The following is a 115,343-nucleotide window of genomic DNA, read 5'->3' as shown; positions in this document are numbered from 1 at the left end:
TGATGGGCGAGCTGGGCCATTACAGCTTCGACACCGAGGCGCCCATCACCGCCGGCACCTGGCAGGCCATCTACAGCTCCGCCCAGGTGGCGCTGACCGCCCAGGACCACATGCGCCAGGGCGCCAACATGGCCTTCGGCCTCTGCCGTCCGCCGGGCCACCACGCGGGCAGCGACTTCATGGGCGGCTACTGCTTCCTCAACAACGCCGCCATCGTCACCCAGGCCTTCCTCGACCAGGGCGCCAGGCGCGTGGCCATCCTCGACGTGGACTACCACCACGGCAACGGCACCCAGGAGCTGTTCTACAACCGCGATGACGTGCTGTTCGCCTCCATCCACGGCGACCCGCTGGTGGAGTATCCCTACTTCCTCGGCCATGCCGACGAGCGCGGCGAAGGGGCGGGTGAGGGCTTCAACTTCAACTATCCGCTGCCCCACGGCACGGGCTGGGATGGCTGGTCCGCCGCGCTGGAGGACGCCTGCCGCAAGATCGCCGACTACGCGCCGGATGCGCTGGTGATCTCCCTGGGCGTGGACACCTACAAGGACGATCCGATTTCCCAGTTCAAGCTGGACTCCCCGGACTACCTGCGCATGGGCCAGCGCATCGCCGTCCTCGGCCTGCCCACCCTGTTCATCATGGAAGGCGGCTATGCGGTGGAAGCCATCGGCGTCAATGCGGTGAACGTGCTGCAAGGCTTCGAAGGGGCGGCCCGATGAAGGCCCGCATCCTACTGGCGGGGGCCCTGCTGGGCGCCTCGCTGAGCGCCGTCGCCGAGCCGGTGGTGCGCATCTACAACTGGTTCGACTACATAGGCCCGACCACCCTCAAGGACTTCGAGGCCGCCTCCGGCGTGCGTCCGCAGTACGACGTCTACGACAGCAACGAGGTGCTGGAGGCCAAGCTGCTGTCCGGCAACTCGGGTTACGACCTGGTGGTGCCCAGCGACAGCTTCCTGCCCAACTACCTCAAGGCCGGTGTGTTCCAGCCCCTGGACAGGAGCAAGCTGCCCAACTGGCAGAACCTGAACCCGGCGTTGCTCAAGGTGCTGGCCGCCAAGGACCCGGGCAACCAGTACGTGATGCCCTATATGTGGGGCACCAACGGCATCGCCTACAACGTCGACAAGGTGAAGGCCATCCTCGGCGAGAACGCCCCGCTGGACTCCTGGGACCTGGTGTTCAACCCCGACAACCTCGCCCGGCTCAAGCAGTGCGGCGTGGCCTTTCTCGACTCGCCCACCGAGGTGATTCCGGAGGTGTTGCACTACCTCGGCCTGTCGCCCAACAGCCGCAACCCCGAGGACTACAAGAAGGCCGAAGCGCTGCTGGTGAAGCTGCGCCCCCATGTGAGCTACTTCAGCTCGTCCAAGTTCGTCACCGACCTGGCCAACGGGGATGTCTGCGTGGCCATCGCCTGGTCCGGCGGTGCCATGCAGGCCGCAGCGCGCGCCCGCGAGGCCGGCAACGGGGTGAAGGTGGAGTACCGCATTCCCAGGGAAGGCACCGCGGCCTGGTTCGACGTGCTGGCGATCCCGAAGGACGCGAAGAACCTCGACGAGGCCCACGCCTTCCTCAACTACCTGCTGCAGCCCGAGGTGGTGGCGCCGATCTCCGACCACGTGGCCTACGCCAACCCGAACCAGGCGGCGGACAAGCTGATCTCGGCCGAGCTGCGGGACAACCCCAACGTCTACCCGACGCCCGAGGTGCAGGCGCGGTTGTTCTCGGTGGAGATGCTGCCGCCGAAGATCGAGCGCATCCGCACCCGCACCTGGACCAAGATCAAGACCGGCACCTGATGCGTTCCTCGCGCGCCTCGGTGCGCGCAGTGCGCCCCACATGGATCGATGCCGATTGTGGGGGGCGCCATGCGCACCGGGCCCGAAGTGGAGCACCGAATCACGCCTTCGCGAACGAATTCGTTTCCGCGGGCGTGCCGAGCATCAACCCTCCCGCCAATACCAGGCCGCCACCGGCGACGTAGAGCGCCGCCTGCAGGTCGCCGCCGAAGTGGCTGCTGATCGCGGCCAGCAGCGGGCCCGCCAGTTGACCGAGGGCGAAGGCGGCGGTGAGCAGGCCGACGTTGCGGGCGTGGCCCGCAGGGTCCAGTTCACGCGCGTACTGCATCACCAGTTGCATGCCGGCGAGGAAGGGGCCGCCGCAGAGGATCACGCCCAGGGTCAGCCCGGCCAGCCCCGGCAGGGTGCAGGCGAGGGTGCCCAGGGCCTGCAGCCAGAGCGCCGTCACCAGGGCGCGGCGGGTGCCGCCGCCGCTCTGCGGACGCAGGCTCACCAGCATCACGCCCAGTGCCGCCGCCAGGCCGAAGGCGGGCCAGAACAGGTCGGCCTGCCACTGGCCGTGGAAGCGCGCGGCGGCCATCTGCGAGAGGAAGGTGGCGGGGATGATGTAGCCCAGTCCCACCAGGCCGTAGGCGCCCAGCAGGGCGAGGAAGGCGCGGGGCCGGGCGCGGGCCGGACCCTGAGGTGGTGCGGACGGCACGGGGGAGGGCAGCAGCGGCTGGACCAGCAGCGTCAGAACCAGGGCCAGGACACCAAAGGCCAGCCACAGGGCGGCCGACCCCTGGCCCCGCAGATTCAGCTCCAGGGCCAGCAGTCCGGTGAGGATCACGCCCAGGGCGGGGCCGGCGAACACCAGGCTACCCAGGCGTGGCCGGCCGGTATCCGCGGCCAGCCGCTGGCTGAGGCCGGTGACGATCACCAGCACCCAGGCGCTGGCCACGCCCAGTCCGAAGCGCAGCAGGGCGTGGAGCCAGAAACCCTCCGCCGGCACCGAGGCCAGGGTCAGCAGCACGCAGGCCCAGAGTCCACCCGACAGGCGCAGGCGGGCCTGCCGTGGCGTGCGGGCATTCAGCGCGTCCAGGGCGCCCACCAGGTAGCCCAGGTAGTTGGCGGCGGCCACCAGGCCGGCGGCGGTGAGGTCCACCTGGCCTTCGGCGATCAGGTGCGGCAGTTGCGGGGTCAGGGCGAAGCGGCCCACGCCCATGGCCACGAGCAGGGCGAGGAAGCAGGCGAAGAGGCGGATCAACGGTGACATGGCGGGCTCCGGGTCGATCAGGTCGTCGGAATGTCATCCTAGGGGCTGGATGTGTTCATTAAAAACGAATAAAAATGAATGCACTTGTTCTGTATTAATGAATGGTGATCCGATGGAACTCAGCCAGCTCCGCATCTTCCAGGCCGTGGCCGAAGAGGGCTCCATTACCCGCGCCGCCACTCGCCTGCACCGGGTGCCGTCGAACCTGTCCACGCGACTCAAGCAACTGGAGGAAAACCTCGGCGTCGAGCTGTTCCTCCGCGAGCGCCAGCGCCTGAGCCTGTCACCGGCGGGCAAGGTGCTGCTGGGTTACGCCGAGCGCATGTTCGCCCTCCAGGCGGAGGCCGAGGCGGCCCTGCGCGGTGGCGAGCCGGCGGGCAATTTCATCATCGGCTCCATGTTCAGCACCGCCGCCATCCATTTGCCGCCGATGCTGGTGCGCTACCACCGCGCCTGGCCGGCGGTGAACCTGCAGGTGCAGACCGCGCCCAGTGGCGAACTGCTGGATGCCGTGCTCGCCGGCCGCCTGGACGCCGCGCTGGTGGATGGCCCGCTGGAGTTCGCCGAGCTGGACGGCCTGCCGATGTTCGAGGAGGAGATGGTGCTGATCACCGAGGCCAGCCATGGGCCGGTGCATTCGGCTGAGGATGTGGCGGGGCTGGAGGTTTATGCCTTCCGCCAGAGCTGCTCCTACCGACGCCGGCTGGAGGCCTGGTTCGTGGCCTCCAAGGTGCCCATGTCGCCGCCCATGGAGATCGAGTCCTACCACAGCATGCTGGCCTGCGTGATCGCCGGCGGCGGCATCGCCCTGGTGCCGCGCTCCATGCTGGAAAGCCTGCCGGGCCGGGAGGAGGTGCGGGTCCATGAACTGGGGTCGCCGTTCAACCGTGCCGTCACCTGGCTGATGTGGCGCAAGGGCATGCTCGGCGCCAACCTCAGGGCCTGGATAGATCTGCAGCAGGGACGTCAGACGATGCCGAAGGAACTTTCCTGATGACCGTTCGGCGGTTTGACATACGTCATCGAGAAATTTCCGAGCGAGCGTATTTTGGAAGCTGCCCGGAGCAACTAAGCTCCTGCCTAGGGTGATCCAAGACCTGCGGATCACCCGACCAACGTCCCAGGAAAGGGGGTCAAGCATGAAGAAGCGGTTAGAAGCGTGGATGTGGCAGCTGGCTGTCGCGCTGGGCCTGATGGAGGCACCGCGCCTGCAACCCATTCCCGTCCGCAATGAAGGGCAGCGTCAGCGCCGCCAGAGGCAGTAACCGGTTCATCCGTGAGCCCTGAGCCAGTTGTCCGCCAACTCGCGCAGGCGCTCACCGGAGAAACTGGGGAAATGGCCACCATGCACGGTGCGCACCGGAAGGTCGCGCAGCCGTGCGAGGCTTTTCGCGTAATCCTCCAGGTTCGAGTGATAAGCGTTATCCACCAACGGCCCGTCATAGACGATGTCGCCGCTGAATAGCGTGCCCGTCTCCGCCTCCCACAAGCTGATGCCGCCCGGTGAATGGCCGGGCGTATGCAGCACCTCCAGGACCCGGTCGCCCAGGTCCAGCACATCCCCCTCATCGATGAGCCGCGTGGCCGGTGCCGCCTTGACGCGGTACTCGGCGTAGCACAGCGGGCAGTCGGGGTGCGCCTCGAACATCTCGTCCCCCACGTACGCCTTCGACAGGGTGTTGTCGCCGTCGGGGCGGGCGAGGATGTCCGCCTCCGCCGGGTGCACCAGGCGCTCGGGAAACTCGTGGTGGCCGGCGATGTGGTCGAAGTGGGTGTGGCTCGCCACCGCCAGCAGCGGGCGCTGGGTCAGCCAGGGCAGTTGTTCGCGCAGGCTCACCAGGCCGGATCCGGAGTCGATCAGCAGGTCGCGGTCGCGGCCCTGCACGTGCCAGATATTGCAGCGGTAGAAGGGGCGGACGTAGGTCTCGCTGATCAGGCTGATGCCGTTGTAGTGGTGCTCGACATCGAACCAGCGGTCGCGACTGACGATTTTCATGGGATATCCCTGTGCTGAGTTTCCTGCCGGGACCTTATCGCGAATGAATCCGCGCCAAACGATCTCCGGATTCGGTGCGGGCCGGACTGGGGCGCGAGGGTCTCCATCGTAGGGTGGACCGCGCTTCACTGGTCCACCGTGCGAGGCACGATCGGGCGCGGCTGGTGGATGAAAGAAGCGTCATTCACCCTACAACCATCGAGGTGCTCGAGACAAAAAAATCCCCGGTCGGCGGACGCGGACCGGGGCGGGAAGGGCCGCCTCGGGGGAGGCGGCAGTGCATATCAGGCCAGGCTGCCGGCGGCCGCTTGCGGGCGCGACAGCAGGCTCACGATCACGAAGCTCACCGCACCTACCGCCAGGCTGTAGTAGATCGGGGTATTGGCATCGAGGCCGTCGAGGAACATGAAGAGGCAGGCGGTCAGGCTGCCCAGGACCATGCTGGCGATGGCGCCGACGGTGCTGGCGCGCTTCCAGTAGATGGCACCCAGCAGCGGGATCAGCATGCCGCCCACCAGCAGGTTGTAGGCCAGGGTCAGGGCGCTGATCACGTCGCTCACCACCAGGGCGATACCCAGTACCACGACGCCCAGCAGCAGGGTGAAGAGGCGGTTCTTGTGGGCGTCGCCTTCACCGTCGGCGTTGCTGCCGGACAGCAGCGGCCAGAGGTCCTGGGCGGCGGTGGTGGAGGCGGCCAGCAGGCCGGCGCTGGCGGTGGACATGAGCGCGGCCAGGGCGGCGGCGACCACCAGGCCGCGGATGCCGTCCGGCAGCGTGGCGTCAACGATGCTGGCGAAGGCGTTGTTGACGTTGTCCAGGTCAGGCAGCAGCACCTTGGCGGCCATGCCGATGGCGGCGGCGGCCAGGCCGTAGAGCACGCAGTACACGCCAGCGGCGGTGCCGGCCACCTTGGCCACGCCCTCGCTGCGGGCGGTGAACACGCGCTGCCAGATGTCCTGGCCGATGAAGATGCCGAAGAAGTAGATCAGGAAGTAGGTGATGATGGTGTCCCAGCCGATGGCGGTCAGGGAGAAGTAGCTCGCCGGCAGCTTGGCCACCAGGGCGTCCCAGCCGCCCGCGTCGCTGATGGACATGGGCATGAGGATGAACACCAGGCCGATGGTCATGATCAGGAACTGCACGATGTCGGTCAGGGTCAGGGACCACATGCCGCCGATGGTGGAGTAGGCCACCACGATACCGCCGCCGATGAGGACCGCGACCCAGAACGGGATGCCGAACAGGACCTGCATCACGGTGCCGATGGCGATGGTGGAGGTGGCGCCGATCATCAGCGCATACACCAGCATGATGGCGGCGCTGGAATGGCGTGCGGTGGCGTTGTAGCGACGCTCCAGCACCTGGGTCACGGTGAAGATCTTCAGCTTCAGCAGCGGCTTGGCGAGGAACAGGCTGATGCCGATGATGCCCAGGCCCAGGGCGGCGCAGAGCCAGAAGCCGGAAATGCCATGGACGTAGCCCAGGCGCACGGTGCCGATGGTGGAGGCCCCGCCGAGGACGGTGGCGGCCATGGTGCCGAGGTAGAAGCCCGGGCCGAGGTTGCGGCCGGCCACCAGGTAGTCTTCACGGGTCTTGGCGCGGCGCATGCCGTACCAGCCCAGGGCGAGCATGGCAGCTACGTATAGGAGTACTACGAAAATATCCAAAGCCATTACAGGTCTCTCTTTCTATTGTTGTAGCCACGGTTCGCAAGGCCGTGGCAGGTGTTACCAGGCGCGCAACGCTTCACACTGCGCCGTTTTCAAGCAATCCGGCTTGTTCTAGTCCTTGTATTCGGGGCACTCCCTTTCGAGCTTTCTGAGCCAGGCTTCCCAGACCAGTTGGCGCTGCCATTCGCAGGCCTGGAACTGCTCGCAGGCGTGAACGCTGAGATCGTTGGGCATCTCGCGGATGCCGCGCAGGGAGGAGGCGGCGATCTGTATCTCGCACGCCTTGTTCAGGTAGTACATGACGTAGATGGCGTCGGCGACGCTGGCACCGACGCTGAGCAGGCCATGGTGTCGCAGCATCAGGGCGATGTTGTCGCCCAGCGACGCCACGAGGCGCTCGCGCTCGCCCAGGTCCAGGGCAATGCCTTCGTAGGTGTGATAGCCGACCCGCTGGTGGAACTCGGCGCTGATCTGGTTGAGCTGCGCCAGGCCGTTGTCCGCCGCGGCCACCGCCATGCCCGCCAGGGTATGGGTGTGGATCACGCAGTGGGCATCGGCGCGGGCCATGTGCACGGCGCTGTGGATGGTGAAGCCGGCGACGTTGTAGTCGGCGTTGCCTTCCACCACGCGGCCGTGCATGTCCACCACGATCAGGTCGCTGGCGCGGATCTCCTCGAACATCAGCCCGAACGGGTTGATCAGGAAACGCGGCTCCACGCCGGGCAGGCGCACCGAGAAGTGGGTGTAGAGGGTGTCGTCCCAGCCGAACAGGGCGGCCAGGCGGTAGGCGGCCGCCAGGTCACGGCGCAGGATGGCTTCGTTCTGTACGTTCATCAGTGATTGATCTGCGACAGGAAGGCGCGGGTACGCGGATGCTGCGGGTTGTCGAAGAAGTCCGCCGGGTTGGAGGTTTCCACGATCTGGCCGGCGTCCATGAACACCACGCGGTCGGCCACCTTGCGGGCGAAGCCCATCTCGTGGGTCACGCAGAGCATGGTCATGCCGTCCTGGGCCAGTTCGGTCATCACATCCAGTACCTCGCCGACCATTTCCGGGTCGAGCGCGGAAGTGGGCTCGTCGAACAGCATCACCTTGGGGCTCATGCACAGGGCGCGGGCGATGGCCACGCGCTGTTGCTGGCCCCCGGACAGCTGGCCGGGTTTCTTGTGCGCCTGGGAGCCGATATGCACGCGATTGAGGTAGCGCAGGGCCAGCTCCTCGGCTTGCTTGCGGCCCAGGCCGCGTACCTTCATCGGTGCCAGGGTGCAGTTCTCCAGCACGGTCAGGTGGGGGAACAGGTTGAAGTTCTGGAACACCATGCCCACTTCGCGGCGCACGTGATCGCTGCCGGATTTCGTGGAGATGTCCTGGTCTTCCACGGTGATGGTGCCGGTGTCGTGGGGATTGAGGCGGTTGATGCAGCGGATCAGGGTCGATTTGCCGGAGCCCGAGGGACCGCAGATGACGATCTTCTCGCCTTGGCGTACGGAGAGGTTGATGCCCTGCAACACCTGGAAGTCCTCATAGCGCTTGCCGACGTTCTCGAGACGGATGATTTCGTTCATGACGGGCTCCTCAGATACGGCGCATGTGGGCCAGGGTGCGCTGCACCAGGCCGACGGACTTGCTGCTGGTGCTGCTGTGGGCGTCCCACGACAGGCGGCGTTCCAGGCCTCCCTGCATCCAGGTCAGGCTGTAAACCATGGCGAGGTAGTAGACGAGGGCGACGGCGTAGTACTCGGAGAACTGGAAGGTGGTGGATACCGTCTGCGAGGTCACGGCCATCAGTTCCTGCAGGGAAATCACCGAGGCCAGCGAGGTGATCTTCAGCAGGGTGATGAACTCGTTCGCGGTCGGCGGCACCGCGATACGCGCAGCCTGCGGCATGATCACGTAGCGGAAGGTGTGCCAGCGCGACAGGCCCAGGGCGTGGCCGGCGGCGTACTGACCCTTGTCCACGGCTTTCAGCGCGGCGCGGTTGATCTCGACCTGGTAGGCGGCCTCGTTGAGGGACAGCGCGATCCAGGCGGCGATGAAGGGGGTGAACCATTCCTCCCGGAAAACCGGGAAGAACTGCGGCAGGGCGTTCCAGACGAACAGCAGTTGCAGCAGGGTAGGCGCACCGCGGAAGACGCTGAGGACCCCGCGCAGGGTGCTGCGCCAGACGCTGGGCGGGCCGTCCAGGGCCAGGGCGCAGGGAATGGAAATGAGGATGCCCACCGAATGGGACACCAGCGCCAGGATCAGGGTGATGCAGGCGCCGCGGAAGAAGTGCCAGGACGTCAGGGCGTCCCAGAAGACAGTCACATCGAAGTTCATGTACGTGTCCTGCGTGAATGGAAGCGTGTGTCGGCGCCAGGGGCCCGGACAGCTTTGCCTCCCCCGCCGGCGGGAGAGGGCCGGGGAGAGGGCCGACCAGCGAGCACCCTGTCCCCAACCCTTCTCCCACCCGTGGGAGAGGGGGCTCTTATTGCGCGGCGGTTTCCAGGTTGGCCGGGTCGAGCTTCCATTTCTCGGCGATGGACTTGAGGGTGCCGTTGGCCTTCAGGGCGGATACGGCGTCCTCGACGGCTTTCTTGTCTTCCGGGCTCGGCCGCATGTAGGCGCCGAAGATGTCCTTCTCGGGGAAGGCATAGAGGGTCTTGAACTGGCCGGGTGTCTGCAGTTCGCGGTAGGCCAGTTCGGTGTCCTGGGACAGGCCGGCTGCGGCGCGGCCGACCAGTACCTGCTGGGCCACGTCGCTGCCCTTCGGGTAGGTCTGCAGGGTGGCCGGGGTCTTGCCGGCGGCCTTCAGTTGCTCGTTGAGCTTTTCCATGATGTCCACGTAGCGGGTGCCGGACTGCACCGCGACCACCTTGCCGGAGAGGTCATCCAGGCTGTTCAGGGTGAGGTCGCTCTTGCCATTGCCGAAGACGATGGTGGCGCTGGCCAGGTAGGCCACGGCGTTGAGCTTCTCGGTGCGCTCGGGAGTGATCAGGGTGCCGCTGATGACCGCGTCGCAGCGCTTGGCGTCCAGGCCCGGCAGCAGGCCGGTGAACTCGGTGACGATGAAGCGTGGCTTCACACCCCAGTGCTGGGCCAGGGCGCGGATCAGGTCCGCGTCGAAGCCGCTCGGTTCGCGGTCACCGGCCTTCTCGAAGAACTCCAGCGGCGGGAAGGTCGGATCGGAACAGACCTGGAAACTTCCCGAACTCACGAACGAGGGCTTGCCATCGGCGGCCATGGCGCCGCCGCTCAGGGTGGCGGCGACCAGGCCGGCGAGGGCGAACAGTTTCAGCGGACGAGTGCTCATCGGTAACTCCTTCAAGGCGTATTGCAGTGGTTGTTGTTGTAGGCAGTCGCAATAAAGTGGAGCTGTTTCGTTGTTACGCCGCTTCAGGGGGGCCTGAGCGTTTGTTTGGCGATCGGTACGCGCCCGGCGCGACGTGGCGCCGGGGAAGTGGTTGTACTCAGCGGTGGGCGACGCCCGGGAGGATGCAGAGCATCTCGTACAGCAGGTTGGCCCCCAGCAGCGAGGTGTTGCCGGTGGTGTCGTAGGGCGGGGACACCTCCACCAGGTCGCAGCCGATGACGTCCAGGCCCTGGCAGCCACGGATGATCTCGATCGCCTGGATGGTGGTCAGGCCGCCGATTTCCGGAGTGCCGGTGCCGGGCGCCCAGGCGGGATCGATGCCGTCGATGTCGAAGGAGAGGTAGACCGGGCCGCCGCCGACCTTGTCGCGGACTTCCGCCATCAGCGGGGCCAGGGACTTGTGCCAGCACTCCTCGGCCTGGACCACGCGGAAGCCCTGCTTGCGGCTCCAGTTGAAGTCTTCGGCGGTGTAGCCCTGGGCGCGCAGGCCGATCTGAACCACGCGGTCGCAGTCGATCAGGCCTTCTTCGGCGGCGCGGCGGAAGGTGGTGCCGTGGGCGACCTTCTCGCCGAACATCTCGTCGTTCACATCGGCGTGGGCGTCGATGTGCACCAGGCCGACCTTGCCGTGCTTCTTGTGGATGGCGCGCAGGATCGGGAGGGTGATGGTGTGGTCGCCGCCCAGGGTCAGCGGGACGATGCCGTGGCCGAGGATACGGTCGTACTCCTCCTCGATGATGCGTACGGCTTCCTTCAGGTTGAAGGTGTTGATGGCGACGTCGCCGATGTCGGCCACGTTGAGGGAGTCGAAGGGGGCGGCGCCGGTGGCCATGTTGTAGGGGCGGATCATCACCGATTCGGCGCGGATTTCGCGGGGCCCGAAGCGGGTGCCGGAGCGCAGGGAGGTGCCGATGTCCAGGGGAACGCCGACGAAGGCCGCGTCGAGTGCGTCGAGTTCGGCGGGGGTCTGGATGTGGGGCAGGCGAAGCATGGTGGCGATACCGCCGAAACGGGGCATCTCATTGCCGCCCAGGGGCTGATGGAGTTTCTTGTCCACGGGGTGGCCTCACGGTTGTTGTGGTTGTAGGTAGTGGGCTGATTCTGGTCAGGAAGCGGGCGGGGACAAATCGCTGGTGGCAAATAATCAGTTCAAGGATTTCTAAACTATCGGGAGAGGGTAGACTGCGCCGATCTGTCGCACATCGCCCTATCCTGCAGAGGCGAATGAGTTCACCAGGCGCCTTGTAGCCGATCGTTTTGCCGGAGCCCTATGTCCACCGCCCTTCCCGACCTCAAACTCCTGCGCATATTCGCCGCCGTGGTCCGTCACCAGGGATTCGCCGCCGCGCAGCAGGAGCTGAACCTGTCCACCTCGGCCATCAGCACCTACATGAGCCAACTGGAGGCGTCGGTGGGCCTGACCCTGTGTCATCGGGGGCGGGGCGGGTTCCGGCTGACCAGCAAGGGCGAGCTCTACTACCAGGAAACGCTGCGTTTGTTGGGAGAACTCGAAAGCTTCGAGCGCTACTCGGCGTCGCTCAAGGGCGAGCTGCGCGGCACCCTCAACCTGGGCGTGCTGGACTCCACCGTCAGCGATCCGGCGCTCCCGCTGGCGGAGGTGATAGGCGCCTACAGCCAGGAACATGCGGCGGTGCACCTGCACCTGTCGGTGATGAGTCCCTACGACCTGCAACTGGGGGTGCTGGACAACCGCCTGGACCTGGCCATCGGCGCCTTCTCCACCCGCATGAACGGCCTGGTCTACCAGCCGCTGTACCGCGAGCAGCACTGGCTTTACTGCAGTGACCGGCACCCGCTCTACGGCGAGCGGCGCATTCCCGCCGAACTCATCACCCAGCAGCGCATGGTGGGACGCGGCTACTGGAGCCAGGCGGAGCTGGCGCGCCACGGCTTCAAGCACAGCGCGGCGACGGTGGAATCCATGGAAGCGCAACTGATCCTGGTGCTGTCCGGCGCCTACATCGGCTACCTGCCGGAACACTACGCCCAGCCCTGGGTGGAGCAGAAGCGCCTGCGCGGCCTGCTGCCCGCCACCTTCGGCTACCAGGCACCGTTCTCCATGATCCTGCGCCGTGGGCGGGCCAAGGAACCGCTGATCCTGACCTTCCGCGACCTGCTGCGGGCCCAGCTCAACCTGCGCTGAGGTTCACGGATTTTTTGTGAGGCGCATCACATTGCCGATGACCTGATCCCGAGTCGGCCATGGGCTCCGAATGGCAGCGTGCTAGACCTTTATTTCAGGGAATTACTGGCATTGCGCCCATACAGAAGGAGCTGCCCGCCATGCGTCAGAACCTGCCCGTGACCCAGCGGGAGCGTACCTTCAGTGTCGAAGAAAGGCTGATTTCCACCACTGACCTGAACAGCAAGATCACCTACTGCAACGACGCCTTCGTCGCCATCAGCGGCTTCACCCGGGAGGAACTGGTCGGCCAGCCCCACAACCTCGTCCGTCATCCCGACATGCCGCCCGCCGTGTTCGGCCACATGTGGGACACCCTCAAACAGGGCAAGCCCTGGATGGGGCTGGTGAAGAACCGCTCGAAGAATGGCGACTTCTATTGGGTCAGCGCCTATGTGACCCCGGTCTACGAGAACGGCAGGATGGTGGGCTACGAGTCGGTGCGCTCCCTGCCCAGCCGCGAGCAGGTGGCCCGTGCCGATGCCCTCTACGCGCGGTTGCGGGCCGGCAAGTCGCCGGTTCCCCGGCTGGCGCGCTGGGGCTACGACTTCATGCGCTCCTGGCCGGTGGTCCTGGCCACCCTGGTGCTGCTGGCCGGTAACCTGCTGCTGGAGGGTTGGCCGTCGATGGCGCTCCTCCTGGTCACCATGCTCGGCCTGGGTTCGTTGCAGCTCTATCGCTACCGGCAGACCATTCGCCAGACCCTGGAGCAGCATCCCAAGGCCTTCACCAGCGACCTGGTGGCCCTGACCTACACCGACAGCCGTGGCGCCCAGGCGCTGCTGGACATGGCCATGATCAGCGAGGAAGCGCGCCTGCAGACGGCCCTGACGCGACTGGAGGATGCCGGCGAGAACGTCAAGCAGCGTGCCGCCGAGGCGGCGCGGCTTTCACGTTCGGAAGCCGAATTGCTGGAGCAGCAGCGCAGCGAGACGGACCAGTCCGCCACCGCCATCAACCAGATGGCGGCCACCATCCAGGAGGTCTCCCACAACGTCAGCCACACCGCCCACGCCGCCGAGGAGGCGGAACGGCTGGCCCGCCACGGCAACGACCTGGCGGGAGAAAGCCTGAACGCGATGCAGCACATGGCCGCTGCGGTGAGCGAGATCGGTCGCGCGGTGCATGACCTGGCCGAGTCCACCCAGTCCATTGGCAGTGTCGCCGACGTCATCACCGCCATTGCCGAGCAGACCAACCTGCTGGCGCTCAACGCCGCCATCGAGGCGGCCCGCGCGGGCGAGCAGGGGCGGGGCTTCGCGGTGGTGGCCGATGAGGTGCGTACCCTGGCTTCGCGCACCCGACAGTCCACCGAGCAGATCCACCAGATCATCGCCTCCCTGCGCTCCGGGGCCGAGCGCGCGGTGGTCACCGCCACCCGGGGCGAGTCCATCTCGCGGGAGAGCGTGGACAGCGTGCAGGCGGTGCGCGAGGCCCTGGAAGGCATCAGCCAGGCGGTGACCCGCATCACCGGCATGAGCCAGCAGATGGCGGCGGCCTCGGAACAACAGAGCCATGTGGCGGAGGACATCAGCCGCCAGATCACCCGTATCGCCCAACTGTCCGACCACAGCGCCGGCCAGGCCCAGGAGGGGGCGAACATCAGCCAGGACCTGGAGCGCATGGCCGATTACCTGCACAGCCTGGCGGAGCGGTTCAACCGCTAGGGCGCACCGCACGCGCCGCGTCCAAGACACCTGGGCCCTGGTGCGTACAAGCCGTAGCGCAAATGAACCCCGGGGAGGAGGCGGAACACCGCTCCCGGATTGCATCCGGGCTACCAGTGCCCACGCATTACCAACCCCTGCGGGCGCGGCGCGCTGTGGCAGAATGCGCGCCCCAGGAGAGCCCCATGCCACGCCCCAGTTGTCCGCGCTGCCAGCGCCCCGAAAGCCATTGCCTCTGCCCGCTGATCCCGCATCTGGCCAGCCGCACCCGCGTCCTGCTGCTGCAGCACCCCAGCGAGGTGGGGCACGCCCTGAACACCGCCCGGCTGGCGGCGCTGGGGCTGGCGAATGCCGAGCTGCGGGTGGGGGAGCGCTTCGACGACCTGGACGCGCTCCTGGCCGATGGGGCTTGCCGGCCCTGCCTGCTGTTCCCCGGCGAGGGCGCCCGGCCATTGGCCGAGGTCGCTGCCGCCGACCCGCGCCCGCTGCTGCTGGTGGTGCCAGACGGCACCTGGCGCAAGGCGCGCAAGCTGCTCCATGTGAACCCCGAACTGGCAGCCTTGCCCCGGGTGACCTTGCCCGAGGGACGGGTGTCCCGCTACCGCCTGCGCAAGGCGCCCATGCCGGGGGCCTTGTCCACACTCGAAGCCGTGGTCGCCGCCCTGGAGATCGCCGAGTCGCCGACACGTTTCGACGCGCTGCTGCGTCCATTCGAGGCGCTGATCCAGGGGCAGATCGAGGCGATGGGGGAGGAGACCTTCCGCAGGAACCACGACAAGGCCGAGCGCCCCGGCTGACCGTTCGTCCCGGCTGCGTGCCGATGCACCGGATGCGTTGCCTTTCCGGCCCTACCGCTCGCGCATCGCTTCCTGCCGGGCCTTGAGCACGGGTTTCAGCAGGTAGTCCAGCACGCTCTTGTCGCCGGTGATGATGTCCACCGTGGCCACCATGCCGGGGATTATCAGCAGGGGATGGTCGTCGGGGCCCAGGTGGCTTTTCTCGGTGCGCACCTGGATCAGGTAGAAGCTCTTGCCTTCCTCGTCGGTGATGGTGTCGGCGCTGATGAGTTCGAGGTCGGCCTTGAGCCCGCCGTAGATGGTGTAGTCGTAGGCGGTGAACTTGACCATGGCTTTCTGCCCCGGGTGCAGGAAGGCCACGTCCTGGGGCCGGATGCGCGCCTCGATCAGCAGGTTGTCTTCCAGCGGCACCACTTCCACCAGGTCGCTGCCGGGCTGGACCACGCCACCGATGGTGTTGACCTTGAGCTGCTTGATCACCCCGTGCACCGGGGAGACCACCGTGGTGCGGCTGACGCGGTCGTCGATGGCCTTGCCGGTGGAGGTGATCTTCGACAGTTCGGTGCGAGTCTCGTTGAGCTCCTTCAGGGCGTCGGAGCGGAAGGACAACCGGCTTTCCTCCATCTTCCGCTCGATCTCGGAGACGGCGGATTCGGCCCGCGGAATGGCCAGGTTGGTGGCTTCCAGTTCGCCACGGGTTTCGACGGCGCTGCGCTGCAGGCGAAGGATTTCCACCTGGGAGATGGCGCCGGCCTTCACCAGGGGCTGGGACATGTTCAGCTCCTGCTGGATCAGCCCCAGGCTGGAGCGATACTGCTGGCTCTTGGAGCGGAATTCGGCCAGCTCCTGCTTCTTCTGCCGCAGTTGTTCGCCGAGGATGCGCTGCTCGCTTTCCAGGCGATCCATGCGGGTCCGGTAGAGGGATTTCTCGTCCTCCGCCAGTTGCGGCGCCTCGCGGCCGATCTCGTCGGGCAGCGCCAGTTCGCGGCCCTCGGCTTCGGCGGAGAGGCGCTCCACGCGGGCCATCAGGGCCAGCCGGTCGGCTTCGGTCTCGCCCTTGTTGGAGCGGAAGCGGGTGTCGTCGAGGCGCAGCAGCACATCGCCCTTGTCCACCACCTGGCCCTCGCGCACGAGGATCTCGGAGACGATGCCGCCCTCCAGGTTCTGGATGACCTGCACCTTGCTGGACGGGATGGCCTTGCCTTCGCCCGTGGTGACCTCCTCCAGCACCGCGAAGTGGGCCCAGACCAGCGCCACCAGCAGCAACGCACAGGCGACCCAGACGGTGATGCGGGTGGCTCGGGGCGAGTCCTCGGCCAGGGTGCCCGCGACCTCGGGCATGAACTCGGTGTCGGTCCGTTGCGGTCGACCGAAGTAGGGGTTGGCGGCATCCGCACGGCTCATGACGTGCCTCCTCAGGGGTTGACCTGGCCGATGCGGCCCTTGCGCAGGGCGTCGATGACGGTGTCTTTCGGGCCGTCGGCGACGATCTGGCCGTTGTCCATCACCACCAGGCGATCGACCAGGGCCAGCATGGAGCTGCGGTGGGTGATGAGGATCAGCGTCTTGCCCGCCGACCAGGTGGCCAGGCGCTGGCGCAGGGTTTCCTCGCTGCTGTTGTCCATGGCGCTGGTGGGCTCGTCGAGTACCAGCAGCGGCGGGTCCAGCAGCAAGGCGCGGGCCAGCAGCACCGCCTGGCGCTGGCCGCTGGAGAGCAGTTGCCCGCGCTCGCCCACGGGGCGGTCATAACCTTGCGGGTGCTGCCGGGCGAGTTCTGCGACGCCGGTGATTTCGGCCACTTCCAGCATGCGGTCGTCGCTGACGTAGCGGGCGCCCAGGGTGAGGTTGTCGCGCAGGCTGCCGGCCAGCAGCGGCAGGTCGTGGCTGACATAGCCGATCTGCTGGCGCAGGTCGCCGATGTCGGTCTGCCGCAGGTCGATGCCGTCCAGCAGCAACTGGCCTTCGTCCGGGGCGTAGAAGCCCATGATCAGGCGCGCCAGGGTGCTCTTGCCGGAGCCGCTGCGGCCGATGATGCCGACCCGCTCGCCGGCGGCGAGTCGCAGGCTGACCTTGTTCAACGCCGGCGTGGCCTGGTCGGGGTAGCGGAACTCCACCTGGCGCACTTCCAGGTTGCCCTTGAAGCGCTGGTGCTCCAGGGGGCGCTGGCCGGACTCGCGCTCCTGGGGCAGGCCCATCAGCGCGTCGGTGGACTTCATGGTCAACTGCGCCTGCTGGTAGCGGGTGATGAGCCCGGCGATCTGTCCCAGGGGGGAGAGCACCCGGCTGTTGAGCATGTAGCAGGCCACCAGCGCGCCGACGCTGAGGTTGCCGGCGATGATGGCGTAGACGCCCGTGACTATCATGGCCAGGCCGGCGAACTGCTGCATGAACAGGGTGCCGTTGGTGGCCAGCGCCGAGAGGAAACGGGCGTGGCTGTCGAGGCGGGTCAGGGCGCCGTGGGTGTGTTCCCAGCGGTGCTGGCGCTCGCTCTCGGCACCGCAGGCCTTGAGCGTTTCCAGGCCCGAGAGTGTTTCGATCAGCAGTGCCTGGCGTTCGGCGCCCAGTGCCAGGCTGCGCTGCACGGTGTCCCGCAGGCGGGTCTGGATGATCCAGGCGAAGATCGCGGTGAGCGGGAAGGCGAGGAGCGGGATCACCACCAGCGGGCCGCCCAGGAGGCCGATCACCAGCAGCATCAGCACCGAGAAGGGCAGGTCGATGAGGCTGGTGAGGGTGACGGCGGTGAGGAATTCCCGCAGGCCCTGGAAGTCGTGGATGCTCTGGGCGAAGCCGCCGATGGTGACCGGTCGGGCCTTCATGGACATGCCGGTGATGCGTTCGAAGAGGGTGGCGGAGAGCACCACGTCGGTCTTTTTCCCGGCGTTGTCCAGGAGGTTGGCGCGCAGCACCCGCAACAGGAGATCGAAGCCGGTGCCGATGAGCAGGCCGATGGCCAGGACCCAGAGGGTGGCGGTGGCCTGGTTGGGCACCACGCGGTCGTAGGTCTGCATCACGAACAGCGGCACCATCATGCCCAGCAGGTTGATCAGCAGGCTGGCCAGCATGGCGTCGGCGTAGAGCCAGCGGGACAACCGCAGCGTGTCGCGGAACCAGGACTTGACCCGTGGAACCAGGGGCGCGTGGGCTTCCTCCAGTTCATGGCGCGGGCGGGCGAAGAGGGCCTGGCCGGAATACTCCAGATCCAGCACCTCGCGGGGCACCCACTGCTCGCCACCCTCGGCCTCGCTGGGCAGGATCAGGGCCCGGCCGCTGCCGTCGAAACGGCTCAGCACGGCGCTGCGACCGCCCTTGAGCAGCAGCAGCAGCGGCAGGTTCAAGGGCGAAATGGCGTCCAGCGGACGACGCAGCAGGCGACCTTGCAGCCCGGCGCGGGCGGCGGCCCGGGGCAGGAGCTCGGGGGACAGGCGCTGATCCGGCAGCGGCAGGCCGCTGCTCAGGCTGGCCCGGCTGGCGGCGCGGCCGTGAAGCTTGCAGAGGATCAGCAGGCCATCGAGCAACGGGTCGTCGTGGCCCTGGCGCGGATCCCTGGGACCGTCAGTCCTTTCCATGGTGGTCATGGCGCTGGGCTCCCAATCTGGCTCACCTCATGTCCGGCAGTTGGGCTTCGCTCTTCACCTCGCTGGCGGCGATGGCCTCGGCGGGGACCACCACGTTCTGCCGGCGCAGCAGGTCGCCCATGGCGGAGACGACGCGGTACATCGAGAACTCCTCGGTGTAGCGCACGTCCACGTAGCGGCGGTTGGCGGTGAAGAGTTCGTTCTCGCTGTCGAGCAGGTCCAGCAGGGTACGTTGGCCAAGGCCGAACTGCTGCTGGTAGGCCTCGCGGACCCGCGCGGTGTAGTCGGCATAGGCCCGGGCTTCCGGGGTCTGCTTGCGGGCGTTTTCCATGGCGTTCCAGGCCAGGTTGAGGTTCTCGTTGAGCACCCTCAGGGCGTTGTTGCGGATGTCCATGGACTGGTTGATCTGGTGGGCGGAGGCCTGCAACCGGGACTTGTCGCGCATGCCGTTGAACAGGTTGTAGTTCATCACCACGCCGGCTCGCCAGGTGTTGTAGTGGCCCTCGTCGCCCTGCACGTTGTCGTCGGCGGTGGTGGCCAGTTCAGCGTCGAAGCGCGGGTAGAAGGGGGCCTTGGCCGATTCGTACTGGCTCTCGGCGGCCTGCACGTCGGCCTGGGCGGATTTCAGCAGGGGGTTGGCTTCCATCACGCCCTGGCGCGCGGCCAGCAGGTCGGCGGGCATCTCGCCCTTGATGCTGGCCGGCGAAACCAGTTCGTCGGCGGGGCGCCCCACGGCGCTGAAGAAGTTGGTCTCGGCGTCGGCCAGGTTCACTTCCTCGGTGTAGAGGTTGTTGCGGGCCAGGGCCAGACGCGCTTCGGCCTGGTCGAGGTCGGCTGTACTGCCCACGCCCCGCTGGCTGCGCAGGTTGATCTGGTCGTGAATGCGTTCGTGGGCCAGCAGGTTGTTCCTGGCCAGTGACACCATCTCGCGACGCTTGAGCACGTCCAGGTACACCTCGACGGTGCGCAGCGCCAGGCTTTCGGCGGTGCCCAGGGAGTAGTAGGCGCGGGAGTTGACCACCGCCTCGGTGCGCTTCACTTCGTTCGGGGTGTTGAACCCGTCGAAGAGCATCTGCCGCAGGCGCAGCTCGGCGTCACGAAAATTCAGGGTTTCCTTGTTGTGGTCCCCCAGTGCCCGGGTGGATGGGCTGTCGGTCTGCTCCCGACCCGCGCCGGCTATCAGGTCGACGGTCGGCAGGTACCCACCTTTGGCGACTTTCACTTCTTCGTCGGCGACCAGGCGATTCTGGTTGCTGGCTTGAAGTTCCGGGTGATTGTCCAGGGTGCTCTGAATCGCTTCAGTCAGCGTCATGGCGTGGGTTTGCGAGGTGGCCAGCACCATCAGCAAAGCGGAGCAGAGCGGTGTGAGCTTGTGCATTCTGGTTGTTCTCCATGTCAGAACTGCTGCTTCCTGGCGCCGTAAATTTGGCGAAAATCCATGGCAAACCGTTTCAGGCTTGTAACATCAGAGCTAAGAACAACTTTCGAATTGCCTAAGAAGAATTTTTCACATGGGCTATCAGGAAAAATTCTTATGCACTCGTCGGAATTCCACGACATCTTTTGGCCATCAGATCGCGTGTTCTGGGGCTCGCAGCACTCGTGCGATCAGGTAGGCCGTGGTCAGGCACATAACCAGTGTTTCTAGGGCGGGGCAGATGCGATGGAGTAGTACGACGCCGGGTTGCGTGACGTTTTATTGACTTTGCGTGATTTTTTTGGCGGTACTCAGGGGCCTTTGGGCTCCCCAGCTCGTTCCCGATATCCGATACGCGTGCTTTGACCTCATTGACTGGTGTCGGCGCTGTCCGTCTGGCAGCACGCGGTGCGGGAGGAAGGAAGCATGGCTGGATCAATCGGGGTCGTTCGGCAAGTCATTGGCGAGGTGTTCGCGGTCGCCGCGAACGGTGCGCGCCGCCCCTTGAGCGAAGGTGACCGGGTGTTCGTCGGCGAGGAACTGGTGACTGGCGCCAATGGCGCGGTCGCCGTCAGGCTGACCAATGGCCAGGAACTGGTCCTGGGCCGCGAAAGCAGCATGCCGCTGGACAATTCGCTGCTGGCGGGCAGCCCTGACAAGGCCCCGGGCGATGCCGACGCCGCTCCCGCCGCGCCCAGCCAGCAGGATCTTACCGACGTCGAGAAACTGCAGGCCGCCATCGAGGCCGGCGTGGACCCGACCCAGGTCGCGGAAGCCACGGCGGCCGGTCCCGGTGGCGCCGGCGGCGCAGGCGGTGGCGGTCACTCCTTCGTCCTGCTGGGTGAAACCGCCGGCCGGGTCGATCCCAGCATCGGCTTCCCCACCGGCCCCATCGCCTTCGGCGTCGACTTCCCGCAGCCGGAAACCGGCCTGCCCGATGTCCCCCTGGCCGCCGAGACCCCGGAGAACGGCGTGCCGGTGGCGGTGGACGATGACCAGAGCATCGACGAAGGCCAGGAAAGCGTGCAGGGCAATGTGCTGGACAACGACGATGGCGGCCCCGACCTGCCGACCCAGTTCGTCTCCTGGCAGGCTCCCGGTGCCAGCGAGGGTCCCGGCGGCAGCCTGCTGGTCAGCACCCCCTACGGCGTGGTGACCCTCAATCCTGACGGCAGCTACAGCTTCCAGCTGGCCAATGGCACGCCGGCGGTAGAAGGGCTTGGGGAAGGGGAAACGGTCAGCCTGGAATTCGGCTACAGCATCCAGGACGGCAACGGGGACCAGAGCTCCGCGAACCTGAACATTTCCATCATCGGTCGCAACGACATTCCCACCGTGGAGGTGAACTTCCCCGGTTCCGAAGGTGGGGCGGCCCAGGTGTTCGAGCAGGGTCTGCCCGGTGGCAGCAGTGCCGGGGATGGCAGCACGGTGGTCAACGGCACTTTCACCGTAGCGGACGCCGATGGCCTGGCCAATCTGAAGACCCTGAGCGTCGGAAGCCTGTCGCTGGACCTGGGTACCCAGAGCCTGGACAGCCTGGTGGGCCAGAGCTTCACCACCGCCCATGGCACGGTGCAGATCACCGGCTACAGCAACGGCACCTACAGCTTCAGCTACACCCTGACCGAAGCCACCACGGATGCCGCCGGTCTGGAGACCGACGGCTTCCTTATTAATGTGGGCGATGGCTCGGGCACGGCCTCCGCCACCGTCACCATCGAGATCGTCGACGACCTGCCCACCGCCAACGCCGACAGCCGCAGCCTGACCGAGAACGGCGAGCCCGCCAGCGTCACCGGCAATGTGCTGGACAACGACCTGGGCGGCGCCGACCAGCCGAAGAGCTTCACCAGTTGGAACGGCGTGGCCGGGGCGACCCCTGGCGAAGGCGGCAGCCTGCTGGTGAACACCCCCTATGGCCTGGTGACCCTGTTCACCGATGGTAGCTACAGCTTCACGCTGGCCAATGGCTCGGCGGCGGTGGAAGGGCTGGACCAGGGCCAGCAGGTCGTCCTGCAGTACGCCTACTCGATGCGCGACGGCGACAACGACCCGAGCGACTCGACCCTGACCCTCACCATCACCGGCAGCAACGACGTGCCGACCATCGAGGTCAGCACCCCCAACGGGCAGGGCGACCTGGCCCAGGTATTCGAAAAGGGCTTGGCCAACGGCAGCAGCGCCGGGGATGGCAGCAACGTCACTACCGGCAGCTTCACCGTGGGCGACTCGGACGGGCTGGATGACCTCAGCTCCCTCAGCGTCGGCAGCCTGACCCTGGACCTGACCAGCAACCCCTTCAGCGCCCTGGTGGGCCAGAGCTTCACCACCGCCCACGGCACGGTGCAGATCACTGGCTACAGCAACGGCACCTACAGCTTCGCCTACACCCTGACCGAGGCGACCACCGATGCCGCCGGTCCGGAGACGGACGGCTTCCTTATTAATGTGGGCGATGGCTCGGGCACGGCCTCCGCCACCGTCACCATCGAGATCGTCGACGACCTGCCCACCGCCAACGCCGACAGCCGCAGCCTGACCGAGAACGGCGAGCCCGCCAGCGTCACCGGCAATGTGCTGGACAACGATGTGGGCGGCGCCGACCAGCCGAAGAGCTTCACCAATTGGAACGGCGTGGCCGGGGCGACCCCTGGCGAAGGCGGCAGCCTGCTGGTGAACACCCCCTATGGCCTGGTGACCCTGTTCGCCGATGGTCGCTACAGCTTCACGCTGGCCAACGGCTCGGCGGCGGTGGAAGGGCTGGACCAGGGCCAGCAGGTGAGCCTGCAGTACGCCTACTCGATGCGCGACGGCGACAACGACCCGAGCGACTCGACCCTGACCCTCACCATTACCGGCAGCAACGACGTGCCGACCATCGAGGTCAGCACCCCCAACGGGCAGGGTGACCTGGCCCAGGTGTTCGAGCAGGGATTGGCCAATGGCAGCAGCGCCGGGGATGGCAGCAACGTCACTACCGGCAGCTTCACGGTGGGCGACTCGGACGGGCTGGATGACCTCAGCTCCCTCAGCGTCGGCAGCCTGACCCTGGACCTGACCAGCAACCCCTTCAGCGCCCTGGTGGGCCAGAGCTTCACCACCGCCCACGGCACGGTGCAGATCACTGGCTACAGCAACGGCACCTACAGCTTCGCCTACACCCTGACCGAGGCGACCACGGATGCCGCCGGTCCGGAGACGGACGGCTTCACCATCACCGTCAGCGACGGCATCGCACCGCCGGTATCGGCGCCGGTCACCATCGAGATCGTCGACGACCTGCCCACCGCCAACGCCGACAGCCGCAGCCTGACCGAAAACGGCGAGCCCGCCAGCGTCACCGGCAATGTGCTGGACAACGACCTGGGCGGTGCCGACCAGCCGAAAGCCTTCACCAGCTGGAACGGCGTGGCCGGGGCGACCCCTGGCGAAGGCGGCAGCCTGCTGGTGAACACCCCCTACGGCCTGGTGACCCTGTTCGCCGACGGTCGCTACAGCTTCACGCTGGCCAATGGCTCGGCGGCGGTGGAAGGGCTGGACCAGGGCCAGCAGGTCGTACTGCAGTACGCCTACTCGATGCGCGACGGCGACAACGACCCGAGCGACTCGACCCTGACCCTCACCATTACCGGCAGCAACGACGTGCCGACCATCGAGGTCAGCACCCCCAACGGGCAGGGCGACCTGGCCCAGGTGTTCGAAAAGGGCTTGGCCAATGGCAGCAGCGCCGGGGACGGCAGCAACGTCACTACCGGCAGCTTCACGGTGGGCGACTCGGACGGGCTGGATGACCTCAGCTCCCTCAGCGTCGGCAGCCTGACCCTGGACCTGACCAGCAACCCGTTCAGTTCCCTGGTGGGCCAGAGCTTCACCACCGCCCACGGCACGGTGCAGATCACCGGCTACAGCAACGGCACCTACAGCTTCGCCTACACCCTGACCGAAGCCACCACGGATGCCGCCGGTCTGGAGACCGACGGCTTCACCATCACCGTCAGCGACGGCATCGCACCGCCGGTATCGGCGCCGGTGACCATCGAGATCGTCGACGACCTGCCCACCGCCAATGCCGACAGCCGCAGCCTGACCGAAAACGGCGAGCCCGCCAGCGTCACCGGCAATGTGCTGGACAACGATGTGGGCGGCGCCGACCAGCCGAAGAGCTTCACCAATTGGAACGGCGTGGCCGGGGCGACCCCTGGCGAAGGCGGCAGCCTGCTGGTGAACACCCCCTATGGCCTGGTGACCCTGTTCGCCGACGGCCGCTACAGCTTCACGCTGGCCAACGGCTCGGCGGCGGTGGAAGGGCTGGACCAGGGCCAGCAGGTCGTCCTGCAGTACGCCTACTCGATGCGCGACGGCGACAACGACCCGAGCGACTCGACCCTGACCCTCACCATTACCGGCAGCAACGACGTGCCGACCATCGAGGTCAGTACCCCCAACGGGCAGGGCGACCTGGCCCAGGTATTCGAAAAGGGCTTGGCCAACGGCAGCAGCGCCGGGGATGGCAGCAATATCACCACCGGCAGCTTCACCGTGGGCGACTCGGACGGGCTGGATGACCTCAGTTCCCTCAGCGTCGGCGGCCTGACCCTGGACCTGACCAGCAACCCCTTCAGCGCCCTGGTGGGCCAGAGCTTCACCACCGCCCATGGCACGGTGCAGATCACCGGCTACAGCAACGGCACCTACAGCTTCGCCTACACCCTGACCGAGGCGACCACGGATGCCGCCGGACCGGAGACGGACGGCTTCACCATCACCGTCAGCGACGGCATCGCACCGCCGGTATCGGCGCCGGTGACCATCGAGATCGTCGACGACCTGCCCACCGCCAACGCCGATACCGGTTCCGTGGGTGAGGGCGCTACAGTCAGTGGCAATGTGGTGGGCGGCAACGGACTGGGGTCGGTGGCCGATGTGTTCGGTGCCGATGGACGTCCGTCGCCGACCTCCGGCGTGGTGGGCGTCAGGGTGGGAGGGGACACGTCCACCCCGGCGTCCGGCGGTGTCGGCAACGGCATCACCACCGCCTACGGCACACTGGTGCTGAACGCCGACGGCAGCTACACCTACACCAGCCATGCCAATAGCCTGGTCCAGGGTGGCGTGGTGGATACCTTCACCTACACCATCGTCGATGGTGACGGTGACTTCAGCACCACCACCCTGACTATCGATGTCGCCAATGTGACGGTGGTGGGCGGCGTGAAGGCCGGTTCCGATGACGACGTGCGCGAGGCCGCGCTGAGCTTCGGCAGCGAGCCGGGCAGCAACGATGAGTTCGCCAGCGGCACCTTGGTGGCCACGGGCGGTGCCGGGCCCTACAGCTTCAGTCTGGGGGTGGGCGCGGGCACCGGGCAGTACGGCCAGTTGGTGCTCGACAGCAATGGTGCCTACACCTACACGCTGCTGACGGCGCCGAAGGTCGATCCCGGGAACAATGGCAACAACCTGCAGTTCACCGAAACCTTCACCTTCCAGGTGGTGGATGCCAACGGCAATATCGGAACCGGCACCCTGACCGTCGACATTGTCGACGACGTGCCAGAAATCAGCGTCAAGGGGTACGGCGACCTCGGTCTTCAGGTGGATGAAACCCACCTTGGTACCAGCGCCAGTACCGATTTCTCCGGCGCCTTCACGCACCAGTTCGGCGCGGACGGCGCGGCGGCCAGCAATGCGATCAGCTACAGCCTGGATGTGAAGTCCCCCGGCGTGGACAGCGGCCTGCGGGATACCGCAACGGGTAGCGGCATCCTCCTCTACAAGGAAGGGGCGGATATCGTCGGTCGCGTGCTGGGCAGCGGTGATCTGGCCTTCCGGTTGAGCGTGGGGAGCGATGGCAGCGTCACCCTGGTGCAGTCGCGGGCCATCCTTCACAGCCCTGAGGATGGGCCTGACCAGGCCAGCGGCCTTGCCGCCGAAGACCTGATCACCCTGCATGCCACCATCACCGATGGCGACGGCGATACCGATGACGCCTCACTCAACCTCGGGGGGGCCATCAGTTTCCGGGATGACGCACCCTGCATCGACCCTTACGTCAAGGTCAGCCTGGACGATGACGCCCTGAACCATGGGATTCCCGGCGGCTACGGCGATCGCGATCCGGATACCCAGAACACCAGTGGCACCATCGCCCATGATTTCGGCGCTGACGGCCCTGGCGAGATCGAGCTGCAGGACAGCGGTGCGCCCCAGGGCTTCACCTACCATGAGATCGAAGGCGGGCTGCTGATCAAGCAGGGCGGCCAGACCGTCATCACCATCACCCTGGACAAGCACAGCGGTGCCTACACCGTCACCCAGAACGCCGCCATCCTGCATCCCGAAGGCAAGCACGAGAACGACCTGACCTTCGAGGTGGAGTACAAGATCGTCGACCGTGATGGCGATCGTGCCGACGGCTCGCTCTATATCAAGGTGAATGACGATTCGCCCAAGGTGACCAGTCAACTGGCCGGCGCCGGCTCCCTGGAGGTGGATGAGACCCATCTGGGCTACAGCGACACCACGGACTTCTCCGGCCTCTTCGGCGGCGGTCACGGCGCCGACGGCGCGGGTTCCAGCCAGTACAGCCTGAGCGTCAGCACCAGTGGCGCGGACAGCGGCCTGAAGGACTCGCAAAGCGGCGACAGCATCCTGCTCTACAAAGTGGGGGGCGAGGTGCTGGGGCGTGTCGGTGGCAGTACCGGCGAAATCGCCTTCCGCCTGTCGGTGGATGGCGATGGCAAGGTCACCCTGGAGCAGTTGCGGGCCATTCTGCATACCCCGGATAACGGCGTGGACCAGGCCGCCAGCCTGGCCTCCGCCGATCTGGTGAAACTCACCCTGACACTCACCGACCGCGATGGTGACAGCGCTTCGGCCTCCGTGGGGCTGGGCAGTGCCATCAGCTTCCGCGATGACGCCCCCAGCGTCACCGCCAACCAGGCCGTGCAGCTGGACGATGAAACCCTGGCCGGTGGCATCCCCGATGGAACCGGTGATGTGTCCCCGAATACCGCCAACCTCACCGGTACCCTCGGACACGACTTCGGCGCCGACGGTCCCGGCTCCATCAGCCTCCTGGACACCGGAAACCCTGACGGTTTCACCTACGAGAAGGCCGGCGACGACCTGCTGATCAAGCAGGACGGCCAGACCGTCATCACGGTGGAACTGGACGTGTCCAGCGGCGCTTACAAGGTCATCCAGAACAGGCCGATCCTGCATCCGGATGGCCAGGACGAGAACGATGTCAGCTTCACCATCGGTTACCAGGTCACCGACAAGGACGGTGATAGCGCCACCGGCAGCCTGACCATCAATGTCGACGATGACACGCCCATCGCGAAGAACGATACGGCCACGGTCAAGGAGGCTCGCACCGAGGACTTCAACCTAGTCTTCGTGCTGGATTTCAGCGGCAGCATCGACGACACCGAACTGAACCAGATGCTGACGGCGGTGCGCGCCGCCGGCCAGGCCCTGTTCAACGGTGCCAACGGTGATGTGAAGATCCAGTTTGTGGCGTTCTCCGGGACGGCGGCGGCTTCGGCCGTGACCACTGATTTCACCACCTTCTCGAACCTGATCGAATCGGCTAACCCGATGGAGGGCGGCGTCCGGCCCTTCAATGGACAGACGGACTTCACCGCAGCCATCGAGAAGGTGATGGATGCCTACCAACCGATCGCCGGCTACAACAACCAGGTGTTCTTCATCAGCGACGGCAATCCCAATGAGCAGACCGGAACCAACGGCAACGCGCTGCAGGACGGGACCGCGGATGACTGGAGTGATTTCATCGCCGAGCACGGTCTGAACGTGACGGCGATCGGTATCGGCAACGGCATCAGCGTGCCTCGATTACAGGATATCGATCTGGATGGTTCGGGCTCACCCATTACGGTGAATGACTTCAGCAGCCTCATCACCACCCTGCTGGAGCAGGTCAGCAATGGCCTGGTCAGCGGCAACGTGCTGTGGGGGAATGACGGTGACGCCGGTACGGCTGATGACGATGCCTTCGGTGCCGATGGCCCGGGGCTCATCCAGTCCATCGTCATCGGTACCCAGACCTTCACCTGGGATGGCAATCCCGCCACCGCGCAACTGACTGACGTCACCACCGCGGCGGGTGGCAAGCTGAGCTTCAACTTCTCGACGGGTGCCTGGAGTTACGTGGCGCCCAGCGGGTTATCGGCCGATACGCTGGAGCAGTTCACCTACACCATCGTCGATGCCGACAATGACCCGTCGAACGCGGTGCTGAGCATCACCGTCAAGGCCCGGGACGATGCGCCGCTGGCCAAGGACGACTTCCTTTCCACCGCTGAGGACCATAGCCTCACCATTACCGCCGCCCATCTGTTCGGCGCCGATGGAACAGGCCCGCTGAACGACAGCGATTCCGATTCCGGCAGCTTCGCCAGCGTCCGTATCACCCAGTTGGCCAGCAACGGCTCGCTGAAGCTCAATGGCGCCGACGTGACCCTCAACCAGGTCATTTCCCTGGCGGCCATCAACGACGGCCAACTGATGTTCGTGCCCGACGCCAATGAGAACGGCTCGCCCTATGCCACCTTCAAGTACCAGGTGAGCGACGGCAGCAGTTACAGCAATGTGGCCACAGTGACCATCAAGGTGACACCCGAGAACGATGCTCCGGTGGCCTGCGACGACAGCTTCACCACCCACGAGGACACCGCCGTCACTGTTACCTACAGCGGCCTGTTCGGAGCCGACGGTACGGGGGGCAACAACGACTACGACGTGGATTCGGCGAGCTTCACCAGCATCAAGATCACCCAGCTGCCGGGCGCTGGCCTGTTGCAGCTCAATGGTGTGACCCTGACCCAGGGGGCTGTAGTCAGCGTCGCCGATATCACCGCCGGCAACCTGAAGTTCGTACCGGGCGCCGACGACCACGGCAACCCCTATGCGACCTTCAAGTACCAGGTCAGCGATGGTTCGCAGTACAGCAACGAAGCCACAGTGACCATCAAGGTGTACCCGGTGAACGATGCGCCGGTGCTGGATCTGGATGCCAACGACAGCAGCGGTGCCACGGGGGCCAATTACCAGACCACCTTCACTGAAGGTGGGCCAGCGGTGTCCATCGCCGACCTGGATTCGCGCATTACCGACGTGGATGACAGTCATATCGAGTCCGCGACAATCGTGCTGACCAATGCCAAGGCCGGTGATTCGCTGTCCTTCAGCGGCTTGCCCGGTGGCATCAGTGGCTCGGTGAGCAGCTCCGCCGGCAAGATCACCGTGACCCTGACCGGCACGGCGACCAAGGCCGACTACGAGAGCGCCATCGAATCGGTGCGGTTCTCCAATAGCAGCAACACACCGGACACCACGCCGCGCAACGTTACGGTGGTGGTGAACGATGGCAACGCCGACTCCAACGTCGCCCAGACCCGGATCGACCTGGTGGCGGTGGATAACGCCCCGGACGCCAGGGATGACCACGCCACTGTGATCGAAGGGCAGGGTCAGGATTTCAACCTGGTGTTCGTGCTCGACTTCAGCGGCAGTATCAGCAATTCCGAGCTGGGTACCATGCTGAACGCGGTGCGCTCGGCCGGGCAGGACCTGTTCAACGGCACCTCGGGTGACGTGAAGGTACGGGTCGTGGCCTTTTCGGGCGAGGCCACCGCCTACCCGGTGGTGGACAACTTCACCGCGTTCGCCGCGCAGATAGACGGCCTCAATCCGAACGCCGGCGGCACCCGTCCCTACAATGGCCAGACTGACTTCACGGCAGCCATCCAGACCACCATGGGGGCCTACCAGCCGCTGACCGGCTACAGCAACCAGGTGGTTTTCATCAGTGACGGCAACCCCAACGAGCAGACCGGAACAAACAACTCGCTGAACAGCTCCACAGCCACGGCCTGGCAGAACTTCATCAACCAGCATGACCTCACTGTCACCACCGTGGGTATTGGTGACGGCATCAACGCCAACCGCCTTCAGGACGTGGACCTGGATGGACAGGGCTCGCCGCTGACGGTATCGGGCTTCGAGCAACTCATCGATGCGTTGCAGGCTGAGGTGGTGGGCGGCGATGTTTCCGGCAACGTGCTCTGGGGCAACGATGGCGACGCGAGCACGGCGGATGACGACAGTTTCGGCCTCGACGGTCCCGGTCATATCCAGTCCATCGTCATCAACACTGTCACCTACACCTGGAACGGTTCGAACACCATCGCCGTCAGCAATGGCCCGGATATCGCCGGCAGTCTCCTGAGTGACATCACGACCGGGGCTGGCGGCAAGCTGACCTTCAACTTCGCGACCGGTGCCTGGAGCTATGTGGCGCCCCTGGGTATCAGCGCCACCATTACCGAGACCTTCGGCTACACCCTGGTGGATTCCGACGGTACGCCGGACTCGGCCAACCTCAGCGTGACGGTGGTGGACGTGAACACTGCGCCCAGCGGCACCAACGCCACCCTCGGCCTGCTGGAGGACGGCAGCCGTGTGCTGACGGCGGCGGACTTCGGTTTCAGCGATGGCGACGGCGACAGCCTGCTGGCCGTGAAGATCACCACGCTGCCATCGGCCGGCTCCCTGGTTCTGGCGGGCGGGCCGACCCTGACGGCGGGCGCCTTCGTCAGCCTGGCGGATATCAATGCCGGCAAGCTGAGCTTCGTACCGGCGGCCAACGGCAATGGCAACGGCTACGCCAGCTTCAGCTTCCAGGTGCGGGATAACGGCGGTACCGCGGACGGCGGGGTGGACCTCGACCAGAGCCCCAACGTCATCACCTTCAATGTGACACCGGTGAACGATGCCCCTGTGCTGGGCGGCATGGGCGGCGTGCTGGCGTATACCGAGGGCCAGGGCAAGGTAGTGATCGACAGCGGCGTGACCCTGAACGATGTCGACTCGCCGAACTTCGCGGGTGGATCGCTCACCGTGTCCTTGAGCGCGAACGGTTCGAACGATGACCAACTGTCGATCCTGGCCGGCAATGGCATCACGCTGAGTGGCTCGAGCGTGCGCTACAACGGAAGCAGCAACGTGATCGGCTCCTGGGTTGGGGGAAGCGGCGGCAACCCGCTGGTGATCAGCTTCACCAACCTTGCCACGCTGGTTGCCGTGCAAGCGTTGATCCAGCAGGTCGCCTACGCCAACCACTCGGACAACCCGAGCATCCTGGACCGCACCGTCAGCTTCACCCTCGACGATGGCGACGGCACCGCCAATGGCGGACAGAACCTGGCCACCGCCTACGCCATCGTGCAGGTGAATGCCGTCAATGATGCGCCGATCACCGTCGCCGACCGGGTGGTGACCAACAGCGGTGGCAATAGCGTGAGCATCCCCGAGTGGGCGCTACTGTGGAACGACACCGATGCCGAGGGCCATTCCCTGGATGTCACCAGCGTCGTCCGGATCAGCAACCCCAGCGATACCGCCGTCCATACCGCCGGCATGGGCGCCATGGGGAACGTCACCTTCAGTGACTCCAGTGGCAGCTTCAGCTACCGCGCGGTGGATGCCGAGGGTGCGATGGGCAGCAGTGCCACGGTGAGCGTGACGTCCGACAGCTCATCCCCCCTGGGCAGCAGCAGTACCGGCACCGACCAGATCGTCATCGACACCAGCGGGAACGACAACGTCCTGCGGGGTGGCAGCGGTGACGACGTGCTGATCGGCGGCGTGGGGAACAACACGCTGAATGGCAACGACGGCAATGACCTGCTGGTGGGTGGTGCGGGGGATGACACGCTCAACGGCGGTGATGACACTGACACGGCGGCCTATTACGACGCGGCGTCCGGCGTCACGGTGAGCCTGGCCCTGGGCGGCCAGCAGGACACCGTCGGCGCCGGGTTGGACAGGCTGATCGATGTGGAGAACCTGATCGGCTCGCGTCATGACGATGTGCTCATCGGCAACGACGGCGACAACCTGCTGGCGGGCAACGGTGGCGATGACACGCTCACCGGCGGTGGCGGCGCGGACACCTTCAAGTGGATGCTGGGCGATACGGGGATCACCACGGTCACCGGCTTCACGCCAGGCCTGGACAGCCTGGACCTGTCGCAGTTGCTCACCGGCGAGCACGGCGATTCCGACAGCCTTGATCAGTACCTGACCATGGCGTTCGGCGCCGACACCACCATCACCGTGGACAGCAACTCCCAGGCCATCGCTGGCGGCACCGGGCAGACCATCGTGCTGGAGGGCGTGAACCTGCTGACCCACTACAGTGCGGCGGACACCGCTTCGGTGATCACCAGCATGCTGGACGACGGTTCGCTCAAAGTGGATGTCTGATCGGAGGGACTCACCCCGCCCCCCTGTTCGGGGGCGGGCTTTTTTCGGAGAGAGGGGAGGCACCATGGTTTACGTGCAACGGGACGAGAAGGGGCGACTCCTGCGGGTGGAGCGCGAACCTTTCGAGAGCATGACCCAGTGCCTGTCGTCCAGCGATCCGGAGGTGCAGAGCTGGTTCGCCAGCCGCAGCCTGCATGATTATCTGATGTCCCTCCAGTACTCGGACCTGGAGCTGGTCCGGGTCATCGAGGACCTGGTGCAGGTGCTGGTAGGCAAGGGGGTGATGGCCTTTACCGACCTGCCCGAGCCGGCCCGGCACAAGCTGCAGTTGCGCGCCCACGTACGTTCCCAGGTCGGTGACCTCGACGGGCGGGTGCCGGAGGACGGGCGCTTGCCTTATTGAGGCCGCGGGTGGTGCGGATCTTCCCGCGCGGCCCGTAGCGGGCATGCCCGCGAACCGTCCGAACCCTTCGCCGGCAAGCCGGCTCCTACAAGGCGATGCCCCGCGCCAATTTGTAGGAGCGAGCTTGCTCGCGAACCGTCCGAGCCCTTCGCCGGCAAGCCGGCTCCTACAAGGCGATGCCCCGTGCCAATTTGTAGGAGCGGGCTTGCCCGCGAACCGTCCGAACCCTTCGCCGGCAAGCCGGCTCCTACATGCGAGGCTGTCCGGGCCCTTCGCCGGCAAGCCGGCTCCTACAGCGGGGCGTCACTCATGCCAGGGTGCCGGGGCGCCCACCAGGCGGCCCATGGCGCCCTGGATGCCGAGCTCCTTGAGCACGTCCAGCTCGCCCTGGGTTTCCACCATTTCCCCGATCAGCGGCAGGTCGATGCTGTTGGTGGCGCGGAACAGCGCCTCGATGAAGAGGCGCTTGTCGCTTTCCTGGTCGATGGCGCGGATGTAGGTGGCGTCGATCTTCAGGTAGGCGAGGCCCAGGTGGGAGAGGTTGCCGATCAGGCTGAAGCGGCCGCCGAAATGCTGCAGACCAAGGCCGAAGCCGGTTTCGCGGATGGTCTGGCAGATCTGCCCCAGCTCGCTGGCGGGCGGCAGGTGGCGCTCGTCGAGTTCGAGGGTGAGCAGGGGCGCCTGTTGCGGATGGGCCTTGAGGATGGCCAGCAGGCGCTGCCGGCTGTCGCTGTCCCGCAGGCTGGCGGCGGAGAGGCTGAGGGCGATCGGGGAGCGGTGTCGCTCCAGGTGTGCCAGGCAGTGTTCGAGCATGGCCAGGTCGAAGCGCGCGGCCCAGCCCAGGCGCTCGATCCAGGGCAGGAAGCGGCCAGCGGCCACGGCTTCGCCGCTGGGGTCCAGCAGGCGTGCCAGGACCTTGTGATGGAGGATTTCACCGGGGTTGGCACACAGGCCCACGGGTTGGAAATAAAGGCGCAGCTTGCCCTTGTCGAGGGCGTCGTCGATCCACCCACGCCAGTCGTGCAGGCTCTGGCCGGGAGCGCTCTCGTAGTCGTCCAGGCGTACCCAGGAGCGGTCCTGGGCCTGGGCGGCCTGGGTCAGGGCCTGGTCGGCGCGGCCCATCACCTTCTGCATCTCCTCCCCGGGGCGGTAGGCGGCGATACCGAGGAAGGCCACCGGGCTGCGGTCGCTGGCACCGGTGCTGTGCAGGTGCTCCAACTGGTCGGCCAGTTCGCTGGCCAGTTGCTCGGCGTCCTCGCCGGTGATGCCGGGGGCCAGCAGGGAGAATTCGCCGCCACGGCTGCGGGAGGCAAGCCAGTCGGGGCTGCCGCGCCGCTGCAGGAGGCCGCTGAGCATCTCGCCGATGTCGCCGATCAGGGCGTCGGTGCGTTGGCCACCCAGGCGCTGGTTGAGGCCGCCCAGATCGTTGACCCGCAGCAGCAGCAGGTAGCCGGCGGCGTTCTGGTCGTTGGGTACCAGCTGGTTGGCCAGGTGGATGTCGAACTGGCGACGGTTGGCCAGGCCGGTGAGGCTGTCCTGGTAGGCTTCTTCCCGCAGCCGTTCGCTGCGGGCGGCTTCCTCGGCGAACAGCGTGCGCAGCTTCTCCACCATCTGGTTCATGGCCTGCACCACGCGCCGCAGTTCCGGTGTGCGCGGTTCCTTGGGCAGGGCGAGGAATTCCCGCCGGCTGATGGCTTCGGCCTGTTGCACCATGTCGTCCAGCGGGCGCAGCTGGGAGCGCAGCAGCCAGCCCCCGGCCAGGGCGCTGATCACGCCGCAGAGCAACAGCCAGGCCAGGCTGCCGAGGGCGCTTTCCCAGAGTTTGGCCAGGGCGAAGCGCGGATGGCTCAGGACCTCGACCCGCGCGGCCTGCTGCCAGCCGCGCATGATCAGGGCGTCTCCCCCTTCGGGCCGCAGGTCGACCAGGCGGGCGAACCAGTTGGGGACTTCTTCGCTGCTGGTGGTGGTCCGGCGCTCGGCGATCACGTCGCCGTCGGGAATGCGCACCACGCGGATGCTGGCGAAGTAGCCGCTGTCGAAGATGGAGCTGACCATCAGTTCGATCATCGCCGGGTCGTCCACATGGGGCGTCATGGACAGGCCGAGGGCGGTGGCGGCGTCCTGGGCATGGGAGCGCAACTGACTGAGCAGCTGCTCGCGGGAGCTTTCGACCCCGGCGAGGAAGCTGCCGGCGAAGGCCAGCGCCAGCAGCAGGCAGATGGCCAGGAACAGTTGCTTGAGTAACGACATGGGCTAACCCTCTCCAATGGCGAAGCCTTCGGCTCTCATTTTTTTCAGCAGGTCCTGCCAGCGCGACAGTTTCTTGGTGTCACCCGCTCGCTTGGCCCCGGTGTAGAGACCTTCGGCATTGAAGGCGTAGACCGGCAGCAGGTCGGAGCGTTGGGAGGCGGGACGGATCTCGCCGATCAGGTTGTCCAGCACCAGGGGATCGGCGGTGGGGGTCTTGTAGTAGGTGAGCACCATGTGCGCCTGGTTCTGGCGCAGGGCCTTGACGTAGGTGATGCGCAGCTTCTCGGCGGGGATGCCGAGGCGTCGCAGGGTGAAGTACTTGGCGATGGAGTAGTCCTCGCAATCGCCCGAGCCCTTGACCAGGGCTTCGATCGGTGTGGCCCAGTAGTCGTTCTGTCGCCAGGTGCGGATGTCGTCGGTGAAGCGGATCTGGCGGTTGAAGAAACGGTTCACCGAGTCGAGCTTCTCGGCTTCGGGCAGGCCGATGCTGGCGTCGATCAGTTCGCTCCAGGCCAGGATGCGGGGCTTGGCCGGTCCCAGGTCACCGTAGCGCTTCTGGGCGTTGGCGAGGATCAGGTCGAAGTCCCAGCTGGCCAGGACGCTGGCCAGGCACAGCAGCATGCCGGCCAGCAGGGCGCCGCCTCGCCAGGCGAGCCATGAGGGATGGCAGTTTCCCTTTGTCATCCAGCGCCGCATGTGCCGCCTCTCCGCCCGGGATGCTCAGAGTCTAGGCAGGCCCTGGCGGATATGCCGGCCATTTTTGCCCGTTTCAGCGCGTGCGGAGGGTTTTCTGTCGCAGGATGTAGACGCTGACCAGCACGGCGCTGGTGAGCATGAAGCCGCGGGCCCAGGGCAGGGGCACCAGATAGCAGGAAAAGGCGATGCTGGCCCACATCAACACCAGGGTATAGACCTTGCCCTTCAAGGGGATGCCCTGGCCTTCGAGGTAGTCGCGGATCCAGGGGCCGAGACGCGGGTGCTCCACCAGCCAGAAGTAGAAACGCCGCGAGCTGCGCACGAAGCAGGCCGCGGCGAGCAGCAGGAAGGGGGTGGTGGGCAGTACCGGCACGAAGATACCGATCACGCCCAGGACGACACTGAGCCAGCCGACGACGAGGAGGATCATGCGCAGCGCCGGGTGGCGCTGCGGCTGGATGTCACTGTGCGCCATGCGCGCCGGCCTGATCAGTGATGACGGGGCTTGAGCAGGGCGGGTTTTTCTTCAGGAGCGTTGCAGAGCAGGAAGAGGGCGGTGAGCAGCTCGGGGATCTGGTCGATCATCTCGTCCACCAGGTTGCGGTCCTTGGCGATCTCGGCGAACTCGGGCTGCTCGTCGAACAGGCCGGAGCCGACCATGATCGGCAGCAGCAGTTCGCTGACTTCTTCCTCGGCGTTCTCGAACCAGCTCTCCTCACGCAGGAACACGCCTTCCATGAAGCCGATGCACCAGCCACGCAGGTCGGAATCGTCCGCATCCTCGCCCAGGTCGAGGTCGCAGGGCAGTTCGGGGTCCTCGTCGCCGGCCAGTTGACGGGCGATATGGGCCTTCAGGGCCAGCAGGGTGGACTCGATTTCCTCGCGTTCGGCGTCGCTGCGATAGTGCGGCGGCTCGGCGAACAGGGCGTCGATCCATTCGCGCTCGGGCACCTGCTCGGGGCAGATGGAGAGGGCGGTCAGGTAGCCGTGGGCGGCCACATAGTCCAGAGCCTCCTCGTGCAGGTCATCGGCGTCGAGAAAGGCTTGCAGGCGGGACAGTTGCTCAGCGAAGGACATCGTGGGACTACCTTGAGGAATAAACGACGCTGGATTCTAGTCGAGTGCGCGGGCGGCGGCAAAAGTCAGGACCGATGGGCGTGGCCGACTTGACCGGCCGGCTGACGTATAATGCGCGGCTTGTTCCGGAGACCCCCATGCTCGACCAGGCTCAGCGCATCCTCAAAGACGTATTCGGCTACGACGCTTTCCGTGGCAACCAGGCCGCCATCATCGAGCGTGTAGCCTCCGGCGGCGATGCCCTGGTGCTGATGCCCACCGGTGGCGGCAAGTCCCTCTGCTACCAGGTTCCGGCCCTGTTGCGGGACGGCCTGACGGTGGTGGTGTCGCCGCTGATCGCCCTGATGGACGACCAGGTCGCCACCCTCGACGAGTTGGGCGTACCGGCCGTCGCGCTGAATTCCACGCTGTCGGCCGAGGCCCAGCGGGAGATCGCCGATCGCTTGCGCCAGGGTGAGATCAAGTTGCTCTACCTGGCGCCCGAGCGCCTCGTGCAGCCGCGCATGCTGGCCTTCCTGCAGCGCCTGCCCATCGGCCTGTTCGCCATAGACGAGGCCCATTGCGTGTCCCAATGGGGCCACGACTTCCGCCCCGAATACCTGCAGCTGGGCCAGCTGGCGGAGCTCTTCCCCAATGTGCCGCGCATGGCCCTGACCGCCACCGCGGACATGCGTACCCGCGAGGAGATGGTCCAGCGGCTGCACCTGCAGAACGCCGAGCGTTTCCTCTCCAGTTTCGACCGGCCGAACATCTTCTACCGTATCGTCGCCAAGGATCAGCCCCGCAAGCAGTTGCTGGGCTTCCTGGCGGAGCGTCGCGGCGACGCCGGTATCGTCTACTGCCTCTCGCGCAAGAAGGTGGAGGAGGTGGCGAGTTTCCTCTCCGAACAGGGGTTCCCGGCGCTGCCTTACCACGCCGGCCTGGCCAACGACCTGCGGGCCTACCACCAGAAGCGCTTCCTCAACGAGGAGGGGTTGATCATGGTGGCCACCATCGCCTTCGGCATGGGCATCGACAAACCCAACGTGCGCTTCGTCGCCCACCTGGACCTGCCCAAGTCCCTGGAGGCCTATTACCAGGAAACCGGACGCGCCGGCCGCGACGGCCTGCCGGCGGACGCCTGGATGGCCTACGGCCTGCAGGATGTGCTGCTGCTCAAGCAGATGCTGAGCAATTCCGAGGGCGATGAACGCCACAAGCGCATCGAGCAGCACAAGCTGGATGCCATGCTCTCCCTCTGCGAGGAGACCCGCTGCCGCCGCCAGACCTTGCTGGCCTACTTCGACGAGGAACTTCCGCAGCCCTGCGGGCATTGCGACATCTGCACCGACGGCGTGCAGACCTGGGATGCCACCGAACCCGCGCGCCTGGCGCTGTCGGCCATTTATCGCAGCGGCCAGCGCTATGGCGTCGGCCACCTGGTGGACCTGCTGCTGGGGCGCGACAACGAGAAGGTGCGCGCTGCCGGTCACCAGCACCTGTCGGTGTTCGGCGCCGGCAAGCAACTCTCGGAAAATGAATGGCGCACCCTGTATCGCCAACTCGTGGCCCGAGGCCTCGCGGATGTGGACCTGGAAGGCTTCGGCGGCCTGCGCCTGACCGAGGCCTGCCGCCCGCTGCTGCGGGGCGAGGTGACCCTGGAGCTGCGCCGTGACCTCTCCACCAAGGCCCCGAAACCCGCCGCCAGCGCCGCCAGCCAGTTGGTGCGGGGCGAGGAGCGGGAACTGTGGGAGGCCTTGCGCGCCCTCCGCCGCAAGCTGGCGGAAGAGCACAGCGTGCCCCCTTATGTGATCTTCCCTGACGCCACGCTGCTGGAAATGCTGCGCAGCCAGCCGCGCAGCCTGGCGGACATGGCCCAGGTCAGCGGGGTGGGGGCGCGCAAGCTGGAGCGTTACGGCGAAGCCTTCCTGGAAGTGTTGGGTGGCGGTGCCGGTGAAGCGCCCCGGGTGGTCACCGACCTGCGCCATGAACTGGTCAGCCTGGCCCGCGCCGGCATGACCCCGGCGCAGATCGCCCGTCAGCTGAACTGCGGCGAGAAGAGCGTCTACAACCTGCTGGCGGAGTCCATCGCCAGCCAGCAACTGAGCCTGGAGCAGGCCCTGGACCTGCCGGAGGAGTTGCTGGGGGAAATCCAGGACGCTTTCCTGGATGGCGAAGGCGAGCTGCCCCCGGTGACCGAGGTGGCGGCGTTGTTCGCAGGTCGCGTGCCCGAAGGCGTGCTGCACTGCGTGCGGGCGGCGCTGCAGGCGGAATTCGAGTCCTGAGCAGGGGGCATCGCCCGGGGGCGTTGCCCTTCGAGCGTCACCCTGCGCGGGTTCAGGCGCTTTGGGCGGCGGCCGGTTCGTCCACTTCGCAGCCCTTGATCACCAGGCGGATGATGGTTTCCGCAGCGGCGTCGTAGTCGGCGTCGCTGAGGTTGGCCTTGCCGGTGACGGTGGAGATCTGCCAGTCGAAGTCCGCATAGGTCTGGGTCGCGGCCCAGATGCTGAACAGCAGGTGGTGCGGGTCCACCTTGGCCATCAGTCCCTTGTCGATCCAGCGCTGGATGCAGTCGATGTTGTGCTTGGCCTGCCGGTTGAGCTGTTCGGTCTGCTCGGGAGAGAGGTGCGGCGCGCCGTGCATGATCTCGCTGGCGAACACCTTGGAGGCCGAAGGCAGGTCGCGGGAGATGCGGATCTTCGAGCGAATGTAGGCGGTGAGCACCTCATGGGGGTGGCCGTCCTCGTTGAACGGGGCGGAGGCCTGCAGCAGGGGCTCGACGATACTTTCGAGCACCTCGCGGTAGAGGTTCTCTTTCGACTTGAAGTAGTAGTAGACGTTGGGCTTGGGCAGGCCGGCCTTGGCCGCGATGTCGCTGGTCTTGGTGGCGGCGAACCCCTTGTCGGCGAATTCTTCGCTGGCCGCGCGCAGGATGAGGTCTCGGTTGCGCTCGCGAATGCTGCTCACATCGGCTTCCTTCTGTGGCTCGCCAGGCGCCAGGAAGGCCGGCCGGCGAGAGGTCGGCGATGTTATCACCGCGTCGGATCGCCTCTCAAGGGACGCCACCGGGTGAATTTGCTGTATACAAAAAAAGAAAATTCTGTTTCCATTCGGCATCCGTCCATGTCATCGGAACCCGGTCCGGTGCGTGTTGCGGCAGACGTCACCCTATGCAAGACAACCACTTGCTCGACCCCTTCGGTCGTCGAATCACCTATCTGCGGCTCTCGGTCACCGACCGCTGCGACTTCCGTTGCACCTATTGCATGAGCGAGGACATGGTCTTCGCTCCCAGGGCGCAGATCCTCAGTCTCGAAGAGCTCCATGCGGTCGCCGACGCCTTCATCGGCCTTGGTGTGAAGCGCATCCGCGTGACCGGTGGCGAGCCACTGGTGCGCAAGGGGCTTCTCTCCCTGTTGACGCGTCTGGGGGGCCGCCCGGAACTGGATGACCTGGCCATCACCACCAACGGCTCGCAACTGGCGCATCTGGCCGGCGAGCTCCGCCAGGCCGGCGTCACCCGTCTGAATATCAGCCTCGACTCCCTCAGGCGTGAGCGCTTCGCCGCCTTCACCCGCCGCGATCGCCTGGATCAGGTGCTGGACGGGATCGACGCCGCGCGCGCCGCCGGCTTTCGCCGCGTCAAGCTCAACACCGTGGTGCAGAAGGGGCGAAACGACGATGAAGTGCAGGATCTGGTGGCCTTCGCGGTAGACCGCGGGCTGGATATCAGCTTCATCGAGGAGATGCCGCTCGGGAGCATCTCCAGTCACGAACGCAAGGTCACCCTCTGCACCTCGGACGAGGTGCGCGAGCGGGTGGAGCAACGCTTCCCGCTGCTGCCCAGCAGCCATCGCACTGGCGGCCCTTCGCGCTACTACCAGGTTGTCGGCAGCGAAACCCAGGTGGGCTTCATCTCGCCCCACAGCCGCAACTTCTGTGGCGATTGCAACCGTGTGCGCGTGACCGCCGAGGGCAAGCTGGTGCTTTGCCTGGGCCATGAAGGCGCACTGGATCTCAAGGCATTGATCCGCCGCCACCCCGGCGACAGCCAGCGGCTGCGCGCCGCCCTGATCGATGCCCTGCGACTGAAGCCGGAGCGGCACCATTTCGAGGCCGATTCGCAGGTCCAGGTCGTGCGCTTCATGAGCGCCACCGGCGGCTGATCGACCGCACACCCTTTCCATCGAATCTGCGAAGACGCTTTTCGTAGGGTGCGCCGTGCGCACCGTATCTTCCCTGTCCCACTCTTGGTGCGCATGGCGCACCCTACAAGGAGCCCCGAATGGCCAAGACGCTGTTGATCAAGAACGCCGACCTGCTGGTGACCATGGACGGCCAGCGGCGGGAGATTCGCCAGGGCGGGATGTTCATCGAGGACAACCGCATCCTGCAGGTGGGGCCCAGCGCCGAGCTGCCGCAGTCCGCCGACGAGGTGCTGGACATGACTGGCAAGGTGGTCATCCCAGGGCTGGTGAACACCCACCATCACATGTACCAGAGCCTTACCCGGGTGGTGCCGGCGGCCCAGGACGGCGAGCTGTTCAACTGGCTGACCAACCTCTATCCCATCTGGGCGAGATTGACCCCGGAAATGATCGAGGTCTCCACCCAGACCGCCATGGCCGAACTGATCCTGTCCGGCTGCACCACCTCCAGCGACCACCTGTACATCTACCCCAACGGTTGCAAGCTGGATGACAGCATCCATGCCGCCGGCGAGATCGGCATGCGTTTCCACGCAGCACGCGGCAGCATGAGCGTCGGTCGCAGCCAGGGCGGCCTGCCGCCGGACTCGGTGGTGGAGAAGGAGGCGGACATCCTCAAGGAGTCCCAGCGCCTGATCGAGGACTACCACGATGCGTCCCATGGCTCGATGCTGCGGGTGGTGGTGGCGCCGTGCTCGCCCTTCTCGGTGAGCCGCGATCTGATGCGCGAGGCCGCGGTACTGGCCCGGGAGTACGGTGTGTCCCTGCACACCCACCTGGCGGAGAACGTCAACGACATCGCCTACAGCCGCGAGAAGTTCGGCATGACCCCCGCCGAATACGCCGAGGACCTGGGCTGGGTCGGTCATGACGTCTGGCATGCGCACTGCGTACAGCTGGACCAGCACGGCATCGACCTGTTCGCCCGCACCGGCACCGGGGTCGCCCACTGCCCCTGCTCGAACATGCGCCTGGCCTCGGGTATCGCGCCGATCCGCCGCATGCGTGATGCGGGCGTGCCGGTCGGCCTCGGCGTGGACGGTTCGGCTTCCAACGACGGCGCCAGCATGATCGGCGAAGTACGCCAGGCGTTGCTACTGCAGCGGGTCGGCTTCGGTCCGGACGCCATGACCGCCCGTGAAGCGCTGGAGATCGCCACGCTGGGCGGTGCCAAGGTGCTCAACCGCGACGATATCGGTGCCCTGGCGCCGGGCATGGCGGCGGACTTCGTGGCCTTCGACCTGGGCCAGGTGGCCTACGCCGGCGCCCTTCACGATCCGCTGGCGGCCCTGGTCTTCTGCACGCCGACCCAGGTGTCCACCAGTGTGATCAACGGCAAGGTCGTGGTGCGCGACGGCCAACTGGTGACCCTGGACCTGCCCCGCGTGCTGGAGCGCCACAACCGCTTGGCGCGGCAGTTGGTTTCGGCGGAGTAGGTCGCCACGGAAAAAGGGGAGCGGGACGCCCGCTCCCTCCCACCCAAGCCCCTGTAAGCACAAGGAGGAGGTCGATGAAGCCTCAGGCGTTCGGCTGGCTGCTGGCCGGCTTTCTGTCCGTGAACGGCGCTCTGGCGCAGCCCTATGTGATCGGTGTGGAGCAGCAGGAATTCCGGCCCCATTACTGGGTCGGCGACCAGGGCGAGTACCAGGGATTCGCCCGCGACCTGCTGGACCTGTTCGCCCGGGATGCCGGGCTGGAGTTGCAGTACCGGCCCTTGCCGGTGGAATCGCTGACCCCGCAACTGCTGGAAGGCGGGATCGACTTCAAGTACCCGGACAGTCCTGACTGGGCGAGGGATGCCAAGCGGGGCAGGGAGGTCATCTACAGCCAGCCGGTCGTGGCCTATGTGGACGGCGTCCTGGTGGAGCCCGGGCGCCAGGGCCAGGGGGTGGAGGCCCTCGGGCGGCTGGCGGTGGTGAGTGGCTGGACGCCCTGGACCTATCAGGGGCTAATCGACGCGGGCCAGGTGCAGCGGGTCCGGAGCGCGGACCTTGGCCGGATGATTCGCCAGACCATGAAGCGGGAGGCCGACGGCGCCTACTACAACGTGGTGGTGGCCACTTACTACCTGGACAACATCCGCGTCCGTCCGGGGGCTCTGGTCTTCGATCCCAAGCTGCCGCACACCAAGGGTGCCTTCACGCTCTCCAGTGTTCGCCATCCGGAGCTGATCGCCCGATTCGACCGCTTTCTGGCCGAGCATCGGGAGGCGGTGGAGGCGTTGAAGGCACGCTATCAGGTTGAGGCCAACCTGGATTCCGAATACCTGGGGATGGAGCAGTGGAAGATCGATTTCCTCAAGCGACAGAAGGAAAAGGGCCAGCCCTGACGCCGTGACGGCTCTGCGTCGGGGACTGCAGCCCATGCAACGGCCCGGTCGGCGGATTTTTGTACACAATCCATAAATAAATTGTTGTTTGTTGTGTGCTCAACCTGTATATAGTTCGGAAAATCCTGACCTCTGGATCAGCTTTTTCAGAGCTCTAATTGCACAGGGTGTTCGGTATCACCCTGTAAGCCCACGACCTACAAGAACAACAGGCAGGCTTTGACCATGTACGCATCCGACATTTCCGGGGAATGCCCCGCGCATCGCCCGTCCGGTCCGGCCAAGGGGACTGCGCCCTGCAGTCCGGCCATGGGCCGGTACCCGCTTTCCGACCTTTCCGTGATTCGGGCCCTGCAGGGCCTCCTGGATGCAGCCGAACAGCGCAACGCTGAAGAACGCCCATCCGGTGCCAGGCGATTCGAGCGAGCCAGCCTTTCCAGCTGAGGTTCGACGCGAGCAACCCTCTCCATTCCCGCGTCTGTCCGTGCCTGTCCCCAGCTCCAGGGGCGGGCTCGGGGTGGGCGCGGGACGGAACAACCTGAAACCCACTACAACAAGGGGACTCACCATGAAAGCCAAGTATCTGCCGCACTGCCTCGCCCTCTCCGTCGGAATGCTCGGGGGCGGCCAGGCCATCGCCGGTGACCTGCTGTACTGGCAGAACAACAGCCTGACCTACCTCTACGGCCAGAACTTCAAGGTCAACCCGGAGATCCAGCAGACGGTGACTTTCGAGCACGCGGATGGCTGGAAGTACGGCGATAACTTCTTCTTCCTGGACAAGATCTTCTACAACGGCGATGAAGACGATCTGGTGGGGAGCAACACCTACTACGGCGAGTTCCAGCCGCGCCTGTCCTTCGGCAAGATTTTCGATCAGAAGATCCAGTTCGGTCCTGTCACCGATGTACTGCTGGCCATGACTTACGAGTTCGGCGAGGGGGATGTGGAGTCCTACCTGATCGGTCCGGGCTTCGACCTGGCCATTCCGGGCTTCGACTTCTTCCAGGTCAACTTCTACAACCGCACCACCGACGGCAGCCGCCCGGGCGACAACGTCTGGCAGATCACCCCGGTGTGGAGCTACACCATCCCGGTGGGCAACTCCGACATCCTGATCGACGGCTTCATGGACTGGGTGGTGGACAACGACGAGAACAGCCGTGGTACCTACCACGCCAACCTGCACTTCAACCCGCAGGTGAAGTACGACCTGGGCAAGGCCATGGGGTGGGGTGAGAAGCAGCTGTATGTGGGCGTCGAGTACGACTACTGGAAGGACAAGTACGGCATCGACGACGACAGCTTCCTGGGTGACGTGATCCTAGACGGTACCGACCAGAACACCGCCAGCCTGCTGGTGAAGGTGCACTTCTGATTCCCGCTCGGGATAAGGACCGGGGGAGGGCGCCTTGCGCCGCTCCCCACGGCCGGGACCTACAACGGCGCTTGCGAGTCGCCTCAGAAGGTGTATTCCAGGTTCACCGTCGGCGTGGAGGTGCGACTGCCACGACCGCCATCGACGCCGAACTTGTTGTGCCAGTACTCGTAGCCCACGCCCAGCCAGAGGTTCGGCTTGCGTTTGGCACCAGGCATCGCGGCCACCATGAGGGAGGTGCGCATCAGGGTTTCAGGCGCGGTGTCCTTGTCGAAGTAGTCCTCACCCTTCTCGCCCACGTGGTTGATGAAGCCCTGGAACTTGGCGTCGTGATCGCCAAGCTGGAAGGGTTTCATCCAGGTCAGGTTGAGCATGTAGGTGGTGTCGAAGGTATGGTCGGGGTGCTTGGCGTTGGGGATGCCCGAGTGGTTCTTCTCGTGGTAGAGCATCAGGCTGAGATCGAGCACACCGGCGCCGTTGAACTTCAGGGTCGGACCGAGCACCAGGGAGCGCTTCTTCGCCGAGGCCAGGTTGTTGTTGCGGCTGGCGTCGAAACCGAAGGTGAGGGCGTAGTCCTTGATCAGGCCGGTGCCCAGGGGCTGGTCGAAGACCCGCGAGGCGTAGAGCTGGTGACGGTAGATCGCGTAGACCTCGCTGCCGCCGTGGTCGGTGCCCTTGCGTGGGTCACGGCTGTCGGAGAGGAACACGTCGAGGTTGAAGAAGTTGCTGCCGTAGCGGTAGCCGTCGGCGTGGGTGAAGCTGTAGGCACGCTTGGCGAACTTGTTCGGGTTGTTCGGGTTGGTGAACTGCTGGCCGTAGCGGAAACCGACGCTGTTGTTCATCCACTCGAAGAACTTGCCGTCTTCGGCGGCGGATACGGTGGCGCTGGTTGCGAACAGGGCGGCGCCGAGCGCCAGGCATTGCTTGCGAAACATCAGGATCATCCTTCTCGTTATGCAGGTGCGGTTGGCAGGAAACTCAGGTCACGCCGTTGGCGGGGCTCGGTACCTGGTACGGGCATGCAGCCGCGTGGCGGCGGAAGGCGGTGAAAGGGTGGTCGCCGAAATTCGGCCTGACCTGGAAAGGACCGTGGATAGGTGGGTCATGCAGCACCTCGCATTCTTCTTGTAGGGAACCCGGGCCAGCGGGTCGTTGCGGTGGCTGGTGCGAATGCTCGCGCGAATGGTCTTCCTCGCGGGCTGATTGTCTACGTAATAAATTCAGATTGTGTACATGGCTTCCTCCTTCAAGCCTTGGGCGTCCAGCCAGGCCACGGGGGCCGGCCGACGCGGGCGGCGGGATTCAAAAGTGCCCGCCGGGTGGGCGGGCTGTGGAAGCCCCGCCGTACCTCGTGGGTGCGACGGGGATGGGAGCAACAATCAGTGGGCGGCCGTGCAATGACGGGCGCGGTCCTTCTCGCCGAGGACGTTGAACAGGAGGTTCAGGCTGAGGGCGCTGAGGGTGGCCATGGCGATGCCGCTGTGGGTGATGGGTTCCATCCAGTGGGGTAGCTGGGCGAAGAACTCCGGGCGCACCACCGGTGCCATGCCCAGGCCGATGCTCACGGCCACCAGCAACTGGTTGCGGCGGTCGGTGATATCGGCCTCATGGAGGATCTTGATACCGGTGGCAGTCACCATGCCGAACATGGCGATGCCGGCGCCACCCAAGACAGCGGGGGGAATCGAGGCCACCAGGAACGCGGCCTTCGGCAGCAGGCTGAGGACGATCAGGAAGGCGCCGGCGGCCACGGTCACGTAGCGGCTGCGCACCCCGGTCATCTGCACCAGGCCGATGTTCTGGGCGAAGGACGAGTGGGTGAAGGTGTTGAAGAATCCCGCGAGGAAGGATGCGCCTGCGTCGCACAGCAGCCCGCGACGCAGGGCGGTGGGGCAGACTTCGCGACCGGTCACCTTGCCCAGTGCGAGGAACATGCCGGTGGATTCGACGAAGATGATCACCACCACCAGACACATTGACAGGACCGAAGCCAGCTCGAACTTGGGCATGCCGAAGTGCATCGGCGTGACGACCTGGAACCAGGGGGCGCTGTCCAGGCCTTCCAGGTCCACCATGCCGCAGGCGCCCGCCAGCAGGTAGCCCAGGGCCATGCCCACCAGCACCGACACGTTCACCCAGAAGCCCTTGAGGAAACGGTTCACCAGCAGGATCACGCCCAGCACCAGGGAGGCGATGGCGAGGTACTCCAGGGCACCGAACGAGCTGGCCTGGTTGCCACCGCCCGCCCAGTTGACCGCAACCGGGAAGAGGGTGAGACCGATGGCGGTGATCACGGTGCCGGTCACGAGCGGTGGAAAGAAGCGCACGACGCGGGACATGAAGGGGGCGATCAGCAGGCCGAAGAAGCCGGCGGCGATGGTGGCGCCGAAGATGCCCTGGATGCCGACGCCGGGCATGCCGGCCATCACCACCATGCTGCCCACGGCGGCGAAGCTGGCGCCCATCATCACTGGCATGCGGATACCCACCGGACCGATGCCGAGGGACTGCACCACGGTGGCGATACCGGCGACGAGCAGGTCTGCGTTGATCAGGAAGGCGATTTCTTCTCGGGAGAGACCGGCGGCCTGGCCGACGATCAGGGGTACGGCAACGGCGCCACCGTACATCAGCAGGACATGCTGGAAACCGACGAGCAGCAGTTGCATCAGGGGCAGGCGCTGGTCAGCGGGCGAAAGGGCGATTTCTCGCTCTGTCGGAGTGGTCATGCAACACCTCAGGCGCTTTTGTTCTTGTAAGTCGCTTGGCAAAGCCACGCTTCGTGGGCGTGGCCGCCGGGGCATTCATGGAGCAGGCCGGGCGATGGTGCGCCCGGCCGGGGATACCGCTTGGAATAAAAAAGGCCCGCCTGGGGGGCAGGCCTGAAGCGCGGACGACGCTTGGGGTCGTCGTCCGCCGTGGTTCGCGGGACCTCGGGCCGCCGTGAGCGGCCATTGGTCCCGGAGCGCCGGACTCAGTTGGTCTTGGCGCCTTGAGCGATCCAGCGGCCGATCAGGTCACGCTCTTCCTGGGTCATCTGGGTGATGTTGCCCAGCGGCATGATCTGGCTGGCGACTGCCTGGGCCTGGATCTTCGGTGCGAGCATCTGGATCTGCTGCGGGGTGTCGAGCATCACACCGCCCGGCGCCGAGGTGAACATCGGGCTGGTGGGCTTGGCGGAATGGCAGACGGTGCAGCGTTCCTGGATGACGCTGTGGACCTTGTCGAAGTCGCCGGTGGCAGGAGCGGCAGCCTGGGGTTGGCTGGTCGCTGCCGGGGCGGCGCTGCTGGCGGGAGCGGCCTGTTCCTGGTGGGCGGGCTCGACGGCGATGCTCGGTTCGGCGGCCTTGTAGTTCGGCGCGGTGACGAAGGCCAGGCAGATCATGCCCAGGGCGCCGGCCGGCAGGGTCCAGGCGAACTTGTTGCTGTCGTGGCGGGTGTTGAAGTAGTGACGGATCAGGACCGCAATCACCGCGATGCCGGCCAGGATCAGCCAGTTGTACTGGCTGCCGTAGGTGCTCGGGAAGTGGTTGCTGATCATGATGAACAGCACCGGCAGGGTGAAGTAGTTGTTGTGGCGCGAGCGCAGCAGGCCCTTGGCCGGCAGCACCGGATCGGGCTCGCGGTTCTCTTCGATGGCCTTAACCAGGGCACGCTGGGCCGGCATGATGATGCGGAACACGTTGCCCACCATGATGGTGCCGATCAGGGCGCCGACATGGATGTACGCGCCACGGCCGCTGAAGACCTGGGAGAAGCCCCAGGCGGCGCCGATGATCAGCACGAACAGCACCAGGCCGAGCAGGGCGGGGGTCTTGCCCAGGGGCGAATCGCACAGGAGGTCGTAGATGAACCAGCCGGCGATCAGGGCGCCGACGCCGATGGCGATGGCGGCTGCAGGGGCCAGGTCACTGCCGGGGGCGATCAGGTAGAGCGTGGGGTTCAGGTAGAACACCACGGTCAGCAGGGCGACGCCCGACAGCCAGGTGAAATAGGCTTCCCATTTGAACCAGTGCAGGTTGTCCGGCATTTTCGGCGGGGCGAGCTTGTACTTCTCCAGGTGGTAGATACCGCCACCGTGGATGGCCCAGAGGTCACCGGAGAGCCCGTCACGCGGGTTCTTGCGGTTGAGGTTGTTCTCCAGCCAGACGAAATAGAAGGACGCGCCGATCCAGGCGATGCCGGTGATCATGTGAACCCAGCGAATGCCCAGGTTCAGCCATTCGGTCAAATGTGCTTCCACAGTTGTTACCTCTTTCCCGCGGACCGGCACGCCGATCCTTGGGCTTCTCTTATTAGTGGTGGGGGTCAAGGAGGACTTGTTCGTCCTCGGTGAAGTAATGCTCGTCGCAGTTGTTGCCAGAACCACTGCGATCAACCACCAGGAAGTCATCCCGCTTTTCGATCGTCAGCACCGGGTGGTGCCAGACGCCGCGATGGTAATTAACGCCCTGCCTGCCATTGGTGAGGAAGGCACGGACCAGACCCGGTACAGGTACATCGCCAAGTGGCGCGACCACGACCAGAAAGGGGTTGCCGAGCAGCGGGATGAAGGCCTGGCTGCCCAGCGGATGTCGTTCCAGCATTTTGATGCGCAAGGGCATCTCGAGGGATTCGGCGCTGAAGATGCTGATGATCGCCTTGTCGTCGGGCTGGGCGGTCTCGACCGTGGCCAGCTTGTGATAACGGCGGGTGGAGCCGTTGTTGATCATGAAGTAGTCGCTGCCGTCGGTTTCGATGACGTCTCCGAAGGGGGCGAAGGCTTCTTTGGTCAGGGGCTCGATCTTCAGGGTTCGCATGGCTGTTCTACTTGTTCGTTTCTGGTTCCCGTCCCGGGTATGGGCGGGTCCGAAGGGGGTGACCGTTTCATCCTCCCCCCTGGCTCTGCCACCGGGTGGTGAGCCGATGGGCGGACCTGGGTCCGCCCGGGTATCTGAAGGCTGCGGTGCGGCTGCGGCTTACATCTGCTGCAGACGGAACAGCGCGATCTTGTTGATCTCGGCCAGTGCCCGGCTGAACTCGGCTTCCGGGGAGTTGTGGATGCGCTCCTCGAAGGCCGCCAGGATCTGGTGCCGATTGCTGCCTTTCACCGCCATGATGAAGGGAAATCCGAACTTGGCCTTGTAGGCGTCGTTCAGTTCCGTGAAGCGCGCGAACTCCTCGGCCGTGCACTCGTGGATACCGGCACCGGCCTGTTCGCTGGTGCTGGCTTCGGTCAGCTCGCCACGGACGGCGGCCTTGCCGGCCAGGTCCGGGTGAGCGTTGATCAGGGCCAGCTGGGCTTCATGGCTGGCGCTGAGCAACAGGTCGGCCATGCGTTGGTGCAGGCCGTTGATTTCGTTGAGGCTGTCGTCCTGACCGAGGTCGAAGGCCTTCTCGGCGACCCAGGGCGAGTGCTCGTAGATGTCGGCGAAGGCCTCGACGAAGGCTTCGCGGGACAGGGTGGATGGCGTCAGGGTCTGGAAACGGCTCATTGGGCGTGCTCTTTGAAAGGGTGGGTGGCGTGCCAGTGACGGGCGATGTCGATGCGGCGGGCGAACCAGACTTTCTCGTGGGACTTCACGTACTCGATGAATCGTGCCAGGGAGGCCAGGCGGGCGGGGCGGCCCAGCAGGCGGCAGTGCATGCCGATGGAGAGCATCTTCGGCGCGCCGGCGGCGCCCTCGGCGTAGAGCACGTCGAAGGCATCCTTCAGGTACTCGTAGAAGTCATCGCCCTTGTTGAAGCCCTGGACCTGGGTGAAACGCATGTCGTTGGTGTCCAGGGTGTAGGGGATCACCAGGTGGGGCTTCTCGGCGGTGCTGGCCGGGTCCCAGTAGGGCAGGTCGTCGTCGTAGGTGTCGGAGTCGTAGAGGAAGCCGCCTTCTTCCATCACCAGGCGACGGGTATTGGGGCTGGTGCGGCCGGTGTACCAGCCCAAGGGGCGCTCGCCGGTCAGTTCGGTGAGGATGCGGATGGCTTCGAGCATGTGCTCGCGCTCCTGGGCCTCGTCCATGTACTGGTAGTCGATCCAGCGGTAGCCGTGGCTGCAGATCTCGTGGCCGGCCTCGACCATGGCGCGGATCGCGTCCGGATGGCGCTGGGCGGCCATGGCCACGGCGAAGATGGTCATGGGGATGTCGTGGCGCTTGAACAGGTTCAGCAGGCGCCAGACCCCCACGCGGCTGCCGTATTCGTAGAGGGACTCCATGCTCATGTTGCGCACGCCCTGCAGCGGCTGTGCAGCGACCATTTCCGAAAGGAAGGCTTCGGATTCCTTGTCACCATGGAGCACGTTGCGCTCGCCGCCTTCCTCGTAGTTGAGGACGAAGGACAGGGCGATGCGGGAGTCACCCGGCCATTGCGGGTGAGGAGGGGTGTTGCCGTAACCGATCAGGTCGCGTGGGTACTCAGCGCTCACTGCAGTCTTCCTTTCAGGTCTGTTGGACGATCGGCGGCAGCCCGGGAGGTGGTGCGCGACCGTGGATGGGGTGATTGTATACAAACTGCTTTGCGTTTTGTAAATCAAAACTTTGCTCATGGCACTGCACGACAACCAAGCAAGAAATCTGCCCAGGTGGTCAGGTCCATTGGCCTGGACGCCATATCTGGAGAGCTTCTTCAAAATTTCCGTTGGAGCAGGTGGGCGACTTGGTGATGGGGGCTGCGAGAGTGATTGTGTACAATTTTCGTGTTTTATGTCTTACATTCTGTCGGTCGCGTGTTATTCTGCGCACCGTACAGGGGCCGAGGCCCCTCCCACGCACCGATATGAACAAGCAGAGGAGGTGTGGCGTGCCGCCCTGGCCCCGTCGGCCTGGAGGACGCCCAGCGAGCAATGGGACGTTTGACCACTCATGTACTGGATGCCGCCCACGGTTCCCCCGGCCGTGACATCAAGATCGAACTCTTCCGCGTGGAAGGTGCCGGCCTGGAGCTGGTCGCCACCGCCACCACCAACGACGACGGCCGCTGCGATGCGCCCCTGCTGCAGGGTGCCGACTACCAGAGCGGCGTCTACCAACTGCATTTCCACGCGGGTGACTATTACCGCGCCCGTGGCGTGAAGCTGGCCGAGCCGGCTTTCCTCGATGTGGTGGTGCTGCGCTTCGGTATCTCCGCCGAGCAGGACCACTACCACGTGCCGCTGCTGATCTCCCCCTACAGCTACTCCACCTATCGCGGTAGCTAGTTCCGAACACTCGTTACCCTCGACTCACTGGAGTCTTTTAACGCCCGTCCACACTGCGGGCTTTTTTTTGTCTGGAAGAAAGTGGCGGCGCGGTGTGCCTTGTCAGCAGCCATAAAAAAGCCCGGCGCCAGGGCCGGGCTGAAGCGCATCACGGGGAGATGCGCACAAGGGATCAGTTCATGCCGAGCCAGTTCGGCAGGGCCAGGGAGATCCAGGGCACGTAGGTCACCAGGACCAGGAAGCCCAGCAGCAGCATCAGCCAGGGCATGGCGGCGTGGATGGTCCTGGTCAGGGGCATCCCCGTCACCGCCGAGGTGACGAACAGGTTCAGGCCCACCGGCGGCGTCACCAGGCCGATCTCCAGGTTCACCACCATGATGATGCCGAGGTGGATGGGGTCGATGCCGAGCTTCATGGCGATGGGGAACAGGATGGGTGCCAGGATGAGGATGATCGCCGAGGGCTCCATGAAGGCCCCGGCGATCAGCAGCACGATGTTCACCACCAGCAGGAAGGTTATCGGGGTCAGGCCGGCGTCGATCACCCAGGCGGTGATCTGCTGGGGCAACTGCTCGGTGGTCAGCACGTGGGCGAAGAGCATGGCGTTGGCGATGATGAACATCAGCATGATGGTCAGCTTGCCCGACTCCAGCAGGACCTTCGGCACTTCGCCCAACCTCATGTCCTTGTAGACGAACAGGGCGATGAAGGCCGAGTAGACCGCCGCCACCGCCGCCGCTTCGGTAGGGGTGAACATGCCGGAGTAGATGCCGCCGAGGATGATCAGCATCAGCAGCAGGCCCCAGATGGCCTTGCGCGCGGCGGACAGCCACTCGCGGAAGGTGGCGCGGGGCAGGGCGGGCAGGTTCTTCTTCACCGCGACGATGTAGATCGCGATCATCAGCACGACGCCCAGCATGATTCCCGGGATCACCCCGGCCATGAACAGCTTGCCCACCGAGGTTTCGGTGGCGGCCGCATAGACCACCATCACGATCGACGGCGGAATCAGGATGCCCAGGGTACCGGCGTTGCAGACGATGCCGGCGCCGAAGGCCTGGGGATAGCCGGAGCGGACCATGCCGGCGATGGCGATGGAGCCCACCGCTGCCACGGTGGCCGGGCTGGAGCCGGACAGCGCGGCGAACAGCATGCAGGCCAGCACCGCGGCGATGGCCAGGCCGCCACGGATATGCCCCACGCAGGCGTTGGCGAAGTCGATCAGGCGCTTCGCCACGCCGCCGGTGGTCATGAAGGCGCCGGCCAGCAGGAAGAAGGGAATGGCCAGCAGCGTGTAGTGCTCGGAGGTCTCGAACAGCTTGATGGCGAGGGAACGCACCGAGTCGGGGCTGAACAGGATGATGGTCATCGAGCCGGCCAGGCCCAGGGAGATGGCGATGGGCACGCCGATGAACATCAGCAGGAAAAGCAGGAGGAAGAGGAACAGGACGGTCATTTCGAGTCTTCCTTGTGCGGGCTGTCTTCATGCTCCGTGAGCTTCAGCGCCTCGGCGGCCTCGTCCGCCAGCCCGAGGCCGGTCTGTTGGCCCTTGAGAATGCGTATGAGGATTTCGGCGAAGCGGATGAATACCAGGCTGAAGCCCAGTGGCAGGATCAGGCCGATATGCCATTGCTGCACGCCGTAATGGCCCAGGTCCTCGGCGCCGATGGCGGCGGTGAAGAGGGTCTGGGTCCACTCGAAGCTGGCCACGGCCATCAGGCCGGCATAGGCGAGGCAGCACAGGCACGCGATGACGCCAATCACCCGCTGGATATGACGGGGCGCCAGCTTGACCAGGGCGTCCACACCGATATGACCCGCTGTGCGCACGCCATAGGCCAGGCCGAAGAAGATCAGCCAGGCGAACAGCGCCTTGGTCAGGGAGTTGCTCCAGGTCATGGCCTGGGCCATGGCGAGGATGGCATCGCCGATGGCGAACAGGGTGTCGCTGGCCGACTCCCAACGGTCCGCCAGGTTGTAGAACAGGGTGTAGAGGTTGTTGAGGATGACGTAGACGAAGGTCACCAGCGTCATGGCGGCCAGGAGGAAGGCGATGAAAGCTTCCTCGAAGTGGTCCCAGACGCGCCGCAGGGCGTTCATGGTTGGCATCTCCCGATGGCTGAAACGTCGTGCCGAGGGCAGCGGCCTTCACCGCTGCCCATGGCGGGCGGATATCACTGGGCCTGGTTGGCGGCCTCGGCGGCCTTGATCAGATCGGGGCCTATCTCGCCCTCGAACTTCTTCCATACCGGCTTCATCGCTTCACGCCATTCGTTGCGCTGCTCGGGAGTCAGCTCGATGATTTCGGTGGTCTTGGCGTCGATGATGCGCTGCTTGTCGCCCTGGTTCAGCGCTTCGGCCTGCTTGTTCACCTCGTTCGTCACCTCCACGGTGATCTTTTCCAGCTCGCTGCGGACATCCGCCGGCAGGCCGTTCCAGAACGTGGTGTTGGTGATCAGCATGTAGTCGAGCACGCCGTGGTTGGACTCGGTGATGTACTTCTGGACCTCGTGCATCTTCTGCGAGTAGATGTTCGACCAGGGGTTCTCGGCGCCGTTGACCACGCCGGTCTGCAGGCCCTGGTAGACCTCGGCGAAGCTCATCTTGCGCGGGTTGGCGCGCAGGGCCTTGAACTGTTCCTCCAGTACGGCGGAAGCCTGGACGCGGAACTTCAGGCCGCGGGCGTCCTTGGGTTCGCGCAGGGGCTTGTTGGCCGAAAGCTGCTTCATCCCGTTGTGCCAGTAGCCCAGGCCGGTGATGTTCTTGCTTTCCATGGACTTCAGCAGTTGCTGGCCCTCGGGGCTGTGCTGGAAACGGTCCACGGCCTGGATGTCGTTGAACAGGAAGGGCAGGTCGAAGAGTTGTACCTGCTTGGTGTACTGCTCGAACTTGGCCAGGGACGGCGCGATCAGCTGCACGTCACCCAGCAGCAGGGCTTCCATTTCCTTGCCGTCACCGAACAGGGAGGAGTTGGGGTAGACCTCCACCTTCACCTTGCCGGGCAGGCGCTCTTCCGCGAGCTTCTTGAACAGCAGCGCACCCTGGCCCTTGGGCGTGTGCTCCGCCACCACGTGGGAAAACTTGATCACGATGGGGTCGGCGGCCTGGGCCAGTCCGGCGGCGCCCAGGGCGAGGGCACAGGCGAGGGCTTTGAGAGCAGGTTTGAACATCGATACGTCCTCTTGTTGTTCTTCAGTGAGTCAGGTGCCGATGGGCGACCTGGGCGAGGCAACAAGAAGGAGTCTAGGCGGCAACCCGAAAAGGGGCGGCCCGATTGGCAATGCGCGGTACGGCTTGTTCTTGTTGACTCGCACGTCTGGAACAGGGCAAGCAACGTGCCAGCATGCGCAATGCCTGAAGAGCCGGGGCTCACTTTCACCGGGGCATGCTGGAGCCTGGCGGGAATCCGCCGGCTTTTGGGTTTCTGGTGGCGGATATCCGCCATGTCCGTCCGGGCGAGGGGGGCTGCGGATATGAAAAGGCCCCATCGCATCGCGATGGGGCCTTGTGAGGGAGAGCCGGGAATCAGAGGAAGATGAACTTGGCCACGAAGATCAGGCACAGCGCGTACAGGCTCAGCGAGACCTCCTTGTACTTGCCGGTGAAGGCCTTCATCGCCACGTAGGTCACGAAGCCCAGGGCGATGCCGTCGGCGACCGAGAAGGTCAGCGGCATCATGATCACGGTGACGATGGCCGGGATGGTCTCGGTGTGTTCCTTCCAGTCGATGTGGGCCATGCCGCCCATCATCAGCATGGCGACGTAGATCAGCGCGCCGGCGGTGGCGTAGGCGGGGATCATGCCGGCCAGGGGGGCGAAGAACATGGCGGCGATGAAGAGGATGCCCACGGTCACGGCGGTCAGGCCGGTGCGTCCACCGGCGGCCACGCCGGCGGCGCTTTCCACGTAGCTGGTCACCGGCGGTACGCCGAGCACGCCACCGAAGACGCTGGAGGCGCTGTCCGCCTTCATGGCCTTGGAGAGGTTTTCGATGCGGCCGTCTTCCTGTACCAGGTTGGCACGCTGGGCGACGCCCATCAGGGTGCCGGCGGTGTCGAACATGTGCACGAAGAGGAAGGCGAGGATCACGCTGACCATGGTCACGTCGAAGGCGCCGGTGATGTCCATGGCCATGAAGGTGGGCGCGAGGCTCGGGGGCATGGAGAAGACGCCGCCGAACTTGACGATGCCGAGGCCTACTCCGACCAGGGTGACGGTGAGGATGCTGATCAGGATGCCGCCGAAGATGCGGCGGTATTCCAGTACCGCGATCATCAGGAAGCAGATGGCGGCCAGCAGCGGACCGGGGGAGGTCAGGTCACCGATGTGCACCAGGGTGGCCGGGTGGGCGACCACAATGCCTGCGGTCTTCAGGCCGATGAGGCCGAGGAACAGGCCCACGCCCGCTCCCATGGCGAAGCGCAAGCTGCTGGGGATGCTGTTCAACAGCCATTCGCGGATCCGCGAGAAGGTGAGGATCATGAACAGCACGCCGGACAGGAACACGGCGCCCAGGGCGATCTGCCAGCTGTAACCCATGGTGTTGACCACGGTGTAGGTGAAGAAGGCGTTCAGGCCCATGCCCGGGGCCAGGCCCACCGGCCAGTTGGCATAGAGACCCATGAGCAGGCAGCCGAAAGCGGCGGCCAGGCAGGTTGCGACGAAGGCTGCACCATGATCGATCCCGGCATCGGCCATGATGTTCGGGTTGACGAAGATGATGTAGGCCATGGTGATGAAGGTGGTCAGGCCCGCGGCCAGCTCGGTCCGGACGGTGGTGCCGTGCTGGGTGAGCTTGAAGAGGCGTTCGAGCAGGCCCTTGGCGGGCGGTGTTGCGGCGTACGTTCCCTGTTCTTGTTGTTTGATGCTTTCCACAGCGTGGTACTCCTCATCTCTTTTGTACTTGTTCACCCAGAGCCTGGAGCGGGCTCCGGACTGACTGAGGCGGATGGCGTGAGTGGTGCACTTCCTCAAATAGTTGACTGCTGGGTCAGGAAGTCACGGCGCGATTATGCCTTTGTATACAAAAAAAACAAATAATGTTTTCAATGTTCCAAAAAACGCACCAATCCCATAAAGCCGACCGAAAAGACAGGATGTGGCGCGACAATTTGCAGCCTAACTATTCTTAAAAGGTTATTAAAATCAAAGAGTTAGATATTTTTACCGAAATGAAGGAGCTGACTTCCTGCAGGCCGCAAAGCACCGAATCGAACAGGCAAAGGCGTGCTTATGAAAAAAAAATGTAGGAATAGGCGCTCACGGGCGCCGCTTCGGGAAGGAAAACGGATGATCTGGGAGGGTCGAAAAATCCTGTTCGATCGGTCAGGAACAGGAGGCGACCTGCAGCGAAACTGTTCAAGCCTGAGTGATTGTGTACAATATCTAACGCTTTTTCCCTGTTTTCCCTGCCTGAACCTACCTGCTCAGTGCCGTGGAAACGGCAAAAAGGGCCCTGGACGACCTCCGAACCCTCTAGACGCGAGCCCCCATGAACGAACAGTTGCAGCCACTCAAGAAGCAGCCGCGCGCCGCCAAAAGCAGTCGCAGCGGCACGCAGGACGACGTCGTCTACGCGCACATCTTCGATGCCATCCTCGAACAGCGCCTGGCTCCGGGTACCAAGCTGAGCGAGGAGGCCCTTGGCGAGATCTTCGGTGTCAGCCGCACCATCATCCGTCGCGCGCTGTCTCGCCTGGCCCATGAAGGTGTGGTGCTGCTGCGTCCGAATCGTGGCGCGGTGGTTGCCAGCCCCAGTGTCGAGGAGGCCCGACAGATCTTCTACGCGCGTCGCCTGGTGGAGCGCGCCATCACCGAACTGGCTGTCGAGCATGCCACCGCCGAGCAGTTGCAGGAGTTGCGTCAGATGGTCAACGAGGAGCAGGCCTGCTTCTCTCGCGGCGATCGCGGCGCAGGCATTCGCCTGTCCGGCGAATTCCACCTCAAGCTGGCCGAGGCGGCGAAGAACGCGCCGCTGGTGAGCTTCCAGCGCAGCCTGGTGTCGCAGACCTCGCTGATCATCGCCCAGTACGAGAGCGGCAGCCGCTCCCACTGTTCCTTCGACGAGCACAATCGCCTGATCGACGCCATCGAGTCCCGTGATGTGGAGCGAGCGGTGCATCTGATGATGCATCACATGGACCATATCGACGACAAGCTCAACCTGGATGAGGGCGGCGCCTCCGATGACCTGCATGCGGTGTTCTCGCACCTGCTGCAAACCAAGAAGAAGCCGGGCCGCGCCACGCCCCGCAGCGCCTGAAACCGTAGGAGCCAGCTTGCTGACGAAGGTGTGCCATTCGCGGGCGAGCCCGCTCCTACGGCCATCCAGGCGGTAGGAGCCAGCTTGCTGGCGAAGGGGGCCTTTCGCGGGCCAAGCCCGCCCCTACGGACCATCCACGTTGTAGGAGCCAGCTTGCTGGCGAAGGTGAGCCATTCGCGGGCAAGCCCGCTCCTACGGGCCATCCACGTAGAAAGCCCCGCGATGCGGGGCTTTCTTGTCTTGCTATCCCTCAGTCGCGCTGGTGCACGCTGCGGCCGGCGGCGAAGGTCTCCTTCACCGTGCGGTCGTCGCCGAGGATGGTCAGGGCGAACAGTTTCTCCGGCAGGGATCTGGCCTGCTGCATGCGATAGTCCAGCAGCGGTGTGGCCTTGTAATCGAGGACCACGAAGTCCGCGTCCTTGCCGGTCTGGAAGTTGCCGATGCGGTCATCCAGGTAGAGCGCCCGGGCGCCGCCGAGGGTGGCGAGGTAAAGGGACTTGAAGGGGTCGAGCTTCTTGCCCTGCAACTGCATGACCTTGTAGGCCTCGTTGAGCGATTGCAGCTGGGAGAAGCTGGTGCCGGCGCCGACATCGGTGCCCAGGCCCACGCGCACGCCGTGCGCTTCGAGCTTCTCCAGGTCGAACAGGCCGCTGCCGAGGAACAGGTTGGAGGTGGGGCAGAAGGCCACCGCCGAACCGGTCTCCGCCAGTCGCTTGCATTCGTCGTCGCAGAGGTGGACGCCGTGGGCGAAGACCGAGCGTTCGCCGATCAGCTTGTAGTGGTCGTAGACGTCGAGGTAGCCCTTGCGTGCCGGGAACAGCTCTTTCACCCATTCGATCTCCTTGCGGTTCTCGGACAGGTGGGTGTGCATGTAGAGGCCCGGGTACTCGCCGTACAGCTTGCCGGCCAGCTCCAGCTGTTCCGGAGTGCTGGTGGGGGCGAAGCGGGGGGTCACGGCGTAGTGCAGACGACCCTTGCCGTGCCAGCGCTCGATCAGCTCCTTGCTGTCGGCGTAGCCGGACTCGGCGGTATCGGTGAGGTAGTCCGGGGCGTTGCGGTCCATCAGCACCTTGCCGGCGATCATCCGCAGGTCCAGGGCGTGGGCGGCTTCGAAGAAGGCGTCCACCGACTCCTTGTGCACGGTACCGAACACCAGCGCGGTGGTGGTGCCGTTGCGCAGCAGCTCCTTGATGAAGATGCCGGCGACGTCGGCGGCGTGGGCCTTGTCGGCGAACTGCTTCTCGGTGGGGAAGGTGTAGGTGTTCAGCCAGTCCAGCAACTGCTCGCCGTAGGAAGCGATCATACCGGTCTGGGGGAAGTGGATATGGGTGTCGATGAAGCCGGGGGTGATCAGGGCGTCGCGGTACTCGAGGACCTCGACGTCGGCGGCCAGGCTGGGCAGCAGCGCATTGGCGTCGCCCAGGGCCTTGACCCGGCCATCCTCCACCACCAGCAGGCCATCTTCGAGGTACTGGTAGGACTGTTCGATGCCCACTTCGGCGGGGTCGGCGATGCTGTGCAGGATGGCGGAGCGGTAGGCGGTTACGTGGCGGGTCATGTCAGTCTCGTTGAAAATTGTTGCGATTGTCGCGTCGTTCCGCAGGGGTGAGGCCGGAGTGGGGAGCTCCCTGTCACGCGGCGCTCCCCACCCGGCACAACGCGTCGCCTTCTCTCCGTACGGGAGAAGGCTGGAACTCAGGCCTGTTCGCGGCGGGAGGAGGGGGTCAGGCGCGCGACCGTGTCCCCTTTCTTCACTTCCTGCCCGAAGTTGGCGTTATAGGTGGCCACCACCTCCCCGGCGATGGAGATGGCGATCTCGGCCGGCAGCTTGCCCTTGACCTCGCCGATGCCCATGGGGCAGCGCATGCGCTGCACCGTCTCGGCGGCGAAGCCTCGGGTGCGCAGGCGGTGCTCGAACTTGACGCGCTTGGTCTTCGAGCCGATCAGGCCGAAGTAGGCGAAGTCGTTGCGCTTGAGGATCTCGGCGGTGAGCTCGAGATCCAACTGGTGATCGTGGGTCATGACGATGAAATAGCTGCCCTTGGGCATGGCGGCGATCTCGTCGATCACGTCCTCGTTGACCACCTTGTCCACGCCGGCCGGGACAGTCGCCGGGAACTCGCTTTCGCGGGAGTCGATCCAGCGCACCTTGCACGGCAGGCTCGCCAGCAGGGGCACAAGGGCGCGCCCGACGTGGCCGGCACCGAACACGGCGATATGCGCCTGGGGCTGGCCCATGGGCTCGAACAAGAGCACGGTGGCCCCGCCGCAGCACTGGCCCAGGCTGGCGCCCAGGCTGAAACGCTCAAGGCGGGTTTCCAGGGTGCGTTCCACGAGCATCTGGCGGGCGATCTCCATCGCCTTGAACTCGAGGTGGCCCCCACCGATGGTCTCGAAGAGGCGCTCGGCGGTCACCACCATCTTGGAACCGGCATTGCGCGGCGTGGAGCCGCGCTCCTCGATGATGGTCACCAGCACGCAGGGTTCTCCGCGTTGCTGCAGGTCGGCAAGGGCACTGATCCAACTCATTTGCTCAATCTCCAGCTACGCAGTGGCCGCGTCGTGCGTGACAGGCGCCAGTCGTCCCTGGGACGAACCGGTGCCGGCAGCGTTTCCAGCAACACGGGTTCGCTCCCCGGCTGCATCGTCTTCGTTCGTTCGGTGGATGTTGTCATTGTTCTGCACCGTTGGGGTGGTTCAGGGGCCGGTGCGGCCGGCCCCCGTGGTCATGCCGGTTCGACCTCCGCCTGGGCGGAGGAACGGGCCGGCCGTTGCAGCTTGCGCATCTGCTCCACGCCCCAGAGCACGCGCTCGGGGGTAGCCGGTGCGTCGATCTGCGGGTGGGCCTTGTAGTCGGCGAGGCTGGCCACGGCGTCCTTGATGGCGCACCAGGCGGCGATGCCGAGCATGAAGGGCGGCTCGCCCACGGCCTTGGAGTGGAACACCGTCTGCTCGGGGTTCTTGCGGTTCTCCACCAGCTTCACCCGCAGGTCGATGGGCATGTCGGCGATGGCCGGGATCTTGTAGCTCGCCGGGCCGTTGGTCATCAGCTTGCCCTTGGCGTTCCACACCAGTTCCTCGGTGGTCAGCCAGCCCATGCCCTGGACGAAGGCACCCTCGACCTGGCCGATGTCGATAGCCGGGTTCAGCGAGGCGCCGACGTCGTGGAGGATATCGGTGCGCAGCATCCTGTACTCACCGGTGAGGGTGTCCACCAGCACTTCGCAGCAGGCCATGCCGTAGGCGAAGTAGTAGAAGGGGCGACCCGCCGCCTTGTCGCGGTCGTAGAAAATCTTCGGCGTGCGGTAGAAGCCGGTGCTGGAGAGCGAGATCTGGTTGAAGTAGGCCAGCTGGATCACTTCCTCGAAGGACAGGAAGCGATCACGCACGCGTACCTGGTCGTTCTTGAACTGCACGTCCTCGGGGGTGACCTTGAAGTGGCTGACGAGGAAGTCCACCAGGCGGCCCTTGATGGTCTCGGCGGCGTTCTGCGCGGCCTTGCCGTTCAGGTCGGTGCCGCTGGAGGCGGCGGTCGGCGAGGTGTTGGGCACCTTGTCGGTGTTGGTGGCGGTGATCTGGATGCGCGAGATGTCCACCTGGAACACTTCGGCCACGACCTGGGCGACCTTGGTGTTGAGGCCCTGGCCCATCTCGGTGCCGCCGTGGTTCAGGTGGATGCTGCCGTCGGTGTAGACGTGGATCAGCGCGCCGGCCTGGTTGAGGAAGGTGGCGGTGAAGCTGATGCCGAACTTCACCGGCGTCATCGCCAGGCCTTTCTTCAGTACCGGGCTCTGGGCGTTGAAGGCGCGGATGGCCTCGCGGCGCTGGGCATACTCGGCGCTGGCTTCCAGCTCGGCGGTCATCTCCTCGAGCATGTTGTGCTCGACGGTCTGGTAGTAGTGGGTGACGTTGCGCTCGTCCTTGCCGTAGTAGTTGAGCTTGCGCACCGCCAGCGGGTCCTTGCCCAGGTGGTGGGCGATGACGTCCATGATCTCCTCGATGGCGACCATGCCCTGCGGGCCGCCGAATCCGCGGTAGGCGGTGTTCGACGCGGTGTTGGTCTTGCAGCGCAGGCCATTGATGGTGGCGTGTTCGAGGAAGTAGGCGTTGTCCGAGTGGAACATGGCGCGGTCGACGATGGAGCCGGACAGGTCCGGCGAGTAACCGCAGTTGCCCGCCAGTTGCAGTTCGATGCCGGTGAGCAGGCCGTCGTCGTCGAAGCCGATGTCGTACTCGACGTAGAAGGGGTGGCGCTTGCCGGTGATGCTCATGTCTTCCATGCGCGGCAGGCGCATCTTGGTCGGCCGCCCGGTGAGGTGGGCGATCACGGCGCAGAGGCACGCCGGTCCGGCGGCCTGGGTTTCCTTGCCACCGAAGCCACCGCCCATGCGGCGCATGTCGATGACGATCTTGTTCATCGGCACGCCCAGCACTTCGGCCACCAGCTTCTGCACTTCGGTGGGGTTCTGGCTGGAGGTGTAGACGATCATGCCGCCATCCTCGGTAGGCATCACCGAGGAAATCTGGGTCTCCAGGTAGAAGTGCTCCTGACCGCCGATATGCAGGTTGCCCTGCAGGCGGTGCTTCGAGGCGGCCAGCGCGGTGGCGGAGTCGCCTCGCTTGTGCTGGTGCGGATCGAGCACGTAGTGCTTCTTCTTGTAGGCCTCGACCACGTCGAGCACGGGTTCCAGGTCCTCGTACTCGACGATGGCCGCCATGGCCGCCTTGCGCGCGGTTTCCAGGCTGTCGGCGCCGACCGCCAGGACCACCTGGCCGACATACTCCACCTTGCCGTCCGCCAGCAGCGGGTCACCGGCCACTACCGGGCCGATGTCCAGCTGACCCGGCACGTCCTCGGCGGTGATGGCGATGGCCACCCCGGGGATCTCGTAGCAGGGACGGGTGTCGATGCGGGTGATGCGCGCATGGGCGCGGTCGCTCATGCGGGCATAGACATGGAGCTGGTTGGGAAACTCCAGGCGGTCGTCCACGTACACCGCTTCGCCGGTCACGTGCTTGGGCGCGCTCTCGTGCTTGACGTTCTTGCCGACGCCGGTGGTGATGTCGGCGCGGAACAGCTCCGCCAGCTCTTCCTGGGTCTTGATGTGGTGCTTGTTAGACATAAGCGGTCACCCGGGTTTCGACTTCAGGGGATTGCAGTTCGAGGAAGAACTTGCGCAGCAGGTTCTGTGCGGTCAGCAGGCGATATTCCTTGCTGGCACGGAAGTCCGTGAGCGGGGTGAAGTCCTTGGCGAGCGCCTCGCAGGCGCGCTCCACGGTGCCCGGGTACCAGGCCGAGCCGACCAGGGCTTCCTCGCAGGCGCTGGCGCGCTTGGGAATGCCGGCCATGCCGCCGAAGGCGACACGGGCGCGGCGTACCACGCCATCCTCGATCACCAGGTTGAAGGCGGCGCAGACGGCGGAGATGTCGTCGTCCAGGCGCTTGGACACCTTGTAGGCGCGGAAGGTCTGGTTCTTGCGGGCGCGGGGGACGCGCACCTTTTCGATGAACTCGGACTCCTGGCGGGCGGTGACCTTGTAGTCGAGGAAGTATTCATCCAGCGGCAGGATGCGGGTCTGGTTGCCCTTGCGCAGGACGATCTCGGCGCCGAGGGCGATCAGCAGCGGCGGGGCGTCGCCGATGGGGGAGGCGTTGCCGATGTTGCCGCCCAGGGTGCCCTGGTTGCGGATCTGCAGGGACGCGAAGCGGTGCAGCAGTTCGCCGAAGTCCGGGTACTCGCGGGACAGGGTCTCGTAGCAGTCGGACAGCGGGGTGGCGGCGCCGATCTCGATGAAGTCGCCATTCTCCTCGATGCGCTTCATCGATTCGATGTGACCGACGTAGATCATCACCGGCAGCTCGCGGTGGAACTGGGTGACTTCCAGGGCCAGGTCGGTGCCGCCGGCCAGCAGGCGGGCCTGCGGGTTGGAGACATAGAAGTCGGCCAGGTCGGCGATGGTCGTCGGCACCAGGCAGCGCTTGTCGCCGCTGTTGAGCTCGGCGGTGTCACGGGGAGCGATGGCTTTCAGCCTGGCGACCGTCTCGGCTTCGGCGGCGTCGAACTGGTCGGGCTGCTTCTGGCAGCAGGCCTGCTCGGCGGCATCGATGATCGGGCGGTAGCCGGTGCAGCGGCACAGGTTGCCGGCCAGGGCTTCCAGGGTCTGGCCCTTGTCGTAGCCGTTGCTGTTCTTCTGCAGGGCGAACAGCGACATGACGAAGCCGGGGGTGCAGAAGCCGCACTGGGAACCGTGGCAGTCCACCATGGCCTGTTGCACGCTGTGCAACTGGCCCTTGTGCTTGAGGTCTTCGACGGTGATGAGTTGCTTGCCGTGCAGCGAGGACACGAAGGTCAGGCAGGAGTTGAGGGTGCGGTAGCGGACGCGATCACCCTCCAGCTCGCCGACCACCACGGTGCAGGCACCACAGTCGCCAGAGGCGCAGCCTTCTTTGGTACCGGTCTTGCCGACATGCTCACGCAAGTAGTTGAGCACCGTGACATTGGGATCGAGGGCTTGCTCGGTGCGCAGCTCACGATTGAGTAAAAACTGGATCAAGGACGACCTCCAGGCACTTTATTGTTTTTACGAGGGCTCGTATGGGCGCAAATTTAGAAGGCTCTGACTTGTGGGTCAATAAATTTTTGACTCTAAAGTCAGGAAAACATCCTTCCATTCGGTTATTGGCCCGCCGTACCCGCTCTGTCTCGCGGATCTGGCGCAATTCGTGGCTCCTGCATCCAGTGTAGGAAAGACGGACGCGTCCGGCTTTACGCCCTGAAGGGCCCCGGTGGGCATCCGGGACCTTGTGGTAGACTGCGGCGCCTGCCCTATCCTGCGGCAGAGTCGGAAATTTCCCTTGCCGTGCTTGCACCCCCTGCCCGTACCCGTAGTACTGTCAGCGCCGGCGCTTTTCCCGGGGAAACGGTCCGGCAAGGCGTCCCAACATCCCCAGTTCAAAGGACAACCATGACGTTCAAGGCACCGGACAGCCTGTCCGAGCAGATCGCCCAGCACCTGGCCGAGCGCATCATCCGCGGCGAGCTGAAAGAGCGTGAGCGCATCCAGGAACAGAAAGTCACCCAGGCCATGAATGTCAGCCGGGGGTCGGTGCGCGAGGCGCTGCTGATCCTCGAACGTCGCCACCTCATCACCATCCTGCCCCGCCGTGGTGCCCAGGTCTCGGAGCTGACCCAGCAGCACGTGCGCAGCCTCTATACGCTGGTGATGGAGCTCTACATCCTGCTGGGCTACGCGGTGGCCGAACACTGGCGCACCGAGGAGGACCTCGCGCCGTTCCGCGTCATCCAGCAGCGGCTGGCGGAGGCCCGCGAGAAGGAGGACATCCTCGCCTTCGTCGACTCCAGCTTCGCCATCATGCAGGCGGCCTATCCCTTCGCCGACAACCCCTACCTGCAGCAGACGCTGGACAACCTGCAGCCGGCCATCGCCCGTACCTACTACATCGCCCTGGAGCGCCGTCGTGGCCAGATGGGCACCTTCGGCGCCGTGTTCGACGGACTGCTGCTGGCGGTGATCGATCGGGACCCGGTGCGCATCCGCGAGGTGCTGCTGGACTACGGCAAGCAGAACTGCGAGCTCGTGCTCGCGGCCCTGGCCGAGCGATGAACGGAGCCCGACGATGCGGCTGAAGTGCATCAAGCTGGCCGGATTCAAGTCCTTCGTGGACCCGACCACGGTCAGCTTCCCCAGCAACATGGCAGCGGTGGTCGGCCCCAACGGTTGCGGCAAGTCCAATATCATCGACGCCGTTCGCTGGGTGATGGGCGAGAGTTCGGCGAAGAACCTCCGTGGCGAGTCGATGACCGACGTCATCTTCAACGGCTCCAACACCCGCAAGCCGGTGGCCCAGGCCAGCATCGAGCTGATCTTCGACAACTCCGACAACACGCTGGTGGGCGAGTACGCCGCCTTCGCCGAGATTTCCATCCGCCGCCGCGTGACCCGCGACGGCCAGAACACCTACTTCCTCAACGGCACCAAGTGCCGGCGCCGCGATATCACCGACATCTTCCTCGGCACCGGCCTGGGGCCGCGCAGCTACTCCATCATCGAGCAGGGGATGATCTCCAAGCTCATCGAGGCCAAGCCCGAGGACCTGCGCAACTTCATCGAGGAAGCCGCCGGCATCTCCAAGTACAAGGAGCGCCGTCGCGAGACCGAGAGCCGTATCCGTCGCACCCAGGAGAACCTGGCGCGCCTCACCGACCTGCGCGACGAGCTGGAGCGCCAGCTGGAGCGCCTGCATCGCCAGGCACAGTCCGCCGAGAAGTACCAGGAGTACAAGGCCGAGGAGCGCCAGCTGAAGGCGCAGCTCGCCGCCCTGAAGTGGCAGGCGCTGAACGAGCAGGTGGGGCAGCGCGAGTCGGTGATCGGCAACCAGGAAGTGAGCTTCGAGGCCCTGGTGGCGGAGCAGCGCAGCGCCGACGCCAGCATCGAGCGGCTGCGCGACGGTCACCACGAGCTGTCCGAGCGCTTCAACCAGGTGCAGGGACGTTTCTATTCCGTGGGCGGCGATATCGCCCGGGTGGAACAGAGCATCCAGCATGGCCAGCAACGCCTGCGCCAGTTGCAGGACGACCTGCGGGATGCCGAACGGGCCCGTCAGGAAACCGAATCCCACCTGGGCCATGACCGCCAGCTGCTCGCCACCCTGGGCGAGGAGCTGGACATGCTCATCCCGGAGCAGGAGATGAGTGCCGCCGCCGCCGAGGAGGCCGCCGCCCAACTGGAAGAATCGGAATCCGGCATGCAGGCCTGGCAGGAGCGCTGGGACGGCTTCAACCAGAGCAGTGCGGAGCCCCGCCGGCAGGCCGAGGTGCAGCAGGCGCGCATCCAGCAGTTGGAGCAGAGCCTGGAGCGACTGCTGGAGCGTGAGCGTCGTCTCAGCGATGAGCGCGCCCAGCTGGCCGCCGACCCCGAGGACGCCGCTATCCAGGACATGCTGGAAGACCTGGCCCTGGGCGATCTGCGCCTGGAGGAGCTCCAGGCCGCCGAGCAGGCCCTGGCGGAACGCCTGGACAGCCTGCGGGACGAGCTGCAGCAGGCCGGCCAGGCCCAGCAGCAGGCCCAGGGCGAACTGCAACGCCTGAATGGGCGCATCGCCTCGCTGGAGGCACTGCAACAGGCCGCGCTGAACCCTGGCAAGGGCGCCGCCGAATGGCTCGGGGAACAGGGGTTGGCCGAGCGCCCGCGCCTGGCCGAGGGCCTGCGGGTCGAGGCGGGTTGGGAGCTGGCGGTGGAAACCGTGCTTGGCGCCGATCTCCAGGCTGTCCTGTTGGACGATTTCGCCGGGCTCGACCTGTCCGGCTTCAGTCAGGGCGAACTGCGCCTGGCCAGTGCGAGTCGTGGTGCGTCCCGCGTACCGGGCAGCCTGCTGGACAAGGTGGAGGCGCCGCTGGACCTCGCGCCCTGGCTGGCGAAGGTGCTGCCCGTGGAGAGCCTCGACCAGGCCCTGGCCCGGCGCGCTGCTCTGGGCGAGGGCGAGAGCCTGATCAGCCGTGACGGTTACTGGATCGGCCGCAACTTCCTGCGGGTACGCCGCGCCAGCGAGGCCGAGAGTGGTCTTCTGGCCCGTGGCCAGGAGCTGGAGCGCCTGAGCGCCGAGCGCGAGGAGCGCGAGGCGGCCCTGGAACAACTGGAAGAGCGCCTGCAGCAGCTGCGCGACAGCCAGCGGCAGCAGGAAGAGGCCCGTGAGCAGCAGCGTCGCCTGCTGCAGGAGGAGTCCCGCACCCTGGGCGAGCTCAAGGCCCGACTCTCCGCCCAGCAGGCCAAGGTGGAGCAGCTGGCCCTGCGCCGCCGTCGCCTGGAGGAAGAGCTGGCGGAACTCGGCGAGCAACGAGCCCTGGAGCATGAACAGCTGGGCGAGGCGCGCCTGACCTTGCAGGACGCGCTGGACGCCATGGCCAACGACACCGAGCAGCGGGAGCGCCTGCTGGCCGAGCGCGATGGCCTGCGGGAGCGCCTTGACCGCATCCGCCAGGACGCCCGGCAGCACAAGGACCATGCTCACCAGTTGGCCGTGCGTCTGGGCTCCCTGCGGGCGCAGCATGATTCCACCCGCCAGGCCCTGGAGCGCCTGACCCTGCAGTTCGAGCGTCTCAATGAGCGCCGTGAGCAGCTCAACCTCAACCTGGAAGAGGGCGCCGCGCCCCTCGAAGAGCTGCGTATCAAGCTCGAGGAGCTGCTGGAGCGGCGCATGGGCGTGGAGGAAGAGCTCAAGCAGGCGCGGCTGGCCCTGGAAGACGCCGACCGCGAGCTGCGCGACGCCGAGAAACGCCGTACCCAGGCCGAGCAGCAGTCGCAACTGCTGCGTGGCCAGCTGGAGCAGCAGCGCCTGGAGTGGCAGGCCCTCACGGTGCGTCGAAAGGCCCTGCAGGAGCAACTTCACGAGGACGGCTACGACCTCCACGGGGTGCTCGCCACGCTTCCGTCGGACGCGACCGAGCCGGCCTGGGAAGAGGAGCTGGAGCGGCTCGCCGGGCGGATCCAGCGCCTGGGTCCGATCAACCTCGCGGCCATCGACGAGTACCAGCAGCAATCGGAGCGCAAGCGTTATCTCGATGCGCAGAACGATGACCTGGTAGAGGCCCTGGAGACGCTGGAAAACGTCATCCGCAAGATCGACCGGGAAACCCGCAACCGCTTCAAGGAAACCTTCGATCAGATCAACGCCGGCCTGCAGGCGCTGTTCCCCAAGGTCTTCGGCGGTGGCCACGCCTACCTGGAGCTCACCGGAGAGGACCTGCTGGACACCGGCGTGGCCATCATGGCGCGGCCGCCGGGGAAGAAGAACAGCACCATCCACCTGCTTTCGGGGGGCGAGAAGGCGCTGACGGCCCTGGCCCTGGTGTTCGCCATCTTCCAGCTCAATCCCGCGCCGTTCTGCATGCTGGACGAGGTGGACGCGCCGCTTGACGACGCCAACGTCGGTCGTTATGCGCGTCTGGTAAAGGAAATGTCCGAGAAGGTGCAATTCATCTATATCACCCACAACAAGATCGCCATGGAAATGGCCGATCAGTTGATGGGCGTGACCATGCATGAACCGGGGTGTTCGCGCCTGGTGGCGGTGGATGTGGAGGAGGCGATGTCGATGGTCGAGGCCTAGTGAACGGGGCCTGGGGCGAACTCCTGCGGGGCGGACGAATCAAATTCGCATTGCCCGTGGCCTAAGCCCCTATCAGAGGTTTCTCTGCTGGTCTGGTCGTGCTAGCTTTATGCCCAATTTTGTCGCACGTGGAAAACGCCTGTCAGAACATGGAGTTGGGCGCCGCGTTTCAGGGGACGGGATGTCCTTTCTTCATCATTTTTTCAGTTTGCATATTCTTCACTAGGGGACACAGGACTACATGGATATCGGTCTGCGCGAGTGGCTGATCGTCATTGGCATCATCGTAATCGCCGGCATTCTGTTCGATGGCTGGCGCCGCATGAGTGGCGGCAAGGGGAAGCTCAAGTTCAAGCTTGACCGAAGCTTCTCCAATGCGACGGACGATGATGAGGACCCCAACCTCCTGGGCCCTGCACGGGTCAAGGATCGCCCGCACCAGGAACCGTCCCTGGACGAGGCCGACCTGCCTTCCCTCAGTGCCCGGGAACCGAACAAGCGCCGTGGCGAGCCCCAGCAGGGCGACCTCAACCTGGACGAGCCGGTGCCGACGCTGCTCAACCCCGTCGACGAGGGTGGCAAGAAGAACGGCAAGGCTCACCCCCAGGCCCAGCCGCAGCCGGAGGTTCCGGTGGAGGAAGTGCTGGTGATCAACGTGGTCGCCCGCGACGAGGGCGGCTTCAAGGGGCCGGCCCTGCTGCAGAACATCCTGGAAAGCGGCCTGCGTTTCGGTTCCATGGACATCTTCCATCGCCACGAGAGCATGGCCGGCAACGGCGAAGTGCTGTTCTCCATGGCCAATGGCGTCAAGCCGGGTACTTTCGACCTGGATGACATCGACCACTTCAGCACCCGCGCCGTGAGCTTCTTCCTCGGCCTGCCGGGCCCGCGCCATCCGAAGCAGGCCTTCGACGTGATGGTGGCCGCCGCCCGCAAGCTGTCCCAGGAACTCAATGGCGAGCTGAAGGACGACCAGCGCAGCGTGATGACCGCTCAGACCATCGAGCATTACCGCCAGCGCATCGTCGAATTCGAACGCAAGCACCTGACCCAGAAGCGCTGATCCAGCGCTTGGTCGACTAAAGAGCAGCCCAGGCTGCTCTTTTTGTTTCACACGATCAGAGCCAGACCATGACCGACGCCCAAACCGCCGCTGAACGCATCAACGCCCTGCGCGCCGAGCTGGATGCACACAACTACCGCTACTACGTGCTGGATCAACCCAGCGTGCCGGATGCCGAGTACGATCGCCTGTTCCGCGAGTTGCAGGCCCTGGAGGCTGAGCACCCGGAGCTGGTGACGCCGGAATCCCCCACCCAGCGGGTCAGCGGCGCGGCCTTGGCGGCGTTCGGCGAGGTTCGCCATGAAGTGCCGATGCTGAGTCTCGGCAACGCCTTCGAGGAGCAGGACCTGCTGGATTTCGACCGTCGGGTCCGCGAGGGACTCGGGGAGCTGCTGCCGGGGGGCGATCTGTTCGGCGATGGTCCCGAGGTGGAGTACACCTGCGAGCCCAAGCTCGATGGCCTGGCAGTCAGCCTGCTATACGAGAACGGCTTGCTGGTGCGCGGCGCCACCCGTGGCGATGGCAGCACCGGCGAGGACATCAGCGGCAACGTCCGCACCATCCGCAATCTGCCCCTGAAGCTTCAGGGCCAGGGCTGGCCCGCCGTGCTGGAGGTGCGTGGCGAGGTGTTCATGTCCAGGGCCGGTTTCGAGGCGTTGAATGCGCGCCAGGCCGAGGCCGGCGGCAAGACCTTCGCCAACCCGCGCAACGCCGCCGCCGGCAGCCTGCGTCAGCTGGATGCGAGGATCACCGCCAGCCGCCCGCTGGAGTTCTGCGCCTACGGTTTCGGCCGGGTGGAGGGCGAGTTGCCGGACAACCAGTTCGACATTCTCCAGGCGCTCAAGGGCTGGGGGCTGCCCATCAGCCGTGAGCTGAAGCGGGTGAAGGGCGCCCAGGGTTGCCTGGCGTACTACCGCGACATCGGCGAGCGCCGGGACAGCCTGGCCTACGAGATCGATGGCGTGGTGTACAAGCTCAACAACCTCGCCTGGCAGCGTGAACTGGGCTTCCGGGCCCGCGAGCCGCGCTGGGCGCTGGCGCACAAGTTCCCGGCCCGGGAGGAACTCACCGAGTTGCTGGACGTGGAGTTCCAGGTGGGACGCACCGGCGCGGTGACGCCGGTGGCGCGGCTCAAGCCGGTGCAGGTGGCGGGTGTCACCGTCTCCAATGCGACGCTGCACAACATGGACGAAGTGGCGCGCCTGGACCTGCGCATCGGCGATACCGTCATCGTCCGCCGCGCCGGCGACGTGATTCCGCAAGTGATGCAGGTGGTGCTCGAACGTCGTCCCGCCGAGGCCCGTCCGGTGCATATTCCCGAGCAGTGCCCGGTCTGCGGTTCGGCGGTGGAGCGTACCCAGCTGGTTAAGCGCGGCAAGGGCAGGGAAACCGTCAGCGAAGGCGCCATCTACCGTTGCGTCGGCCGCCTGGCCTGCGGCGCCCAGCTGAAGCAGGCGATCATTCACTTCGCTTCCCGCCGTGCCCTGGATATCGAGGGGCTGGGGGACAAGATCGTGGAGCAACTGGTGGACACCGGCCTGGTGGCGTCCCCTGCGGACCTCTACACCCTGAAGTACGAGCAGGTGGTGGAGCTGGAGGGTTTCGCCGACCTCTCCACCCGCAACCTGCTGGCGGCCATCGCAGACAGCCGCAAGCCCACCCTGGCGCGTTTCATCTACGCCCTGGGGATTCCCGATGTGGGTGAGGAAACCGCCAAGCTTCTGGCCCGCGCCCTGGGTTCCCTGGAGCGTATCCAGCAGGCCCTGCCGGATGTCCTCACCTACCTGCCGGACGTGGGCCTGGAAGTGGCCCACGAGATCCACGCCTTCTTCTCCGACGAACACAACCAGCGGGTGATTTCCGACCTGCTGGCGCGGGGCGTCGAGTTGCAGGAGGAGGGCGGCCTCAGCCCCGAGTTCGCCGCCTGCGCGACCTTCGCCGGTTTCATCGACAAGCTGAACATCGCCGGTATCGCGGCCACCGGCGCGAAGAACCTGGCGGAGAAGGCCGGCAGCCTGGAAGGCCTGGTGGCCCTCAGTCGCGACTGGCTCGAGCTCAGCGTGATGAAGGGCGTGAACGAGAAGGCCAAGCAGGCACTGCGGGAGTTCTTCGCGCAGCCGGAGCAGGTGCAACGAGCTCAGGCCATCGAGGCCCAGTTGAGGGATTTCGGCATGCACTGGGAGAGCGAGAAGAAGGCCGTGGAGGGCCTGCCACTGGCCGGTCAGACCTGGGTGTTGACCGGCACCCTCGAGGTGATGACCCGCGAGGCCGCCAAGGAGAAGCTGGAGACCCTGGGCGCCAAGGTGGCGGGCTCGGTGTCGGCGCGGACCCACTGCGTGGTGGCCGGGCCGGGGGCGGGCTCGAAGCTGGCCAAGGCCAACGAACTGGGTGTTCGCGTGCTGGATGAGCAGCAGTTCCTGGCGGAACTGGAGACCCTGGGCTGAGCCTCAGGCGCTGGCGTCCAGTACTCCCTGGTCCGCCATCGGCGCCGAGTCGTCCCGGGGAGCGGGCGCCTGCAGGCCCTGGCGGTATTCGCTGGGGCTGCAGCCGGCCAGCTGCTTGAAGGCGCGGGCGAAGTAGGACGGGTCCTTGAAACCCGCCTCGTAACCGATGCTGGTCACCGGCATCTGGCTGTTTTCCAGCAGGTGCTTGGCGTAGTCCATGCGCTTGCCGAGTATGTACTCCATGAAGCCCACACCGTTGACCTCCTTGAACAGCCGGCTGAAACGAAAGGGGGTCATGCCGCATTGCCTGGCCAGTTCCTTCTGGTCCACGCAGTCGCGAAAGTGCTGTTCGATATAGGGCATCACCTTGCTCAGCGCCTTGTGCTTCTGGTGGCCGGTGGTCAGGCGAATGCTGTCGGGCAGCGGCGGGTTGCGCTCCAGCAGCGGCTTGCGGCCCAGGCTGGGAAGGGTGCGCCGCAGCTCGCTGAGTTGCGACAGGCTATCCAGGTAGCGTTGCAGCTCCGCATTCGACATCGGCAAGATCACGAATTCCCAGACCCGCGCGCGCATCGCCCAGATCGCCAGCTCCTCGGAGTGCTGGACGGTGAGCATGGTGATGGGTGTCGATGGGTAACGGCGCTTGATGTCCAGCAGCAGGTTGAGGCCATTGGCATCCGGGCGATCGAAATGGACGCAGATCATATCGGCCTGGCGCACCTCTTCCCTGGTCACGTCCGCCATTCCGCTCGTCAAGCGGCAGGTGCAGTAGCCCGCGAACTGCAGCATGAGTGCGGGCGTCGACCTGTCGCGAGTCAGGTCGAGCCAGAGCAGGACTGGTTCTACGGCGGAGTCTGACTGCATGTTCCAACCCATCGCCCATTTATTGTGGTATCCCGAGCTGCAGTATTGTCACTGTGCCATCAGGCTAAAGAACCAATCCCTATAAGCCTGGCTGAAATCCTTCGAGTCCGTTCTACCCAGTTCTGGGGACCTTGATTTTCGCGGCTTTCCCGTCGCCATCGCCGTTCGTCATCCGACCAGTCACCTTTGTGCAAGCCGCGCACCGCCTGGGCCAGAGCCCGCCTGGCGTTGCGCAGTGGAGGCTTGCATGACAGCTGCAAGAAAGTCCTAGGAATCCGCAAAAAACTCCTAACCCCCAGTGTTGGGGGCTGACTAGTTTCGAGACCAGGCGGATCGCGAAGTGCCGCCGGACACTGCAGACAGAGCGGATACAACTGAGTGAGGTGGGCGAAATGACTTTTGAAGCGATCAAGACTTCGGTGATGAAGTTCGTGAAGGACGAGGATGGGCTGACCATCGTGGAGTACGCGGTGGCGGGTGGGCTGATTACGGCCGCCGTTGCTGCGATGTTCGTCGCCTTGGGTGGGGAAGTGAATACGAAGATCACCACCCTTTGCGAGGCCGTCCAAGGGGCTGCTGGCGGTAACTGCGCCCCCTGAGCGGATTTCAAAATCAGCTCCGGTAGAGGGGTAGGCGATGTCCATAGAGCAATTAGGGGCATTGGGGTCACTACTGGGACTGCTGGCGGTTGCGGTGGCGAGCGATCTGCGTCGCCACCGTATCCCTAACCTCCTGGTGCTGACGGGAATTCTGCTGGGGGTGGGAAGTCAGCTTCTTGCCGCTGGCATCAGCGGAGTCAGCGCCAGTCTTCTGGGCATGCTGACCGGGTTCGCCATCTTCCTTCCCCTTTACATTCTCAAGGGTATGGCTGCGGGTGACGTGAAGCTGATGGCCATGGTCGGCAGTTTCTTCATGTACCAGGACGCCCTGTGGATTGCGTTCTACAGCCTGATGGCGGGTGCCGCCTGTGGGGCGTTGATTGTCCTGGTGCGTGGACAGGCGACTCAGACCCTGGCGCGCTACGGAATGATGCTGAGGACCCGTATCTATCTGGCGCCAGCATCGGACGAAGTCGCCGGAAAGCCGTTTCCCTACTCGATCGCCATAGCGATCGGAACCTTGGTCGGTATGTTCTGGCAGCCCTTCGGGTCCTAGGTCAGGAGGCACACCATGTACGCCATCAGCGACAGCGATGCCTACCCCAGCGAGCGCGAAGCGGTGCAGCGCCTGGCGCCGCAGCCGCGCACCATCCGCGACACCGGGCTGGCGGACAACTTCCTGGGCGACCTGGTCTGCAAGCACCTGCACGACGCCGGCGTACTCGACCTTCCGCACCTGGTGGAGCGCCTGGCGCTGACCGGGGCGGTGCTGGAGGAAATCCTCGCCTTCCTGCGCAAGGACGGCCGTATCGAGGTGCTGGGCCAGGCTGGTGGCCAGGCCCTGCGTTATGGGCTCACCGAACGCGGTCGCAGTTCCGCCCGCGATGCCCTGGCGCGTAGCGGGTACATTGGCGCGGCGCCCTTTCCGATCAGCGCCTACCGCTCCCTGCTGAAACTCCAGACCATCCACCACGGACGCATCACCGCCCGCGACATGCGCACGGCGTTTCACGGCGTGGTGCTGGCCGAGGCCATGCTGGACCAGCTGGGCGTGGCGATGAACTCGGGGCGCGCCATCATGATCTACGGGCCGGCGGGCACGGGTAAGACCTATATCAGCAGCCGCCTGATCCGCCTCTTCGCCGAGGCCATCTGGGTGCCCTATGCCATCGCCATCAACGAGGCGGTGGTGGAGATCTACGACCCCCAGGTGCACCAGCGTCTCGACGACCGGCCCGATGCGAACAAGCTCCTGCTGGACGAGGGCATCGACCGGCGCCTGCTCTGCTGCAAGCGGCCTATCGTCATCACCGGCGGCGAACTCGGCATGGAGCAGCTGGATATCCGCTATGACCCCTTCAGTCGGCTGTACCAGGCGCCCCTGCAACTGAAGGCCAGCAACGGCCTGTTCATCATCGACGACATGGGACGCCAGCGCATGGCGCCGGCCGAGCTGCTGAACCGCTGGATCGTGCCCATGGAGGAGAAGCGCGATTTCCTCAATCTGGGCGGCGGGCGTCATTGCGAGCTTCCTTTCGACCTGGTCCTGGTGTTCTCCACCAACCTCAATCCGCTGGAGCTGGCCGACGAGGCCTTCCTTCGGCGCATCGGCTACAAGCTGCATTTCAACTACCTGCAGCCGGAGGAGTACGGGCGCATCTGGCGCCAGGAGTGCGAACGGCTCGGCCTCGCCTTCGACCCCGTCCTGCTGCGCTATGTGCTGCAGGGCCTCTACGAACTCCAGGGCATGCCGCTGGTGCCCTGTCACCCCCGGGACCTGCTGGGGATGGCGCTGGACCACCAGCGTTACCTCGACGGCTCCGGCCCGCTGTCGCCCCAGGACCTGGAGTGGGCCTGGCACAACTACTTCGTCCAGCTCGACTTCCTTGGCTGAGGAGAGACCGACATGAGCGCAAGAACCCTCACCCTCGTCGCCCTGTCCCTGTTCCTGGGCCTGGGCGCCGCCTGGATGGCCAACAACTGGCTGAGCGCCAAGCTCAATGCCAGCCCCGACGACAACCTGCAGGCCGTAGTGGTGGCCACGGTGGAGATTCCCTTCGGGCAGATGATCGAGCCCCAGCAGGTGACCGTGGTGCGCATGCCCAAGGGCACGGTGCCGGACGACGCCTTCGCGGCCCCCGACCAGGTGGTGGGCAAGATCGCCACCTTCTCCATGCTTCGCGGCGACATCCTGCGCAGCGCGCGGGTGGCCGAGCACCTGGGGGGCAGCACCCTGGCCTCGCTGATCGCCGCCGACAAGCGCGCCGTTTCGGTGCGCGTCGACGATGTGGTCGGGGTGGCCGGATTCCTGTTGCCGGGCAACCGGGTCGATGTGCTGGCCACGCGCAAATCCGGCGGCGCTGACGGTGCCGAATCCCGGACCATCCTCCAGGACCTGCGGGTGCTGGCCGTCGACCAGACCGCCAGCACCGACAAGACCCAGCCGGTGGTGGTACGGGCGGTCACCCTGGAGATGACACCCAAGGAAGCCGAAGTCCTGGTCAAGGCCATGAGCGAGGGGCGCCTGCAACTGGCCCTGCGCAATCCCCTGGATGACCAGAAGAAGCCTGAAGCCAAGGTCGCCGCGGCGGCGACGCCGACGCCTGCCGCGCCCGCGCCGGTCGCACCGAGGCCCATCGTGCGCCGCGGCAATGGCGAGTACGGCGTGATCATCATCCGCGGCACCGACGTGAAAGTCGCCAAGGCCCAGCTGTAGGGCACGCCTGCCGCCAACCGGCGCGACGCTGGCCAGGGCTGTGACCCGTCACATGAGGAGAGGGTTATGCAAAACATTCGGAAGGTTGGAACCCTGGCAGTACTCCTGCTGGCCTGGACCCTGCAGACGCCCCCCCTGGAGGCGGCGCAGCCCCCGGTGACGGCCGCGCCGATGCCGACCGCCAGTACCGGCCGGATCCAGGTCCCCCTCTACAAGGCGCGGATACTCACCACCCGCGCGCCGGTCAAGCGCATTTCCGTCGGCAACCCGGAGGTGGCGGACCTGTTGATGACCAGCCCGACCCAGCTCTACCTGCTGGGCCGTTCCCTCGGCAGCACCAACGTGCTGCTCTGGGACAACAGCAATCGCCTGATCGACAGCCTCGACCTGGATGTGGTGCATGACCTGGGCGGGCTCAAGGAGAAGCTGCACCAGCTGATGCCCAACGAACGCATCGAGGTCTTCAGCTCCCAGGGCTCCCTGGTGCTGCGCGGCCAGGTCAGCAGCGCCGCGGTCATGGATACCGCCATCAAGGTCGCCAAGTCCTACGCCGCGCAGAGCGCCAGCGTCGTCCAGGGTGAAGGCGAGCAGGCCCAGGCGGCGCCCACCCAGGCCCTGGATGTGATCAACCTGCTCAGCGTCGGCGGCACCCAGCAGGTGATGCTGGAGGTGAAGGTGGCGGAGATGCAGCGCAACCTGTTCAAGAGCCTGGATGTGCGCTTCAACGCCCTGGACTTCGGCTCCTCCGGCCGCTGGTCCACCGGTGGCTTCAACAATGGCTCCGGGCTGGGCTTCGATGAGGACGGCAATGTCAATCCGACCACGCTGTTCGGCAGTGGCAAGGGCTTCCTCGCCCAGTTCCTCTCGGATGAGTTCCTCTTCAACGTGGTGCTGGAGGCCGCCAAGGACAACGGTTCGGCCAAGGTCCTGGCCGAGCCCACGCTGACCACCCTGAGCGGGCAGCAGGCGGAGTTCATCTCCGGTGGCGAGTTTCCGGTGCCCATCACCGAGGACGATGGCATCACCATCGAGTTCAAGGAATTCGGCGTCGGCGTGAAGTTCATGCCCGTGGTGCTGGACGAGGGGCGCATCAACCTCAACCTCAACGTCTCGGTCAGCGAGCTCTCCAATGCCAACGCCCTGGCCCTGGACACCGGGCTGGAGAGCATCCTCGGCGAGGGCGTCACCCAGGTGATCCCCTCGCTGACCAAGCGCAGCGCGCAATCCACGGTGGAGCTGGGCAATGGCCAGACCATCGCCATCGCCGGCCTGATCAGCGAGAACACCCGGGATTTCGTCAGCAAGTTCCCCGGGCTCGGCGACCTGCCGGTGCTCGGTCACCTGTTCCGCAGCCAGCAGTTCCAGAATGGCGAGACCGAGCTGGTGATCCTGGTCACGCCGCACCTGGCCAAGCCCATCGATGCCAAGGCCGTGCGGCTGCCCACCGAGCGGTTCGTCGAGCCCAGCGACCTGGACTTCTACCTGCTGGGCAAGACCAAGGGACGCGAGCCCGGCAGGGCGGTTCCCGTCAGCCTCGGCGTCAGCGAAGGCCGCTTCGGCCATGACCTTCAGTAACCGGAGACCGCCCCATGAAATTCATCCTGATTCCCTGGCTTCCCCTGATCCTACTCACCGGTTGCATGACCTACGAAGAGGGGCGAGTGGGAAGCCTGGGTTCCACGGTGTACCAGACCCACTACCAGCAGATCGCCGACAAGGAGCGGGCGGCCAATCCGGGGACGGAAGTCTCCGCGTCGGGCGGCGATGGTCCGCTGACCGAGCGGACCCTGGAGGCCTATCGCGGCAAGACCGGCGACGCCCAGCAGGTGGGCCAGCCCATCCAGATCAATATCGGCAACTGAGGTATCGGCCATGGGCCTTCCCATCCGCGGTTCCATTTCGGCGATGCCCCGGCGGCAGCGTGGGGCGGTGCTGGTGCTGGTGACGGTCGCCCTGCTGGCCATCCTCGCCATGGGCGCCCTGGCGATGGATGGCGGGCATCTGCTGCTGAACAAGGCACGCCTGCAGAACGCCGTGGATGCCGCGGCGCTCAGTGGCGCCAAGACCCTGAGCAAGGCCCTGGACGATCCCGACGCCTACCTCGCCGCGGCCGCCGATGCCCGCCAGACCTTCGAGAACAACGCCCTGGCTGCGGGCAATTCGGAACTGTCCGTGGCCATGACGGCGGCTGGTGGCAAGAACGGCTTCGTGGTCGTGGAGTTCTCCGCCAGTGTCTATGGCGCCTTCGTCCCGACGCCCGCGCCCGGCAGCGATGTCCGCTATGTCCGGGTGTCCGTGCCCGACTTCCCCCTGACGGGTTTTCTCTGGGGCGTTCTCCAGGCCCTGGGTGACGGGGCGGCGCCGGACAAGGCGGTGGCCGCCATCGCCACGGCGGGACCCAGCCCGACAGCGGCGCCCTGCGACCTGTCTCCGCTGGTGGTCTGTGGCGTAGAGCAGGCCGGCACTTACCACGGCTACCAGTTCGGTGACCTGGAGGTGCTGAAGACCGCGGCGAATGACGAGAGCCTTGCCAATGGCAACTACCAACTGCTGGATTTCGGCAATGGCGCCAAGACTGTGGGCGAGTTGCTGGCCGGGGGCGGCACCCTCTGCCCTGAGGTCGGCGAGAAGGTTCCCACCAAGCCGGGCAATACCGTTGGCCAGGCCATCTCTGGCCTGAATACGCGCATGAACGAGTACGACGGCAGCTTCAAGAACACCGAGGACGACTACCCGCCGGACCTGGTGGTGGGTTACGACAAGGTGGGCAAGGACCCGGCCCTGAGCCTGGATGCCAATGGCGTCATCGTCCATGGCGCGAGCAAGAAGTCCGCAGGGGTTCCGGTCTCCGCCGATTCGAACGGCAACCTCTCCTACACGGATCCCGCCACCTCCGCGACCGTCCCGTTGCTGGACTACAACGACTGGAAGGACGCCTCCAGCGCCTGTCTCCAGGGCCAGGGCTCCTGCACCGATGGCGGCGTCTTCGAGCGGCGCATCCTCAAGATCGTGGTGGGTGACTGCACCGGCCTCAAGGGGGGCGCCACCCAGGTGCCCGTGCTCGGCTTCGGCTGTTTCTTCCTGGTGCAGCCGGGCATCCACACTGGTGGGGACGCGCAGATCTTCGGCCAGTTCGTCGAAGAGTGCGAGGGCGACGGCGTGGCCGGCCCGACCCCGGAGGACGACCAGGGCCCGATGATCATCCAGCTGTACAAGACCTTTTTGGAGAACGGCTCGACCCCCAGCAAGGACTCATAGGAGAAGGCTCATGAAAGGGTGCGCGTTTCATCAGCCCAGGGGGCAACGGGGTGTCGCGATGGTGGAGTTCGCCATCGCGCTGCCGCTCCTCTTGCTGATGCTGCTGGCCATCGGCGAGTTCGGCCGCATGCTTTATCAATACAACAGCCTGCTGCAGGCCAGCCGTGACGCGGGCCGCTATGTGGCGGGGAAGGCCTGGGACCGTACCCTGGGCAAGATCGTCCTGGTGGATCAGCAGCAGGACAAGGACCTGGTCAGCGAAGCCCGAAACATCGCGGTCTACGGCATTCCCGGCGTTACCGACGATAGCCAGCCCGTGGTGGCCGGGCTCGAGACCGGTGACGTGTCCGTCACCGAGTTCGATGCCGAGCATGTCCAGGTGAGCATCACCTTCGCCTTTCAGCCCCTGCTCGGCGACGGCATTCCGGCCCTTGTGGGCGACGAGATCGACCTGAACCTGAACCTGGTGGCCACCACCGTGATGAGGGCGCTGTGATGAACGCCAGGTCCATGCGCGGGGTCTTCGTCGTCGAATTCGCCATTGTCGGCCTAATGCTGTTCGTGCTGCTGTTCGGCGTGCTGGAAATGGGCCGGCTGTTCTTCACGGTGAATGCGCTCAACGAGGCGGCGCGCCGGGGCGCCCGGCTGGCCGCCGTGTGCGACATACAGGATGTGCATATCCTCCATCGGGCCATCTTCAACGAGGCGGGTGAGACCGGGGAGAGCTCGCTGATCGGCAATCTCCAGCCGTCCCAACTGGTGCTGGCCTACTTCGACGCCGAAGGCGCGGCTGTCGCGAGTCCGAATGACCTCACCAGCCCCACGGGCTTCCGTGCCATTCGCTTCGTGCAGTTGCGGGTGGTGGGGTTCACCTTCGACCTGCTGATTCCCACCTTTTCTTCAACCATCACCCTGCCTGTCTTCCAGTCGACCCTACCGAGGGAAAGCCTCGGCCGGCATGCCGAAGGGCCGCAAGGATCGGACAAGCCCAGCTTACCGGGGGTTACACCATGCTGACCGCCAGAGAACACTCGCCTGGCCCCGTGCCCGGCAAGCAGGCATCGCGGCTGCTGATCAGCAGCCGCGATGCGGCCGCGCTGCGCCATCTGCAGGGGTGCTGCCAGCGGCAGCCGGGGCTGGTGGTGAGCACCCGCCTGGTCACCAACGGTCATACCGACCCGCTCTATGGGCTGGAGCAGATGCCCGATTTCCTGTTGCTGCGGGTCAGTCATCTATGGCGCGAGGAACTGGCGGCGCTGCTCCAGCGCCCGGCGAAGGAGCGCCCGCCATTGCTGGTCTGTGGTCCGCTGGACGACCGGGAGGGCGTGCGCCTGGCGATGCAGGCGGGCGCCCGGGACTTCCTGCCGGAGCCGGTCTCCGAGGCGGAGCTGCGCACCGCGCTGTCCCGGATGATGACGGAGTGCCACGCGGGTGGCGCCGCCGGTGGCAAGCTGATTGCCGTGATCAATGCCAAGGGCGGTTCGGGCGCCACGCTGCTGGCCTGCAACCTGGCCCACCAGCTCAGCAACCGGGGCGGCACCCTGCTGCTGGACCTGGACCTGCAATTCGGCAGCGTGGCGCATTACCTGGATGTGCATCCCAGCCACAGCCATCTCGAGGTCATGCAGCAGGTCGATGAGCTGGATGGCGTCGCCTTGCGTGGCTTCTGCAGCCACTTCAGCCCGGACCTGCATGTGCTGGGCGGTCGCGCCGGCGAACTGTGCCTGACCCAGGACGTGCGACTCGAACAGCTCGAAGCGCTGTTGCGGCTGGCGCGCGACACCTACGACTGGGTGGTGGCGGATCTTCCCAGGCAGATCGACCATCTCACCGGCATCACCCTGGAGCAGGCCGACCGGGTGTACATCGTCGTCCAGCAAAGCCTCAGTCACCTGAAGGATGCCGCCCGCCTGGTGCGGATCCTGCGGGATGACCTGGGTGTGCAGGGCAATCGCATCCAGGTGGTGGTCAACCGTTACAACAAGGCGGCCCCGGTGAGCCTCAAGGACATTGCCGAGGCGCTGCGTTGCGTCGAACTGCAGAAGCTGCCCAACGACTATGCCGCCGTAACGGAAAGCCAGAACACCGGCGTGCCGCTGGTCCTCCACGCGCCACGCTCCCAGGTGGCCCTGGCCCTGCGTGAGCTGAGCCAGGACCTCCTGGGGATCGAAGACGCCAGGCAGGGGTTGTTGAAACGCACCATCGGCAGATTGTTCAGGGGGTAGATCATGCTCAGTGAATTTCGCAACCGGCTGCGCCAGCCTTCCGCCCGGAAGGCCTCCGCCAGCGTTCCGGATACCGAAGCCGAAGGCGCCGAGAGCCCGCTGATGGCCTGGGAAGTCTGCGCCCCGGACACCCTGTACGAGACCCGCACCCAGCTGAATCCGGTGGAGGCGGAGTGGCGCGAGAAGATTTACCAGCAACTGTTGAAGGTCATGGACCTTTCGCTATTGGATTCCCTGGAGCCGGCCGAGGCGACCCGGCAGATCCGCGACATCTGCCTGCGGCTGCTGGAGGAGCACTCGGCACCCCTGAGTACCGGGGTCCGCCAACTGGTGATCAAGCAGATCACCGATGAGGTCCTGGGCCTCGGCCCCCTGGAGCCGCTGCTGATGGATCACAGCGTGTCCGACATCCTGGTCAATGGCCACGGCTCGGTGTACGTCGAGCGCCATGGCAAGTTGCAGCGCACCGATGTGCGATTTCGCGACGACCAGCACCTGCTGAACATCATCGACCGTATCGTCTCCAGCCTGGGGCGTCGTATCGACGAGTCCTCGCCTCTGGTGGATGCCCGGTTGAAGGACGGTTCGCGGGTCAACGCGATCATCCCGCCGCTGGCCATCGATGGCCCCAGCCTGTCCATTCGCCGCTTCGCCGTCGACCTGCTGAGCGCTGAAAGCCTGGCCCAGATGGGGACCCTGACGCCGGCCATCGCCCTGGTGCTCAAGGCGATAGTGCGCGGCCGGCTGAACGTGCTGGTGTCCGGCGGTACCGGGACCGGCAAGACCACCATGCTCAACGTGCTGTCCAGCTTCATCCCCCATAACGAGCGCATCGTCACCATCGAGGATTCGGCGGAGCTGCAGCTGCAGCAGCCCCACGTGGTGCGCCTGGAGACCCGGCCGGCGAACATCGAGGGGCGGGGCGAGGTGAACCAGCGGGAGCTGGTACGCAACAGCCTGCGGATGCGCCCGGACCGCATCGTGATCGGTGAAGTGCGGGGCGCCGAAGCCCTGGACATGCTCACGGCGATGAACACTGGCCACGATGGCTCGCTCACCACCATCCACGCCAACACCGCACGGGATGCCCTGGGGCGGATCGAGAACATGGTGTCCATGACCGGCGCTACCTTCCCCATCAAGGCCCTGCGCCAGCAGATCGCCTCGGCCATCGATGTGGTGATCCAGCTGGAGCGCCAGGAAGACGGCAGGCGGCGCCTCGTCAGCGTGCAGGAAATCAACGGCATGGAGGGCGACATCATCACCATGACGGAGATCTTCGCCTTCGAGCGCCGGGGCATCGGCGAGCAGGGCGAGGTCCTGGGGGACTTCCGTCCCAGCGGCATGGTCCCGCATTTTCGCGATGTGCTGGCCAAGCGCGGCATCGAGTTGCCGTTGAACCTGTTCCGGCCGGAATGGATGGAGGGCTGACGCCATGGGGCAGATTCCTTCGGAGTTCATCCTGGCATTCCTCGGGATGGTGTTCGTGGCCGTGTTCCTGCTCAGTCAGGGATTGGTGGTTCCGGTGTTCGGCGAAGCCAGCAAGGTGCGCAAGCGCATCCGCGCGCGGCTCGGCTTGCTGGAACACGCCAGCAACCTGCCGAACATGCAGACGGTGTTGCGGCAGAAGTACCTCAAGCGCCTGTCGCCGCTGGAGGCCAGCCTGGAGCAGCTGCCCTTGATGGAGCGCCTGGCGCAGATGATCGAGCAGGCCGGACATGAGTTCCGTGCCTATCGGGTTGTGCTGCTCGGGCTGGTGCTGGCGATCGTCGTTGCCGCGGTGGCCTGGTTCCTGCTGAAGCTCTGGTGGGTGGCGCTGGTCCTGGCGGTGCTGGTGTTCTGGGTTCCGGTCCTCAAGATCGCCAGCGATCGGAACGCCCGCTTCGCCGCGTTCGAGGAAGGCCTGCCGGATGCCCTGGACGCCATGTGCCGTGCGCTGCGAGCCGGGCACCCGTTCAACGAGACCCTGCGCCTGGTGGCCGAAGAGCACCAGGGGCCGGTGGCCCAGGAGTTCGGCCTGACCTTCGCCGATATCAACTACGGCAACGATACGCGCCGGGCCATGCTCGGGCTGCTGGAGCGGATGCCCAGCATGACGGTGATGATGCTGGTGACCTCGGTGCTGATCCAGCGGGAGTCCGGCGGCAACCTGACCGAGGTGCTGGAGCGCCTGAGCAGCCTGATTCGCGGACGTTTCCGCTTCCAGCGCAAGGTCAAGACCCTATCGGCGGAGGGGCGGATGTCGGCCTGGGTGCTGGTGGCGGTTCCCTTTGTTCTGGCTGTGGTAATCATGGTGACGTCACCTCAATACATGCCAGTGCTGGTCAATCACCCTCTTGGGCAAAAACTTATCCTGTTCGCATTCGCCGCGATGCTGGCCGGGATCTTCTGGATCCGCCGGATCATTCGCATCCAGGTCTGAGTCGCGCATTGGAGTGGAGGATCACCTCATGGACTATCTGCTTGGACTGATCAGTGGTGCGGTGGGTGACGAACAGCTGGCGCGGATGATCTTTCTCTCGGCCATCGCCATGAGCGCGATGCTGGCGGTGGCCACCATCGGCCTCCTGGCATTCGGGCTGCAGAGTCCCGTGCAGCGGCGCCTTGCCTTGATCAAGCGGGGCCACGGCTCGGACTCGAACATCCGTCCCGTCGGAAACCTCCAGTTGCTGCTGGAACGGGTGGGACAGCGAATGGCGCCCGAGGAAAACGCCAAGTCTTCCGAAACCCGGATGCTGCTCATTCATGCGGGGTACCGCTCGCCATCGGCGGTGCAGGTGTACTGGGCCGTGCGCCTGTTGCTGCCCCTGATTCTGCTGGCGCTGGCGGTACTCGCCCTGCCGTTGTTGCCGAAGTCCGGCATGACCTTGAGCCTGCTGCTGGCGGCGGGGGCCGTGGGCGTTGGTTGGCTGGCTCCGGCGATCATCGTCGAGAAGCGCAAGGAAGCACGGATGACACGGCTGCGCACCGCCTTTCCGGATGCCCTGGACCTGATGGTCGTGTGCGTGGAGTCCGGGCTGGCCTTGCCCCAGGCCATCGAGCGGGTGGCCGAGGAGATGGCGGTGAGCCATTCGGAGCTGGCTGAGGAGCTGGCGCTGGTGAACGCCGAGGTGCGTGCCGGCATCCCCGCCGCCCAGGCGCTGAAGAACCTGGCCGACCGCACCGGGCTGGAGGACCTGCGTGGCCTGGTGAGCCTGCTGTCGCAAAGCATCCGCTTCGGCACCAGCGTGGCCGACACCCTGCGCATCTACGCCGAGGAGTTTCGCGACCGGCGGACCCAGGCAGCCGAGGAACGGGCTGCCAAGATCGGGACCAAACTGGTCTTCCCGCTAATCTTCTGCCTATGGCCAAGCTTCTTCCTGGTGGCCATCGGCCCCGCACTCATTGGGGTACTCAAAGCCTTCGGGAAGCTGTGACATGAACAGAACAAGTCTGCTGACGGCCATGATGGTCGTGTTGTCGGGGTGCCAGAACATGGGGCCGGAAAAGGCCGGCGGGATCCAGTCGATCTACCGCGGCGACAACTCCGTGCTCTACCAGGTCCAGACTCAACTCGATTCGCCGGACCAGGCCATGCGCTTCGCCGCACGGTCCTACCAGGCCGGAGACCTGGATCAGGCGTTATTTCAGTACCTGCGTGTGATTGAGCTCGACCCCAAGCGATATGAGGCGCTGGTGTGGGTGGGACGCATCCATCGTGAGCGGGGCAATCACCAGTTGGCCGAGATGGCGTTCATGGATGTGCTGGCCAGCGATCCCGATAACCTCGGCGCCCTGGGCGAAATGGGCTTGCTGCAACTGGCCGTGCGAAATCAGGAGAAGGCCCGGGAATACCTCCAGCGCGCCGTCGGTGAGGACCAGCGCCGACTCGGTGGTGATCCTAAGGTGAGCCTGGCCGATGCGGCCGGGATCAGGGTGGATGGCGATTCGCCTGTGCGGGTCTACAACGGCCTGGGCGTGCTCTTGGACCTTCGCGAGGAATTTCCTGCCGCGGAAGCCTTCTACCGCCTGGCCATGCAGATCGAGCCCCGTTCACCCCTGGTGCAGAACAGCCTGGGCTACTCCTATTACCTGGCCGGGCACTGGGTCGAGGCGGAAAGCGCCTACAAGCGCGGCATAGGCTACGAACCCGGTTACCAGCCGCTGTGGCGCAACTACGGTCTGTTGCTGGCTCGCATGGGACGCTACGAAGAGGCGATATCCGCCTTCGAGCAGGTGGAAAAACGTGCCGAGGCAAGCAACGACGTGGGCTACATCTGCCTGGTGGAGGGCAAGCTGGACGAGGCTGAGCAGTTCTTCCGCAGTGCCATCGAACAGTCGCCCGCCCACTACGAAACGGCCTGGGAGAATCTCAACCGGGTTCAGCAGATTCGCAGATTGCGCGGCTTGGGCGGGCGCACGATAGTCGCAGAACCGGTGGCCGCGGTGCCGGGGACGGAGGTGTTTCCGGTCGCCCTTCCCTAGGGCGGAGAGAGGGCAGGCCCTGGGCCTGCCCCGGTTGCGTCACTTGTTGACCGCGTCGGTCAGGACCTTGGCCGGTACGAACTTGACCACTTTCTTCGCGGCGATCTCGATGGCCTTGCCGGTCTGCGGGTTGCGGCCGGTGCGGGCGGGACGCTCGCCCACCTTCAGCTTGCCGATGCCGGGCAGGGTGATCTCATCACTGTTTTCCAGGGTGTCGCTGACGATCTCGCCGAGCTGGTCCAGGATCGCGCGTACGGCAGCCTTGGTGTTGTCGGTGGCTTCGGCGATGTCGGTGATCAGCTGGTCTTTGGTGATTGCCATGGTGTAGCTCCATTCAGTGAGTGTCTGGCTTTTGGCCTGGCCGGGCTTGCCGGCCCTGGTGTGACAAGCGGCGTGCCCGGAAGTGCGGCACGCCTCGAACGCCGCAGGGAAGCTAGCACAAAAGGCTGTGTGAGCCGCCACGCGCCCATTGCGGTCGCGTCGATATGCCGCAACCGTCCATCGCCCTTATCGCCGCCATCGACGGGGAGCGGGGCAGGGGGAGCCCAGCCCGGAGCAGAGCACCCAGGCCAGTCGGCACCTGTCCGAACTTTCCAGTGGCCTGGCCCAGCTGCTGGGGCGTTTCCTCGCCTGATTCGCAAGTGCTTGTAAGGAAACCGTTTTTAGCGGTTGTAAGTTGGCAAAGAGCCGGTACAATGGCGCGGCTCGTCGATCTGGCGAGCCGCGTGATGGTGGCCCTGCCGGTCCCCCCGCAATGATCAGCCGTAAACCCGGTCAGGCCCGGAAGGGAGCAGCCGTAGCGGTGAAATCGTGTGCCGGGGTGTGGCTGGTGGGGTCACCTCCAATTCCTAAGCCCTTAACTCTAAAGGGCTTTTCTCGCAAAGAATCGAAGAGTGGAACAGCATTGTGAGCAATCGCGATGGTGCTGTGCTTGTGCGTTTTTTGAGCGATTTGTAGGCGGCGGTCCCTGTTGAGGAGGTCCGCCGCCGATAGGGGTGAGAGGCTGCGAGGATCAGAAGACGCGTTCGACGACGCTGTCCAGTTCCTTGAGTGATTTGCGCAGATCCGCGGGAATGCTTCCGGCCCGTGAGGCCAGGTCGAGGCGGATTTCCTCGAGGTTCTGCACGAAGACGCCCTGGTCCTCCAGTTGCGGCTGGGTCATGACACGGCTGTAGACGGTGGCGTCGCTTTCATCCAGCAGGGCCAGGACGATGCTGCCGTCGGGGCGTGGCGAGCTGAAACGGGCGCGCAACGGGTTGAAAAGTCGTTCGACGAGGCGCTGGTTGGCGAGTTCCATATCCAATCTCCTTCCTGAGGGTGAACGGCCTGTGACAGCTGGATTCCCGAAGGGTTCAATCCGGCAGAGCGATGCGCTTGATGGCCCTGGGGCGGGTGCGGCGCATGACGTGAGCATCCTTATCAGGGCGATCTCTGGCAGAGCGTGGTTTCTGCCGGCACCGGCCCTCTTTCTAGTGGCCCATTGCCTGGATGGGGCTGGCGCTTCAGAATCGCGCCCCGTTCAACTCGGGCGGCGTGTTTGGTAATGCGCAGTTCGGGGCCTACCCGTTAAGCCACATGGATTTCTCCCCAGATGAATGCCGCCAGCCAAAGTCTTTCCCATTCGTCGCTGGCCTATAGGCCGGACGTCGATGGCCTCAGGGCTGTCGCAATCATTTCCGTGGTGCTCTATCACGCGTTCCCCTTCCTGCTGCCGGGCGGGTTCGTTGGGGTCGATGTGTTCTTCGTGATCTCCGGCTTTCTCATATCCAGCATCATATTCAAGGAGCTCGAAGTTGGTCGGTTCAGCTTCGCCGATTTTTATCGCAGGCGGATCCGGCGCATCTTTCCTGCGCTGATCCTGGTTCTCTGTGTCTGCTATGCGATCGGCTGGTTCACGCTGATGGCGACCGACTTCAAGATGCTGGGCAAGCATTTGGCAGGTGGTATGGGGTTCGCCCAGAACATCGTGCTCTATCGCGAGGCTGGCTACTTCGACACGGCCTCCGAGCTCAAGCCGCTGCTGCATCTATGGTCGCTTGGTGTGGAGGAGCAGTTCTACATACTCTTTCCCGTGATCGCCTGGGGAGTATGGCGTTGGCGCGGAGCCTTGCTACCTGTCGTGCTGGGGCTGGGGGTCATCTCCTTTGTGGCAGGCGTGCAGAAGCTCCCGAGTAACGCATCGGCTGCCTTCTATGTGCCGCAGTACCGCTTCTGGGAAATCCTGGCCGGAAGCCTGGTGGCCTATTGGTCGGTCTTTCATCCTGTAGCCGTGACCCGGTTGCGCCAATGCACTGCTCTGCGCGAGGCACTGGCGCTACTGGGCTTTGTGCTCATGGGCATCGCGCTGTTCGTCATCCATGAAGCCCGGTCATTCCCTGGCTACTGGGCGCTCCTGCCGGTGGCAGGCGCGAGCCTGCTGATCGCTGCGGGCGCCGAATCCAGGCTCAATCGGGTACTGCTTGCCAGCCGGCTGATGGTGTGGGTCGGGCTGATCAGCTACCCGCTCTATCTGTGGCACTGGGTAGTGATCACCTACATCCGCATCATCGGGGCTGATGCGTTGACGATCGTCAGCGGTACGGTCGCCATCGTTCTCAGTGTGCTGCTGGCGTTCCTGACCTATCGATTCGTCGAGCTCCCGTTCCGACGCGCTCGCTCCAGTCTGCCGAAGACCGCCATCCTTGTTTCGTTGGGGGCAATGGTGGCAGCGGTCGGAATGCTGTCCTTCATCAAGAGCGGCCTGCCTTTCCGTCCCGGCTTGGCAGATAAGGTCAAGGCCCGCGAGACCTATGCACAGTACTTCGAGAACTCGTTGCCGGAGTGGGCCTATTTCTCCAGGGCGGGGATCTTCGACGCCTATCGTATGGAATGCGACTTCTTCGACCTTGAAAGCTACCGCGCAGGCCACAAGTCCGAGGAGCCGCGCGCGCGCATCGATGCCGGCTGCTATGTGCCGGATACGGCTACCAAGGTGATGATCTGGGGGGACTCCCACGCACAGCAGTTCTATTACGGATTGCGGCAGGTGCTACCGGATTCGGTGTCGATCTTGCAAGTGGCCAGCTCTGGCTGCGCAGCGAATTTTCCAGGGCGGGCTCAGGACGGTAAAGCCTATTGCGACAGGTCCAACCAGTTCGCGCTGGAGGTGATCGACAAAGAGCAGCCGGCGGTGCTGGTTATCGCCCAGGCCTACGGGCACGACAGCATCAACAGCTTCGTGGAGCTCGCCAGAACCGCTAGGCGCGCAGGGGTTAAGCGCGTAATCGTCGTCGGGCCTGTGCCTCATTACGAACCATTTCTCTATCAGATCGTGATCCGCAAACATTGGAACGACACTCCGCGGCGCATCAAGGACAACCTGATCCAGACGTTCAGCGAGCTTGACGAGCGGCTGGAGCGCAAGTACTCGGACGGGGCTGGCGGCTTCGAGTACCTCTCGGCGATGCGTCATTTCTGCAACGGCGAGGGCTGTTTGATCTATCTGGGTGATGACCGTCGTACGGGATTGGTGACTTATGACTATGGTCACCTGACCCCGCCCGCTTCTCTGGACTTCGCTGAGCAGGCGCTGGGCCCGCGGGTGATGGCGAACCTGGAACTGCAATAGCGTGATCGCTCCTCAGCGATAGCGCGCCAGGATCGCCTCGATCTCGCCTGAAGTCTTCATCTGTTGCAAGGCGCGGAGGATGCGTTGCGTCGGCAGGTCCGGGTCATCACGGACCAGGCACGCGACGGGCGTTTCCTCCAGGATGCCGACGGCTGTCAGCTGGTCGCTATCCGGATGGTTGCGATTGAACCAGTTCAGCGCCTGTTCGTTGCTGATCGCGTATTGATAGCGCCCGGCGAGCAGCTTCTGCAGCACCAGGTCCTGGTTGCGGGCCTCGTCGCGTCGCACGGCGCCGCGATCGATCAGTGGTTGCAGGCGGGGGTAGGAGTAGCCCAGCACAGTGCCGACCTGCTCGCCCGAGAGCGCTTCCGGGGTCGGGAGCGGCGCTTCGCCCCTGCGGGCGACGATCAGGTCTCGATGCAGAAAGAGGGGGACGCTCCAGAGGAAGCGCTGGTGGTCGCTGATCCAGGCCGGGCTGACGTAGCAACGGACATCGATGCTGCCTTGCCGTGCCGCCAGTTCCACGCGATTGCGCGGCAGAACCTGGACGCTGGCATCCAGACCGAGTCGTTGCGAGAGCCGCTGGATGATGTCGTTGAGGATGCCGCCCTTCAGTTGGCTGTCGTGAAAGTCGGCAAGGGGCATGGTCCAGCTGTCCACCGCGGAGAATTTCAGGGTGGCGGGGGCAGCGCCGGTCAGGGCGCTCCAGCAGAGCAGCAGGGCGAGGACAAATGAGCGCATCGGGCTCCCTCGTCGCGGTTGGGCGGCGTGCCACAATGCACCTTGTCGGGCGGATTGAACAGCGCCCTGTTCGCATCGGATGCAATTTGCCTATCGCTCCGCTAGCATTAGCTCCTTCTGTTTTCCAGACGCGACGGATTTCAATGAGTTATCAGGTTCTTGCACGTAAATGGCGTCCGCGCTCGTTCCGCGAAATGGTCGGCCAGACCCATGTGCTGAAGGCCTTGATCAATGCCCTGGATAACCAGCGCCTGCACCATGCCTACCTGTTCACCGGTACCCGTGGCGTGGGCAAGACCACCATCGCGCGTATCCTCGCCAAGTGCCTGAACTGTGAGACCGGCATCAGCTCGACGCCATGCGGCCAATGCTCGGTGTGCCGGGAGATCGACGAGGGGCGCTTCGTCGACCTGATCGAGGTGGACGCCGCCAGCCGCACCAAGGTGGAAGACACCCGGGAGCTGCTGGACAACGTGCAGTACGCCCCCTCGCGTGGTCGTTACAAGGTCTACCTGATCGACGAAGTGCACATGCTCTCCACGCACTCGTTCAACGCCCTGCTCAAGACCCTCGAAGAGCCGCCGCCCCACGTCAAGTTCCTGCTCGCGACCACCGATCCGCAGAAGCTGCCGGTCACCATCCTTTCCCGTTGCCTGCAGTTCTCCCTGAAGAACATGCCGCCGGAGCGCGTGGTCGAGCACCTGACCCATGTGCTGGGTGCCGAGAACGTGCCTTTCGAGACCGACGCCCTCTGGTTGCTGGGGCGTGCCGCCGATGGTTCCATGCGCGACGCCATGAGCCTGACCGACCAGGCCATTGCCTTCGGTGAGGGCAAGGTGCTCGCGGCCGACGTGCGTGCGATGCTCGGCACCCTCGATCATGGCCAGGTCTACGGCGTGCTCCATGCGCTGCTGCAGGGCGATGCCCGTGCGCTGCTGGAGGCCGTGCGCCATCTGGCCGAGCAGGGGCCGGACTGGAACGGCGTGCTGTCGGAAATGCTCAATGTGTTGCACCGCGTGGCCATCGCCCAGGTGCTGCCGGATGCCGTCGACAATGGCCAGGGGGATCGCGAGCGCGTCCTGGCGCTGGCCGAGGCCCTGCCCGGCGAGGATGTGCAGTTCTACTACCAGATGGGGTTGATCGGTCGTCGTGACCTGCCTCTGGCGCCCGACCCCCGTAGCGGCTTCGAGATGGTGCTGCTGCGCATGCTGGCGTTCCGCCCGGCCGATGCCGAGGGGACGCCGAGGGTCCAGCTAAAGGACCCGGGGATCAGCCAGGCCACGGCTGATCCCCGGTCGAATCCGGTGGCCGGAGCCGCCCCGTTGGCTCCGACTGCCATTCCCGCTCCGCAGCCCGTCGTGGTTGACAGGGTTCCCGCGTCCGCTCCGGTGGTGTCCGCCCCCATCGTCGCTCCGGTCGCCGAACCCGCTCCGGCTGCCGTGGAGGCTTCCGTCGCCCAGGTCGAAGCGCTGCCCGTTGCGGAGCCCGTTGCGCCCGCACCCGTGGTCGAGCCTGTCGCCGAGCCCGAGCCCGAGCCCGAGCCCGAGCCGTCATCGCCGGCGATTGTCGAGGCGGACGATGACGAGCCGCCACCGGGCGACTACGACGATTACTGCGCCTCCGATGCCGATGGCATGGCCTATCTGGACGACTTCGCCTCCGCCGAGGAACCGGCGGCCGAGCCGGACGTCATGCCGGCCGCGCAGCCGGCCACCGGACTGGCCGCCGAATGGCTGGACCTGTTTCCGCGCCTGGGCCTTTCCGGCATGACGGGGAACATCGGCGCCAATTGCACCCTGGTGTCGGTGGAAGACGACGTCTGGCGCCTGCACCTGGACCCGGCGCAAAGTGCGCTGTTCAACGCGACCCAGCAGCGGCGCCTGAACGATGCCCTGAACCAGCACCTTGGACGGACGCTCAAGCTGGACGTGGAGGTGCGTCGGCCCGAGCAGGAGACTCCGGCACAGGCTGCCGCGCGTAAACGTGCCGCTCGTCAGCAGCAGGCTGTCGATGCCATTGCCAGCGATCCGCTGGTGCTGAAAATGATCGAACTGTTCGGCGCCCAGGTGCGTGCCGACACCATTGAACCCCTTGACCGCTGAGGACAATCACCATGATGAAAGGTGGCATGGCAGGCCTGATGAAGCAGGCCCAGCAAATGCAGGAAAAGATGCAGAAGATGCAGGAAGAGCTGGCCAACGCCGAAGTCACCGGCCAGTCCGGCGCAGGCCTGGTGAGCGTGGTGATGAACGGTCGCCATGACGTCAAGCGCGTCAGCCTGGATGACAGCCTGATGCAGGAGGAGAAGGAAATCCTCGAGGACCTGATCGCCGCGGCGGTGAATGATGCCGTGCGCAAGATCGAGCAGAACAACCAGGAGAAGATGGCGGGCATGACTGCCGGCATGCAACTCCCCCCCGGCTTCAAGATGCCGTTCTGATCCGGTTTCCTCTCCCGGTCGGGGAGAGTGGATCCGTCTCCCTCGCCTGATTCATGGCGAGGGACGTTGGCGGCCAGGCGCCGCTTTTTTGTGGGTGCGATCCGGCCCCGGACCCATTTGATTGTGAGAAATCCATGAGCTTCAGCCCGCTGATCCGCCAATTGATCGACGCCCTGCGCATCCTGCCCGGTGTAGGACAGAAGACGGCGCAACGCATGGCGCTGCAGTTGCTGGAGCGGGATCGCAGCGGAGGGTTGCGCCTCGCCCAGGCGTTGACCGCGGCCATGGAAGGCGTCGGACATTGCCAACGGTGCCGTACCCTCAGCGAGGAGGCGCTCTGTCCCCAGTGCGCCGATCCGCGTCGGGACGACTCCCTGCTCTGCGTGGTGGAAGGACCGCTGGACGTGTTCGCGGTGGAGCAGACCGGCTACCGGGGCCGCTTCTTCGTGCTCAAGGGGCACTTGTCGCCCCTGGACGGACTGGGGCCGGAGGCCATCGGCATTCCGGAGCTCATGGAGCGCATCGAGGCGGGCAGTTTCAGCGAAGTCATCCTCGCGACCAACCCCACGGTGGAAGGGGAGGCCACGGCGCACTACATCGCACAGCTGCTGGCGCCCCGGTCCATCGCCGTCACCCGGATCGCTCACGGTGTGCCGCTCGGCGGCGAGCTGGAGTTGGTGGATGGCGGCACCCTGGCCCACGCCCTGGCAGGACGGCGCCCCATCGGTCTCTGAGCTGCGCGGGTCCATCGGCCGATACGACCTCGTCGATGTCGCAAGTCTCACCTTGAAAACCAAGCAAGCGCTCGGTAAGTTCTTTCGATCTTACCGGGGAGCCCTGCCATGTCTGCGTACCAGGAGTACTTCGACGAGTCCCACCAGCTGGTGCGGGACTCCGTGCGTCGCTTCGTCGAGCGGGAAATCCTGCCCCACATCGATGAATGGGAAGAAGCCGAGTCCTTCCCACGCGAGCTCTATCTCAAGGCGGGCGCGGCCGGCATCCTCGGCATCGGCTACCCCGAGGGCCTCGGCGGCAGCCACGAAGGCGACCTGTTCGCCAAGGTGGCGGCCAGCGAAGAGCTGATGCGCTGTGGCTCCGGTGGCCTGGTAGCCGGGCTGGGCTCCCTGGATATCGGCCTGCCGCCGGTCATCAAGTGGGGCCGGCCGGAGCTGCGCGAGCGTGTCGTACCCCAGGTGCTTTCTGGCGAGAAGATCATCGCCCTGGCCGTGACCGAACCCTCCGGCGGCTCCGATGTGGCCAGCCTGCGCACCCGCGCCGTTCGGGACGGCGATCACTATCGCGTCAGCGGCAGCAAGACCTTCATCACCAGCGGTGTTCGGGCCGACTACTACACCGTGGCGGTGCGAACCGGCGGCGAGGGCTTCGGTGGCGTGAGCCTGCTGCTGGTGGAAAAGGACGCGCCGGGGTTCAGTGTCGGTCGCACGCTGAAGAAGATGGGCTGGTGGGCGTCGGACACCGCCGAGCTGTTCTTCGATGACTGCCTGGTGCCGGCGACCCACCTGATCGGCATGGAGAACATGGGGTTCGCCTGCATCATGGCCAATTTCCAGAGCGAGCGACTGGCCCTGGCCATCATGGCCAACATGACCGCCCAGCTGGCGCTGGAGGAATCCATGGCCTGGGCGCGCGAGCGTGAGGCCTTCGGCAAGCCCATCGGCAAGTTCCAGGTGCAGAAGCACCGCCTGGCCGAGATGGCCACCCAATTGGAGGTGTCGCGGGAGTTTACCTACCGCCAGGCAGCGAAGATGGCTGCCGGCAAAAGTGTGATCAAGGAGATCTCCATGGCCAAGAACTTCGCCACCGACGTCGCCGACCGCCTCACCCATGATGCGGTCCAGATCCTCGGCGGCATGGGTTACATGCGCGAGAGCCTGGTGGAGCGCCTCTATCGCGACGCCCGCATCCTGTCCATCGGCGGCGGCACGCGGGAAATCATGAACGAGATCATCGCCAAGCAGATGGGGCTCTGACGCGGGCCCCATCGCCTCGTTGTGGCGCCCTGAAAAAAGAAGGGGGCACGCTTGTGGCGTGCCCCCTTTGCCGTCAGTGAATGACGGCCAACCGTCGAAGAGAGTGGGCGGAGCCGCCCGGTAAGGCGGTCCACCTGGAGGCCAGGCCTCCGCTGTAGCGACCGGCCTGCACCTTGTGGGCGGAGGCCGGGTGGAGCGGTGCCGCGCCGGAGCGCGGCGGGTATCAACCGATGGTCATCAGGCTGGCGTTACCGCCGGCCGCCGCGGTGTTGACGCTGATGGCGCGCTCGATGAGCAGGCGTTCCAGCGGAATCGCCGTCTCGCCCTGGGACAGGCCCTGGACGCCGACGATCGGGCCTTTGCGCGCCGCCATCTGTTGGCAGACGCCGCGCAGCTGATCGGAATCACCATGGTGCAGCACGGCGTCGAAGCCGACGTCGGCCTGGGTCCAGTCGGCGACCAGGGTGATGCGGGCCTGCACGGCCTTCGGCAGGGCGCCGCGCAGCTTGCCGGTCAGGTCGCTGGTGGCCCAGAGCGCGCTGCTGCCCACGGCCAGGGTGGCGGCCAGTTGGGTGAGCAGGTCGGCTTCGTCGTCGGCCAGGCAGAGCACGGTGTCGCGGGGCAGCAGCACGTAGGTGTTGCGCTCGCCGGTCGGGCCGGGCAGCACGCGGCTCAGGCCGCTCTGGGACAGCGCGGCGAAGCTGTCGCAAAGGCTGGCGAGGTTGTCCTTGCCGTTCTTCGCGGCCCAGGCCTTGAGGGCCTCCAGGGGCTTGCCCTGGCGCTCCTGCAGAGCGGTGCGCTGCAGGCTGTCGGGCACCTGGGCGCCGTCCAGGCGCTGGAAGGTGCGGGAGACGGCATCGCTCGGGCGGGTGGCCAGCAGCCGGTACATGTACAGCGGGCCACCGGCTTTCGGGCCGGTGCCGGACAGGCCTTCGCCGCCGAAGGGCTGCACGCCCACCACCGCGCCCACCATGTTGCGGTTGACGTAGAGGTTGCCGGCGTGGGCCTTGTCCACCACCTTGGCGATGGTTTCGTCGATGCGGGTGTGAACGCCCAGGGTCAGGCCGTAGCCGGTGGCGTTGATCTGGTCCATCAGGTCGTCCAGCTCTTCACGCTTGAAGCGCAGCAGGTGCAGGACGGGGCCGAAGATCTCGCGTTCCAGGTCCGCCAGGCTGTCCAGCTCGATCAGCGTCGGCATCACGAAGGTGCCGCGCTGCATCACGTCGCCGTCGGCGCGGGCGATCTGGAACACGCTGCGGCCTTTGGCGCGCATGGCCTGGATGTGCTTGTCGATGTTGCCCTTGGCTTCGGCGTCGATCACCGGGCCGATGTCCACGTTCAGGTGCTCGGGGTTGCCGATGCGGCATTCGGCCATGGCGCCCTTGAGCATTTCCACCACGCGGTCGGCCACGTCCTCCTGCACGCAGAGCACGCGCAGGGCGGAGCAGCGCTGGCCGGCGCTGTCGAAGGCGGAGGCGATGACGTCGGTCACCACCTGCTCGGCCAGGGCCGAGGAGTCGACGATCATGGCGTTCTGGCCGCCGGTTTCGGCGATCAGCGGGATCGGGCGGCCCTGGGCGTCCAGGCGGCCGGCGACATTGCGGGCCAGGATGCCGGCGACCTCGGTGGAGCCGGTGAACATCACGCCTTTCACGCGCTCGTCGCCCACCAGGGCGGCGCCCACGGTGTGGCCGAGGCCCGGCAGCAGCTGGACCACGCCTTCCGGAATGCCGGCCTGGAGCAGCAGGCGCACGGCCTGGGCGGCGATCAGCGGAGTCTGCTCGGCGGGCTTGGCCAGCACGGTGTTGCCGGCCGCCAGGGCTGCGGCCACCTGGCCGGTGAAGATCGCCAGGGGGAAGTTCCAGGGGCTGATGCAGACCACCGGGCCCAGCGGGCGATGGCTGTCGTTGGCGAAATCGTGGCGTGCCTGGGCGGCGTAGTAGCGCAGGAAGTCCACGGCCTCGCGCACTTCGGCGATGGCGTTGGCGAAGGTCTTGCCGGCTTCACGGACCAGCAGGCCCATCAGCGGCTGGATATCGGCTTCCATCAGGTCGGCGGCGCGATCCAGGGCGGCGGCGCGCTCCACCGGCGGGGTGGATTGCCAGATCGGGGCGGCGGTGATGGAGGCCAGCACGGCGTTGCCCACGTCGGCGGTGGAGGCGTTCTGCACGTGGCCCACGACATCGCGGTGATCGGCCGGGTTGAGCACGGGCTCGCTGGCGCCTTCGCTGACCGGGCAGCCGAGCATCGGCCGGGCGCGCCAGTCGGCGTGGCCGGAGCTCAGCAGGGCGCTGGACAGCGAGGCCAGGCGGTGCTCGTTGGCCATGTCGATGCCGCTGGAGTTCACCCGGGCCTCGCCATACAGGGCCTTGGGCTGGGGAATGCGCGGGTGCGGCAGGCCCAGGGCGCCTTCCACGGCGGCCAGGGCTTCGGCGCTGGCGACCGGGTCTTCCACCAGTTCCTTGATGGAGATGCTGTGGTCGGCGATGCGGTTGACGAAGGAGGTGTTGGCGCCGTTTTCCAGCAGGCGGCGTACCAGGTAGGCCAGCAGGGTTTCATGGGTGCCCACCGGGGCGTAGATGCGGCACGGACGGTTCAGCTTGCCGTCGGCGACCTTGCCCACGACCTGCTCGTACAGCGGCTCGCCCATGCCGTGCAGGCACTGGAACTCGTACTGGCCCGGGTAGTAGTTCTGCCCGGCGATCTGGTAGATGGCCGACAGGGTGTGGGCGTTGTGGGTGGCGAACTGCGGGTAGATGGCGTCCGGTACGCCCAGCAGCTTGCGGGCGCAGGCGATGTAGGAAATGTCGGTGTAGACCTTGCGGCTGTAGACCGGGAAGCCTTCCAGGCCGTCCACCTGGGCGCGCTTGATCTCGCTGTCCCAGTAGGCGCCTTTCACCAGGCGGATCATCAGGCGATGGTTGCTGCGGCGCGCCAGGTCGATCACGTAGTCGATCACGTAGGGGCAGCGCTTCTGGTAGGCCTGGATGACGAAACCGATGCCGTTCCAGCCCTTGAGCGACGGCTCGAAGCAGAGGCGCTCCAGCAGGTCGAGGGAGATTTCCAGGCGGTCGGCTTCTTCGGCGTCGATGTTCAGGCCGATGTCGTAGCTCTTGGCCAGCAGGGTCAGCGACAGCAGGCGCGGGTACAGCTCGCCCATCATGCGCTCGTACTGGGCGCGGCTGTAGCGCGGGTGCAGGGCGGAGAGCTTGATGGAGATGCCCGGGCCCTCGTAGATGCCGCGGCCGTGGGAGGCCTTGCCGATGGCGTGGATGGCCTGCTCGTAGGAGGCGTAGTAACGCTGGGCGTCTTCCTCGGTCAGCGCGGCTTCGCCGAGCATGTCGTAGGAGTAGCGGAAGCCCTTGGCTTCGAAGTTGGTGGCGTTGGCCAGGGCCTCGGCGATGGTCTCGCCGGTGACGAACTGCTCGCCCATCAGGCGCATGGCCATGTCCACGCCCTTGCGGATCACCGGCTCGCCGCTCTTGGCGATGATGCGGTTCAGCGAGCTGGACAGGCCGGTTTCGTTATGGGTGGACACCAGCTTGCCGGTGATCAGCAGGCCCCAGGACGCGGCGTTGACGAACATGGACGGGCTCTGGCCCAGGTGCTGCTGCCAGTTGCCGGTGCTGATCTTGTCGCGGATCAGGGCGTCGCGGGTGCCCTTGTCCGGGATGCGCAACAGGGCTTCGGCCAGGCACATCAGCGCCACGCCTTCCTGGGAGGACAGGGAGAACTCCTGCAGCAGGCCCTGGACGATGCCGGCACGACCGCCGGCGCTCTTCTGGTTGCGCAGTTTTTCGGCGATGCCATAGGCCAGCTTGTAGGCGGCGTCGGCCATCTCGGCGGGCAGGCGGGCCTGCTCCAGCAGCATGGGCACGGCTTCCTGCTCGGGGCGGCGGTAGGCGGCGGTGATGGCGGCGCGCAGCACCGACTGCGGCAGGATGCTTTCGGCGAATTCGAGGAACGGCTGGTGCGTGGTTTCGGGCAGGGCTTCGAGCGCGTCGTGGTCACCTTCGGCGAGACGCTGGGCGATACCTTGCAGTTCCGGCAGGGTCATGCCGCTCTCCAGGGCCTCGAGGTAGCTGAAGATCGCTTGCTTGATCAGCCAGTGCGGGGTGCGCTCGATCCTGCGCGCAGCTTCCTTGAGACGGTCGCGGGTCGCTTCGTCCAGTTTCACGCCAAGGGTAGTGCTCGTAGCCATTTCTTGTCCTCTTATCAGCCGTGCTCCACGGCAAGTGCGGCGCAAAGAGTAGCGATGTCCTACAAGGGGTGCAACCGGGTGCAACCATTGGAGGTGCGCTTGCCGTGAAACTCCGGACAAAAGGTCGACGTCAGGGCGATGGAAGGTTGCGCCTCGATCCCGCGCACGCGTGTCTTTCCGGGCATTCGATCGAGGTTTACGGGGGCGGATTGCGGGGGTGCAACCTGGGTTGCAGCCGATGCCCGCTCCTTGGGGAAAGCATAGGCGGCCCCCGGCGAAAGCCGAGGGCGCGAGCGGGTTGGCGACGGATGGTGGTGTCAGCTGCGGGACGCTTCGGCGGCTTCCACCTGGGCGATGAGGGTCTGGCGGGCGCTGTCGAGGATGCGATCGGACAGCGCTTCGCTGGCCACGCTCCGCGACAGGGTCAGCGCACCCACCAGGGTGGAGACCATGGCCAGGCTCTGTTCAGGGTTGCCGGTGGCCTTCTCCAGGCGCGACAGCAGGCTGTTGAGGACGCTGTCGGTGATGGGGCTCGCATGGCCGCGCTGGCCCAGCTCGGCGGACATGGTGGGCAGGGGGCAGCCCTGCTCCGGGTGGGCGCGGTGTTCGGGAGACAGGTAGCGCTCGAAGAAGGCCTTCAGCGGCTGTTCCTTGCCGAAGGCCTTGTCCCAATGGGCGCTTGCGTTGTCCGCCGCAGCCTGCAGGGCCTCCTCGACGAGGGCGTCCTTGGATTTGAAGTGGGCGTAGAAACCGCCGTGGGTCAGGCCGAGGGCTTTCATCAGCGGCTGCAGGCCGGTGGCGTCGATACCGTCGGCGCGGAAGCGGCGGGCCGCTTCGGCCACGATGCGTTTGTGGGTCTCGGCCTTGTGGTCTTCGGGATAGCGCATGTCGCGGGCCTCGTTCGCAAGAGTTGATATTTCGATTGTAATTTAACGCTGCGGGTCGTGCGAGCCGTTGCGGACGATCAGTTGGCGGCGAGTGCCTGCTCGGCTTTCACGGCGCTGATGAAGGCCTGCATGGCCGACGACTTGATGCGGTGGCGACGGGTGATCAGGCCGAAGGGCGGCAGGCGCGGTTCGAAGGTGATGGGCAGCATCGCCAGCAGGTGGCGACCGGGGTAGTCCTCCACCACCGAGCGCGGGGTCACGCCGATCATGTCGGTCTGCTGGAGCAGGGACAGCAGGGTCATGATGGAGGTGGTCTCGACGATGCTGCTGGGAATGTCCACCCGCGCATTGTGGAAGGCCTGGTTGACGATGGCGCGCATTGGGCTGGGGTGTTGCTGCAGCACCCAGGTCATGCCTTGCAGCTCGGTCCAGGTCAGGTTCGTCGCGCTGGCCACGGGGTTCTGTGCGCCGGCGATCACACAGAGCTCTTCTTCGCCCAGGCTGTCGAACAACAGGTCGTCGGCTCGCGCGCCAGTAGGAATGCGCCCCAGCACCACGTCCAGCTGGTCCTGCTGCAGGGCCTGGACCAGCACGTCGCTGGTGTCCACCTGGATGCTCATGGACAGGCGCGGGTGGCTCTTCTTCAAGGTGGCGATCGTGCGGGTCAGAAGGCCCGAGGCCAGCGCCGGGATGGCGCCCACCGTCACCCGGCCGAGGTTGCCGGACTCCAGGGCAGCCAGCTCCTCGCGCATGCCGGAGAGCTCGGCGAAGACCATCCGCGCGTAGTAGATCACCGTCTCGCCGAACGGCGTGGCGCGCATGCCTCGGGGGAGGCGTTCGAACAGCTCGACGCCGAGCAGGCCCTCGGCTTCGTGCAGCATCTTGGTGGCCGCCGGTTGGGTCATGCCGATCTCATCCGCCGCGCGGCGCAGCGAGCCGAACTCCTCCAGGGCAAGCATCAGACGCAGTTGCCGCAGGCGCAGGCGGCTGTGGATGAGGGCGGCTTCGGGAATGCGCGACATGGACGGGGCTCGACAGTCAGGAAGTGGCAAGCCTGACAAGAAATGCCCAGGCTTGCCAGCGGGCGTAGGAGCCGGCTTGCCGGCGAACGGCGCGGAATTGTTCGCGGGCGAGCCCGCTCCTACGGCGATTTGGCGCGGGTGCGGCTGTCGTAGGAGCCGGCTTGCCGGCGAATGGTGCGGAATTGTTCGCGGGCGAGCCCGCTCCTACGAGATGGCGGCTTAGGGCACCGAGCGCTGCACCTTGATGCGCTTCACGCCGACCAGCGCCCTGACGCCCCGTGCCAGCACCGGCCAGAACAGCATCACCAATGCGGCGGTGGTGAGGCTGCCCACCAGCGGGTTGGACCAGAAGATCGACAGCTCGCCGCCGGAGAACAGCATGGACTGGCGGAAGGCGTCCTCGGCCTTGTCTCCCAGCACGGCCGCCAGCACCAGGGGCGCGATGGGGTAACCGAGCTTCTTGAACAGGTAGCCCAGGGCACCGAAGCCCAGCATGAGCGCCACATCGAACATCGAGTTATGCACCGAGTAGGCGCCGATGGCGCAGACCATCACGATGATCGGGGCGATGATCGAGAAGGGGATGCGCAGGATCGAGGCGAACAGCGGCACCGTGGCCAGTACCACGATCAGGCTGACGACATTGCCCAGGTACATGCTGGCGATCAGGCCCCAGACGAAGTCGTGCTGCTCGACGAACAGCGTCGGCCCCGGGTGCAGCCCCCAGATCATCAGGCCGCCCAGCATCACGGCCGCGGTCGCCGAGCCGGGAATCCCCAGGGTCAGCATGGGCAGCAAGGCACTGGTACCGGCGGCGTGGTCGGCGGTTTCCGGGGCGATCACACCCTCGATCTCGCCCTTGCCGAAGTTGTCGCGGTTCTTCGAGAAGCGCCGCGCCAGGCTGTAGCTCATGAACGAGGCCGCCGTCGGGCCGCCAGGCGTGATGCCCATCCAGCAGCCCACCAGGGCGCTGCGCAGCCAGCTGAGCCAGAAGCGCGGCAGCCTGGCCCAGGTCTGGAGAATCACCCGGGGCGTGATCCGCGCCCGCTCGCCACGGAACACCAGGCCTTCCTCCACCGTGCAGAGGATTTCGCCGATACCGAAGAGGCCGATCACCGCCACCTCGAAGCTGATGCCGGACAGCAGCCAGCCCTGGTCGAAGGTCAGTCGCAGGTCGCCGGAGACCGTGTCCATGCCGACGGCGGCCATGGCGAAGCCGATCATCATCGCCACCACCGTCTTCAGGGGCGGGTTCTTGCTCATGCCGATGAAGGTGCAGAAGGCCAGCAGGTAGACGGCGAAGAACTCCGGCGAACTGAATCGCATGGCGAACTCGGCGAGGCGGGTGGACAGGAAGGTCAGCAGCAGCACCCCCACCAGCGCCCCCAGCAGGGCCGAGGTGAAGGCGGCGGTCAGGGCTTCGGCTGCCTTGCCCTGGCGGGCCATGGGGTAGCCGTCGAAGGTGGTCGCCACCGATGACGGCTCGCCGGGGATGTTGAACAGGATCGAGGTGATCGAACCGCCGAACAGCGCCCCCCAGTACATGCAGGACAACAGGATGATGGCCGACACCGGCTCCATGGTGAACGTCAGCGGCAACAGCAGCGCCACGCCGTTGGGCGCACCGAGGCCGGGCAATACGCCGACCAGGATGCCAAGGAGCACGCCGACCACCATCAGGCCGATATGGCCGGGGGTGAGGATCAGGTTCATGCCCTGCAACAGGGAGTCGAATTCACTCATTGCAGCCACCCTCCCAGCAGCGCCAGCGGGCCGGCCTGCAGCGGCACCTTGAACCAGAGCGCGAAGACCAGGTAGCTGGCCAGGGACGCTCCGCCGGAGACGGCGAGGATGGCCGGCCATCCATAGGGTTCGGCTCGCTGCCGGTCGCGCCACATGAACCAGGCGATGAAGGCCACCGAGGCCAGGTAGAGGCCGGTAAAGGGCATGACGGCGACGTAGAGGACGATGGGCAGGAACACCGCCAGCACCTGGCGGAACGCGGCGCGGCTGACGAAGGCCTCGCCCAGGGTGCGCCATCGCAGCAGCGTCCGGAACAGGGTGGCCAGGCTGGCGGCGCTCATCAGAAGCCCTACATGGAAGGGAAAGTAGCCCGGCTCGGGGCCGGTATCGTTCCAGCCGATACCGCTGGCGTGGCTGCCGATCATCACCAGGCCCCCCAGGGCGGCGGTGAACGTGGCGAGGCCGGCCTCCACCCAGCGGGTGCCGACCAGCGGGGACGAATCGTGATTCATGGACATCTTTTCACCTCGCTGGCGGGCGCCGCGCGGACGGCGCCCGCGCCGGATCACTTGCGCAGCCAGCCGGCCTGCTCGAAGACCGGGGTGACCCGGGCGGTGTCCTTCTCGATGTAGGCGGTCAGCTCGTCGCCGGCGAGGAAGGTCGGTACCAGTGCGTTGCGCTCGACGTAGGCCTTGAATTCGGGGGTCTCGCTGACCTTGCGCAGCAGTTCCACATAGAAGTCACGCTGTTCGGGCCTGACCTCGCCGGCCATGAACACGGTGCGCGGGAAGCGGTACTGGTCCACGCCCAGGCCCTGCTCCCTGCAGGTGGGCACATCGGCCCAGGCCTTGTCACCGGCGACTTTCTCCCTGTAGCCCATGCGTTCCCGGCTGAACACGCAGAGCGGCTGCACCTGGTTGCCTCGCCATTGGCTGAGGCTTTCGGCGGGGTTGTTGACGTTGGAGGTGATGTGCTTGCCGGCCAGTTGGGTGGCCGCCTCGCTGCCGCTCTTGAAGGGGATGTAGGTGAGCTTGCCGCCGGTGGTCTGGTTCAGCAGCAGGGTGAGGGTCTGGTCCACGTCCTTGGACTGGCTGCCGCCCATGCGCATCTTCGCCGGGTTGGCCTTGACCTCCTCGTAGTAGGCCTTGGCGTCCCGCCAGGGGGCGTCCTGGTAGGTCCACAGGATGAAGTCGTCCTCGGCCACGGCGGCCACCGGGGTCAGGTCGGTCCACTGGTAACCCAGCTTGGCCACCAGGGGCAGCAGGTAGACATTGTTGGTGCCGATCACCAGGCGCTCCGGGTCGCCCTTGGACAGCTTCATGTCGAGGAAGGCCTCGGCACCGTTGCCGCCGCCCTTGTTCATGACCACGGTGTTCACGTCGAGCAGCTTGTGCTGGCTGATGATGGACTGGATCAGGCGCCCCAACTGGTCGGTGCCGCCGCCGGGCCCGCCAGCGACCACGATCTCGACATTCTTCTCGGGCGTCCAGGTAGTGGCGAAGGCGGGGAGGGCGCTGGCGCAGAGCAGGGTGCATCCGGCGAGCAGGCGAGCGAGGGGGCGAACTCGGAAGGTTCTCATTGTGGTCCTCTTCTTGTGCTTGTTATGGATGGACCGAGTGTGGGAATCGGGCGATATCCTGTCCACTGAGTAAATCGCATACAGCGATAGCCTGTGGTTATCGGTATGGCCGCATCTGGGTTAACGCAAGCGGGCTTTCCCGCGAGCCTCCTCCGCATCATTCGCCGGCAAGCCGGCTCCTACGACGCCAGGCGCCGCGCCGTGTCCCGGTAGGAGCGGGCTTGCCCGCGAACCTCCTCCGCATCATTCGCCGGCAAGCCGGCTCCTACGAAGCCGGGCGCGGCGCCGCGTCCCGGTAGGAGCGGGCTTGCCCGCGAACCTCCTCCGCATCATTCGCCGGCAAGCCGGCTCCTACGACGCCGGGCGCCGCGCCGTGTCCCGGTAGGAGCGGGCTTGCCCGCGAACCTCCTCCGCATCATTCGCCGGCAAGCCGGCTCCTGCGAAGCCGGGCGCCGCGCCGTGTCCCGGTAGGAGCGGGCTTGCCCGCGAAGGTCCCTCGCGCGTTCGCCGGCAAGCCGGCTCCTACGAAGCCGGGTGCCGCGCCGTGTCCCGGTAGGAGCGGGCTTGCCCGCGAAGGTCACCTGCGCGTTCGCCGGCAAGCCGGTTCTTGCGGAAAAGGGTGGATGTATATCCCCAGGGAATCGGCCTATGAGGAGTTTTGATTAGACGGTTATCGCTTCCCCTTGAAATAGTGCCCCCATGCCGACGAGGGCCAGGGCCCGGTCGAGCATCCTGACTACAAGAACGATAAGAGACGAGGCCCGCTCCATGGCTCATTCGAATGCAGCGAACCAGCTGCACCCTTCACCTGCCTCCCCCGATCACCTGATGGCGCAGCGCCCCTCCCGCGTTCGCTGGCGGATCTTCGCGATCATCTTCGCCCTCACGGTGATCAACCTGATCGACCGGGTTTCCCTCTCCATCGCCATGCCGGTGATCGGCAAGGAGTTCGACCTTTCGCCAAGCCTGCAGGGGCTGATCCTCAGCAGTTTCTTCTGGGCCTACGCGCTGTTGCAGATTCCCGGAGGCTGGCTGATCGACCGCTACGGCCCACGCCGGGTGATCGGCTGGTCCACCGGTCTCTGGGGCCTGTTCCAGACCTTGGCGGCCTTCGCCACGGGGGGGATGTCGCTGCTGTTCGCCCGGGTCGCCCTGGGAGCCGCCGAGGCGCCGTTGTTTCCCTCGGGCGGCAAGCTCAACTCCCTCTGGTTGGCGCCCAGCGAGCGCAGCCGCGGCGCGGTGCTGATGGATTGCGGCGGTCCCCTGGGCGTGGCCCTGGGTGGTTTGATCATCGCCTACCTGATCGCCGTGCTCGGCTCCTGGCGCATCGCCTTCTTCATCGCCGGTATCGCCACCCTGGCCATGGCCTGGCTGGCCTGGCACTACCTGCGGGACGACCCGGCGCAGCACCCCGCCGTCAACGCCTCCGAGCTGCAGCGCATCAATGGCGGACATGCCACCTCCAGCGCCCAGGCCGCCCGCGAGCCGGTGAAGGGGCTCGGCATCGCCACCCGCTCCCTGGCCGGCATGCTGGTGGGGCGCGCCAGCTGGGCCATGGTGTTCTTCGGCCTGCTGACCTGGGGGCCCAGTTACCTGGCCCAGGCGCGGGGATTCGACATCAAGGGTATCGGCGCCGCCACCTTCATCATCTTCCTCTGCGGCGCCCTCGGCTCGCTGTGTGGCGGCTTCCTCTGCGACACCCTGATCCGCAAGGGCGTGCGCCGTGGACTGGCGGCCAAGGGACTGCTGTCGGTGTCCGGCCTGGTGGCGCTGGCGGCCTTCCTGCTGCTGCCGACCCTGCATGACGCCTCCGCCGCCGTGGCGCTGCTCTGCCTGACCGCCTTCTTCCTCATGTGGGGCAGCCTCTACTGGAGCTTCCCGGCGCTGCTCGCCGCTCCCGCGCGGGTCGGCCTGATCGGCGGGGTGATGAACCTGGCCGGCAGCCTCGGCGGCATCCTGGTGCCGATCCTGGTGGGGCTGATCCTCCAGTACGTCGGTGGCTACGCCGGTGTGCTCAGCTTCTTCGCCGGCTGCTCGGCCCTGTTCGTCGCCGGCACCCTGCTCATCGGACTGGACAACGACGAGGTGAAAGATGTCTGAGCAACGGCTCTATGACGGCCCGATCATCGACGCCCACCACCATTTCTGGGACCCGCAACTGAACTTCCACCCCTGGTTGTCCGGCAGCGAGACCATCCCGTTTCGCTACGGGGACTACAGCGCCATCAAGCGCCGCTACTTCCCGGAGGACTATCTCGCCGACGCCGGCGGGCACCGGGTGGTCGCCACCGTCTACGTGGAAACCGAGTGGGACCCGCGCGACCCCATCGGCGAAACCCGCTTCATCCACGGTGTGGCCGAGCGCTACGGCGCGCCCAACGCCGTGGTGGCCCAGGCCTGGCTGGACGCTCCGGACGCCGCCGAGGTCCTTGCGGCCCAGGCTGCCTTCGAGCGGGTGCGCAGCGTGCGCCACAAGCCGGGTGGCCCTGCGCGGCCCGAGGAGGTCGGCCAGGTCCGCAGCCTGATGAGCGACGAGGCCTGGCGCCGGGGTTATGCCGAGCTGGGGCGACACGGCCTGCACTTCGACCTGCAGACGCCCTGGTGGAACCTGCCGGAGGCCGAGGCGCTAGCGCGCGATTTCCCGGAAACCCGGCTGATCCTCAATCACGCCGGCCTGCCGTCGGACCGCAGCGAGGCCGGGCTGGCCGGCTGGCACGCCGCCATGGCGCGCTTCGCCGAACTGCCCAACGTCGCGGTGAAGATCTCCGGCCTCGGCCTGGCCGGGCAGCCCTGGTGCGTCGAGGACAACGCCTGGATCGTCCGCGAGACCGTCGCCATGTTCGGGCCGCAGCGGGCGATGTTCGCCAGCAACTTCCCCGTCGATGGCCTGTGCGGCTCGTTCGACACCCTCTACAGCGGCTTCAAGCGCATCGTCGCCGACCTGCCACATGCCGACCAGGAACTGCTGTTCTGCGGCACCGCGCGGCGCATCTACCGTACCCAGCCCACGGCGTTCCGACTGCCGCAGGGCACCACCGACCTGAGGACACCCGCATGAGCCAATCCCGTCTTCCCCGCCTCGCCATGGTCCTGGGCGACCCCGCCGGCATCGGCCCGGAGCTGATCGCCCGGCTGCTGGCCGAGCCCGAGGTGCGTCGCCAGGCCCAGGTGCTGCTGATCGCCGACGAGGCGGAAATGCGCCGAGGCATGCAGATCGCCGGGTGCGAGTTCCCCTACCGGCCGGTCGCGTCCCTGGATCGCCTGGCGTTCACCGACGAGGTGCCGCTGTTCTTCGACTTCCGGGGCGCCGCCGAAGGCCCGTTCCCGCGCAGCGAGGCCAGCGTGGTGGGCGGGCGCTACAGCCTCTATACCCTGGAAGTGGCCCTGCGCCTGACCGCCGACAAGGTCACCGACGCCATCCTCTTCGGCCCGCTGAACAAGACATCCCTGCACATGGCCGGCATGGCCCACAGCGACGAGTTGCACTGGTTCGCCGAGTACCTGGGCTTCGACGGTCCGTTCTGCGAGTTCAACGTCCTGGACGACCTCTGGACTTCGCGGGTGACCTCCCACGTGGCCCTGGCGGATGTGCCGGGGCTGATGAGCCAGGGGCGGGTGCTGGAGGCCATCGGGCTGATCGACACCGCGCTCAAGCGCAGCGGGTTGGCGCGTCCGCGAATCGGCGTCTGCGGCCTCAACCCCCATAACGGCGACAACGGCAGCTTCGGCCGCGAGGAGCTGGACATCATCGGTCCTGCGGTGGCCCGTGCCCAGGCGCTGGGCATCGATGCCCAGGGCCCCTTCCCGGCGGACACCATCTTCCTCAAGGTCCAGGGCGATGCGCGGGCCTTCGACGCGGTGGTGACCATGTACCACGACCAGGGGCAGATCGCGATCAAGCTGATGGGCTTCTCCCGTGGCGTGACCGTCCAGGGCGGCCTGCCGATCCCCATCACCACCCCGGCCCATGGCACCGCCTTCGATATCGCCGGCCAGGGCAGGGCCCATGTCGGCGCCACCCGGCAGGCCTTCGAAATCGCCTGCCGCATGGGGCGCAACCGGGGCTGAGGCCCCTCAAGGTCCTCCTTCGCGACCTCCTCCAGCACTGCGCCACCCAATCCGGGTGGGCGCGGTGTTCGTGTTACCCGGCCAGAGCCTCTCGATAACCCCAGGCTGTGCATCTGCTCGAGATGTATTTCCTGGGGTTATCACTGGATGAAGACAAGTGATTATTCGCGGCGCTTCCCGCTGGCTAGAGTCGGCGTCAACGAAGCGCTCTCAGGCGCCTTCGTCCACCCAACAAGAAGTCCGCCCAGTCGCCCCCCGAAGCGATCGCCGGCAATCGAAGGACATGACAATGAACGCTGCTTCCAACCCGCCCGGAGCGCTCGCCTCCGCCATCGCCAAGAGCCGCCTGCGGCTGTTGCCCTTCCTCATCCTGATGTATGTGCTGGCCTTCATCGACCGCGCCAACGTGGGCTATGCGCGCAGCTTCCTGCAGGCCGATACCGGCCTCGGCGATGCCGCCTTCGCTTTCGGCGCCAGTATCTTCTTCATTGGCTACGCCTTCTTCGAGGTGCCCAGCAACCTGATGCTGCACCGCCTCGGCGCCCGCGTCTGGCTGTGCCGGATCATGGTCACCTGGGGCCTGGTTTCGGCGGCCATGATGTTCGCGGACAGCGCCATGACCTTCTATGTGCTGCGTTTCCTGCTGGGTGTGGCGGAGGCGGGTTTCTTTCCCGGCATCATCCTCTACCTCACCTACTGGTTCCCGGCACAAAGCCGTGGCCAGGCGCTGGGGCTGTTCTACTTCGGCTTGCCGCTGGCCCTGGTGCTGGGCGGGCCGCTGTCGGGCTGGCTGCTGGAGTTCCATGGCGTGTTAGGCCTGACCAACTGGCAGTGGCTGTTCGTCGTGGAGGGCCTGATGGCATCGGTGGTGGGCGTCGCCGCCTACTTCTACCTGGTGGACCGCCCGCGTGACGCTCGCTGGCTCGGCGAGCAGGAGAAGGCCGCACTGGAGGGCAGATTGGCAGAGGAGGATGCGGCGAAGCGCGAGCACAGTCCCCACGGCTTCCTCAGCGCCCTGCGTAGCCGCCAGGTGCTGAAGTTCTGCGTGGTGTACTTCACCGTGCAGATGAGCGTGTACGGCGTGGTGTTCTACCTGCCCACCCGCATCGCCGGATTCCTGGATGGCCAGGTGGGCCTGAATGTCGGGCTGCTGACCGCCATTCCCTGGGCCTGCGCACTGGTGGCGACCCGCCTGGTCACGCGCCATGCCGATCGTACCGGGCAGCACCGCCCATTGGCTGCGGCGATGCTGGCCATGGCCGCCGCCGGTATCGCCGCCTCCGCGCTCAGCCCGAACCTGACGTTCGCCGTAATCGCCTTCTGCTTCGCCGCCGCCGGGTTCGTCTCGGTGCAACCGCTGTTCTGGACCCTTCCCACGGGCTACCTGAGCGGTGTGGCGGCGGCCAGCGGTATCGCCCTGATCAACTCCCTGGGCAACCTCGGTGGCTTCGTGGCGCCGAATCTCAAGACCCTGATGGAAACCCTCATCGGCGATCCCCGCGCGGGCATGTTCGCCCTCGCCGTGGTCGCTGTGGTCGGTGCCTTGCTGATCCTTGGCCTCGAAACCCGAAAAACCGCCAACGAGCAGCCACTGAAGCCTGCCCGCGCAAACTGAAATCACACAGTGAAAGGAGCTGTGACCATGAAAATCAAATCCGTCCGTACTCGCGTCTTCGAATGGAAGGGCAAGGTGGTGCCGCCCCAGGCGCATTTCTGCACCAACGCCAGCGACATCCTCTTCGAGCGCGGCGATGCCATGGGCTCGTTCCGTTTCCACGGCTGGCTGGTGGTCGAGATCGAGACCGACACCGGCCTCGTCGGCATCGGCAACTGCGCCCTGGCACCCCGCGTGGCCAAGGAGATCATCGACCTGTACCTGGCGCCGATCTGCATCGGCGAGGATCCCTTCGACAACGAGTACATTTGGCAGAAGATGTACCGCCGCACCCACGCCTGGGGCCGCAAGGGCATCGGCATGGCCGCCATCTCGGCGGTGGACCTGGCGATCTGGGACATCATGGGCAAGGCGGTGAACAAGCCGGTGTTCAAGCTGCTCGGGGGGCGCACCAAGGACAGGATCTGGACCTACGCCTCCAAGCTCTACGCCAACGACAACCTCGACCTCTTCCTGGAAGAGGCCCAGGGCTACCTGAACCAGGGTTTCACCGCCCTCAAGATGCGCTTCGGCTACGGGCCCAAGGATGGCCCGGCGGGCATGCGCCGCAATATCGAGCAGGTGCGTGCCTTGCGTGAGCTGACCGGGCCGGACGTGGACATCATGCTGGAGTGCTACATGGGCTGGACCCTGGAGTACGCGCGCCGGATGTTGCCCAGGCTGGCCGAGTTCGAGCCGCGCTGGCTGGAAGAGCCGGTGATCGCCGACGACATCGAGGGCTACATCGAGTTGAAGAAGATGGGGATCATGCCCATCTCCGGCGGCGAGCACGAATTCACCGGCCATGGCTTCAAGGATCTGCTGGAGCGCCGCGCCGTGGACGTGATCCAGTACGACACCAACCGCGTGGGTGGCATCACGGCCGCGCGCAAGATCAACGCCATGGCCGAGGCCTGGTCGGTTCCGGTGATCCCCCACGCCGGGCAGATGCACAACTATCACCTGACCATGGCCAGCACCGCCTCGCCCATGGCCGAGTTTTTCCCGGTGTTCGACGTCGAGGTGGGCAACGAGCTGTTCTACTACGTGTTCAAGGGCGAACCGCAGCCGGTGAATGGCTACATCCAGCTGGATGACGATCTGCCTGGCCTGGGCCTGGAGATTTCCGAGGATCACCTGGAGGACTTCAACATCATCGAATGACGGGCGCTCCAGTCCCGGGATGTTCCGGTCCAGTCCCGTCGGCGGGCCGGACACCCGATGGGCCCCGGTTCCCGCCGGGGCTTCCGTTTCATTCAGGAAGCGGGCGCCGTGGCGAATGGGTTCCGTATGGTCGACGCTTGAGTGATGCAGGCTGAGCCGATATCTTGAGTCGCCTAATCATTAGTCTGCTACCAACCTTGCCTGCCGCAGACGCCCCGGACCCCTGATGAGCGCCCAGAATCCTCCGTCGTCACGCATCGACCAGCCGCTGAAAGGCATTGTGCTGGTCTGCCTGGCGACCTTCCTGTTTTCCAGCCACGACGCCATTTCCAAGTACCTCTCGGCCTTCTATCCCATCGTGATGGTGGTCTGGGTGCGCTATCTCGTGCATACGCTCCTGATGGCCGGCTTCCTGCTGCCGCGCGAGGGGTTGCGGGTGCTGCGCACCAGGCGGCCGCTGTTGCAGGTGGTGCGTGCCCTGTGCCTGATCGGTGTCAGCCTGCTGTTCACTGCGGGGCTGCGGCACATTCCCCTGGCGGAGGCGACGTCGGTGATCTTCCTGGCGCCGCTGCTGGTGACCGCCCTGTCGGTGCCGCTGCTGAAGGAGCGGGTGTCGCGGGGGCAATGGGTGGCGGTGCTGGTGGGGTTCGGCGGGGTGCTGCTGATCGTGCGGCCGGGTGGCTCGCTCTTCACCCCGGCGGTGCTGCTGCCCCTGGCGGCGGCGGTGTGCTTCGCCTTCTACCAGTTGCTGACGCGCATCCTGACGCGGCATGACAGTTCCGCCACCAGCAACTTCATCACCGGGCTGACCAACACCCTGGTGATGAGTGGCCTGGTGCCCTTTTTCTGGCACCTGCCGGACTCCCTCGGGCACAGCCTGCTGATGCTGGCCCTGGGTGCCTGTGGCATGGGTGGGCACATGCTGCTGACCCAGGCCTTCCGCCATGCGTCGCCGCCCTTGCTGGCGCCTTTCGGCTATGGGCAGATCGTGTTCGCCGGGGTGCTGGGCTACCTGCTGTTCAACCATGCGCCCGATCAGTTCGGCGTGCTGGGCATCGCCATCATCGTCGGCAGCGGCCTGTTCATGGCCTATGCACAGAAGCGCTGAGGGCGGGGGCCTCAGGCGGGCGCGGCGCTGGTTTCTCGGGCATCGACATAGTCCTTCAGCCACCTGAGCACCTGCACCGGCTCCCAGCGGGTGGGGTCGAAGAGCGCATAGGCCTGCCCCTGGTAGCCCACCACGTCCAGCGGGCGGTGATAGCCGGCGCGCTGGAAGAGGGCTTCGATCTCCGCCAGGCAGGTGTTGAAGTGCAGGCGGCCGAAGGGGGTCTTGCCATCGGTCACCAGGCCTTCCAGGCGCAGCTCCTCCACCGCTTCGCGGATCTCCTCCGGGGCCATGCGGCTCACGGTGTATTTCAACTGGCGAATATCCAGCATGGTGCGTTCTCCTGCGGGCTCAGTGCTGGCGCCGATGGGCCAGCAGGGGCCGCAGCTGTTCCCGGGGAGGGAAGGGCAGTGGCAGTTGGTAGGGCACCGGAGCAGCAGGTGGAGCGGATTGCTCGGGAGATGGCAAGCGGATGGGGGCGGATACAGGCATAGGACTTTTCCTGGAATACTGTATATTTATACAGATATCAGTTGCCATGGTCCGATGGCAACCAAACCAAAGGAAAAATCTGTTGTCAGTGATTTCCCCTGACGCAGTACCGGGAATCTGGAAACCTGATGATCCGCTCTATCCTGCTGCTTTGCCTGCTGTTATCCGCCACCTCCCACGCCGCAGCCCCACGCACCTTCAACGAGGCGAAGAAGGTCGCCTGGAAGCTCTACGCCACCCACCCGGTGGAGTTCTATTGCGGCTGCCGTTACCAGGGCAATCGGGTGGACCTGAAGAGTTGCGGCTACGTGCCGCGCAAGTCGCCACAGCGGGCCAGGCGCATCGAATGGGAGCACATAGTGCCGGCCTGGGTGATCGGGCATCAGCGCCAGTGCTGGCAGAAAGGTGGGCGCCAGTACTGCACCGAGCATGACGCCACCTTCCAGCGCGCCGAAGCCGATCTGCACAACCTGGTGCCGAGCATCGGTGAGGTGAACGGTGACCGCAGCAACTTCAGCTTCGGCTGGCTGCCGCAGAAGCCCAGCCAGTACGGCGCCTGCCCGATGGTGGTGGATTTCAAGGCGCGCAAGGCGATGCCGCGGCAGCAGGTGCGCGGGATGATCGCGCGCACCTATTTCTACATGAGCGATCGCTATGGCCTGCGCCTCTCCAGCCAGGATCGCAAGCTGTACAACGCCTGGAATCGCCAGTACCCGGTGGAGGCCTGGGAGCGTAATCGCAACCAGCGGCTGGCCTGCGTCATGGGGCATGGCAACCCCTACGCGGGCAAGGTGGATTTGGGCGCCTGCCGGCGTTAGTGGGCCTGCCCGGGCGCTATGGCTTGAGTGGTAGGGGGATGCGCGTGGCGCGCCCTAGGGGCCAACCGCCCACCAGGTGGGCAGGAGACGCTGGATCTCGGGCTGGGCGAAGCGGTCGTCGATCAGGTGCACCACGCCACGATCGGCGGGGGTGCGGATGACCCGGCCGGCGGCCTGCACCACCTTCTGCAGCCCCGGATAGAGATAGGCGTAGTCGTAGCCGGCCCCGAACAGCCTGGCCATGCGCTGGCGCAGTTGTTCGTTGACCGGGTTCAGTTGCGGCAGGCCGAGGGTGGCGATGAAGGCGCCGATCAGGCGCTCGCCCGGCAAGTCGATGCCTTCCCCGAAGGCGCCGCCCAGCACCGCGAAGCCGATGCCCTGGCCGCCTTCGCTGAAGCGCTGGAGGAAGGCGTGCCGGGCGGCCTCGTCCATTTGCCGGTCCTGTAGCCAGACGGGGACCTGCGGGTGCTGCCGGGTGAACCACTCCGCGACTTTGCGCAGGTAGTCGTGGCTGCTGAAGAAGGCGAGGTAGTTGCCAGGCCGCTCCGCGAACTGACTGGCCATCAGACTGGCGATGGGCGCCAGGGAGGCGTCGCGGTGCTGGTAGCGGGTAGACACCTGGGCCGCAACGCGAATCTGGAGCTGGTCGGCGTGGAAGGGGGAGTCCACGTCCAGCCAGGGCGTATTGGGCGCCAGGCCGAGCAGGTCGAGGTAATAGTGCCGTGGTGTCAGGGTGGCGGAGAACAGCACGGTGGAGCGGCTACCGGAAAAGCGCGGCGCGAGAAAGGGGGCCGGCACCAGGTTGCGCAGGCAGAGGCGCGAGAGGCTGCGGCCGTTCCTGTCGGGACGCTTGCTGAGGTCGAACAGCGAGTGGGGGCCGAACTGCTCGGCCAGGCGACCGAACTGCAGGGCCTCGAAGTAGAAGTCCTGCAAGGGAACGTCCAGCGCCGTGGGGTGCTCGACCAGGTGGTCGGTGATGGCGGTGACGGCGCCCTGCAGGGCGTTCAGCAGCCCGGTCGGCGGTGTTTCGTAGGCCTGGTAGTCCTCCGATTGCTCGCGGTTCAGCTCGCTCCACGCGCGGCTCACCCGTTCGAGCGGCTTCTTCAGGGCGGGCGCTGCCGTCTTGCGCAGGGCCTTGAGGCTCCACTGGTCCAGCTCGGCGCTGTACATACGGCGGGCGCGTTCCACCAGGTTGTGGGCCTCGTCCACCAGCACGGCGACGCGCCACTGGTTGGCCTGGGTGAGCCCGTGGAGCAGGGCGCTGGTGTCGAAGTAGTAGTTGTAGTCGCTCAC

At 65.7% G+C, this 115,343-nt stretch carries 89 protein-coding genes and 1 other RNA gene (2 of these 90 only partly in view); 47 read left to right on the top strand and 43 right to left on the bottom strand.

Annotated elements, in window-relative coordinates:
• On the top strand, positions 1-722 hold the 3' portion of the coding sequence (locus tag KF707C_RS18600) for a histone deacetylase family protein (protein ID WP_003454896.1). It extends 319 nt beyond the left edge of the window; 722 of the gene's 1,041 nt are visible here — the last part of the coding sequence; the start codon falls outside the window, past its left edge; it ends in the stop codon at positions 720-722.
• The gene (locus KF707C_RS18595) at positions 719-1,804 is read left to right on the top strand and encodes an extracellular solute-binding protein (protein ID WP_003454900.1); all 1,086 of its coding nucleotides are present in this window, start codon (positions 719-721) and stop codon (positions 1,802-1,804) included. Before KF707C_RS18600 ends, KF707C_RS18595 begins: the two co-directional genes overlap by 4 nt.
• Before the next feature lie 100 nt (positions 1,805-1,904).
• On the opposite strand, the gene KF707C_RS18590 is transcribed toward KF707C_RS18595, so the two are convergent.
• Positions 1,905-3,059, bottom strand: a complete 1,155-nt coding sequence (locus tag KF707C_RS18590) for a YbfB/YjiJ family MFS transporter (RefSeq protein WP_003454901.1) — start codon at positions 3,057-3,059, stop codon at positions 1,905-1,907.
• Positions 3,060-3,171: 112 nt separating this feature from the next.
• Here KF707C_RS18590 and ptrR point away from each other — a divergent pair, with 112 nt between their 5' ends.
• Entirely contained in the window at positions 3,172-4,053 is an 882-nt protein-coding gene (gene ptrR, locus KF707C_RS18585) for a putrescine utilization regulator PtrR (RefSeq protein ID WP_003454903.1), read from the top strand.
• Between the two features lie 145 nt (positions 4,054-4,198).
• The gene (locus tag KF707C_RS29955) at positions 4,199-4,324 is read left to right on the top strand and encodes a PA1414 family protein (RefSeq protein WP_256586782.1); all 126 of its coding nucleotides are present in this window, start codon (positions 4,199-4,201) and stop codon (positions 4,322-4,324) included.
• A 5-nt stretch (positions 4,325-4,329) separates the two neighbouring features.
• Here KF707C_RS29955 and KF707C_RS18580 read toward each other — a convergent pair whose 3' ends face one another.
• From KF707C_RS18580 to speB, 7 genes are all read right to left on the bottom strand, one after another.
• A complete protein-coding gene (locus KF707C_RS18580; protein WP_003454904.1) occupies positions 4,330-5,055 on the bottom strand; it encodes an MBL fold metallo-hydrolase in 726 nt (241 codons plus the stop codon).
• A 284-nt stretch (positions 5,056-5,339) separates the two neighbouring features.
• The gene (locus KF707C_RS18575; protein WP_003454906.1) at positions 5,340-6,728 is read right to left on the bottom strand and encodes a sodium:solute symporter; all 1,389 of its coding nucleotides are present in this window, start codon (positions 6,726-6,728) and stop codon (positions 5,340-5,342) included.
• Between the two features lie 108 nt (positions 6,729-6,836).
• Positions 6,837-7,559: a class II aldolase/adducin family protein gene (locus KF707C_RS18570; RefSeq protein WP_003454908.1), complete on the bottom strand. Its 723-nt coding sequence runs from the start codon at positions 7,557-7,559 to the stop codon at positions 6,837-6,839.
• The gene (locus KF707C_RS18565; protein WP_003454911.1) at positions 7,559-8,290 is read right to left on the bottom strand and encodes an amino acid ABC transporter ATP-binding protein; all 732 of its coding nucleotides are present in this window, start codon (positions 8,288-8,290) and stop codon (positions 7,559-7,561) included. The genes KF707C_RS18570 and KF707C_RS18565 overlap by 1 nt, the downstream gene beginning before the upstream one ends.
• A gap of 10 nt (positions 8,291-8,300) precedes the next feature.
• Positions 8,301-9,044: an amino acid ABC transporter permease gene (locus tag KF707C_RS18560; RefSeq protein ID WP_003454913.1), complete on the bottom strand. Its 744-nt coding sequence runs from the start codon at positions 9,042-9,044 to the stop codon at positions 8,301-8,303.
• A gap of 148 nt (positions 9,045-9,192) precedes the next feature.
• A complete protein-coding gene (locus tag KF707C_RS18555; RefSeq protein WP_003454916.1) occupies positions 9,193-10,017 on the bottom strand; it encodes a transporter substrate-binding domain-containing protein in 825 nt (274 codons plus the stop codon).
• A gap of 157 nt (positions 10,018-10,174) precedes the next feature.
• Positions 10,175-11,134: an agmatinase gene (speB, locus tag KF707C_RS18550; protein ID WP_003454918.1), complete on the bottom strand. Its 960-nt coding sequence runs from the start codon at positions 11,132-11,134 to the stop codon at positions 10,175-10,177.
• Between the two features lie 213 nt (positions 11,135-11,347).
• On the opposite strand from speB, the gene KF707C_RS18545 reads away from it, so the two are divergent.
• The 3 genes from KF707C_RS18545 to KF707C_RS18535 all read left to right on the top strand — a co-directional run bounded on the left by KF707C_RS18545 (position 11,348) and on the right by KF707C_RS18535 (position 14,744).
• Positions 11,348-12,241, top strand: a complete 894-nt coding sequence (locus KF707C_RS18545; RefSeq protein WP_003454920.1) for a LysR family transcriptional regulator — start codon at positions 11,348-11,350, stop codon at positions 12,239-12,241.
• Positions 12,242-12,381: 140 nt separating this feature from the next.
• Positions 12,382-13,947 (top strand): methyl-accepting chemotaxis protein, encoded by a 1,566-nt coding sequence (locus KF707C_RS18540; protein WP_003454924.1) that lies wholly within the window; start codon positions 12,382-12,384, stop codon positions 13,945-13,947.
• Positions 13,948-14,132: 185 nt separating this feature from the next.
• Positions 14,133-14,744, top strand: coding sequence for a tRNA-uridine aminocarboxypropyltransferase (locus KF707C_RS18535; RefSeq protein WP_003454925.1), 612 nt, complete (start codon positions 14,133-14,135; stop codon positions 14,742-14,744).
• Positions 14,745-14,795: 51 nt separating this feature from the next.
• Here the strand turns inward: KF707C_RS18535 and KF707C_RS18530 are convergent, their stop codons facing one another.
• From KF707C_RS18530 to KF707C_RS18520, 3 genes are read right to left on the bottom strand one after another with little or no spacing between them, the layout of a single operon-like run.
• Entirely contained in the window at positions 14,796-16,148 is a 1,353-nt protein-coding gene (locus KF707C_RS18530; protein WP_003454928.1) for an HlyD family type I secretion periplasmic adaptor subunit, read from the bottom strand.
• A gap of 11 nt (positions 16,149-16,159) precedes the next feature.
• The gene (locus KF707C_RS18525) at positions 16,160-18,319 is read right to left on the bottom strand and encodes a type I secretion system permease/ATPase (RefSeq protein WP_003454931.1); all 2,160 of its coding nucleotides are present in this window, start codon (positions 18,317-18,319) and stop codon (positions 16,160-16,162) included.
• Between the two features lie 22 nt (positions 18,320-18,341).
• Positions 18,342-19,697, bottom strand: a complete 1,356-nt coding sequence (locus tag KF707C_RS18520; RefSeq protein ID WP_003454933.1) for a TolC family outer membrane protein — start codon at positions 19,695-19,697, stop codon at positions 18,342-18,344.
• Between the two features lie 465 nt (positions 19,698-20,162).
• Between KF707C_RS18520 and KF707C_RS18515 the strand changes: the two genes are divergently transcribed.
• Both KF707C_RS18515 and KF707C_RS18510 read left to right on the top strand, forming a co-directional pair.
• Positions 20,163-32,027: a retention module-containing protein gene (locus KF707C_RS18515; RefSeq protein ID WP_096368046.1), complete on the top strand. Its 11,865-nt coding sequence runs from the start codon at positions 20,163-20,165 to the stop codon at positions 32,025-32,027.
• Positions 32,028-32,091: 64 nt separating this feature from the next.
• Positions 32,092-32,430, top strand: a complete 339-nt coding sequence (locus KF707C_RS18510; RefSeq protein WP_003447942.1) for a hypothetical protein — start codon at positions 32,092-32,094, stop codon at positions 32,428-32,430.
• A gap of 303 nt (positions 32,431-32,733) precedes the next feature.
• On the opposite strand, the gene lapD is transcribed toward KF707C_RS18510, so the two are convergent.
• The 4 genes from lapD to KF707C_RS18490 all read right to left on the bottom strand — a co-directional run bounded on the left by lapD (position 32,734) and on the right by KF707C_RS18490 (position 36,453).
• A complete protein-coding gene (gene lapD, locus KF707C_RS18505) occupies positions 32,734-34,680 on the bottom strand; it encodes a cyclic di-GMP receptor LapD (protein ID WP_003447941.1) in 1,947 nt (648 codons plus the stop codon).
• 3 nt (positions 34,681-34,683) lie between these two features.
• Positions 34,684-35,364 (bottom strand): cysteine protease LapG, encoded by a 681-nt coding sequence (gene lapG / locus KF707C_RS18500; protein WP_394296124.1) that lies wholly within the window; start codon positions 35,362-35,364, stop codon positions 34,684-34,686.
• A gap of 85 nt (positions 35,365-35,449) precedes the next feature.
• Positions 35,450-35,851 carry a YbaN family protein gene (locus KF707C_RS18495; protein WP_003447936.1) on the bottom strand — a complete coding sequence of 134 codons (402 nt, stop codon included), beginning with the start codon at positions 35,849-35,851 and terminating at the stop codon, positions 35,450-35,452.
• Positions 35,852-35,865: 14 nt separating this feature from the next.
• A complete protein-coding gene (locus KF707C_RS18490; RefSeq protein ID WP_003447934.1) occupies positions 35,866-36,453 on the bottom strand; it encodes a UPF0149 family protein in 588 nt (195 codons plus the stop codon).
• Between the two features lie 137 nt (positions 36,454-36,590).
• Between KF707C_RS18490 and recQ the strand changes: the two genes are divergently transcribed.
• Entirely contained in the window at positions 36,591-38,717 is a 2,127-nt protein-coding gene (gene recQ / locus KF707C_RS18485) for a DNA helicase RecQ (RefSeq protein ID WP_003447932.1), read from the top strand.
• Positions 38,718-38,769: 52 nt separating this feature from the next.
• Here the strand turns inward: recQ and KF707C_RS18480 are convergent, their stop codons facing one another.
• Positions 38,770-39,399 carry a TetR/AcrR family transcriptional regulator gene (locus KF707C_RS18480; RefSeq protein WP_003447931.1) on the bottom strand — a complete coding sequence of 210 codons (630 nt, stop codon included), beginning with the start codon at positions 39,397-39,399 and terminating at the stop codon, positions 38,770-38,772.
• A gap of 203 nt (positions 39,400-39,602) precedes the next feature.
• Here KF707C_RS18480 and moaA point away from each other — a divergent pair, with 203 nt between their 5' ends.
• The 4 genes from moaA (at position 39,603) to KF707C_RS18460 (ending at position 44,347) form a co-directional block, all read left to right on the top strand.
• On the top strand, positions 39,603-40,598 hold the full coding sequence (moaA, locus tag KF707C_RS18475; protein WP_036990681.1) for a GTP 3',8-cyclase MoaA: 996 nt from the start codon (positions 39,603-39,605) through the stop codon (positions 40,596-40,598).
• Positions 40,599-40,717: 119 nt separating this feature from the next.
• Positions 40,718-42,076 carry an 8-oxoguanine deaminase gene (locus tag KF707C_RS18470; protein ID WP_003447928.1) on the top strand — a complete coding sequence of 453 codons (1,359 nt, stop codon included), beginning with the start codon at positions 40,718-40,720 and terminating at the stop codon, positions 42,074-42,076.
• 74 nt (positions 42,077-42,150) lie between these two features.
• Positions 42,151-42,969 (top strand): substrate-binding periplasmic protein, encoded by an 819-nt coding sequence (locus tag KF707C_RS18465; protein ID WP_003447926.1) that lies wholly within the window; start codon positions 42,151-42,153, stop codon positions 42,967-42,969.
• A gap of 613 nt (positions 42,970-43,582) precedes the next feature.
• Positions 43,583-44,347: an outer membrane protein OmpK gene (locus tag KF707C_RS18460; RefSeq protein WP_231992346.1), complete on the top strand. Its 765-nt coding sequence runs from the start codon at positions 43,583-43,585 to the stop codon at positions 44,345-44,347.
• An 83-nt stretch (positions 44,348-44,430) separates the two neighbouring features.
• On the opposite strand, the gene KF707C_RS18455 is transcribed toward KF707C_RS18460, so the two are convergent.
• The 6 genes from KF707C_RS18455 to puuE form a co-directional block, all read right to left on the bottom strand.
• Positions 44,431-45,282: a fimbria/pilus outer membrane usher protein gene (locus KF707C_RS18455; protein WP_100244159.1), complete on the bottom strand. Its 852-nt coding sequence runs from the start codon at positions 45,280-45,282 to the stop codon at positions 44,431-44,433.
• 444 nt (positions 45,283-45,726) lie between these two features.
• Positions 45,727-47,076, bottom strand: a complete 1,350-nt coding sequence (locus KF707C_RS18450) for a nucleobase:cation symporter-2 family protein (RefSeq protein ID WP_003447919.1) — start codon at positions 47,074-47,076, stop codon at positions 45,727-45,729.
• Between the two features lie 245 nt (positions 47,077-47,321).
• On the bottom strand, positions 47,322-48,590 hold the full coding sequence (locus KF707C_RS18445; RefSeq protein WP_036990676.1) for a urate hydroxylase PuuD: 1,269 nt from the start codon (positions 48,588-48,590) through the stop codon (positions 47,322-47,324).
• Positions 48,591-48,642: 52 nt separating this feature from the next.
• A complete protein-coding gene (locus KF707C_RS18440; RefSeq protein WP_003447912.1) occupies positions 48,643-49,146 on the bottom strand; it encodes an ureidoglycolate lyase in 504 nt (167 codons plus the stop codon).
• Between the two features lie 159 nt (positions 49,147-49,305).
• Positions 49,306-49,821, bottom strand: coding sequence for a 2-oxo-4-hydroxy-4-carboxy-5-ureidoimidazoline decarboxylase (gene uraD, locus KF707C_RS18435; protein WP_003447910.1), 516 nt, complete (start codon positions 49,819-49,821; stop codon positions 49,306-49,308).
• On the bottom strand, positions 49,818-50,747 hold the full coding sequence (gene puuE / locus KF707C_RS18430) for an allantoinase PuuE (RefSeq protein WP_003447908.1): 930 nt from the start codon (positions 50,745-50,747) through the stop codon (positions 49,818-49,820). Before puuE ends, uraD begins: the two co-directional genes overlap by 4 nt.
• Before the next feature lie 417 nt (positions 50,748-51,164).
• On the opposite strand from puuE, the gene uraH reads away from it, so the two are divergent.
• The gene (gene uraH, locus KF707C_RS18425) at positions 51,165-51,518 is read left to right on the top strand and encodes a hydroxyisourate hydrolase (protein WP_003447904.1); all 354 of its coding nucleotides are present in this window, start codon (positions 51,165-51,167) and stop codon (positions 51,516-51,518) included.
• Between the two features lie 172 nt (positions 51,519-51,690).
• On the opposite strand, the gene dctM is transcribed toward uraH, so the two are convergent.
• From dctM to KF707C_RS18405, 4 genes are all read right to left on the bottom strand, one after another.
• On the bottom strand, positions 51,691-52,974 hold the full coding sequence (gene dctM, locus KF707C_RS18420; protein WP_003447900.1) for a C4-dicarboxylate TRAP transporter large permease protein DctM: 1,284 nt from the start codon (positions 52,972-52,974) through the stop codon (positions 51,691-51,693).
• Positions 52,971-53,618 (bottom strand): TRAP transporter small permease, encoded by a 648-nt coding sequence (locus KF707C_RS18415; protein ID WP_003447898.1) that lies wholly within the window; start codon positions 53,616-53,618, stop codon positions 52,971-52,973. The genes dctM and KF707C_RS18415 overlap by 4 nt, the downstream gene beginning before the upstream one ends.
• 74 nt (positions 53,619-53,692) lie before the next feature.
• On the bottom strand, positions 53,693-54,688 hold the full coding sequence (gene dctP, locus KF707C_RS18410; RefSeq protein ID WP_003447896.1) for a C4-dicarboxylate TRAP substrate-binding protein DctP: 996 nt from the start codon (positions 54,686-54,688) through the stop codon (positions 53,693-53,695).
• 355 nt (positions 54,689-55,043) lie between these two features.
• Positions 55,044-56,393, bottom strand: a complete 1,350-nt coding sequence (locus KF707C_RS18405; RefSeq protein ID WP_003447893.1) for an NCS2 family permease — start codon at positions 56,391-56,393, stop codon at positions 55,044-55,046.
• A gap of 616 nt (positions 56,394-57,009) precedes the next feature.
• On the opposite strand from KF707C_RS18405, the gene KF707C_RS18400 reads away from it, so the two are divergent.
• Complete coding sequence (locus KF707C_RS18400) at positions 57,010-57,780, top strand: GntR family transcriptional regulator (RefSeq protein WP_003447874.1); 771 nt, start codon at positions 57,010-57,012, stop codon at positions 57,778-57,780.
• Between the two features lie 250 nt (positions 57,781-58,030).
• Here KF707C_RS18400 and guaD read toward each other — a convergent pair whose 3' ends face one another.
• From guaD to xdhA, 4 genes are all read right to left on the bottom strand, one after another.
• The gene (gene guaD / locus KF707C_RS18395) at positions 58,031-59,338 is read right to left on the bottom strand and encodes a guanine deaminase (RefSeq protein WP_003447873.1); all 1,308 of its coding nucleotides are present in this window, start codon (positions 59,336-59,338) and stop codon (positions 58,031-58,033) included.
• Positions 59,339-59,475: 137 nt separating this feature from the next.
• Positions 59,476-60,309, bottom strand: coding sequence for a xanthine dehydrogenase accessory protein XdhC (xdhC, locus tag KF707C_RS18390; RefSeq protein ID WP_003447872.1), 834 nt, complete (start codon positions 60,307-60,309; stop codon positions 59,476-59,478).
• 197 nt (positions 60,310-60,506) lie between these two features.
• Complete coding sequence (gene xdhB / locus KF707C_RS18385; RefSeq protein ID WP_003447871.1) at positions 60,507-62,903, bottom strand: xanthine dehydrogenase molybdopterin binding subunit; 2,397 nt, start codon at positions 62,901-62,903, stop codon at positions 60,507-60,509.
• On the bottom strand, positions 62,896-64,335 hold the full coding sequence (xdhA, locus tag KF707C_RS18380; RefSeq protein WP_003447870.1) for a xanthine dehydrogenase small subunit: 1,440 nt from the start codon (positions 64,333-64,335) through the stop codon (positions 62,896-62,898). The genes xdhB and xdhA overlap by 8 nt, the downstream gene beginning before the upstream one ends.
• A 411-nt stretch (positions 64,336-64,746) precedes the next feature.
• Here xdhA and KF707C_RS18375 point away from each other — a divergent pair, with 411 nt between their 5' ends.
• From KF707C_RS18375 to ligA, 4 genes are all read left to right on the top strand, one after another.
• A complete protein-coding gene (locus tag KF707C_RS18375; protein WP_003447868.1) occupies positions 64,747-65,406 on the top strand; it encodes a GntR family transcriptional regulator in 660 nt (219 codons plus the stop codon).
• Between the two features lie 13 nt (positions 65,407-65,419).
• Entirely contained in the window at positions 65,420-68,908 is a 3,489-nt protein-coding gene (smc, locus tag KF707C_RS18370) for a chromosome segregation protein SMC (protein ID WP_003447867.1), read from the top strand.
• A 241-nt stretch (positions 68,909-69,149) separates the two neighbouring features.
• Positions 69,150-69,971: a cell division protein ZipA gene (gene zipA / locus KF707C_RS18365; protein ID WP_003447865.1), complete on the top strand. Its 822-nt coding sequence runs from the start codon at positions 69,150-69,152 to the stop codon at positions 69,969-69,971.
• Positions 69,972-70,039: 68 nt separating this feature from the next.
• The gene (gene ligA, locus KF707C_RS18360) at positions 70,040-72,415 is read left to right on the top strand and encodes an NAD-dependent DNA ligase LigA (RefSeq protein ID WP_003447863.1); all 2,376 of its coding nucleotides are present in this window, start codon (positions 70,040-70,042) and stop codon (positions 72,413-72,415) included.
• Between the two features lie 3 nt (positions 72,416-72,418).
• On the opposite strand, the gene KF707C_RS18355 is transcribed toward ligA, so the two are convergent.
• A complete protein-coding gene (locus tag KF707C_RS18355) occupies positions 72,419-73,276 on the bottom strand; it encodes a helix-turn-helix transcriptional regulator (protein ID WP_036990694.1) in 858 nt (285 codons plus the stop codon).
• A 392-nt stretch (positions 73,277-73,668) separates the two neighbouring features.
• Between KF707C_RS18355 and KF707C_RS18350 the strand changes: the two genes are divergently transcribed.
• The 14 genes from KF707C_RS18350 to KF707C_RS18285 all read left to right on the top strand — a co-directional run bounded on the left by KF707C_RS18350 (position 73,669) and on the right by KF707C_RS18285 (position 86,538).
• Positions 73,669-73,875, top strand: coding sequence for a Flp family type IVb pilin (locus KF707C_RS18350; protein ID WP_036990672.1), 207 nt, complete (start codon positions 73,669-73,671; stop codon positions 73,873-73,875).
• Between the two features lie 37 nt (positions 73,876-73,912).
• Positions 73,913-74,431 (top strand): A24 family peptidase, encoded by a 519-nt coding sequence (locus KF707C_RS18345; RefSeq protein WP_036990667.1) that lies wholly within the window; start codon positions 73,913-73,915, stop codon positions 74,429-74,431.
• Between the two features lie 15 nt (positions 74,432-74,446).
• On the top strand, positions 74,447-75,769 hold the full coding sequence (locus KF707C_RS18340) for a hypothetical protein (protein WP_003447855.1): 1,323 nt from the start codon (positions 74,447-74,449) through the stop codon (positions 75,767-75,769).
• Between the two features lie 12 nt (positions 75,770-75,781).
• Positions 75,782-76,591, top strand: a complete 810-nt coding sequence (gene cpaB / locus KF707C_RS18335) for a Flp pilus assembly protein CpaB (protein WP_003447853.1) — start codon at positions 75,782-75,784, stop codon at positions 76,589-76,591.
• Between the two features lie 66 nt (positions 76,592-76,657).
• Entirely contained in the window at positions 76,658-78,166 is a 1,509-nt protein-coding gene (locus tag KF707C_RS18330) for a type II and III secretion system protein family protein (RefSeq protein WP_003447851.1), read from the top strand.
• Positions 78,167-78,180: 14 nt separating this feature from the next.
• Complete coding sequence (locus KF707C_RS18325; RefSeq protein ID WP_003447849.1) at positions 78,181-78,453, top strand: hypothetical protein; 273 nt, start codon at positions 78,181-78,183, stop codon at positions 78,451-78,453.
• Between the two features lie 10 nt (positions 78,454-78,463).
• Positions 78,464-79,849 carry a pilus assembly protein TadG-related protein gene (locus tag KF707C_RS18320; protein WP_003447847.1) on the top strand — a complete coding sequence of 462 codons (1,386 nt, stop codon included), beginning with the start codon at positions 78,464-78,466 and terminating at the stop codon, positions 79,847-79,849.
• A gap of 10 nt (positions 79,850-79,859) precedes the next feature.
• Positions 79,860-80,345: a TadE/TadG family type IV pilus assembly protein gene (locus tag KF707C_RS18315; RefSeq protein ID WP_036990663.1), complete on the top strand. Its 486-nt coding sequence runs from the start codon at positions 79,860-79,862 to the stop codon at positions 80,343-80,345.
• Positions 80,345-80,866 (top strand): TadE/TadG family type IV pilus assembly protein, encoded by a 522-nt coding sequence (locus KF707C_RS18310; RefSeq protein WP_003447844.1) that lies wholly within the window; start codon positions 80,345-80,347, stop codon positions 80,864-80,866. Before KF707C_RS18315 ends, KF707C_RS18310 begins: the two co-directional genes overlap by 1 nt.
• Entirely contained in the window at positions 80,860-82,074 is a 1,215-nt protein-coding gene (locus tag KF707C_RS18305) for an AAA family ATPase (protein WP_036990660.1), read from the top strand. The genes KF707C_RS18310 and KF707C_RS18305 overlap by 7 nt, the downstream gene beginning before the upstream one ends.
• Before the next feature lie 3 nt (positions 82,075-82,077).
• On the top strand, positions 82,078-83,505 hold the full coding sequence (locus KF707C_RS18300; protein WP_003447839.1) for a CpaF family protein: 1,428 nt from the start codon (positions 82,078-82,080) through the stop codon (positions 83,503-83,505).
• A 4-nt stretch (positions 83,506-83,509) separates the two neighbouring features.
• On the top strand, positions 83,510-84,496 hold the full coding sequence (locus tag KF707C_RS18295) for a type II secretion system F family protein (RefSeq protein ID WP_003447838.1): 987 nt from the start codon (positions 83,510-83,512) through the stop codon (positions 84,494-84,496).
• A gap of 28 nt (positions 84,497-84,524) precedes the next feature.
• The gene (locus tag KF707C_RS18290) at positions 84,525-85,490 is read left to right on the top strand and encodes a type II secretion system F family protein (RefSeq protein WP_003447837.1); all 966 of its coding nucleotides are present in this window, start codon (positions 84,525-84,527) and stop codon (positions 85,488-85,490) included.
• 1 nt (position 85,491) lies between these two features.
• Positions 85,492-86,538, top strand: a complete 1,047-nt coding sequence (locus KF707C_RS18285) for a tetratricopeptide repeat protein (protein WP_003447836.1) — start codon at positions 85,492-85,494, stop codon at positions 86,536-86,538.
• Positions 86,539-86,577: 39 nt separating this feature from the next.
• Here the strand turns inward: KF707C_RS18285 and KF707C_RS18280 are convergent, their stop codons facing one another.
• Positions 86,578-87,000, bottom strand: coding sequence for an HU family DNA-binding protein (locus KF707C_RS18280; RefSeq protein WP_256586778.1), 423 nt, complete (start codon positions 86,998-87,000; stop codon positions 86,578-86,580).
• Between the two features lie 276 nt (positions 87,001-87,276).
• Between KF707C_RS18280 and ffs the strand changes: the two genes are divergently transcribed.
• An RNA gene (ffs, locus tag KF707C_RS18275) (signal recognition particle sRNA small type) lies at positions 87,277-87,373 on the top strand.
• A gap of 177 nt (positions 87,374-87,550) precedes the next feature.
• On the opposite strand, the gene KF707C_RS18270 is transcribed toward ffs, so the two are convergent.
• Positions 87,551-87,835 carry a DUF3509 domain-containing protein gene (locus tag KF707C_RS18270; RefSeq protein WP_003447834.1) on the bottom strand — a complete coding sequence of 95 codons (285 nt, stop codon included), beginning with the start codon at positions 87,833-87,835 and terminating at the stop codon, positions 87,551-87,553.
• A gap of 294 nt (positions 87,836-88,129) precedes the next feature.
• Here KF707C_RS18270 and KF707C_RS18265 point away from each other — a divergent pair, with 294 nt between their 5' ends.
• Positions 88,130-90,145, top strand: coding sequence for an acyltransferase family protein (locus KF707C_RS18265; protein WP_003447833.1), 2,016 nt, complete (start codon positions 88,130-88,132; stop codon positions 90,143-90,145).
• Positions 90,146-90,157: 12 nt separating this feature from the next.
• On the opposite strand, the gene KF707C_RS18260 is transcribed toward KF707C_RS18265, so the two are convergent.
• Positions 90,158-90,886 (bottom strand): substrate-binding periplasmic protein, encoded by a 729-nt coding sequence (locus tag KF707C_RS18260; protein ID WP_003447832.1) that lies wholly within the window; start codon positions 90,884-90,886, stop codon positions 90,158-90,160.
• 143 nt (positions 90,887-91,029) lie between these two features.
• On the opposite strand from KF707C_RS18260, the gene dnaX reads away from it, so the two are divergent.
• The 4 genes from dnaX to KF707C_RS18240 all read left to right on the top strand — a co-directional run bounded on the left by dnaX (position 91,030) and on the right by KF707C_RS18240 (position 95,317).
• Entirely contained in the window at positions 91,030-92,988 is a 1,959-nt protein-coding gene (gene dnaX, locus KF707C_RS18255) for a DNA polymerase III subunit gamma/tau (protein WP_003447830.1), read from the top strand.
• Positions 92,989-92,999: 11 nt separating this feature from the next.
• Positions 93,000-93,326 (top strand): YbaB/EbfC family nucleoid-associated protein, encoded by a 327-nt coding sequence (locus KF707C_RS18250; RefSeq protein ID WP_003447828.1) that lies wholly within the window; start codon positions 93,000-93,002, stop codon positions 93,324-93,326.
• 134 nt (positions 93,327-93,460) lie between these two features.
• Positions 93,461-94,060 (top strand): recombination mediator RecR, encoded by a 600-nt coding sequence (recR, locus tag KF707C_RS18245; RefSeq protein ID WP_003447826.1) that lies wholly within the window; start codon positions 93,461-93,463, stop codon positions 94,058-94,060.
• A 108-nt stretch (positions 94,061-94,168) separates the two neighbouring features.
• Positions 94,169-95,317, top strand: a complete 1,149-nt coding sequence (locus tag KF707C_RS18240; RefSeq protein ID WP_003447824.1) for an acyl-CoA dehydrogenase family protein — start codon at positions 94,169-94,171, stop codon at positions 95,315-95,317.
• 223 nt (positions 95,318-95,540) lie between these two features.
• On the opposite strand, the gene putA is transcribed toward KF707C_RS18240, so the two are convergent.
• From putA to KF707C_RS18210, 6 genes are all read right to left on the bottom strand, one after another.
• Positions 95,541-99,518, bottom strand: coding sequence for a trifunctional transcriptional regulator/proline dehydrogenase/L-glutamate gamma-semialdehyde dehydrogenase (gene putA, locus KF707C_RS18235; protein ID WP_003447815.1), 3,978 nt, complete (start codon positions 99,516-99,518; stop codon positions 95,541-95,543).
• A gap of 317 nt (positions 99,519-99,835) precedes the next feature.
• Positions 99,836-100,405 (bottom strand): TetR/AcrR family transcriptional regulator, encoded by a 570-nt coding sequence (locus KF707C_RS18230; RefSeq protein WP_003447814.1) that lies wholly within the window; start codon positions 100,403-100,405, stop codon positions 99,836-99,838.
• Between the two features lie 77 nt (positions 100,406-100,482).
• The gene (locus tag KF707C_RS18225) at positions 100,483-101,427 is read right to left on the bottom strand and encodes a LysR family transcriptional regulator (RefSeq protein ID WP_003447813.1); all 945 of its coding nucleotides are present in this window, start codon (positions 101,425-101,427) and stop codon (positions 100,483-100,485) included.
• 219 nt (positions 101,428-101,646) lie between these two features.
• Entirely contained in the window at positions 101,647-103,170 is a 1,524-nt protein-coding gene (locus KF707C_RS18220; protein WP_003447812.1) for a tripartite tricarboxylate transporter permease, read from the bottom strand.
• Positions 103,167-103,688, bottom strand: coding sequence for a tripartite tricarboxylate transporter TctB family protein (locus KF707C_RS18215; RefSeq protein ID WP_003447811.1), 522 nt, complete (start codon positions 103,686-103,688; stop codon positions 103,167-103,169). Before KF707C_RS18215 ends, KF707C_RS18220 begins: the two co-directional genes overlap by 4 nt.
• Positions 103,689-103,735: 47 nt before the next feature.
• Positions 103,736-104,749, bottom strand: coding sequence for a Bug family tripartite tricarboxylate transporter substrate binding protein (locus tag KF707C_RS18210; RefSeq protein ID WP_003447808.1), 1,014 nt, complete (start codon positions 104,747-104,749; stop codon positions 103,736-103,738).
• Between the two features lie 768 nt (positions 104,750-105,517).
• Between KF707C_RS18210 and KF707C_RS18205 the strand changes: the two genes are divergently transcribed.
• From KF707C_RS18205 to KF707C_RS18180, 6 genes are all read left to right on the top strand, one after another.
• Positions 105,518-106,849 (top strand): MFS transporter, encoded by a 1,332-nt coding sequence (locus KF707C_RS18205; protein WP_003449155.1) that lies wholly within the window; start codon positions 105,518-105,520, stop codon positions 106,847-106,849.
• Positions 106,842-107,807, top strand: a complete 966-nt coding sequence (locus tag KF707C_RS18200; RefSeq protein ID WP_003449147.1) for an amidohydrolase family protein — start codon at positions 106,842-106,844, stop codon at positions 107,805-107,807. Before KF707C_RS18205 ends, KF707C_RS18200 begins: the two co-directional genes overlap by 8 nt.
• Positions 107,804-108,817 (top strand): 4-hydroxythreonine-4-phosphate dehydrogenase PdxA, encoded by a 1,014-nt coding sequence (locus KF707C_RS18195; RefSeq protein ID WP_003449145.1) that lies wholly within the window; start codon positions 107,804-107,806, stop codon positions 108,815-108,817. The genes KF707C_RS18200 and KF707C_RS18195 overlap by 4 nt, the downstream gene beginning before the upstream one ends.
• Positions 108,818-109,106: 289 nt before the next feature.
• Entirely contained in the window at positions 109,107-110,432 is a 1,326-nt protein-coding gene (locus KF707C_RS18190; protein ID WP_003449143.1) for an MFS transporter, read from the top strand.
• Between the two features lie 27 nt (positions 110,433-110,459).
• Positions 110,460-111,635 (top strand): L-lyxonate dehydratase, encoded by a 1,176-nt coding sequence (locus KF707C_RS18185; RefSeq protein ID WP_003449141.1) that lies wholly within the window; start codon positions 110,460-110,462, stop codon positions 111,633-111,635.
• Between the two features lie 226 nt (positions 111,636-111,861).
• Positions 111,862-112,743 carry a DMT family transporter gene (locus tag KF707C_RS18180; RefSeq protein ID WP_003449140.1) on the top strand — a complete coding sequence of 294 codons (882 nt, stop codon included), beginning with the start codon at positions 111,862-111,864 and terminating at the stop codon, positions 112,741-112,743.
• 11 nt (positions 112,744-112,754) lie between these two features.
• Here KF707C_RS18180 and KF707C_RS18175 read toward each other — a convergent pair whose 3' ends face one another.
• Positions 112,755-113,072 (bottom strand): hypothetical protein, encoded by a 318-nt coding sequence (locus tag KF707C_RS18175; RefSeq protein ID WP_003449138.1) that lies wholly within the window; start codon positions 113,070-113,072, stop codon positions 112,755-112,757.
• Positions 113,073-113,091: 19 nt separating this feature from the next.
• Entirely contained in the window at positions 113,092-113,232 is a 141-nt protein-coding gene (locus tag KF707C_RS29360; RefSeq protein WP_003449136.1) for a hypothetical protein, read from the bottom strand.
• A 128-nt stretch (positions 113,233-113,360) separates the two neighbouring features.
• Here KF707C_RS29360 and KF707C_RS18170 point away from each other — a divergent pair, with 128 nt between their 5' ends.
• Complete coding sequence (locus tag KF707C_RS18170; RefSeq protein WP_003449133.1) at positions 113,361-114,050, top strand: endonuclease; 690 nt, start codon at positions 113,361-113,363, stop codon at positions 114,048-114,050.
• A gap of 54 nt (positions 114,051-114,104) precedes the next feature.
• On the opposite strand, the gene KF707C_RS18165 is transcribed toward KF707C_RS18170, so the two are convergent.
• A protein-coding gene (locus tag KF707C_RS18165) for an ATP-dependent DNA helicase (RefSeq protein WP_231992279.1) crosses the window boundary here: on the bottom strand, positions 114,105-115,343 show its 3' portion. 1,005 nt of this gene lie beyond the right edge of the window; only the last 1,239 of its 2,244 coding nucleotides appear in the window; the start codon falls outside the window, past its right edge — the gene reads right to left on this strand; it ends in the stop codon at positions 114,105-114,107.

This window comes from Pseudomonas furukawaii (assembly GCF_002355475.1).
Classification (GTDB): Bacteria; Pseudomonadota; Gammaproteobacteria; order Pseudomonadales; family Pseudomonadaceae; genus Metapseudomonas; species Metapseudomonas furukawaii.
The sequence above is the reverse complement of the archived record's forward strand: the minus strand, read 5'-3'. Positions and strand labels throughout refer to the sequence as shown.

Excerpts from the sequence above, each read along its gene's own strand:
- KF707C_RS18510 (WP_003447942.1), top strand. The coding sequence starts at position 32,092 with ATGGTTTACGTGCAACGGGACGAGAAGGGGCGACTCCTGCGGGTGGAG.
- KF707C_RS18400 (WP_003447874.1), top strand. The coding sequence starts at position 57,010 with ATGAACGAACAGTTGCAGCCACTCAAGAAGCAGCCGCGCGCCGCCAAA.
- KF707C_RS18530 (WP_003454928.1), bottom strand. The coding sequence starts at position 16,148 with ATGAGCCGTGCGGATGCCGCCAACCCCTACTTCGGTCGACCGCAACGG.
- smc (WP_003447867.1), top strand. The coding sequence starts at position 65,420 with ATGCGGCTGAAGTGCATCAAGCTGGCCGGATTCAAGTCCTTCGTGGAC.
- KF707C_RS18440 (WP_003447912.1), bottom strand. The coding sequence starts at position 49,146 with ATGCGAACCCTGAAGATCGAGCCCCTGACCAAAGAAGCCTTCGCCCCC.
- KF707C_RS18170 (WP_003449133.1), top strand. The coding sequence starts at position 113,361 with ATGATCCGCTCTATCCTGCTGCTTTGCCTGCTGTTATCCGCCACCTCC.
- KF707C_RS18205 (WP_003449155.1), top strand. The coding sequence starts at position 105,518 with ATGGCTCATTCGAATGCAGCGAACCAGCTGCACCCTTCACCTGCCTCC.
- KF707C_RS18455 (WP_100244159.1), bottom strand. The coding sequence starts at position 45,282 with ATGTTTCGCAAGCAATGCCTGGCGCTCGGCGCCGCCCTGTTCGCAACC.
- KF707C_RS18220 (WP_003447812.1), bottom strand. The coding sequence starts at position 103,170 with ATGAGTGAATTCGACTCCCTGTTGCAGGGCATGAACCTGATCCTCACC.
- KF707C_RS18465 (WP_003447926.1), top strand. The coding sequence starts at position 42,151 with ATGAAGCCTCAGGCGTTCGGCTGGCTGCTGGCCGGCTTTCTGTCCGTG.
- KF707C_RS18460 (WP_231992346.1), top strand. The coding sequence starts at position 43,583 with ATGCTCGGGGGCGGCCAGGCCATCGCCGGTGACCTGCTGTACTGGCAG.
- KF707C_RS18560 (WP_003454913.1), bottom strand. The coding sequence starts at position 9,044 with ATGAACTTCGATGTGACTGTCTTCTGGGACGCCCTGACGTCCTGGCAC.
- KF707C_RS18490 (WP_003447934.1), bottom strand. The coding sequence starts at position 36,453 with ATGTCCTTCGCTGAGCAACTGTCCCGCCTGCAAGCCTTTCTCGACGCC.
- KF707C_RS18355 (WP_036990694.1), bottom strand. The coding sequence starts at position 73,276 with ATGCAGTCAGACTCCGCCGTAGAACCAGTCCTGCTCTGGCTCGACCTG.
- uraD (WP_003447910.1), bottom strand. The coding sequence starts at position 49,821 with ATGAGCCGTTTCCAGACCCTGACGCCATCCACCCTGTCCCGCGAAGCC.
- KF707C_RS18315 (WP_036990663.1), top strand. The coding sequence starts at position 79,860 with ATGAAAGGGTGCGCGTTTCATCAGCCCAGGGGGCAACGGGGTGTCGCG.
- KF707C_RS18575 (WP_003454906.1), bottom strand. The coding sequence starts at position 6,728 with ATGGCTTTGGATATTTTCGTAGTACTCCTATACGTAGCTGCCATGCTC.
- KF707C_RS18200 (WP_003449147.1), top strand. The coding sequence starts at position 106,842 with ATGTCTGAGCAACGGCTCTATGACGGCCCGATCATCGACGCCCACCAC.
- moaA (WP_036990681.1), top strand. The coding sequence starts at position 39,603 with ATGCAAGACAACCACTTGCTCGACCCCTTCGGTCGTCGAATCACCTAT.
- KF707C_RS18525 (WP_003454931.1), bottom strand. The coding sequence starts at position 18,319 with ATGACCACCATGGAAAGGACTGACGGTCCCAGGGATCCGCGCCAGGGC.
- xdhB (WP_003447871.1), bottom strand. The coding sequence starts at position 62,903 with ATGTCTAACAAGCACCACATCAAGACCCAGGAAGAGCTGGCGGAGCTG.
- KF707C_RS18535 (WP_003454925.1), top strand. The coding sequence starts at position 14,133 with ATGCCACGCCCCAGTTGTCCGCGCTGCCAGCGCCCCGAAAGCCATTGC.
- guaD (WP_003447873.1), bottom strand. The coding sequence starts at position 59,338 with ATGACCCGCCACGTAACCGCCTACCGCTCCGCCATCCTGCACAGCATC.
- KF707C_RS18565 (WP_003454911.1), bottom strand. The coding sequence starts at position 8,290 with ATGAACGAAATCATCCGTCTCGAGAACGTCGGCAAGCGCTATGAGGAC.
- xdhC (WP_003447872.1), bottom strand. The coding sequence starts at position 60,309 with ATGAGTTGGATCAGTGCCCTTGCCGACCTGCAGCAACGCGGAGAACCC.
- KF707C_RS18195 (WP_003449145.1), top strand. The coding sequence starts at position 107,804 with ATGAGCCAATCCCGTCTTCCCCGCCTCGCCATGGTCCTGGGCGACCCC.
- ligA (WP_003447863.1), top strand. The coding sequence starts at position 70,040 with ATGACCGACGCCCAAACCGCCGCTGAACGCATCAACGCCCTGCGCGCC.
- KF707C_RS18590 (WP_003454901.1), bottom strand. The coding sequence starts at position 3,059 with ATGTCACCGTTGATCCGCCTCTTCGCCTGCTTCCTCGCCCTGCTCGTG.
- KF707C_RS18325 (WP_003447849.1), top strand. The coding sequence starts at position 78,181 with ATGAAATTCATCCTGATTCCCTGGCTTCCCCTGATCCTACTCACCGGT.
- dnaX (WP_003447830.1), top strand. The coding sequence starts at position 91,030 with ATGAGTTATCAGGTTCTTGCACGTAAATGGCGTCCGCGCTCGTTCCGC.
- lapG (WP_394296124.1), bottom strand. The coding sequence starts at position 35,364 with ATGACAAAGGGAAACTGCCATCCCTCATGGCTCGCCTGGCGAGGCGGC.
- dctP (WP_003447896.1), bottom strand. The coding sequence starts at position 54,688 with ATGTTCAAACCTGCTCTCAAAGCCCTCGCCTGTGCCCTCGCCCTGGGC.
- KF707C_RS18415 (WP_003447898.1), bottom strand. The coding sequence starts at position 53,618 with ATGAACGCCCTGCGGCGCGTCTGGGACCACTTCGAGGAAGCTTTCATC.
- KF707C_RS18540 (WP_003454924.1), top strand. The coding sequence starts at position 12,382 with ATGCGTCAGAACCTGCCCGTGACCCAGCGGGAGCGTACCTTCAGTGTC.
- putA (WP_003447815.1), bottom strand. The coding sequence starts at position 99,518 with ATGGCTACGAGCACTACCCTTGGCGTGAAACTGGACGAAGCGACCCGC.
- KF707C_RS18185 (WP_003449141.1), top strand. The coding sequence starts at position 110,460 with ATGAAAATCAAATCCGTCCGTACTCGCGTCTTCGAATGGAAGGGCAAG.
- KF707C_RS18215 (WP_003447811.1), bottom strand. The coding sequence starts at position 103,688 with ATGTCCATGAATCACGATTCGTCCCCGCTGGTCGGCACCCGCTGGGTG.
- KF707C_RS18190 (WP_003449143.1), top strand. The coding sequence starts at position 109,107 with ATGAACGCTGCTTCCAACCCGCCCGGAGCGCTCGCCTCCGCCATCGCC.
- KF707C_RS18240 (WP_003447824.1), top strand. The coding sequence starts at position 94,169 with ATGTCTGCGTACCAGGAGTACTTCGACGAGTCCCACCAGCTGGTGCGG.
- KF707C_RS18450 (WP_003447919.1), bottom strand. The coding sequence starts at position 47,076 with ATGACCACTCCGACAGAGCGAGAAATCGCCCTTTCGCCCGCTGACCAG.
- KF707C_RS18580 (WP_003454904.1), bottom strand. The coding sequence starts at position 5,055 with ATGAAAATCGTCAGTCGCGACCGCTGGTTCGATGTCGAGCACCACTAC.
- KF707C_RS18495 (WP_003447936.1), bottom strand. The coding sequence starts at position 35,851 with ATGGCGCACAGTGACATCCAGCCGCAGCGCCACCCGGCGCTGCGCATG.
- KF707C_RS18230 (WP_003447814.1), bottom strand. The coding sequence starts at position 100,405 with ATGCGCTATCCCGAAGACCACAAGGCCGAGACCCACAAACGCATCGTG.
- KF707C_RS18210 (WP_003447808.1), bottom strand. The coding sequence starts at position 104,749 with ATGAGAACCTTCCGAGTTCGCCCCCTCGCTCGCCTGCTCGCCGGATGC.
- recQ (WP_003447932.1), top strand. The coding sequence starts at position 36,591 with ATGCTCGACCAGGCTCAGCGCATCCTCAAAGACGTATTCGGCTACGAC.
- KF707C_RS18375 (WP_003447868.1), top strand. The coding sequence starts at position 64,747 with ATGACGTTCAAGGCACCGGACAGCCTGTCCGAGCAGATCGCCCAGCAC.
- KF707C_RS18285 (WP_003447836.1), top strand. The coding sequence starts at position 85,492 with ATGAACAGAACAAGTCTGCTGACGGCCATGATGGTCGTGTTGTCGGGG.
- KF707C_RS18345 (WP_036990667.1), top strand. The coding sequence starts at position 73,913 with ATGTCCATAGAGCAATTAGGGGCATTGGGGTCACTACTGGGACTGCTG.
- KF707C_RS18250 (WP_003447828.1), top strand. The coding sequence starts at position 93,000 with ATGATGAAAGGTGGCATGGCAGGCCTGATGAAGCAGGCCCAGCAAATG.
- recR (WP_003447826.1), top strand. The coding sequence starts at position 93,461 with ATGAGCTTCAGCCCGCTGATCCGCCAATTGATCGACGCCCTGCGCATC.
- KF707C_RS18520 (WP_003454933.1), bottom strand. The coding sequence starts at position 19,697 with ATGCACAAGCTCACACCGCTCTGCTCCGCTTTGCTGATGGTGCTGGCC.
- KF707C_RS18270 (WP_003447834.1), bottom strand. The coding sequence starts at position 87,835 with ATGGAACTCGCCAACCAGCGCCTCGTCGAACGACTTTTCAACCCGTTG.
- KF707C_RS18295 (WP_003447838.1), top strand. The coding sequence starts at position 83,510 with ATGGGGCAGATTCCTTCGGAGTTCATCCTGGCATTCCTCGGGATGGTG.
- lapD (WP_003447941.1), bottom strand. The coding sequence starts at position 34,680 with ATGTCGTTACTCAAGCAACTGTTCCTGGCCATCTGCCTGCTGCTGGCG.
- uraH (WP_003447904.1), top strand. The coding sequence starts at position 51,165 with ATGGGACGTTTGACCACTCATGTACTGGATGCCGCCCACGGTTCCCCC.
- KF707C_RS18350 (WP_036990672.1), top strand. The coding sequence starts at position 73,669 with ATGACTTTTGAAGCGATCAAGACTTCGGTGATGAAGTTCGTGAAGGAC.
- KF707C_RS18570 (WP_003454908.1), bottom strand. The coding sequence starts at position 7,559 with ATGAACGTACAGAACGAAGCCATCCTGCGCCGTGACCTGGCGGCCGCC.
- KF707C_RS18290 (WP_003447837.1), top strand. The coding sequence starts at position 84,525 with ATGGACTATCTGCTTGGACTGATCAGTGGTGCGGTGGGTGACGAACAG.
- KF707C_RS18225 (WP_003447813.1), bottom strand. The coding sequence starts at position 101,427 with ATGTCGCGCATTCCCGAAGCCGCCCTCATCCACAGCCGCCTGCGCCTG.
- zipA (WP_003447865.1), top strand. The coding sequence starts at position 69,150 with ATGGATATCGGTCTGCGCGAGTGGCTGATCGTCATTGGCATCATCGTA.
- KF707C_RS18305 (WP_036990660.1), top strand. The coding sequence starts at position 80,860 with ATGCTGACCGCCAGAGAACACTCGCCTGGCCCCGTGCCCGGCAAGCAG.
- KF707C_RS18265 (WP_003447833.1), top strand. The coding sequence starts at position 88,130 with ATGAATGCCGCCAGCCAAAGTCTTTCCCATTCGTCGCTGGCCTATAGG.
- KF707C_RS18470 (WP_003447928.1), top strand. The coding sequence starts at position 40,718 with ATGGCCAAGACGCTGTTGATCAAGAACGCCGACCTGCTGGTGACCATG.
- KF707C_RS18330 (WP_003447851.1), top strand. The coding sequence starts at position 76,658 with ATGCAAAACATTCGGAAGGTTGGAACCCTGGCAGTACTCCTGCTGGCC.
- KF707C_RS29360 (WP_003449136.1), bottom strand. The coding sequence starts at position 113,232 with ATGCCTGTATCCGCCCCCATCCGCTTGCCATCTCCCGAGCAATCCGCT.
- KF707C_RS18300 (WP_003447839.1), top strand. The coding sequence starts at position 82,078 with ATGCTCAGTGAATTTCGCAACCGGCTGCGCCAGCCTTCCGCCCGGAAG.
- KF707C_RS18260 (WP_003447832.1), bottom strand. The coding sequence starts at position 90,886 with ATGCGCTCATTTGTCCTCGCCCTGCTGCTCTGCTGGAGCGCCCTGACC.
- KF707C_RS18595 (WP_003454900.1), top strand. The coding sequence starts at position 719 with ATGAAGGCCCGCATCCTACTGGCGGGGGCCCTGCTGGGCGCCTCGCTG.
- KF707C_RS18180 (WP_003449140.1), top strand. The coding sequence starts at position 111,862 with ATGAGCGCCCAGAATCCTCCGTCGTCACGCATCGACCAGCCGCTGAAA.
- KF707C_RS18310 (WP_003447844.1), top strand. The coding sequence starts at position 80,345 with ATGAACGCCAGGTCCATGCGCGGGGTCTTCGTCGTCGAATTCGCCATT.
- KF707C_RS18175 (WP_003449138.1), bottom strand. The coding sequence starts at position 113,072 with ATGCTGGATATTCGCCAGTTGAAATACACCGTGAGCCGCATGGCCCCG.
- KF707C_RS18515 (WP_096368046.1), top strand. The coding sequence starts at position 20,163 with ATGGCTGGATCAATCGGGGTCGTTCGGCAAGTCATTGGCGAGGTGTTC.
- KF707C_RS18340 (WP_003447855.1), top strand. The coding sequence starts at position 74,447 with ATGTACGCCATCAGCGACAGCGATGCCTACCCCAGCGAGCGCGAAGCG.
- ptrR (WP_003454903.1), top strand. The coding sequence starts at position 3,172 with ATGGAACTCAGCCAGCTCCGCATCTTCCAGGCCGTGGCCGAAGAGGGC.
- dctM (WP_003447900.1), bottom strand. The coding sequence starts at position 52,974 with ATGACCGTCCTGTTCCTCTTCCTCCTGCTTTTCCTGCTGATGTTCATC.
- KF707C_RS29955 (WP_256586782.1), top strand. The coding sequence starts at position 4,199 with ATGAAGAAGCGGTTAGAAGCGTGGATGTGGCAGCTGGCTGTCGCGCTG.
- KF707C_RS18555 (WP_003454916.1), bottom strand. The coding sequence starts at position 10,017 with ATGAGCACTCGTCCGCTGAAACTGTTCGCCCTCGCCGGCCTGGTCGCC.
- KF707C_RS18320 (WP_003447847.1), top strand. The coding sequence starts at position 78,464 with ATGGGCCTTCCCATCCGCGGTTCCATTTCGGCGATGCCCCGGCGGCAG.
- cpaB (WP_003447853.1), top strand. The coding sequence starts at position 75,782 with ATGAGCGCAAGAACCCTCACCCTCGTCGCCCTGTCCCTGTTCCTGGGC.
- KF707C_RS18545 (WP_003454920.1), top strand. The coding sequence starts at position 11,348 with ATGTCCACCGCCCTTCCCGACCTCAAACTCCTGCGCATATTCGCCGCC.